Genomic DNA, 115,343 nt, shown 5'->3' with positions numbered 1-115,343 from the left:
TGTGATGTGCTATTGAAACATATGATCTTAGTAGTCAGATTTTGATTGAAGGAACATTCTTTTATTACATACAAGGAAAAATAATAATGAATCTTAGAAAAATGAAAAATTCCTCGCCATTAAAATTGTTTTCATCGATCAGTGTTTTTATTCGCCGCAGCGTCATTGGTACTGCCGCGATGCTGACTGTTGGCAGCGCTCAGGCATTGGATTTCCAGCTTGTTTCGCATATTGGCGACAACTACAGCTATACGCTAACCTATGGACCAAATGACAATATGTGGTACGTTGAAAATGGCAACGTGCACGCAACGATCCAGCTATCGGGCTTGTTTGGGGTCACCAGTGTTTTCGGGCCGCTCGATAACGACTTTCCGTCCGGTTCTCTTCACGATGGGCAGTTAAAATGGACAGGCAGTGTATTGTCTGGCGGCTCGGTCGTGCGCTTTACGATGCTCGAAGAAGACGTTGGTACTGGTAATTTCCCGTCAGATAAGCATGTCATCGGCTTCACACTCGTTGCGCCCCATACATCCGAAATCGATAAGATCGTTCTGGATACCAACGGTTTCTATAGTGGTCACACGTTGGCTGATCGGGACGTGCATATGCTCATTTCCGGGCCAGGTGTACCGGCAGTACCTGAGCCTTCTGGCTATGCAATGATGATCGCTGGAATATTGGGTATTGGTATGATGCTGCGGCGGCGGAATTTGTGTTAACCGGCGCGCCTTGTCTCTCTCAAACTGGTATGCAACCTTCGGTATAATCTCTGAACGCGATTTCCGTTCCTAAAGTATCGACCAGCCGGATAAGACTTTCAGTTGCCACATAAAATGCTTAAAAGTCAAATACCACCGGACTTTCCCGGTGGTATTTGTTAACTAACTCTGGCTTGGAAAAATACCCTGTATAGGCTTCCAGTGGTTTTTCTGTTCGATATCGCGCCAGATGGCATTTTCAGCGAATCGTTTGGCTGCATTGAGTAGTTCTTCATGATCAGCGCATAGATTCAGATCTTCAATGCGCAGCTGGTTATGAATATCGATTAATACATGGTTGGCTTGCTCGAAACTGGAACACTCAGCGGTTTTAACGTAGCGAGCGGCAAAGTCTCCGGCAATGGGAGCAAGCTCAGTGAAAATATGCTGCCGCATGCGGCGGCAATTTTCTGTGCCGTAAGCTGCGGTGAGGTTATCGGCAAAAATGACTTGTGGCAATCTTGTGTCACTTTTGTGCCACAACCGAGGCCTGCGGAGACCAACCGGGACTAATGGGGGATTTGTGGGACCTGAACTAAGACCCTGTATTTTATGGGTCTTAGTTGGTCTTGAGTGGTCTGGGTGAGACCGCTTACTGGTGGAGACGGCGGGAATCGAACCCGCGTCCGCAAGCCCTCTACAGACAGTTCTACATACTTAGCCATATTATTTAATTTAACCTGGCAACCGCCAACTGGCAGGCTGATGACAGGCGAGTCACCTTGCATTTAACGTTTTATAAAGTGACCCTATAAAACGCGATCCTCGTTAGTGACTCTGCTGTCTGTTGCCAGACCCGGCGTTGAGGCCCACCGGTGCAGAGGCTAGCCGATTAAGCGGCTAAAGCGTAGTTTTCGTCGTTTGCGACTATTGTTTTCAGATGGATTTACGAGGTAATCTGATCCTCGGTATGCCCTGCGCTGCTTTGCAACCCACGTCGAAACCAGATCGTCCCCGGTATTCGTTTTGGTAGTGCATAGGATGGTGCTAAAGCCTAAAAGTTCAAGTCCTATGTGCCGGGTATTCTAACAGAAATAGCGGGTGTTTCTTTACAGATAGCTCAGCAGCTCTGCGGGGTGGTCGATCAGGTGCCGTGCGCCCCAGGTTTCGGGCGGCTGATCGTTGCCCAGATAGCCATAGCGGGCGACGATGGGTTGCATGCCGGCGGCTAGGCTGGCTTGAACATCGCGGATGTCGTCGCCGAGATAAATGCAATGCGCGGGAGAAATGTTTATTTTATTGCTGGCGGTCAAGAGCGGTTCGGGATGTGGCTTGGTATTCGCCAATTCATCGCCGCAAACGACGCACGCGGCGCGTTGTGCCAGACCCAGTATTTCAATCAGTGGATGCGCGAAACGTGCCGGTTTGTTGGTGACGATGCCCCAAGGCAAGTTGCGTTGTTCCAGTTGATCGAGCAACGCATCTACACCGGGAAAAAGACAGGTATCGTGACATAGGCGTTGTGTGTAGAAATCCAGAAACTCGTCGCGCATCGACTCATAACCTGCATCGCCCGGTTTGATGTTGAAGCCGAGTCCCAGCAGCCCGCGCGAACCAGCGGAGGCCTGTATGCGGATTTTTTCGATGGGCAGCTCGGGCAGTCCACGCAGGGTGAGTTGCCGGTTCAAGGCGTGGCCGAGATCCGGTGCAGTATCGGCCAGTGTGCCATCGAAATCGAAGAGAACGGCTTTAATCATGGATTCAGTTCAAATGCTGGAGGTAATAGTGAAACAACGCGCTCGGTTTAGGTGCGATACGCCATGATGTAGTTCACATCGGTGTCATCTTCGAGTGCGTAGACTTTGGTGATCGGGTTGTATGTCATGCCGATCAGTTGCTCATCCGTCAAACCGGCATTGCGCGCCATACGCGCGAGTTCCGAGGGCTTGATGAATTTTGAGTATTCGTGCGTGCCGCGTGGCAGCATCTTTAAGATATATTCCGCGCCGATAATGGCAAACAGATAGGCTTTCGGGTTGCGGTTGATGGTCGAGAAGAAAACCCAGCCGCCAGGCTTGGCCAATTGCGTGCAGGAGCGGATAACGCTCATGGGATCGGGTACGTGTTCGAGCATTTCCATGCAGGTCACCACGTCAAAGTGCTGCGGCTGTTCTTTCGCCAGAGATTCCACAGTGATCTTGCGGTAGTCGACGTGATGCCCGCTTTCCAGCAGGTGCAGTTTGGCAACCTTAAGCGCTTTGTCGCTGAGATCGATACCGGTCACATGCGCGCCCATCGATGCCATGCCTTCGGACAGAATGCCGCCGCCGCAGCCGACATCCAACACGGTTTTTCCGGCTAAGCCTCCAACTAGATCATTGATGTAGTTAAGGCGTAGCGGATTGATTTCATGCAACGGCTTGAATTCGCTGTTGGGATCCCACCAGCGGTGCGCGAGTTGGCTGAATTTTTCCAGTTCCAGCGGGTCAGCATTGATGCCGTCATTTTCCATATGCGTTCCTTTGTGCCTAATTTTTTGATGTGGCCGCGATACGCTCTTGCCAGTATGCGGTGCGGTATTGCAGCTCAACCGGGTTGAGCGTCATCAGTTCTTTATCGTGGAGCAGCATTCTACCATTTACCCACACATGACTCACTTGTTCACGGCTTGCCGTGTAGACTAAATGGGAAGCCGGGTCGTAGCAAGGCGCGAGATTGAGGCCGGAGAAGTCAATCGCGGTAATATCAGCCGCCTTTCCACGGGTTAATGAGCCGGTAATTTCTCCTAGTCCCAAGGCGTTGGCGCCATTCAAGGTTGCCATTTTCAATGCTTGATGCGCGGGCAAGGCATCGGCCCGTCCGCTGGTCGCTTTTGCCAGCAGCGCCGCCAGACGCATTTCCTCGAACATATCGAGACGGTTATTGCTGGCTGCGCCATCGGTGCCGAGACCGGTATTGATACCTTGACTCAACAAAGGCGCGATCGGCGCCAATCCGCTGGCAAGCTTCATGTTGGATGAGGGGCAGTGCGCGATGCTGCAACCGTATTGATGCACGAGTTTTATTTCATGATCGGTCAAATGCGCCATGTGCACTGCAATTAAATTCGGACCGAGCAGCCCCAATTGCTGCAAGCGTTCAATCGGCCGCATGCCGGTAGATTCGAGACTGATGCGGATTTCATCCTGCGTTTCATGCAAATGGGTGTGTATTGGAGTATCGAGCTGTTCCGCGTAAGTTAGAATGTTGCGGAAGGTTTTGTCGCTGACGGTATAAGGGGCATGCGGCGCAAAACAGAAGGACAGCAACGGATGCTGATATTGGTCTCGCAAATCCAGCCCTTTAGCCAAGTAATCATCGGCGTCACTGGCATAGGCGGTGGGAAAATCGATCACGACCATGCCGATGGCAGCGCGCATGCCGGAGCCGATAGCGGCTTCCGCGCAGGATTTCGGAAAAAAGTACATGTCGTTGAAGCAGGTAACGCCGCCTTTGATCATCTCGGCGCACGCGAGCTGTGTGCCATCCAAAACAAATTGAGCATTAACGTGTTGATTTTCTGTGGGCCAGATGTGTTGATTGAGCCATGCCATCAAAGGTATGTCATCTGCAAGTCCACGCATCAGTGTCATGGCGGCGTGGGTGTGCAGATTAATCAATCCCGGGATCAACACATGATCGCTTAAGGTGATTGTTTGCTTGGCTTGATAACGCAGACTGGCTTCGGATGCCGGCAGAATATCCTGGATGATTCCTTTATCGATAGCGATGGCGTGTTGATTCAGTACAACTCCAGCAGGCTCGATGGGAATAATCCATTTCGCCTCAATCAGCGTATCGATTTGCTGCAAACCATTCATGCGTTTCGAGTATGTAGAAAGAAAAAAGCCCTGCTCTTAAGGGCAGGGCTTTATGCATAAAAATAGTGAACCGGTTTCGCTTATCGGGTACCGGCTACTTCGATTTCAACGCGGCGATCAGGTGCCAAGCATTCGATCAATGCTTTGGTTTTTTTGTCGCCTACGCAGCTATTGCCTGTCACAGGATTAGCTTCACCTTTGCCATCAACAAAGACGCGGCTTGGTTCAATGCCTCTTGAAACCAGATGAGCCTTGACCGATTCAGCACGGCGTACCGACAGGTTTTTGTTGTATTCATCGGAACCGATGCGGTCAGCATAACCTACAGCGATAATAAGATCATACTTGACGCCTTTTATGCCGGTTACAAATTCATTCAAAGACTGAATACCGTTCGGTTTCAGTTTGGCGCTATCAAAATCAAATAATGCATCAGCAGAGAATGTAATTTTTTCCGGTGCGGTTTTAGCAGCTGCGGCGGCTGCAGGCGCTGCGGCTACAGGCGTAGCAGCTTCGGATTTTTTAGCCAGATCCGGATCACATTCAGGAATCGCCATTGCCGGTGTCCAGTAACCGGTTTGCCAGCACAGACCGGTTGTGTTTCTTGCGACTACACCACGATCATCAACACCGTAAGCTTCCGGTTTTTTTACAGCTTTATCTTTATCAATAACTGTTTCTTGTGCCAAAACAGCACCAGAAAACATTACTGGTATAAGAATCATTCCCATGAGAGTATTTTTAGCTGATATTTTCTTCATGCTGTTGTCCTTTTTAATGAAAACTACGGGTTTTAATATTGGGTATGCAAAACTATTCTGCACTTGAAAACTTTCTAGCATTCTACTACTTCAGGCTATTGATTGCGCAATTATCAGTTTGTTTGTTTGTTTTATCAAATCAATATGTTGTAAAATTGCAACAAATTACCGCCACCAATCAAGTTGAAATAAAATTAATAACTTAGCTTGAGTGAACGATCAATAACCGGTCATTTTCTGATAAAAAATTAACGATATAACAAATCACAAATTACTCTTACGCATACGGCGCCGGTATTGGCATCACGTTAAAGCCGGTGAATTATTGATCTATCACACGTATACTGTCCGGCCGCCAAGATGGTGAAATTTCACATCGGCATGATATGCGGCGAAGATTTTCATGAACCCTTTCAATCAATTCTAAAAACATTGCCGTATGCCGGATGAGACAGCAGCTCTAACTTTGTCAGCGCAAAATCTGACGCGCCGCTATGGTGAAGTTGTTGCAGTTCATCAATTCAACCTGCAATTGCGGCGTGGCGAGGTGCTGGGATTGCTTGGACCCAATGGCGCGGGTAAATCGACGACACTACGCATGTTGACGGGTAATCTTGCACCCAGTAGCGGCGGTGTTGAAATTTGCGGCATCGATTTACTGGATAAACCGCAAGAAGCCAAAGCGCATGTGGGTTTCTTACCGGAGATTCCCCCGCTGTATTTCGATATGACGGTGGATGAATATTTGCTGCTGGCTGCCCGGCTGCATCGAGTCCGGAAGGAAGCACTCAAGGCGGCGTTAGAAAATGTAAAGCAACGCTGTGGTTTGGAACAGCGAAGCAACAATTTGATCGGTACATTATCGAAGGGTTATCAGCAACGCGTAGGTATCGCGCAAGCGATCATTCACAACCCCGATGTCATCATTCTGGATGAACCGACAGTGGGTCTTGATCCCAATCAGATGCGCGAAATCCGCCAATTGATCCGCGAATTGGGAGCAGCCAGCAGTATTATTTTATCGACCCATATTTTGCCGGAAGTTGAAAATGTCTGTGACCGGGTGCAAATCATGCACCAAGGCGGCATTGTATTCGATCAGCCGATGATCGATTTGCGCCAGCAAAATACCAGTCTGGAAACGGTATTCACACAACTTACGCAATAATTCACAAACCGGAATTTGAAGATGATTGCGACCATTATCCGTAAAGAATTGCATATGCTGTTCATTTCGCCGCTGGCCTGGATACTGCTGGCGTTGGTTCAACTCGTGCTGGCCTGGGTTTTTCTGGTACGGCTGGATGCGTTTCTGGAAATTCAGCCGCAGTTGATGCAAATCGCCAATCCTCCTGGCGTTACCGAGATTATCGTGACACCCGTCTTTGCGGTGGCCGCGATTGTTTTCCTGATGATTACGCCATTACTATCGATGCGTCTCATCGCCGAGGAACGCCGCAACCGCACGTTAACACTCTTGATTTCCGCGCCGGTTTCGATGACAGATATCGTGCTGGGTAAGTTTCTAGGTTTAATGGTGTTTTTTTCCGCGATCATCGGCCTGATTGCCGCCTTATGCGTTTCATTGCGCACCGGCGGCGTGATGGACTTCGGATTGTTGCTCAGTAACACGATAGGGTTGCTGCTGACTGTTGCCTGCTCTTCCGCGCTTGGGTTGTATATTTCCAGCCTGACCGCGCAACCGGCGATTGCCGCGGCAGGCACTCTGGGTGTGTTGCTCGGATTATGGCTGATCGATCTGGCGGCGAGCGCAACACAAAGCTGGCTGCACTATTTCTCGTTACTGAAACATTTCGGTCATTTTAATCAAGGTTTGATCGACACCTTGAGTACCGCCTATTTCATTTTGTTTACCGTTACCTTTCTGGTGTTGACGATCCGCCGTCTGGATGGAGAGCGGCTGCATGGCTGAGCTGGATAAAAAATTGCAGCGGCGAAACCGGATACACCATGGCCTGTTTGTCATTCTGTTGTTGCTATTGGTTTTCTTACTTGGATATTTAGCCCAGCAGACCCGGCAGCAATGGGATATCAGCCAGAACGGGCGTAATAGTCTGAGTGAAGCCAGTGTGGAGATCCTGCAAAAATTGCACGGACCAGTCGAGGTAACCGCGTATGCCACGGAGCAAGATGCCCAATTGGGCGACATCCGCCGCATCATTACAGATTTTATCGCGATGTATCAGCGCATTAAGCCGGATCTGTCGCTGCTGTTCATCGATCCGGTGGAGCAGCCATTGTTAGCGCAGGAAGCCGATGTGCAAGTCAATGGCGAAATGGTGATTCGATTCAATCAGCGGGTTGAGCACTTGCTTACCGTCAACGAACAAGCATTTTCCAATGCATTGATGCGGCTGGCGCGTGCTGAGAATAAGCTGATTGTGGCGCTGAGCGGTCATGGTGAGCGTAAGCTGGATGGTCATGCCAATTACGATCTCGGCGAATTCGGCAAGCATTTGCGCACCAACGGTTTTAACAGCCAGTCATTCAATCTCGCTGTGGAACGGGATATCCCCGCCAATGCGAGCATGCTGCTCATTGCGTCACCGCAAACCGACTTGTTGCCGGGAGAAGTGCAAAAGCTTCTGGATTATATCGACCGGGGCGGCAATTTGCTCTGGCTGGTCGATCAGGAATCGTTGCGCGGATTATTGCCGCTGACGGAAAAATTGCGTTTGTCGCTGACCCCGGGTGTCGTCGCCGATCCCCAGGCGATGGAACTCAAAGCGCCGATCACCTTCGCCTTGGGCGCGATTTACGGGCCGCATGTGATTACCAATGATTTTAATTACATCACCGTATTTCCCTTCGCGCGTCAGATCGAGATGGATGAAAATGAGTACTGGAGCGGTGTTGCGCTGGTTGAAGCGGCACCGCAAGGCTGGGTGGAAACCGGCGATCCGAGTGGAGAAATCCAGTTCGATCAGGATGTTGATATACCGGGTCCGGTCAGTATTGCCGTGGCATTGACGCGCACTATCCAGGACCGCGAGCAACGTATTGCTGTAGTCGGCAGCGGGCATTTTCTTGCCAATACGTATCTGGGCAACGGCAGTAATCTGGATTTCGGCATCAATCTGATCAACTGGCTGACCGGTGATGAAGAGCTGATTGTGATTCAACCGCGCGCAACGCTGGATAGCAGCCTGGTCTTGAGTGAATTTGAACTGACACTGATCGCGTTAGTTTTTTTAGTGGTATTGCCCCTGCTGTTCCTGACATGCGGGGGCGTCATTTGGTGGCGCCGCCGGAGAAAAATATGACCATGACACATCATGCACGGCTGAATCTCATTATGGTTGCCACGATTGGCAGCTTGCTGTTGTTTCTTTACTTTAAACCGCAATCCCAAGGTAATCCGGAATATTCAATCGCCAGCAATTCTGCCGGAACCGTGCAGAGTATGCGTATCGTCAGGCCGCAGCAGGAAATCACGCTCAAGCGGCTGAACGATCATTGGTATCTGACAACGCCCCTGCGCGCCCGGGCTAACGAAGAAAAGATCCGGAAGATTCTGGAAATTCTCCAAGCCAAGAGTCAGCAACGTTTTCCGTTGACTGATTTAGGGCGGTTTGGCTTGGAGCGGCCGAATGTGCTGTTAACCATTGACAGCTCACAGTTTGGCTTTGGCGGATTTGCACCTACCACCAATCAGCAATATGTGGCAGCCGGTGACCATGTATATCTGATTGCACCTCGTTATGCGCTGGCATTGCCGGGCAGCGTGAACGATTTGATCGATTCCAAGCTGCTGGCGCCCGGCGAGATTCCGGTTAAATTTGAATTGCCGCATTTCGCAGCGGAATTTCACCAGGATCATTGGCGTGTGACATTGCAACGATCGGACCATGCCGTCACCGAAGCGGCATTGAAAGACTGGATTCAATCGTGGCAGACGGCCAGCGCTGCGGAACTGATACTGGCAGCGCAGCTGGAATCTGATTTTGTTGAAACCGGTATGCTGAAAATCGGTTTGCAGGATGGCCGGCAAATCGATCTGAAAATACTGCACAATGCGGTTTCGATTGTTTTAGTGCGAGCCGATGAGGAAATCGGTTACCAGTTTCCGCTTCATACCGGCCGGCATTTACTCGATCCGGCCACGTTAGCGCAGGCTGAGACTGAAAACTGATGCCGGAATTACCCGAAGTCGAAACAACGCGGCGCGGCATTGCACCCCATATCGTGGGACAAACGATTGCGCAAGTCATTGTCCGTAATCCCCGGTTACGCTGGCCGGTACCGGATGAGTTACCGTCATTATTGGCAGGCCTGGCGATTCAAACCGTAACCCGGCGCGCCAAATATCTGTTGTTAGACTGCGGTACCGGGACGTTGATCATGCATTTGGGAATGTCAGGAAGCTTACGTATCCTGCCACCAACGCAAAATGCAGAGCTTCCGCCGGGAAAGCATGATCATTTTGATCTGATTCTGCGGGACCGCACGGTCTTAAGGTTGCGCGATCCGCGCCGTTTTGGTGCCGTGTTATGGCAAACAGGCGATGTTTTACGCCATCCGCTTTTACAGAATCTCGGCCCGGAACCCTTAACGGCGGATTTCGATGCAACGCTGTTATTCACGAAAACCAGAGACAGCCGTGTCAGCATCAAGCAAACGCTGATGAATCATCACGTGGTGGTTGGTGTGGGCAATATTTATGCGAACGAAGCCTTGTTTCTGGCCGGAATCAATCCCAAAATTGCCGCTGGCAGAATTGGCATGACCCGGTATGAGCGGTTGGTGCAGGCGGTGAAAAAAACTTTGCAGCAGGCAATCGAAGCAGGCGGCAGCAGTTTGCGCGATTTTGTGAACAGCGACGGAACTCCCGGCTACTTCCAGCAGCACTATTGGGTTTATGGACGTGAAGGCCAGCGCTGCAAACAATGTGAGGGTATTATTCAATACATCAGACAAGGTCAACGCGCCAGTTTTTATTGCCCGGCTTGCCAGCACTGATCTCAGTTCAATCAACGTAGCGAGAAAATGACTATGAATATTTCGTTCATCGGCGGCGGTAATATGGCTTCCGCCTTAATCAGCGGATTGTTGCAGCAAGGGTATGCGGCCCGGCAACTCAATGTGGTGGAAATTAATGCCGAAAGCCGCGAAAAATTGCAGCAAGCATTCGGCATCACGGCTGTGGCCGATCTCGCCGAAGGCATCGCCGCCAGCGATGTGATCTTGTTGTCGGTAAAACCGCAGCAATTGTTTGAATTGACGCAGAAACTCGCGCCGTTATTGAAAAACCAATTAACGATATCGATTGCCGCCGGAATTCGCGCCACAGATATCATGCGCTGGCTGGGCGGGTATCAGCGGGTTGTGCGTGCCATGCCCAATACGCCTTCGCTGGTGCGTTCCGGTGTCACCGGTCTATATGCCGCACCCAGCGTGAATGCGCAGGACAGAACGAGTGCTGAATCGATCCTCGCGGCGGTAGGTTCGACCCTTTGGGTGGATGACGAAGAGATGCTGCATGCCGTAACGGCGATCTCCGGCAGCGGTCCCGCTTATGTCTTCTACTTTATTGAAGCGATGCAGCAAGCGGCGATAGAACTAGGCCTGTCAGCCGCTCAAGCCAGACAACTCAGCTTGCAGACATTCACGGGCGCCAGCAAACTGGCCAGCTCGAGCGATGAAGATGCGGCCGTATTGCGCGCCCGGGTAACCTCCAAAGGCGGCACCACCGAGCAAGCGATACAAACTATGGAAAAAAATGATATTAAGTGTAAGATCATCACTGCCATTCATGCTGCGAATAAACGCTCACGGGAATTAAGTGACGAGTTCGGCAAAATATAATGTTCGCGATAACTTATCAGCGATTTCTTAATTATCGATTATAGTTTTTCTGGAAAATTGTTATGTCCAATCAAATCCTGATTTTTCTTGTTGATACTATTCTGGGGTTGTTTTCCTTGGCGTTGTTATTGCGTTTTTATTTTCAATTATTGCGCGTTCCTTACTACAACTCAGTCTCGCAGTTTCTGATCGCGGTGACCGATTTTATTGTACGCCCGGCACGCCGGTTTATTCCCGGCTGGGCGGGGATGGATCTATCGACACTGGTGCTGGCGTGGCTGCTGGAATGCACCATCATAGCCAGCATGTATATGGTGCAAGGGTATGATTTCGAGATCAATATCGTCACTTCGCTGGGTGTGATGGGATTGCTGGGCATCATTGAGATCATCAAGACGACGCTCTATATCGTGTTGATGATGATTATCATGCAAGCCGTTTTGTCGTGGGTTAATCCGCACAGTCCGCTGGCGCCGCTGTTGGATAGTTTTACCCGTCCGTTCCTGGCTGTTTTCCGCAAACGCATACCACCGGTCGCCAATGTCGACTTGTCTCCCTTGTTCGTGCTGATCCTGATTCAAGTGCTATTGATGGTCGTGGCTGGCGTGAATAAGGAAATCGTCGCGATGCTCTTTTAACCGATCGACATGGGATGGTACCGGTACGATGACGCGGACAATCTCGTGCTGACGCTGCACATTCAGCCGGGTGCAAAAAATACCGCAGCGGCCGGTTTGCATGGCGATGCGCTAAAAATAAAACTTGCCGCACCGCCGGTGGAAGGCAAAGCGAATACCGCCTTGCTGAAATTTCTGGCCGAACGTTTTGATGTGCCGCTTTCCCGTGTAACCTTGAAACAGGGCGATAAATCGCGCCATAAAGTGATCGTGATTCAGCAATCCGCGCATGATCCGGCGGTGTTATTGGATGGATCTTGCGGTTAATTAGCACGATCGAATCGGCTGCACTGAAAAGATCCCAGAAAATCAATTCACGCGCGCTTTTGCTGCTTTGGAGAAGATTTCATGAAACGACGCACTGTGTTACAAGCGCTGGCCGCAGCCGCCGTGATTCCGCTGGTTCCCGCCTGTTTGCGCACGGCGGCAGTGGGTGAAGCAGCCAGCCCGGTCACGCCGCTTAACAAACCGCATGAAGAATGGCGCAAGCTGCTTTCACCCAGAGCCTATCAAATCTTGTTTGAAGAAGCCACCGAGCGCCCGGAATCGAGCAATCTGGTGTACGAGGATCGCGCGGGTACATTCATTTGCGCCGCTTGTTATCTGCCGCTGTTTGACAGCGCGCATAAATATGAAAGCTGGACCGGCTGGCCCAGTTTCACTCAGCCGGTTGCCGGACACATCGCCACCCGGCTCGATTTCAAACTGATCAAACCGCGTACCGAATACCACTGCGCACGCTGCGGCGGACATCAAGGCCATGTGTTCAAAGACGGCCCGCCGCCGCGCGGTGAACGCTGGTGCAACAACGGCATTGCACTCAATTTTGTGCCCAAAGACGAACCGCTACCGGCGCTCAGAAGCTGACTCAACGGTTGCGCCTTAGCAATCAGTCCTCAAACCTGCCGGATTATTCCCTAGCCTGCGCGCTTCTCGATTGCGCGCCCATTGCAAGTTGTGAAAACTGACAATGGGGTAAAAATCCATCTTGCACCACTACAATCCCGGACAATTCTGTCAAAGCCCAAATCAATAGCCATTCACTATTTTCCTATTTATACTGGCGGCAATTTCATCGCACCGGATTACCTGATTCAGATCGTGCCTCATTCGCCAATTTCAAAACAACCGAGCTTTTTCAGATCGTTAATTTAATTAGCGGCGAAACATAATGCATAATAATATAATAACGATAACGGATTAATTGCGGATAAAACGCAGGAAGCATCCTAATTTCCCCTAAACAAATCCCTTATTTTTAAAATCAATCATTCAACTTTCAGAGATCCCCTTGACACAATTTTCCGTAGTAATACCGACACTCAACGAAGCCGATAACATCGATCCGTTATTAACTAGCTTGTTTGCACTGAATCTTCCGCCGGACAGCTTTGAAGTTATTTTTGTCGACGATGGTTCAAAGGACGGAACTCCGGAAAAAGTACGGGCATGGGAGAAAAAAGCGCGGGTACGCCTCATTGAGCGCACAGAGAAACCGGACTTGACGGCATCGATTCTGGCCGGTGCCGCGCAGGCACAGAGCGATGTGATTGTGGTCATGGATGCCGATCTGAGCCATCCGACCGAACAGCTTTCCGCTGTCGTGGCGCCCGTGCTGAATGGCAGTCACGATGTTTCCATCGGCAGCCGCTATATTCCGGGCGGCCGCACCGAAGGCTGGCCGTTGCACCGGCAATGGCTATCGCGCATCGGCGGCTCACTGGCACGCCCGCTGTGCGATGTGAACGATGCCACTTCGGGCTTTTTTGCATTCCGCCGCGAGCTGACATCGACTATTTCCGGGAAAGCGCATGGCTATAAAATCCTGCTCGAATTGTTGATGGCCGGACAAGGCACGCTGAAAGTGGTGGAAGTGCCCATCTGTTTCCGTGACCGGACACGCGGCACTTCAAAGCTGTCCTTTCACCACCAATGGGCCTATCTGCAACGCTTGCTTGCGCTTTCCGGCGGCACCACCATTCACAACGCCGGACGTGTTATTCTGATTGGACTGCTCTGCGCGCTGATCGATATCGGGTTGTTCCAGATCCTGAAAAGCAACGGCGCAGGGCTGGCAGCGGCTCATATGGCAAGTTTTCTTGCGGCAGCGGCGGTATTGCTCGTTTTTAATTCCAGCGGATTGTTCCGCTCGCGGCAGACCAACCAGCTGCAGTGGCCCCGCATCGGCCGTATTGCTGCGGTCGGCAGCATTGCGCTATTGTCACGCGGCAGCATACTAGCATTGCTTGTGGACGGCTGGCATGCACCGCCGCTATGGGGGATTCTCGCCGCCACCGCCGCTGCCGCAATCATCTGCTATCTGGGGTCGATCTTCTACATATTTCCCGTCAAAGACAACCGCCCTACTATAGATACGCGCTGGCGCGTGGCCGCGATCGGGATCGTACCGTTCATTATAGTGTTCCGGTTAATTTATCTTGGCGAAATCCAACTGATTCCCGACGAAGCCTATTACTGGAACTACGCTCAGCACATGGATTTAAGTTTTTACGATCATCCGCCCATGGTGGCGTGGCTGATCTGGCTGGGCACCGCAATTGCCGGTGATAATGAATTCGGTGTCAGGATTGGAGCATTCATCTGCGGCTTGATCACGATGGGTTTTCTCTATGCTTTGGCTAAAAATCTGTACGACAAATCGACCGCTATACGCACCACGCTGCTGCTGGCTGTTCTGCCGTGCACCTTTGCCACCGGCTTCCTCATGACTACGGATGCCCCGGTAATGGCCGCCTGGGCAGCCACACTGTATTACATGGAACGCGCCTTGATCGCAAACCGCAGTTCAGCTTGGTTAGGCATGGGAATCGCTTTCGGTCTCGGCATTTTATCCAAATATACGCTTGGACTGCTCGGCGCTGCCGCATTATTATTTGTGCTCGTCGACCCGGTTGCACGCCGCTGGCTGTTCCGCCCCCATCCGTACCTTGCCGCATTGCTGGCGCTACTGCTGTTTTCCCCGGTTATTATCTGGAATTTGGAGCATCACTGGTCTTCGATCATGTTTCAGTCATCGCGCATCCGCGGTGTCAGCGATGACTTATTTTCCCCTCATCTTATGTTCGTCGATCTGCTGGTGCTGTTATCACCCGTGGGCTTGGCCGCCGCATTCTGGGCGCTGTGGCCCAAGAACCAGCCGAATGGCAGCGAGACGGCACACAGACGCACTTTATTCGTATGCATCTTCACGGGCATACCGCTGGTTATATTTTTTGTTTTGAGTTTACTTGATTCTTTGCGCTTTCACTGGACAGCTCCACTATGGCTGGCGATAGTACCTACGATGGCATGGATGATGGGGCAAAAAGTTGCCCCCCGCAGCTTGGCTAGCCGCATTCAAGCATATTGGAAACCAAATATTGCCACTACCATCGCGGTCTATGCTTTATTGTTGCACTACGTGGTGCTCGGGATCCCAGGAATCCCCTACCCGTCATTCATGACTCGCTATTATTGGCGTGAAACTACCAGCGAGATTGAAAAGATTGCCGCCCAGGTGCAGCAGGAAACTGGACAGAAGCCGCTGGTCGTCGGCATGAGCAAGTGGTCGGTCGCCAGTGCGTTGTCATTCTACAACCAACACGGAGAACCGATGGATATCCGCTCGCGTAATATGTTTGGCGATAGCGGCGCCATGTATGAAATCTGGCATCCATCGGAGTCACCAACCACTCGACCGGTAATCCTGATTGGCATGGAGCGACAGCATCTGGAATATGATCGCACAGGCAACGACAACGCCAGATTACTCGATCAGCCCGGACCGGTGCAAAGCATCACGATTACGCGCGAAGGCAAACCGTTGCGGATAGTGTATTACCAAATCGCGAAAGGTTATTTGGGGTTGTGATTCTTGCGAGGTGATCTGTTTGCGGCGGCTTAGCCATGACTGCACCGAATTAAATTAAAATTTTGATATAACGCAGAATAATGCAAACCGAATGGAAAAATCCCGAAACGGTGCAATGGTGTCAGTATTTACTCGACAGCTACGTACACTGGGTCAAACAGGAATTGATCGAACGGACTGGCACGCCCCTGGAGCAAGCGGAACGGTTATTCGACAGTGCATTTGTGGTGGCATCGCACGGCACGGAAGATGATCCGGTATTAAATTACGGTAATCGCACGGCGCTCAATTTATGGATGATGGACTGGCAGCAATTTACGCGCACCCCTTCCCGCCTGACGGCGGAACCGGCCAAACGGGAAGAGCGCGCACGCATGCTGGAACAGGTAAAAACCCAGGGCTATCATGCTGATTACAGTGGCATCAGGATATCCAGTACCGGCAAACGTTTCTTGGCCGAGCGGATTATCATCTGGAATATCCATAAACCGGATGGCACGATAGCCGGACAAGGCGCCACCTTCTCGACATGGAAATTTTTGAGCTAAAATTAGCGACAATTCGCAAAACAAATTTGCCCGAAACGGGGAACTGGTTTATTCTTTGCCCCCTTGCCGAAATTACCTGGAGAAGTGACCGAGCGGCTGAAGGTGCACGCCTGGAAAGCGTGTGTACGGCTCAAACCGTACCGCGGGTTCGAATCCCGCCTTCTCCGCCACAATTACTAATATAATCAATTGTTTAACCACAAATAATTGACCATATTTAGTCATAAGTGATCATGGTTTTGCATAGTCTGACCGGCATTCTGGTCAACCTGGATCAGGAACAATCTCTACCAACGAAACCAAGATCTTGTGTATTACAACTTCCCTTGCATCTAATGAGTAGTCTCGAAGATCAAGTTCGATCTTCTATCAGAAATATTTTTTAATGGCGATGGACAGCAATTTGGTGCCACGAGCAACAACAATATTCCCGGCCAGCCTCTCGCTTTCCTAGGTTCAATCCATCTGAAATATTAAGCAAAACGGATAGCTACCCAACCCGATACCATCAACACAGCACTGGTTTACTCCAGTCACAACCAGCGTTCGCCTACCCATGGAATGCGGCATTATGCCGCATTCCAATCGAAATCAGTGTCAAGCATAATGCGGCGCACAAGCATTGCAGGTGACCCGTCTTTTCAAACCGCTTCATGAATTCCAGTATCTTTCTCACTCAGATTTACCTCCGGCATATGTCTGAATTACGCGCTTTTTTGTCAAAGCGCGTGGGTTGCCGCGAGATTGCCGCGGAATTGACCCAGGAGACATTTATCCGGATCATGCATTATCAGACCGGCGAGACCTTGCAGAATGCACGCGCAATGCTTTATCGCATCGCCGGAAACTTGGCAATCGACTACCATCGCCTACAAATCAGGCAACCGGCTCATCGTGCGATTGATGAACTGCCGCTCCATGATTTGCCGGTTAGCGATGCGCTGAATCCCGAGCGTATTGTTTATGCACGGCAAATCCTGAAGCAACTCTGTACCATTATCGAAGGACTACCGCCACAATGCCACCGCGCATTTATCCTTCACAAATTCGACGGCCTTTCGCATGATGAAATCGCCAGTCAATTGGGAATCACCCGCAATGCCGTTGAAAAACTGCTCATCCGGGCACTGGTGCGGTTGCGCCAGATATTGGCATGAACGACACCATGCCGAAACCATCTTCGACCGATCCAGAAAACCCGGCGTCATCAGAAACCTCTCTGGCCGAAGAAGCTGCATCATGGTTTCTCCGCATGCATCAAAGCAACAACAATGATGCCGAACAAAAAGCCTTTGAAGCCTGGTTGGCGCAAAGCAGTTTGCACCGCGCGGAATACCAACTTTATGCCCAGCTATGGGACAACCTGGATTATCTGGAACAGAAACCGCGAAAAAATTTCCGTGCTAGAGCTGCAAGCCTGTTGCTATTGGCGCTCATATTCAGTGCCATGCATTGGCTCAGCCGGACTGAAGATGTCATCATTACAGCGATCGGCGAACGCGAACGGATTGTGCTAGCCGATGGAACCACCATTGATATCAATACCGGCACAAAACTGCGTCTGGCGGCATACGGATTGACCCGGAAAGTAACCATCGAACACGGCGAAGCATTGTTCAAGATTGGCACCGAACGCTTCCGTGCGTTTGAAGTTTATGCAGGCGGCGGGATCATCCGGGATATCGGAACCGTGTTTAATGTCGACCGGGACAATGACAAAACAACCGTTGCTGTACTTGAAGGCGCAGTGGAAATTGCACTGGACGGTCAAAACGAACAGGTTAAAACTATCCACAATGGGCAGCAACTTTCCTACACGCAGCGCGAGCTATCGGATATTTCCCGGGCGGATGCGGAAACTGTAACGGCTTGGCGCAACAACAGATTAATTTTCCGGGATACACTACTGAGCGAGGTCATCCGCCAAATCAACCGTTACCATGTCCACCCTATCACATTGGGTGAAACGCGGTTAAATACGCTAAAAGTCAGCGGAGAATTCAACTCAGCTGATCGTGCCGGATTGATACAATCGCTTAAAACATTGTTCCCGCTGCAAAGTATTGAGCAAGGTGAAATGACGGTGCTTTTATCAGAAAAATAAATAACACAATAATTCAAGACGTCATACTGTAAAAATTTCCGCATGTCAGGTGTTTCCTTTCATTTTCGTCTTATTGAATAAGTAAACCAAATTTTTGGCCAACATTCATAAGAAAAAATCAGGAGCACAAATGCAGAAAATTTTATCGATATTGGGATTGATGGTAGCGCTCTCCGGGGTTGTTCAAGCACAAAACAGAACCATCGATATTCCCGCGCAGAATTTGTCGGAGGCGCTCCACAGCTTATCCAGTCAAACGGGGATTCAGTTATTATTTACCGTCGAGAATCTGCAGGACATCCGCAGTCAAGCCGTTAACGGATTAATGAGTCCCGAGCAGGCACTGGCACATCTGCTGCGTGGAACAGCGTGCATCTACCTGGCAAGCGGAAAAGATACTTATGTGATCAAGAAATCCGGAGGAGAGACAACGCCCTCCAAATCCATGGTACTGCCGGAGGTCACGGTCAGAGATTACACCAATCCGGGTTCTCCCTATAACACCCAATTCATCCGGCCAAACACCTCAACAGCTACCAAGACTAATACGCCGGTTATGGAAACACCCTTTTCCGTTCAGTCACTACCACGGCAAGTCTTACAAGACCAGCAAGCCATCAGACTCGATTCCGTTTTGCAGAATGTCAGTGGCGTAACCCAGATGCCAACCAATCAGGGCGGATCCGATGGATTTCTGATTCGTGGATTTAGCAGCGATACCACGTACCGCAACGGTGTTTTCATGCCGAATTCCCTGGGCGGAGGCACAGTCAAGCGCGAGATGGCTAATATTGAAGAGATTCAGGTACTCAAAGGCCCTGGTTCTATCTTGTTTGGCCGTGCCGATCCGGGTGGGATTATCAATACGGTTACCAAACAACCGCTGGCGACACCCTATTATTCACTACAGCAACAGGCGGGTTCGTTTGATTTTTACCGTACAACAGCCGATGCAACCGGCCCCCTGACAAAGGATGACCGTTTGCTCTACCGCCTCAATCTGTCTTACGAAAACTCTGGGTCATTTCGAGATTTCGTTAATACTAGATCGGTTTTTATTGCGCCTGTCGTGAGATTCAATATTAGTCCGCAAACCCAGATTACCGCTGAGCTCGAATATCAAAGTTTCAAAAACGTGGCGGATCCGGGGATTCCTAATATGGGTAATCGTCCCGCTGATGTTCCGCGTAATCTTTTCTCGGGAGAACCTGCAAATAACAGAAATCCCGGAGACCGTTATTTCATCGGTGTTAACTGGTCGCATATGTTGAATAGCGACTGGACTATTTCGCACCGCTTATCGGCAGAACTGCTTGATTACAGTGGCAACTCATTGTTCTGGTTTACCCCTGCTGCTGCAAATGGCTCATTAGAAAGATTCTTTAACAATGCCCCTACTAATCATTCCAATCGATTTCAAACCTCGGTCAATTTAACCGGTAATGTGACGACCGGCGTACTCAAACACACGCTCTTGTTTGGCTACGACTACATCTTTATGGACGACAAAATTAAAAGTAATTGTTGCGCCGCTGCGCCGGCATTTAATATTTTCAATCCAACTTATTTGACTGGACGCCCTACTCTGGATCCCATCAATAATTTTAATATCGGTATTACGCAATCATGGCACGGCGCCTATTTTCAAGATCAGATTAAGCTTCCGTACAATTTTCATGTTCTGGGGGGATTCCGTTACGACAATGCGGTTGGGCGTAACACGGTAGCCGGCATGACCACTTCTGCAGAAGACCGGTTTACACCTCGTGGCGGCTTGCTGTGGCAACCGGTACCTTGGCTTTCCATGTATGGTAGCTATACCGAGAACTTCGGTGCGTCGAATACGTTATTCAATATCGATGGACAAAGATTGCCGCCGCAGACTGCACAACAATGGGAAGCGGGCTTAAAAACCGAATTCTTTGATGGCCGTCTGAGGTCAACCTTTTCCTATTTTGAGCTGACCAAGCAGGGAATTGGCGCGCCTGATCCGGCCAATCCATTCCGTTCAAGAGCAATAGGAGAAGCGGAAACCCGCGGTATCGAAGTGGATGTAGCCGGAGAAGTTCTACCCGGTTGGAATCTGATTGCCACATACAGTCATTTGCCTTTCGCTAAAATCACTAAGGATCGCGGAACCGAATTTGATCCTGATGGTAATGTGATTGGAACTAACTTGGGCAATCAAGGCAAGCGATTGTTTCTGGCCGCCGAACACACCGGTACCCTATGGAGCACCTATGAGTTCCGCAATGAAGCGTTACGCGGACTTAAGCTGGGTGGAGGAATTCAGGGGATTGGGAAACGTCAGGGCGATCCGGGCAACAACTATCAATTACCAGCATTTGTGATCGGTAATTTAATGGCGAGCTATCAAGTTAAAGCAATGCAGAAGATGCGGCTTACCGCTCAACTCAACGTGCTGAATGTTTCCGATGAGAAATATTTTGTGGGAACCAATAGCGGAAATTTCATCACAGTCGGTGCACCACGCACTTTTCTAGGTTCGCTGCGGATTGATTACTAGCGATGTCTTCAGAAACCGGAACAAGCAATAATCCAAGGGCTTTTCGTGATCAGCGGGGCCGGTCATGGCGTCGGCTATGGCTTGACATCCATTTGTATCTTGGTTTGTTTGCAGGGGCACTGTTAGTGATTTTTGGTATTACCGGTAGCATCCTGGTGTTCTGGCAAGAGATTGACGAATGGCTGAATCCTGAGTTGCTGACGGTGACTGTACCTAAGCAAGCTGATCGCGCCGATGGTGAAGCCATCTTTCAATCATTGCATAAGATCGTCCATTCGGCAGAGCAAGCGGCGGCTCAAGGCAGTAAGATCACAGCGTTGTATGGCCCGCGCAATAGTGCAGGTGTATTTGCTATTTATGCCAGCCGGGAGTCCGGTGATTGGCAACGTATCTTTGTTGATCCCTATCAAGCGAAAGTAACCGGCGTGCGTAACTATGGCGCGGATGAATGGATTCCGGATTACCTGATGGACTTTATCTTCCAGCTTCATTTCAGTTTGCTGTTGGGCGCGAATGGGTTTGTGATCGTTGCGATCGCTGCCCTGCTTCTGATTATCTCATTGATCACAGGCTTGATAGTCTGGTGGCCTGTCACCGGTCATTGGCGCAAAGCTCTCACCATCAAAAGCCGCTCAGGAGTGGTGCGATTCAACTTCGATCTACACAAGACATCTTCTTTTTATTTCTTTCCCGTGCTCGGCGCAGTCTTGCTGTCGGGCGTGTACATGAATCTCAATGAGCCGTTTGTCTGGGTAACTCAGCAGTTTTCTCCTTCTACCCGGGATTATCCGCACAAATTCTTGTCAGGGCCGGTTACCACCATGCCATCCATCGGCGTGGAACATGCCTGGAATATCGCCATGGAACATTTTCCCGGCGGGAAACTCAATGCAATTTACCCGCCAGCTAGTGGCACAGGGGTCTTTACCGTGGTACAAAGAAATGTGCCCCAGTTGAATACTTTCTGGCCGGAGCGTCAAATCGCGATTGATCAGTACAGCGGGAAAATATTGGATGTGCGTGCACCTGATACACGCCGGAGTGCAGGAGAAACATTTCTCGATTGGCAATGGCCGTTACATTCGGGTAAGGCGTTTGGGTGGATCGGACGAATTCTGATTTTCCTCAGTGGACTTGCTTGCCCAGTTATTTATATGACAGGCGTTATCCGATGGCTACAAAAACGGCAAGTACAGCATACAAAAATCAGACGCATGAGCTAAAGCGGTCGAAGTTGTAAGAATTTTTGTGTAAACGATCATTAGGCGGGAAACTACGCTCGGAAAACCAGAGTGATTCAATGCTCCAGATTTGATCGACTTGATTTTTGATGACGCCGGTAATCATAGTTTGGACACTTGTGCTCTATCGTGGAAAACCGCAGCGTACAACAACCGGCACGGAAAATGAACGAAAATCTGGCACCAGGCATTCAGCACTCCATCGGTTAGCGTCAGGCATTCGCCTAGTGTAAAAAAATATTACCGTTTAACCATCTTCCTCTGTCAACGAATAGTAACCTGCTTCGTTAATTGCTCTCGCATGACAGGCTCCCGGCTTGATGGGAGCGCCAGAATTGCAGCTTTACAAAAAATCTAACTAATAAAATATGCTCGCTCCGCGTTCGTTATGAGAAAACTGAATATTGCCTATACCTGTAATGTAAGAAAACCATGGATGGAAGACGAGCGCTATGGCGAGTTTGAAGGTCCTGATACCATCAAAGCGGTGACGGCAGCGTTGGAACGCATCGGCGCAAATGTGGAATTGATCGATGTCGGCCCGGACATTTACGCGCAGCTCGAACAGCGCAAAGAACAGATCGATTTGGTATTCAATAACACCGAAGGATTGGATGAAAAAGAATTGCGCGAAGCTATCGTGCCATTCTTTTGCGAACACCTGCATATTCCTTACACCGGCAGCAGCCCCAAGACCTTCATTAACAAAATGGATAAGGCGACAGCCAAAAAGATCGTTGCGTATGACGATGTGCCGACCGCACGCTTCCAGCTCATGCTACCCGGAGAACAGCTTGGCGATTTAGCCTTCCCGTTGATGGTCAAGCCCTACAGCGAAGGTACCAGCATCGGCATCAGCCAAAAGAGCAAAGTGCACACGATTGCAGAACTCAATGAAGCGGTGAGCGCAGTCTATGCACAATTCAACCAACCAGCGCTCGTTGAAGAGTTCCTGCCCGGTAACGAATACACCATCGGCCTGATTGGCAATTATGTGCTGCCCATCCTTGAAATCGACTTCGCCAAGATTCCCGGACAACCGCATGTGCGCGACCCGCATGTAAAAGATATCGAGAACCCTTACATCTCGCATCTTGATTGGAGCGAGAAAGCGAAAAGCTACGCGAAAATCGCCATCGAGGCACACGAGGCGCTTGAGGTGCGCGACTACAACCGCATGGATTTCCGCGAACGCGACGGCCAGCTGTATTTCCTGGAAGCCAATGTGATTCCTGGCGTGCACCCAACCGAGGCGGATCTGACCAATATGTGCCGGCACGCAAACATCGCGCACAGCGACATGATCGCTTTGATCGTTTACACCGCCATACAGCGGCTCTCGCTCAGATACCCGGAACAATTTGCAGGAAAAACCGAAACGCTCGAAAACCTGGTGAATCAGGCCATCGGCAAAGCGGCCAAAGCAGGCACCGTCACCTATCGTGACCGGGTGTACACCCTTTTAGGAAAACCAACGGCAGAGCACACATCATGATTGTATCGATTTCCAAGGAACTGCACGCCAGCCTGATAAAAATCGCGCTGCAAGACATTGGTTCCATGTATGAAGCAGCCATTCGCGAGGAACTGGAAGACATCGCGCGCGGTAAGAATTTTGGCGTTTGCGCCATGGATGACGGCAAACCAGTCGGTTATGCCATCGCCAGAAAGACGGTTGATACCTATCACCTGCTGACATTGGCGGTTGATAAGGAACATCGCAGTAAAGGGTTCGGTTCTCTGATGCTGGATAGTATTTTCGCGGAGATCGAACGGCAAGGCGGAAAAATCCTCAATGTCGTAACCGACGCCGATGCCAATGAAAGTTTGCGGTTTTATCTGAAAAACGGCTTTGCCTTGACCGGTATTGTGCAGGAAGAATTTATCCCGGGCGTAGCCCAGGCGCATCTCACAAGACGGGCGGGCTACAGGCCCTTTAGCTAGGCAAGTAAGCAGTATTTCTTGCCATTTCATAACGATGCATTCAAGAGACGGACTGGATCATGAGAATTAAAGCGATAAAAATGGATGGGTGTGGCAATTCTTTCCTCGTGGTGGATGAGATGAAAACGCCTTTGGCTGGGTTTAATCGATCACTGATTTCAAGCGCATTGTCCACGCAGCACGAAACCGACGGCATTCTTTTCGTGGATATGGACCCCCTGCAACGCACGCCGACGATGAAAATCTTCGATCGAGATGGCACTGAGGAAACCATGTGCGGTAACGGTCTACGTTGCGCCACGCGTTATTTGCACGATACCTACATCCGTAATGACATTTTTTCGATTGTCACCGGCGACGGCAAAAAGGAAGTACGCGTCATCGACGATTTGACCGAGGTGAATTTGGGTGAAGCGCGAGAATACCAGCAAATTAACGATCAACTGCATTATGTTTTCACTGGTGTTCCGCACGTGGTGGTGATCGGTTCGGAAATGAGTTTGGAAAACGCCAGAATCTTTGGCCGGTCGATACGTGAAGAAAAATCATTATGTGAATTTGTCGGCCACCCGGAAGGCGTTAACGTTAATTTTATCTGGCGCGATGCGGACGGCATTTCCGTGCGCACATTTGAAGTCGGCGTGGAGGATGTCACGCTGAGCTGCGGTACAGGCAGCGCGGCAAGCGCCTATGTGGCCGCAAAAGTCTTCGGCACGCCGCTACCGATCATCACGAACTCCCTTGGTGGCAGCCTGAAAATCTCGGACACTGACGGGCGCTTGTCAATTCGCGGGCTGACACGTTATCAAGGCAAGGTCATCGGATTTGTGAATAACATTCACCCTAAATCCACCAGTCCGATTGACTATCATCACCAGCAACAACAAAGCTGGTGATTCACAACCCGCGCGAGTGCTTACTTGAGGTTATTCTTTATGGAATTTTCAATTGTTACGTTTCTGTTAATCATGGCTGCAATGGCACTCGCTGATGTCTGCTGGACGCTATATTTCATCGATGTGGAAGAAAGAAGAGCACACCCCGCCGCATTCTGGTCTGCGATGATTATTCTGGTCACGGCATTCACCGTCACCAATTATGTCGAAAACAAAATTTATATTGCAGCCGCTTTTTTGGGTGCGTATTGTGGCACCTACGTAACCATCCGGTGGAAACTGAAAAAAGAAAATGAGATGAAGCAAAAATCGCTGGTCGAATAACCCTCATCGAACACTCAAACCCCTCTCTCGCCGATTACCAATCGGCTAGCTCCAAGACTCAAAGCAATCGTTCTCTCTTTTACCGCTTCGTCCGCTTCGCACTCAAAGTGAAGCGGACACCCCTGCATATTAATTAATCAAATCATAGCAATGATATACATTTTGACAAACCATTTAATTTGCTGTAGATGGAATTTGTGTCAATTCGAAGAAGGGTGTTTCTAATTTTTTTAAAACTATTTCATATCGGCCGTTGCGCATTCCATTCAAGAAGCACAGTTGAGTTCAATCCCTAGCACCGGCTCATACATACAGGAGCTTAATCATGCATAAAATTCGACTCCATCGCACAGCACTTGTTACCGGTTTATTTTTAATTTCTTTTGCACTGCCTTCTCACGCCGTTTTATTCAATATTAACAATCTGGTCACTGACGATCAAAGCGCCAATGCCGCGCAAATCACGGACACCGGCCTGATTAACGCATGGGGATTGTCTTACGCACCCACCGGACCCTTCTGGATCTCCGCCAATGGCAGTGGAACATCGCCGCTATATAGCGTAAATCCAGTAGATCAAACAACCAGCAAGCTAGCCTTAACCGTCTCGATCCCAGGTGCCGGTAATGTCACCGGCCAGGTTTTCAACGGCACCAGCGCATTCAATGGCGATCGCTTTTTATTTGTAAGCGAAGACGGCACCGTTTCGGGCTGGCGCCCCGCTTTGGGTTCAACGGCCGAAACACTCGCTACAGCATCCGCGTCTTCCCTCTATAAAGGCGCAGCACTCGGTACAATTGCCGCAGACAGCTATCTCTACACCGCCAACTTCCATTCCGGCGCGATCGATGTGCTCAAAGGCTCCGTCGCATCTCCCTCCCTTCCGGGCTCATTCACCGACCCTGCTCTTCCAGCTGGCTATGCGCCGTTTAATGTGCAAAACTTGGGCGGTACGCTGTATGTGACTTATGCCCAGCAAGACCCATTATCGCCGGATGAAGTGGCAGGACCGGGACTCGGTCTGGTGGATGCCTATGACTTGCAGGGAAACTTCCTGTCTCGGATCGCAACTGGCGGCACCTTAAATGCACCTTGGGGTTTGGCGATCGCTCTCCCTCATCCTTCGGATCGATGGCCGGGGCACTGCTAGTGGGCAATTTTGGCGATGGCCATATCAGCGCCTTTGACCCTGCAACGCATGCATATCTGGGGCAAGTGCTTGGCTCCGATAGCAGCCCTGTCGCAATCGACGGACTCTGGGCAATATCACCCGGTAACGATGGTTTGGCGGGAAGCAGCCATCTGTTGTATTTCACTGCCGGGCCTGACGATGAAAGTCACGGATTATTCGGTGTTTTGACTCCTGTACCAGAGCCATCGGCTTATGCCATGTTGCTTATTGGCCTGGTCTTCTTCAGCGGCGCGATTGCACATCGTAATCGAAGTTAGCTGATCCGCGGGATAACGACTCCGCCATTGATTCTACTGCAGGAAGCAAAACAGGCTTTGCCCTTTTCTCTCATTGATGGAAGAATGCGCGGAGTTCCGGAAAAATCCGGCGTTGACGTTTACCATCACCTGCATTCAAAAAAATCAGACAGATGATTCAAACGGGCTTTGATTAATTACTAGAAAGGATATTGTGTTATGAAAAAAATTCTCATGATCGGCTCATTAGTATTTTCCTTGCTCCTCTACGGAAGCTTTATACTGACCGGCAATGGCGCTGTATTAGCTTTCGTATTATTGGGGCTCGTTATCTCTTTTACCTGCGCAATGCTGTTCTTGTCGAATAAATAGATCGCGCGGAGGTATTTAAATTTTCCCTATCGCCATTATATTAATGCAATACATAGCATCACCAATGTGCTATAAGGTCGGAAATAACAGAAATTCACCGGAAATAATACGCAAAAATTGCTGAGTGATTTTTGCGGCATAGTTTATGGTATAGAAAGACTTAATATAAAAATTATTGTTTTAATACTCAATAACTTATTATGTGCTGATGGTGCCCAGAAGAGGACTCGAACCTCCACACCCGAAGGCACATGGACCTGAACCATGCGCGTCTACCAATTCCGCCATCTGGGCAAGAGACAACCGTGTCAGGCTGTCAAAGAACGCGTAATTCTATAGGAAACCACTGTTTTGTCAATTAAGAAGAATCAAAAACTGCGTAATCTGGATCCGCATCTCAAACGTGAGAAAGAGCGCTACGAAAGTCCATTGCCCAGCCGGGAATATATTCTGCAGATTTTGCAGCAGCAGGGAATTCCACTGGCTGAGCAGGTATTACAGAAATTACTGGATATCACAAAAAAAGAAGAAGAGCTGTTTAATCGCCGGTTAACGGCGATGATGCGCGAAGGTCAGATTTTCCGTAACCGCAAAGGCGATCTCTGCGTGATGGAGAAACTCGATCTGATCAAAGGCCGGGTGCAAGGCCATCCCGACGGATTCGGTTTTCTGATTCCCGATGATGCCAGCCCGGATTTGTATCTCAGCGCGAAAGAAATGAACAAGGCGCTGCATGGCGACCGGGTACTGGTGCGGGAAATCGGCTTGGATCGGCGCGGACGCCGGGAAGCCGCCATTGTAGAAGTTCTGGAACATACCAACACCCAGTTGGTGGGACGACTGTATATTGATCACGGTATTTTATATGTCGTGGCTGAAAACAAACGTATCAGCCAGGATATTCTGATCGCCAACGAGCACTCACTCAAGGCCAAGGCGGGTCAGATCGTCATCGTGGAAATCATCCAGCAACCGAACAAACAAACCCAACCGATCGGCAAGATTATCGAAATTCTGGGCGATTACACCGCACCCGGCATGGAAATTGAGATCGCTTTGCGCAAACACGATCTGCCTTACATTTTTCCTCCCGAGATAGAAAAACTCTCCGCCAAATTTCCCAAGAATGTCTTGAAGAAAGAATTCAAGGGACGCAAGGATATCAGTCATTTACCGCTCGTCACCATCGATAGCGAAACCGCGCGCGACTTCGACGATGCTGTGTATTGCGAGGATAACGGCGATGGGTACCGGTTATATGTAGCGATCGCGGATGTCAGCCACTACGTCAAACCGAAAGATGCGATTGATCAGGAAGCGCTGAGCCGGGGCAATTCCGTGTATTTTCCACGCCGCGTCATTCCGATGCTGCCGGAGGCGCTCTCGAACGAGTTGTGTTCGCTCAATCCGGACAAGAACCGCCTCTGCATGGTGTGTGAAATCCAATTCCAGAATAACGGCGAAATACTCGATTATGTATTTTATCCTGCGGTGATGCGCTCGCACGCACGGCTGACTTACAACCTTGTTGCGGCGATCCTGGCCAATCCGAAAGGAGCCGAAGCCAAGGAACACGCCGCGCTGCTGCCGCACTTGCAACGCACTAACAAATTGTTCAAAGCGCTGCTGAAAGCGCGCAAGAAACGCGGCGCGATCGATTTTGAAACCACCGAAACCCAGATGTTCTTTAACGATCAAGGAAAAATCGAAAAGATTGTGCCGGTGCAACGCACCGAAGCGCATCGTTTGATCGAGGAATGCATGCTGGCGGCGAATGTCTGCGCGGCGGATTTCCTGCAAAAGAACGGCCAGACCACGCTATATCGCATCCATGAAAGCCCGGTTCCGGAAAAAATCGAAGCATTGCGCAATTTCCTGAAGGAATTCGGTATTCAACTGGGCGGCAAGACCAAACCGGGCGCCAAGGATTACGCGCAAACCCTGCTCAAAATTCAAGGCAGGCCGGATGCGCAATTGCTGCAAACCGTCATGCTCAGATCGTTGAAACAGGCTATCTACAGTCCCGATCTCACCGGACACTTCGGGCTGGCGTACGATGCGTATACGCATTTCACCTCGCCGATTCGGCGCTACCCCGATTTGCTGGTGCATCGCGCCATCAAATCGGTCCTCAATGGCGAAACCTACAATCCTGGCGATTGGCACGAACTGGGCCAACATTGCTCGATGACCGAGCGGCGCGCCGATGATGCCACGCGGGATGTCGAATCCTGGCTCAAATGTTTTTATATGCAGGATAGAATCGGCGAATGCTTCGATGGTGTGATCAGCAGCGTGACCGGCTTCGGCTTGTTTGTTGCCCTGGATGGCGTGTATGTTGAAGGACTGGTGCATATTTCCGAATTACCGAGCGATTATTTTCATTTCGATGCGGCCAAACATGTCTTGCTCGGCGAGCGCAGCGGCAAGCAATACCGCTTGGGCGACCGGCTGCGCGTGAAATTGGTCCGTGTCGACCTGGAAACCAGCAAAATCGATTTTGTGTTAGCCGAACCGGATAAAAAGCCGGCGTCAGTGAAAACCCCGGCAAAAGATCAGACAAAAAACCAAGCAAAAGCAAAAGCAAAAACCAAAGCACCGGCTAAAGCACCCATGAAAGGCAAGAAATCACATTCATAGATGAGGAATTGCTCTAAAATACGCGCAAAAATCAGCCAATCATTTCCCATTTGAGTTTCTAGGTTAAAACGTGTCCAACACTCGCTTTATCTTTGGTTTCCATGCCGTTACCAGCCGTTTGCGGCAAAACCCGGAGAGCGTCAAAGAGATTCTGATCGATGCGGCGCGGGATGATCAACGTGCGCGTACGCTCATCCAACTGGCCGAAAGCCGGAAAATCCGGCTGCTTCCATGCGATAGCGCCAAACTTAGCGCCATGACCGGCAGCGAACGTCACCAGGGTGTTGTGGCCAGTATCGACAGCGCACGCAGCCATATCGGTCTGGACGATGTTTTGGATACGCTGACCGGACCGGCGCGGCTGCTGGTGCTGGATGGCATTCAGGATCCGCACAACTTGGGGGCATGTCTGCGCGTCGCCGACGCGTTCGGCGTGCATGCCGTGATCGCACCAAAAGACCGCGCGGTTGGATTGACTGCTACGGTTTACAAGGTTTCCAGCGGCGCGGCGGATACCGTTCCATACATTGCTGTCACTAATTTGGCGCGTACGTTAAAACAGCTGAAAGAACACGGTGTCTGGATTTTTGGCACGGCTGAAGATGCCGAATACGATCTCACGCATTTTCCAATCCAGGGCGCTGTCGCTTGGGTGCTCGGTTCCGAAGAAAAAGGCCTGCGGCGCTTGACGCGCGAGAGTTGCGACCAATTGGTGCGGATTCCGATGCAAGGCAGCATCGAAAGTCTGAATGTCGCTGTCAGCGCCGGCATTTGCCTGTTTGAAACGCATCGCCAGCAATCTTTGGTCTGAACTGTGCACCTGCTAAAATACCGCTCATTTTCCGGCAACGGCAATTCCCGTTATGCACAATAATGCAACACAATAAAATTTTATATCTTTATTCTCAACCATGAATTCATCCGCTCACCCGCATTTCAAAACCCATTTTGCCGAGCTATTCCGTACCGCCGCCAATGCCATCGCCACACCGGATGCCAATGTCCGCATCGAGTTGACGCGCACCAAACAGGCCAGTCACGGCGATTATTCATGCAATCTGGCGATGCAACTGGCCAAGCCGCTGCATAAAAACCCGCGCGAAGTGGCGGATTTATTGATCAACGCCCTGCCCGCCTCGCCTTATCTGGAGAAAGTGGAAATAGCAGGCGCCGGATTCATCAATTTGTTCCTGAAGCATTCCGCCAAGCAGCAATGCGTACATCAGGTATTGCAAAGCAAGGAAATGTTCGGGCACAGTGACTTCGGTCAAGAAAAAAAAATCCAGGTGGAATTCGTTTCGGCCAATCCCACCGGTCCCTTGCATGTCGGTCATGGACGCGGCGCCGCGATTGGCGCCAGCTTATCGAGTGTACTGACCGCTGCCGGTTTCAACGTGTCACGCGAGTTTTATGTGAACGATGCGGGACGCCAGATGGACATTCTGACGCTTTCCACCTGGCTACGCTATCTGGAGCTTAACGATATCCACATTCCGTTCCCGCAAAACGCGTACCAGGGCGACTACGTTAAGTCGATGGCCGGTTTGATTCATCAAGCACATGCCGAACGTTATGTGCACCATCCGGAATTGGTGTTGGACGGTTTGCCCGTCAGTGTCATGGAAACTGTCGTGAGTACCGACGAACATTTGGATCAATTAATTGCCAACGCCAAAAAAGTACTCGGCCAGGATTATGCGTATATTCATAATTTTGTACTCACAGAACAATTGGGCGATTGCCGCAACGATCTGATGGAATTCGGCGTTGAGTTCGATACGTGGTTCTCCGAACAATCGTTATACGATAATGGCTCGGTTGCACGTACCATCCAGTTGCTCAAGGAAAAAAAATATTTATACGAACAAGATGGTGCGATCTGGTTCCGCTCCACCGACTTCGGCGATGAAAAAGACCGGGTGGTGCAGCGTGAAAACGGTCAATTCACTTATTTCGCATCCGACATCGCCTATCACCTGAACAAATTCGAGCGCGGTTACGAACAAGTGATCAATATCTGGGGTGCGGATCATCATGGTTATATTCCGCGCGTCAAAGGCGCATTGCAAGCGCTCGGGCTGGATCCGGCCAAGCTGGAAATCGCTTTGGTGCAATTTGCCGTGCTCTACCGCGACGGCAAAAAAGCGCCCATGTCCACGCGTTCCGGTGAGTTTGTCACGCTGCGGGAATTGCGCGAGGAAGTCGGCAAGGATGCCGCGCGGTTCTTTTACGTGATGCGTAAAAGCGACCAGCATTTGGACTTCGACTTAGACCTGGCCAAATCGCAGAGCAATGAGAATCCGGTTTATTACGTGCAGTACGCCCATGCGCGCGTATGCAGTGTGCTGGCACAATGGGATGGCGATGCCGCCGATCTGGTTGAAGCCGATATGGCCGCGTTATCAAGCCCTGCCGAGCTGGCCTTGTTGCAAAAATTGATCGATTTCCCCGATACCGTGGAAATGGCCGCAAAGGAATTTTCTCCCCATCTGATCGCGTTTTACCTGAGAGAACTGGCCAGCGAATTTCATAGTTACTATAATTCAACACGTTTTCTGGTACCCGAAATTGCCTTGCAAAACGCCCGTCTGGCGTTGATTGCAGCTACCCGCCAAGTACTGAAGAATGGAATGACGTTACTCGGCGTCAGCGCACCTGATAAAATGTAACCGGATTACTGTATAAGGATACCCATGAGTCGAGATTATAAGACCCGCAAACCAACAAAATCCACGCCGGAAAAAGGCGGTTCCGCGTTTTTTGGCGGATTTGTCGGTTACGCATTGGGTCTTGCGAGCGCAATTGGCATATGGCTTTATCTTAACTATGTACCCAGCCCGTTCTTACCGGCTGACAAGGTAGTCGGCTCATCGGAAAAAAATCAAACGCAACCTGCTGCTGAATCCCCCAAAGCCGCGGAGAAACCGGTGCCGCTAGAACCTTTGGCAGTAGTAGAAGAAAAACCCCGGTTTGATTTTTACAAAATACTGCCGGGTATCGAAGAACCGGAGATTGACCAGGATTTCAAGCGTGCGGCTAAACCGCCCGCACAACCGAAAATAGCCGCGAAAACACCGGAAAACAATAAACCGGCCGAAATCGTGCCACAGCCTGTTCCGCCCCGTCTAACGGTTACCCTCCCGGTCACTCCGCCGCCTCCGCAACAAATGGCTGCGGTACCGCCGCGCGCGCTTCCGGCGGAACAACCGAAGCAACCGCCGCAACCGCAACAACAGCCCCCGGTAACACCGCAAACCAAAGCACCCGCAGCGGCGAAAGAGAAAATTTTTCTCCAGGCCGGATCATTCAGAAAAAATGACGAAGCGGAAAATATGAAAGCGCGGCTCGCGATGTTGGGTGTATTCGCATCGGTACAGCCGATCGATCTGGCGGAAAAAGGAACCTGGTACCGTGTGCGGATCGGACCGTTCAACAGCAAAACGGATAGCGATCAAACCAGCGCATCACTCAGAGAAAATGGCATAGAAACGCAGTTTGTAAAATTACAATAACAGTGCATCGCCACGTTTTAGTTACACTTTTCCTCAGGTTATATCACCCGCCGCAACCCGTTAAATACTTTATTTAAGGAGTAATAGCATGAATCGATATCAAGCCGTTGCAGTTTTCTTCTTAGTATTAAGTTTTGGTTTAATCAATCTGCCCGCGGCTTACGCTGACATCATCGAAGGCAAGGACTATACCGTTCTGGCAAAGCCGCAGCCGACCGAAGACAACAGTAAAATCGAAGTTCTGGAATTCTTCTGGTATGGCTGCCCGCACTGTTACAGCCTGCATCCACAACTAAAAACCTGGCTCGCGAATATTCCCGCTGATGTCAATTTTCAATATGTGCCGGCAATTCTTCGCCCCACTTGGGTCCCGGCTGCAAAAATATTTTATGCCATCGAGGCGATGGGAATAGCCGGTACGTTGCACGATAAAGTGTACGATGCCATCCATCGCGACAAAATTGACCTGAATAACGAATCGGTCTTGTTCGATTGGATTGAAAAACAGGGCATTGACAGAAAGAAATTCGAAAATACCTACCAATCCTTCGCCGTGCAGAATCAAGTATCGAGATCGACACAAATGTCACGCCAGTATCAGCTCAATGGCGTTCCCACACTGATTATCAATGGCAAGTATCTTACCAGCGGAAGAATGGGCGGTTCACCGCAAGATACCATCAAAACTTTGGAAGCATTGCTCGAGAAAGTACGCAAGGAAAAATAGCGGCACGCCGGTTTCATCTTTCCGGCTTTAATTCCTCGCCCCCGCCCTAACCAGCTGTTTGTAAAACGCACTCAATACCTCGCCGCTTGCGGCGGGGTGTTTTATTTTCCCCCTCCCAAAACCGGTCGCAATCCAAAAAATACCAATAAGATACTGTATAAGAATACATATCACCCAGAAGCTCACTGCATATCACGGCAGAGTCTCAGCAAAATTATTTCAAGAAAAATGGCACTCTCTTTAACCCTGTTATCAACTAACCTTTAATTGTGCCGCTAATAAAAAACATTATATATATTGGTATTAGATTTTGATTTTCAGCAGGAAAAAACTAAAACCGATAGCAAAATCTTTTTACGCCAATCCAATGGCAATTTTTCTTGAAAGAAATTTAAAATGGGACTTATGCAATTACCCTATACTTCGGAAGACTCATCCGGCTTTCCGGAAGCTGCAACAGAAAAAAATACCCGCACCAAAACCATCAAAGAGCGCCTGCTCGAAGCAGCCACTCACGATCCCGATCTTCCAGCACTGGGCAATTCCATTGCACGCATCATCCAGTTATCCTCGTCCGACGATCAATCCATTCAGCAATTGGCCTACTTCGTGTTAGCGGATGTTTCATTAACACAAAAAATTCTGCGCTTATCCAACTCCGTCGCCTATAGAACCGGATCGAACAAAGTCAACACCAATATCACCAAGGCCATATTTCTGCTGGGTTTTAACTCAGTCAAGACATGCGCGCTGGCCATGCTTCTGGTGGATGGCATGTCCGGCAAAAGTGCGGAGCTGGTTCGCACCGAATTGGTACACGCGCTGGCAGCCAGCATGATCAGCCGAGAGCTCGTTAAAGCCGGCCATTTTATCGATGCGGAAGAGACAGCGATCACCGCTTTGTTCAAAAACCTTGCCCGTTTATTGCTTGCTGCCTATGATCATGACTTGTATCAGGAAATGATGGCGCTCATGGCGCAAGGCACCCACACGCCGGTACAGGCATCCATGCAGGTTTTGGGGTTCAATCTTGATACCCTGACAGAAACCATCCTGGAAAAATGGTGCATTCCCAGCACGATCATTCAAGGGCTAAGAAGCAGACCGTTCGGCAATCTCGGTGTTGCCCGAAGCAAACAGGAATGGATGCAACAAGTTGCTGAATTCAGTGAAAAGGTCGCGCCGCTGGTGGTAGAAACCGGCCACCCGGAAGATCCGGAACTGAGAAACAAACTGCTGACACGCTTCGGAAAAGCGCTTAACCTGGATAAATCCAAACTGGATCAGCTGATACTGGATGCGAAGATAGAAACACGCGCCTTGCTGATCAATGCAAACCTGCTCGATGCGGATCGAAGCAAAACAGTATGCACAGAAATAGCGCGTGTCGAATTCAATACGCCTGTCGACGAAGACTTATTGAGCGAATTGATCATCGGCCATGATGAAGCGGAGAATACGCAAATTATCCAACGTTATCCCAGCGGCAAGCCCTATAATGCATCGGCATTATTATTGACCGGTGTGCAGGATGTCAGTGAAATTATGGCGCCGGGCAATTATAAATTGGACAGTTTGATTATGCTGGTTCTGGAAACTTATTATAATAGCCTGGGCTTTCGTTTCATCACACTCTGCCTTAGGGATCTTAAAATGAATCAATATCGCGCCCGGAGTTCTCTCGGAGAAAACAACATGGACTACCAGAAAGCTTTTAGCTTTCCGATGACATTCTCCACCGATGTATTTCATTTGGCGCTGAAAAGAAATGCCGATCTATTGATTTCAGACGCCTGCACAGCCAAAATCCATACACTGATTCCACAATGGCATAGAGATCTATTTCCCGATGCACGCAGCTTCATGGTACTTCCACTGGTAGCAAACAATAAGCCCATCGGCTTATTCTATGCAAACCGTGAAGCGGAAGCACCGGAAGGAATCACCGCGGACGAAATCCGTCTGGTCAAGACATTAAAAGGTCAAGCATTGACAGCCCTTAATTCAAGATAAAATAATGACTGCACACATGACAGGCAAAAAATGACGCCATTGACAGGTTACTTGTTTATCATCAGCGCACCGTCCGGAGCCGGTAAAACCAGTTTGGTCAAATCGCTGCTGCGCTCGGACTTAAATCTCAGCCTATCGATTTCGCATACGACACGTCCGCCACGTACCGGAGAAGTCGATGGCTGTGATTACCATTTTGTAAATAAAGAGACATTCCAGCAAATGCTGCTAAATGGCGAATTTGTGGAAAGCGCCGAGGTTTATGGCAATCTTTACGGCACCTCGCAGCAATGGATCAATCAGGCGACTGCATCGGGACAGGACATTCTGCTAGAAATCGACTGCCAGGGTGCAAAACAAATACAACAAATTTTTCCTCAAGCTGTCAGTATTTTTATTCTTCCGCCTTCCGCAGATGCCCTGGCAGCGCGCTTAAAAACGCGTGCGCAGGATGATCCCGAGGTTATCCGGAAGAGATTGTCCGCGGCACGGGAAGAAGTCGGTCATATTGCAGAATTCGATTATATTATTATCAACAATCAGCTTGATGAAGCACTGAACGATCTGATTTGTATTATTAAAGCGGAACACTTAAAAAAAGAACGGCAAATAATAAAACATCGTGCGCTCATCACTGAATTGTCATAATTCATTTCCAGCCAGATAGTGGCATCATTTTTGTCTTTTTATTGTAAAATCCATCCATAATCCACAATAGGAACACATACGATGGCACGAATTACCGTTGACGATTGTTTAAAAAGAATACCTAACCGGTTTGACATGACTTTGGCCGCAACGACACGCGCCAGACAGCTGGCGATCGGGTCCGCTCCATTGGTGGAACCGGGGCGCGATAAACCGACTGTCATCGCGTTGCGCGAAATCTCGCAAGGCAAAATAGGGTTGGATATACTGAATCCCAGAAACATGTAATACAGTCTTAGCACTAAGACTGTTTTAAATTATCATCTCTTTACCGCGGGATGCAGTCAACAGCCAATGCCTCGATTGTGGGTACTCCTGTAACCGGTTGCCAATCCAAGTTAAAACTCGAATAATGAGTTGCACATGATTTGGCTGGCATATATGGGATTTATAAAACTCTATGCCAGAAACAGAACTACTATTCACAGAAACATCGCAATATCTCAAGCCGGAGGATATTACTCAACTTAGGAACGCTTATTCTTTTGGCCAAGGAGCGCATTCCGGTCAATTCCGAAAATCCGGCGAGCCCTACATCTCCCACCCGGTTGCGGTCGCGAGAATCCTGAGCAAGCTTCATCTTGATGCGCCCACGCTGACAGCCGCTTTATTGCACGATGTGGTCGAAGATACCAATATTTCCAAAGCTGAAATCAGCGAAAGATTTGGCGAACCCGTCGCAGAATTGGTCGACGGTGTTTCCAAACTGACCAAAATCGAATTCCAGACGCAAGAAGAAGCGCAAGCCGAGAATTTCCGCAAGATGCTGCTGGCCATGGCGCGCGATGTACGGGTCATACTCATCAAGCTGGCGGATCGATTGCATAATATGCAAACGCTCGACGTCATGCTGCCGGCAAAACAACGCCGCATTGCCCGCGAAACCCTGGAAATTTATGCTCCGATCGCGCATCGGCTGGGACTCAATAATATTTATCAGGAACTGCAAGAACTAGGTTTCCGCCACTCTTATCCATTGCGTTACCGTGTTCTGCAAAAAGCCACCAAGGCCGCGCGGGGCAACCGGCGTGAAGTCGTGAGTAAGATTCTCGATGCCATCAATCTGAAATTGAAAGAAGCAGGGCTGGATGCGGACGTGACCGGCCGGGAAAAGCATTTGTACAGTATTTACATGAAGATGGTGGAAAAACGCCTATCATTTTCCGAAGTGCTGGATATTTACGGCTTCCGTGTGATCGTGAAGGATGTTCCGTCCTGTTACGTGGCATTAGGGATGTTGCACAGCTTATACAAGCCCATCCCCGGTAAGTTCAAAGACTATATTGCCATCCCCAAAGCCAATGGCTATCAATCGCTGCACAGCACATTACTGGGCCCGTTCGGCATACCGATTGAAATTCAAATCCGCACCGCCAGTATGCACCGGATTGCTGAAAACGGCGTCGCATCCCATTGGCTCTATAAAAGCTCGGATGGCGATTTCAATGATCTGCGCTTAAAAACCAGTCAGTGGCTGCAAAGTCTGCTGGAAACGCTCAGCGATTCAACGGATTCCATGGAATTCCTGGAACATCTCAAAATTGATCTATTTCCGGGCGACGTTTTCGTTTTCACCCCGCAAGGAAAAATTCTTTCCCTGCCAAGAGGTTCGACTGCCGTCGATTTTGCTTATGCCGTGCATTCCGATGTGGGCAATTGTTGTGTCGCGGTAAAAATTAACAGTGAAAATGCGCCTTTGCGCACCAAACTGAAAAGCGGCGACCGGGTTGAAATCGTCACCGCCCCATACGCCAAACCCAATCCCGCCTGGCTCAGTTACGTCGCAACTGGCAGGGCGCGCTCGCACATTCGTCATTTTCTCAAAACCATTCAATACGATGAGTCGGTCAAATTAGGCGAACGCATGCTAAACCAAGCGCTGCTATCCTTTAACATGAATCCGGATACGATCACCGAAGCGCAGTGGGAAAAATTAGTACGCGACAGTGGCGTCAAATCCAAAGAAGAATTACTGGCCGACATGGCCTTGGGCAAACAACTCCCGGCCGTCGTGGCGAAACGTCTGGCTTCTCCCGCGGAATCTATCTCACCTGCACAGAAAGCAGGTCCAATTACGATATTGGGAACCGAGGGAATTACCGTTCAGTTCGCCAAATGTTGCCGTCCTATTCCTGGAGACGCCATTATCGGGGTGATCAAAAAGGATTCCGGATTGATCATCCATACGCATGATTGCGGTAATGTCACGAGCACTCAGAAGAATCCGGAGAATTATTTGGATGTCGCCTGGGGTAAAGACATCGCTCGAACCTTCGAGGCCGCCATCAAGGTCACGACGGCGAATAAACAAGGCGTGCTGGCGCGGGTTGCTGCTGAGATTGCCAAAGCTGAATCGAATATTGACGATATCGCCATGGAAAGCGAAGACGATTTCATGCACATGCGCTTTATTCTGCAAGTCAACAACAGGCATCACCTCGCCCGGGTTATGCGCAGTTTGAGACACCTGCGGGAAGTTGCAAAAATCAGCCGCACGAAAGGTTAATATTGTTTACACAGCAGCAATAAACTACCCGCTTGAATTCACGATGCCACGCTCGTGAATCCTGCTAATAACGGCTGAGGATAATCTCCAGCACAAACTTGCTGCCAATATAGGCCAGTAATAAGGTGACAAATCCCGCCAGCGTCCAGCGAATTGCAATTCGCCCCCGCCAACCGTAAAATTGCCGCCCGGCAAGCAGAGCGGCGAACACGCCCCAGGAAATAAAACCGAACAATGTCTTGTGTGAAAAAGTCAAAGGCTGGCCAAACACTTCTTTTGAAAACACTACACCGCTTAAAAGCGTCAGCGTCAATAAAATAAAACCAACCCAAATAATGTGAAACAACAATTTTTCCATCGCCAGCAATGGCGGTAGGTTTGTCAGCACCGAGCGAGCGGCCGGATGATGCAATTGGCGCTCCACCACGGTCATCAGCAAAGCATGCAATGCTGCGATGGTCAGTAAGCTGTAAGCCATCATGGCGACCAGCAAATGCGCTTTAAATGCTGGCAATTCGGTATTCTCGAGTGTCCGCAGTGATGGGAAAAACAGTGGTAATAAAACCGCAACAGCAGAAGCTGCCGCAACAGGCGCAACCAGTGTTTGCAACCCTTGCAGCCGTTGAAAAAACCCCGAGAACCAGTAAATGAAGGCAGTCAACCAAACAATCACTGAAATCGCATTGCTTAACCCGAAACTCAATCCCGCACCGGCAAACATCGACTGATAAAGTGTGATGGCGTGCAATGACAAAGGAATAAGCATGGCATAATGCATCCAAGTGGCCGATGCAGGTGCGCGATCATTTGCGGGCAATGAAGATTGTCCCCACGTAGTGCGCCAAAAATACCAACCGATCAGTATATAAAGCAAAAAAGCTGCGGGATAAGTTAAAATGCTGGTCATTGAGGGCATCAGTTTTAAAAGGCAGAAATAACTGTTAAGTCTACATGGCACGTTAACAAATTCAAAGCACTCGCGCGGAATTTGTTAACCCCGGACACGCCCATTGTTTTAAATTCATCTTATTTTATGAGGTCTACAGTATGTTTGACAACCTGACAAGCCGGCTCAGCGGCGTCATTAAAACAATACGCGGCGAAGCCAGGCTTACCGAAAGCAACATTCAGGATGCTTTGCGTGAAATTCGTCTGGCGCTGCTGGAAGCCGATGTCGCTTTACCGGTTGTCAAGGATTTCATTGCCCGCGTTAAAGAAAAGGCCGTCGGTCAAGAAGTATTGAATAGCCTTACTCCCGGGCAAGCCTTGGTTGGCGTGGTCTATCAGGAGTTGATGGCCATTATGGGTGGCGATAAAGCCGAGATTAACCTCTCAACCGTGCCGCCTGCCGTCATTCTCATGGCGGGATTGCAAGGTGCCGGTAAAACCACGAGCAGCGGAAAACTAGCCAAGTGGTTAATGGAACACAAGAAAAAGAAAGTGCTGTTAGTATCTTGTGACATCTATCGTCCAGCCGCGATTCACCAGCTGGAACTGCTGGCTCAACAAACTGGCGCCGACTTTTTCCCTGTCAAAGATGGGCAGAAACCCGGTGAAATCGGTGCAGCCGCATTGGATTTTGCACGCAGGCATCACCATGAAGTCATGATCGTCGATACGGCCGGCCGGTTAGGTATCGACGAAGCAATGATGCAGGAAATCAGTGAGCTGGAAGCATTGCTGAAACCGATCGAAACCCTATTCGTCGTGGATGCAATGCAGGGACAGGATGCGGTTAACACCGCCAAGGCATTTTCCGATGCGCTACCGTTAACCGGCGTCATTCTCACCAAGCTCGATGGCGATGCGCGTGGCGGTGCGGCCTTATCAGTCAAGCACATCACGGGCAAACCAATTAAATTCGCAGGTGTCGCGGAAAAATTAACCGGACTCGAAATCTTCCATCCGGACCGGATGGCATCGCGTATTCTGGGCATGGGTGACGTGCTGGGACTGATTGAAGAAGCACAGCGCAATGCCGATCAGGAAGAAGCTGAAAAACTGATGAAAAAAATGAAATCAGGCAAGTCATTTGACTTGAATGATTTCAAAGCGCAATTTCAGCAGATGCACAAGATGGGCGGCATGAGCGCGCTGATGGACAAACTGCCGGCGCAATTCAGCCAGGCCGCGCAAAACGTTAAAGTGGATGACAAAATCATTCACCGCACAGTGGGCATTATCAATTCCATGACTCAGCAGGAACGCAAAAAACCGGAAATTCTCAAAGCTTCTCGCAAACGCCGCATCGCAGCGGGGGCTGGAGTTACCGTGCAGGAAGTCAACCGCCTGCTGGCGCAATTCGAGCAAGCCCAGAAAATGATGAAGATGATGAATAAGGGCGGGATCTCTAAAATGATGCGCGGACTCAAAGGTATGATGCCGCGCATGCATTAACTCATCAATCGGCGGCAGGTGCCCGCTCCAACCCTGTGACTTGGGCGCCTGCCGTTATCTTTCTTGCCGCAAACCATCCCTTGTTCATTTCCAGCGCATATTTCGCCATTCCCGCTGCATCGTGCGACGTCAACGTCTCCGGCTGCATCTCGGCAATATTCAGAATGACGCCGCGCACATCGATAAAAGCAACGCTCAGCGGAATATAGGTGTTTTTCATCCACATGCTGTAATAACCGCTGCCCGGAAAAACAAACAGCATGCCGGTATTCTCTTCCAGCGATTCCCGGTACATCAGCCCCTGCGAGCGTGATAGCTGGGTATGCGCCACCTCCACGGCAATTTCATAGCCGGATATTGTCAATGGAATAACGTTGACTTCAGAGGAATGAGCACTGGCAGGCAGCAACCCCAAAACAACCAGTTGTAGTGCAAACCAGCGCATCAATGCTTGCCGGTGCTGCCAAACCCATCTTCGCCCCGGTGACTTTGATCGAAACTGTCCACTTGGTTGAATTCAACCTGAATCACGGGAACGATCACTAGTTGCGCGATGCGTTCCAGCGGATTCAGCTGGAATGACGCCTGTCCCCGGTTCCAACAGGAGACCAAAATCTGTCCTTGATAATCCGAATCAATCAGTCCAACCAGATTTCCCAAGACGATGCCATGTTTATGACCAAGCCCTGAGCGCGGCAGTACCAACGCCGCCAACCCGGTATCGGCCAGATGAATCGCAATACCGGTTGGAATCAAGCTGGTTTCCCCCGGATTAATCGTCATCGGTTGCTCAATACAGGCGCGCAAATCCAGTCCGGCTGAACCTGGCGTGGCATAAGCCGGAAGTTGTTCATGCAAACGCGCATCCAGAATTTTAATATCGATTTTTTTCATTCTTTTTTATTCAGTGGGTTGTACAGCAGGTGGATATGTTTGATCAAACGCCGTGCTTGCTCTATTTTAGATGCTTTGGGAAGAACGTGCTTGCCAGCATCATCCAATAAAATCAATTCGCTTTCATCGGAACCGATCGCTTCCTGAGCCAAATTGGCGACCACTAGCGGCACATTCTTTTTGCGCCGTTTTATTCCCGCATTTTTTTCAAGATTCTCTGTTTCCGCAGCAAAACCAACGCAGAAAGGCGGTTTAGGTAAGCTTGATACGATCTTCAGAATATCCGGATTAGGAACTAATTCGAGCGCTAATTTGCTGGCAGACTTCTTGATTTTTTGCTGACTGAATTGGGCTGGACGGTAATCCGCAACAGCGGCAACACTGATGAAAATATCGGCTTGCGCAATTTCAGCTTGCACGGCACGCAACATATCTTCTGCGCTGATCACCGGAATAAATTTACCGACGGCGGGCGGCGCCAAACAAACCGGTCCGGAAATCAGCGTAACGCTTGCACCGGCTTCGGCTGCCGCTTGTGCAATGGCATAGCCCATCTTTCCGGAACTTCGGTTGGATATGCCTCGCACCGTATCGATCGCTTCAAATGTAGGACCTGCGGTCAGTAAAACGTTTTTGCCCTGCAACAACGGAGCGGTTCGAAAAACCATTTGGACTGCTTCGGCCAGCTCATCGGCTTCCAGCATGCGGCCCATCCCTATCTCACCACAAGCTTGCGCACCACTGGCTGGACCAACTATTTTTATGCCATCTTGCCGCAGCAGGGATAAATTGCGCTGGGTCGCCGGATTCTCCCACATTTGCCGATTCATTGCGGGCGCTATCATCAACGGACAATCTCGCGCCAGACACAGTGTCGTTAGCAAGTCATCGGCAATACCATGAGCCAGTTTGGCGATAAAATCCGCACTGGCTGGTGCTGTCAAAATCATATCCGCATCGCGAGACAGGTTGATATGCGCCATGTTATGCAGGGCATTGGCATCCCATAGATCGGTATGGACAGGATTGCCGGTTAAAGACTGGAAAGTGACGGGGCCGACAAAACGGCAAGCGGCTTGCGTCATCACCGTTTGCACATCAATTCCCCCCTGCGTCAGCAGACGGGCCAGTTCCGCTGCTTTGTAAGCGGCCACACCGCCGGTTACACCCAGTATCAAACGTTTTTTCGATGCAGAAGACGCGGATGCGGCCATCATAAGCAAAATTCCAAAATAAACTCAATCCGATCAATATACTAAAATCAAGAAATAATAGGCAACCCGGTACATGACTTATCTATTCTACTCAATACGGCTGTATCCGGTGCCGCTATCAGTTACCACTGAAGCTGTTCCGGGTCAGGTCGCAAGCGATCTGTGAATACCGGCGGCGGTTCTTATTTTACATGACTCAGCAATTCACTATGGCGATTACAAATTGGCCGGTATCCGAACGACCACGCGAGAAATTATTACAAAAAGGCGCTACTGCTCTTTCAGATACCGAGCTACTGGCGATTTTCCTGCGCACCGGAATTACAGGTAAAAGCGCCGTGGATCTCGCACGGGAATTACTTTCACATTTTGGCAGCTTAACCAATGTATTCGCTGCCAGTCAAACCAGTTTCTGCCAAATACCGGGAATGGGTATTGCAAAATACGCACAGCTGCAAGCCGTATTAGAAATGGCCCGGCGCTCACTCGGCGAGGAGTTAAAAAGCGGCAATGCAATGAATTCCCCCGGATTGGTCCGGGATTTCCTGCGCTTAAGTCTGGCAAACAAACAGCACGAAGTATTTCTCGGCATTTTTCTCGACGCCAAGAACCATACGATCGCCAGTGAAGAATTGTTCAGTGGCACACTGACGCAAGCCAGCGTTTACCCGCGCGAAGTGGTCAAACGCGCTTTATATCATAACGCCGCCGCGATAATCTTCGCACACAATCATCCATCCGGAGTTGCTGAGCCCAGTCATGCAGACAAAGTATTAACTCAATCTTTGAAACAGGCGTTGGCCATGATCGATGTTAAAGTATTGGATCACTTTATCGTAGGCAATGGCACTGCTTTCTCATTTGCAGAGAATGATTTAATTTGAGTTAACCACGCGAATCAGGATATAATCTTCGTTTTTAAGAATTCTGGAGTGCGCTAACATGGCACGAGTATGTGAAATAACTGGCAAAAAGCCAATGTCAGGACATAATGTTTCTCACGCAAACAATAAAACTAAAAGGCGTTTTCTGCCCAATTTGCAACGCCGCAGATTCTGGGTCGAAAGTGAAAGTCGCTGGATTAGTTTACGATTAACTAATGCTGCATTGCGTACTATCGATAAGAACGGTATTGATGCAGTATTGGCAAAATTACGTGCTGAAGGTAAAGGCATTTAAGAAACTCACCCAAGGTTAGTTAAGGAGTTACATTATGCGTGAAAAAATAAAACTTGAATCCTCGGCAGGTACGGGACATTTTTATACAACGACCAAGAACAAACGTGCAAAACCTGAAAAATTGGAGTTGATGAAATTTGACCCTGTTGCAAGGAAACACGTTAAATATAAAGAAACAAAGCTCAAATAGTATCAGTAACAACGAACGCAATAAAAAACCCGCCGAAGCGGGTTTTTTATTGCGCAACTTTTACTTACTATGCATAACACCGTAACCGCTGGGAAAAAGTTCTTAGCACTTCGATACCGCTTTCTTCCGCACGCCGACACCAATCTTCCAACTCTTTAACCAATTCTTCGGTTGATGCGGTAGAGCGTTGCCAGATTTTGGCCAGTTCTTCACGCATGGTATACACTTTATCCAGTGTTTTGGCATTACTAAGCACTTGGCTCAATTTCTCGCGCTCGTGCTCTTGCAATGTTTTGGAATCGGCAAGAATCCAATGTTTCAAGGTATTGTTATCCACACCGTATTGCGCAGCCGCTTCTTTCAGATGAATCATTTCATTTGCAAAAGTTACTTTCAGCGATTTCGTATATTTGGCGAGAACTTCATAACGATGAGATATCACAGCTTGCAATGTATCCGAATCGCATTGGGTTTTTGCTTTATCAATACGCAGTTTCGGAGCAATTTTTTTAACTTTTGCAAGTCCGAGGATTTCCAAAGTCCGGATATACAACCAACCGATATCGAACTCATACCATTTGTTGGATAATCGTGCAGAGGTTGCATAAGCGTGATGATTGTTATGCAATTCTTCACCACCAATTAAAATACCCCAAGGAACGATATTGGTGCTGGCGTCTTCCGCGCGAAAGTTGCGATAACCCCAATAATGACCAACACCGTTAATAATACCAGCGGCAAAAATAGGCGCCCAAATCATCTGCACCGCCCATATCGTAATACCAATAGGACCGAACAGAATCACATTAATAATCAACATCAGTGCCACACCTTTCGCACTATGCTTGGTATAAACATTACGTTCCAGCCAATCATCCGGTGTACCGTAGCCATATCTTTTCAAGGTTTCTTCATTCTTTGCCTCTGCTCTGTACAGTTCCGAGCCTTCGGCTAAAACTTTCTTGATACCATAAATGACCGGACTGTGCGGATCATCCTTACTTTCGCATTTCGCATGATGCTTACGATGAACCGCCGTCCATTGCTTGGTAACCATCCCCGTCGTCAACCACAACCAGAAGCGAAAAAAATGACTCGGTATCGGATGCAGCTCCAGCGCTCTATGGGCTGAATGACGATGCAGATAGATCGTGATAGATGCAATTGTGATATGCGTCAAAACTAGAGTGACGACCACATATCCCCACCACGGCATATCAAATACACCTGAAATCAATGTCAGAAAATCAAAAATCATATAAATTACCATCCTTTTAGGGGCTTACTAAAGCGCAAGCCGATATATAAAAACAAACCACCTGCCTACTTCAATTGCCTGCTTGGCATTACCAACGGCAATTGCATCTTTCTTTACTCTCTATGAAATACTAAATTTTTATTACACTCTCATACAAAATTCTATACTACACCGGATAGAAATGAAATATTAATCTGAATTCATTATCTGCTTTAAATTTACGGTTTTAGCAAAACTAAGCCACACGCTGTTTCTTCACTTCTCATTAAAAATTTTTCCCCATTCACCGGAAAAAATTCAACAGTTGTCATTTATTCCATTGGATATTTTTCACTAAGCGCCATTCACCCGGCGCCAAACCTTGCAAAGTATATGTGCCGATGGCATAACGGATCAATCGCAATGTAGGAAATGCTACCGCCGCTGTCATCCGCCTTACTTGGCGATTCTTACCTTCACTCAGAATCAAAGATATCCAAGTGGTAGCAATATTTTTACGGTATCGGATAGGCGGCACCCGCTGCCAGAGGTGATTGGGCTCATCCATCAGAGAAGCTTGCGCAGGCCGGGTTTTGTAATCTTTCAGAGTGACGCCCTGGCGCAACTGATTTAATACCATTTCATCCGGTTTGCCGTCAACTTGAACCCAATAGGTTTTGGGCAATTTAAACTTCGGATCGCTGATTTGCTGCTGCAACTTACCATTATCCGTCAACAACACTAAGCCTTCGCTATCCGCGTCCAATCGGCCAGCCGGATAAAAATCCGGTAACGGAATGAAATCTTTCAACGATTGATGCCCGCTTTCCGGTGTAAATTGGCAAATCACGCCATAGGGTTTATTAAATAGAATTAATCGAGACATAACACCCGAATTGAACTGGATAGCTCATAACATTTCAGGATAGATCACCGCATGCAGTACTGGTTCATTTAAATTTTCCTTTTCTTCGCACCGGATCCACCACACCGAACCTTTTTTAACGCGCAATCCAGGAGGAACAGACGGAATCAGGTAATTGGCAATCTCACCCAAGGTAGGCTGATGTCCGACTATCACTACCGTACCTTCCGCATCAGGCCAGTTAGCCGCAGCAAGCACGGCACGCGCACTGGCACCAGGCCCTATCGCTGCATCCGTGACAAAATCGAGCTGCAATGCCATCGCCGTCTGCTGCGTCCGGCGGGCCGGGCTGACGATTATCCGCGCTTTTTCCGGCAATTTTGGCTTAAGCCAATCTGCCATGCGTCTTGCCTGATCCAATCCTTTTCCGGTCAATTGACGCGCCATATCGGGAAAACCCTCTTCCGCTTCGGCATGACGCCACAGAATCAATTCCATCGCTACTTCCTTAAGATCCTAAAATTAGGGCGGTTTAAAACGTAATGTGTAAGAATTGCACAGCAAAGATTAGCATGCTGGCGATAAAGCGGCATTCAATTTCTTATGACGTGACCAGCACCGTAATTCATCCAGTTAAAACCGGTATCTTTTACTAATTCGCTACTGTCAGATTCAGAACCGTCAAAACGGAAGATTTGACTATAATTTCATCGACTATCGCAAGTAGTTCAAGAACCAATCGGCGGCAAACTGTGCAGCCTGTTCCAAAGCGCCCGGTTCTTCAAATAAGTGTGTCACCCCAGGTACCAGCACGAGCTTTTTCACGCATGTCATCAACGCATAAGCCTGCTCGTTTAACTCGATCACACCATGATCCGCGCCGCCCACGATTAGCAGCGTCGGCGCAGTCACCTGATTTAACGCAACTGCTCCCGCCAAATCGGGACGTCCGCCACGCGATACCACGGCAGCAACGGCATCCTGCATTTTGGCAACTGCTTGCAAAGCTGCGGCTGCGCCGGTACTGGCGCCGAAATAGCCGATCTTCAATGATTTTGTTACGGGATTCTTCTGCAACCAATCAGTGGCAGCAAGCAAGCGTTGCGTCAGCAGATCGATATCGAAACGCTGGGCATAATCCTGATCTTCCGAGCGCGTTAGCAAGTCAAACAGCAATGTACCGATACCGTGCTGCTGCAACACGTTGGCAATATAAGTGTTGCGCGGACTAAAACGGCTGCTGCCGCTACCATGCGCAAATAGCACAACGCCCGATGCTTCGGGCGGCAATACCAGCTCGCCGCTCAGCTCAACTGACCCAGCCGGAATTTTTACCGCTGTCATGCCAGCGCTCCGATTCTGACCGGAATGCGCTGCCTGCCGAATTGACCGGTGAATTGTTCAAAACGGCCCGCAATGGCGGCATTGCAGTTTTTACAGCGGCCCTCCGCAGTCAAATAATACTGTTTGATCTCATACCAATCACGCACAATCACGGCACTACCGCAACCAGGACAATAGGTCGTATCGCCTTCGATATGGTGCACATTACCGGTATACACATAATGCAGCCCAGCATCCAGCGCGATCTGGCGTGCCCGGATCAATGTTTCCGGCGGGGTGGACGGTATATCGTTGAGTTTGTAATCCGGATGAAAGGCACTGAAGTGCAGCGGCACGTCAGGCCCCAGCTCTTTCATGATCCAATGGCTCATAGCGGTGATTTCCTCGCTGGAATCGTTCAGCCCTGGAATTAATAAGGTAGTCAACTCGAGCCATACATCGGTTTCGTGCTTCAAGTAGCACAATGTATCCAGCACGGGTTGCAAATGCGACCCGGTTTGCTTGACGTAAAACGCCTCGGCAAACGCTTTTAAGTCCACATTGGCGGCATCCATTTTGGCGAAAAAATCGCGCCTCGGCTGGGCATGAATATAACCCGCCGTCACGGCAACCGTTTTGATACCTATGGCATGACAAGCATCCGCCACGTCCATTGCATACTCGGCGAAAATCACCGGATCGTTGTATGTGAACGCCACACTCATACAGTGATATTGCTCCGCACAACGTGCAATCGCTTCCGGGCTGGCTTGATCGAGCAATTTGTCAAAGCTGCGTGATTTGGAAATATCCCAGTTCTGGCAAAATTTACAGGCGAGGTTGCAGCCCGCCGTACCAAACGACAACACGCTGCTGCCGGGATAAAACTGATTGAGTGGCTTTTTCTCAATCGGATCGACACAAAAACCAGACGAGCGCCCGTACGTTGTCAACACCATTGCATCGCCCGTGCGCCCGCGCACAAAGCAGGCGCCGCGCTGTCCTTCGTGCAATTTGCAATCGCGCGGACACAAGTCGCATTGAATCCGCCCATCCTCCAACAAATGCCAGTATTTTGCCGGAAACTGCTCGGCGCGACTAATAGGCTCATCCATGCGCAACCTCCCGGGCATAATCCGTTTCACGCCATTTGCTGACGGTATAGCGCGACAGCTTGATATCGTCTGTCCAGAAATCTTCCGGCAAGCGGGCTTTTGATTTCAGTTTGGCAAGAAACTGCTCCGGTTGCGGCAAACTTTCCCATACCTGCGGCAGGAATGTGCTGCGATAAGGCCCGCATTCAAACACAATACCGTCAATATCGGGACGCAATTGCGCGAGCGCATCGGCTTCACTGCGAAAGCTGAGCGCTTGCAGCTCGGAAAGCAACGATACTTCCACGCTCACTTTGTCCAATTCGTCCGCTGCCAAAGGCATAAAGCGTGGATCGTGCAATGCAGCCGATATGGCATTGTTACTCACATCGTCAATCAATGGATCGCATGCTTGCAAGGAACCGATACAACCGCGCAATTCGCCCCGCTGCGTCAGCGTAACGAACGTCGCACCCGGTTGCGAAAGCCAGGTCATATTGCCGTCCAGCCTCGCAGGTGTGCAAGGCACTCGTAAAGCATCCGCGATGGCTGCTCGTGCGATGTGCAGCAATATTCTGCCTTGCTCATTTCTTTCCATCGAATTCACCATCGCCCGCCTCACTCAATTAAATGCAATCGCTGCATAACCCACTACCCGGTCGCACGATCCCGCGGTATCCCCGGAATTCCGCACATCCAGCAAATGCGCTGTCAGATGATGCTGTTGCGCGGCGATGATCAATCCGCTGATCGATACACTGCCGCATGCATGATCGTGCGCAATCGGTTGCCGCAACTGTAATATGGCTTGAACGGTCTCATTGTCCATACGTTGTGCGGCCGCATACGGCAAATAATGCGACAGATCGGAACTGATCACAATCAGGGTTTCTTCGCCGCCCCACAGTTGCTCCAGTACCTCGGCCACGTCTTCCGCCGATGTCCAGCCAACCGCCAGTGGCAGCAAAGTAAAATCATCCAGCACATTTTGCAAAAAGGGCAGCTGCACTTCCAATGAATGCTCCAACGCGTGCGCTTCGCTGCTGACCGTCACCTGCGGCAAATGCGCAATCGCACCGGCCAAGCCCGCATCCAGCTTCACGCTGCCCAGCGGTGTGTCAAAAACATCCACCCCCGGTAACGCCAAACCATGCACCGCCACACGATGTGCCGGGCCCAGCAGCACCACACGCCGGATCGTAGCAGCAGCGGCCCGCAGACTGGCATACGCCGAAGCGGCAACCGCGCCCGAGTAAAGATACCCTGCATGCGGAACAATCAGCGCTTTGGGTTTGAAATCATTGAATTTTGCTTCCGCCAGCAGATCGTTTACATCCTGCGCAAGCTGCCGTGCATCGGCGGAATAAAACAATCCTGCGACCGCAGGTGAACGACTCGTTGTCATGGCGCCTCTTCTCCAGTTGTAGCGTGAACATAAGCTTAAGACACACAATCCTGAGGAAGATTGCAAACGAGCACCGTCAGCGTAGCGATACCTTCCTTAAACCGCGACACGAACTCTGGAGAATACTGGGGATTAAGCGATTGAGAAATTGCGGAGGAACAACCGGCTAAAGCAAACAGCCCTCATCCGTAGCGAATGACAAGGCTTTATTTGTGAGAATTCCGGCTTACCAGCCATCCCGGTAGATATTCAGAAGGTTGATTGCGTTATTGGTCAGGTCGGTAATGCTATGCCGGTCGAAACGCAAATCAAACAGATCCACCTTACGGCTGGATAACATTTCCTTCAGCTTGAAATTGAATTGAATCAGCGGCGTTACATGATGGGAAGCCAAATATATTTTCCCGGTTTTATCGGTATTGGAAACTGGATCGTGCACATCGGCAATCACGTAAATTAAATCTTCGAGTGCTTCGGCGGGCAGTGTAATCCGGTAAGTATCAAAAAAATGATCGGGAACCGGCGAAGAATTGAACGCAAATGTTTCCAATCCCAGTGTCGCGCCAACCGCTTGCGCCAATCCGCCGCCTAACGAATGTCCCGCGACGGTAATTTTAGCGCCGGGATAGCGGCTGATGACACTTTGAGCGAACCGGAACGCGTCCTTGAATTGATCGCTGACGGTACCGATCCCGATGGCCGCATCCGCGAGGGCATCGCTCGCCGTATCTTCCAGCTCCTTGAATGAGCAAGGAAAATCGCAAGTTTCGGTACCGCGGAACACCAGCGCCAATTCGTTGGTTTCGCGGTTTCTAAAGACGCCGCCATCCATCCCGGAGCTTTTCCCATTGGATTCAATCAGATCCCAGGAACCCACCGTCACATTATCATAATCGTAAATCGCATCGGCCAGCTGCGCATATGGAATCGACCGCGCCAGCAAATCAACCGCCCGCCGCTCATTGGGCAGCAACATGCCATAGGGCTTCCAAGTGGTATTCGGCACATAGTTGGGATTGACATACAGCGCAACCGTGGCCAGCTCAAACACTGACACGGCATCGTCCGTATCCGCATCGCTATCCGTCACCCAATTCAAGCTGACGTTATAGCGCTCCGTACCGTTCGGCTTGGGTACATCGACTTTAGGCAGAGTCAACTGACCATTTAGAAACGAGAAAGCCGGGCTGTCCGGCCCGGAAGCATCATCCAATTCCGTGCCCAACAATACAAACCGGTTCGGATTATCCGCACCCAGCCATTGCAACGCGGCTTTGTACAATTGCTCGCCGGAATCATCTTTTACAATCACTTTCTGCAGACAGACGAGTCCGTTCGACTCAAAAAAAGTGACCGGTGCGGTCAAAGGCGCACAATCATCCGGTAGCGCCCGCGCCATCGACGCAACCAACATCAGAGCGGAAAAACTGATGAATCTGAATGAAAATAAACGCCAATCTTTCATGAATTGCTCTCTTGTCTGGTTTAATCGGGCGTCTGCTATTGATTCAATAGCAGCATGTGAACACACCCGCATTGTAACCGAAAAGTGAAATCAACCCGCTGCTGGAAGCAACGATCCCCCGGATTCCCCCTGCACATTCACCCACACATGCGGCAGCCCAAGTGTACTCAGCCATTCGGGGCCATCTTCTTCTTTCAACATGCCGATGGTCGACGCACTACCAGCGACTACACAGAATTCGCCGATCACGCTGACGGCCGCCATAAAATGAACCGGCCAGCCGGTTTTGGGATTCAGCACATGGCCGTAGCGGATGCCATTCAGCGTGATACAGCGCTCATAATCCCCGCTGCTCGCCAGTGCGCCAGAATGCAGCAGCAACGTATGCAAAATACCGCCGGGGATGCGCGGATGGCGAATGGCGACGCGCCAGGGACTGCCATCGTCGTGCGGACCGATAATTTTGATGTCGCCCCCCAGATTGATGAGACCGTGCTCGATTCCGGCATCCCGGCATAGCGATGCCGCGCGGTCGACGGCGTACTCCTTGACTACGCCGCCAAAATCGATTTCCATGCCTGCAACCGTGAATGTCAGAACCGGACGCTGCCAGCTGATTTTATGCCAGCCAATTTTTTCCAGCAGCAACTGAACGGCCTCTTGTGCCGGTATTTTTCCCGACTTGAAATCCCAGGCACGACGTAAAATTCCGGAAGTGATATCAAACAAACCATCGCTTTGCTGGTGGCAAGTCGCCGCATAATCGAGCAATCCGGCAGTTTCATCGTCTACTTGGATGTAACCGCCTTGAGCCGCGATGCGATTCATTTGGGATAAAAAACTATCCGCCCGGTAGCGGGAGTATTTAGCTTCCAAGCGATAAACATCATCCATGACAATCTTGGCGGCACGTTGCGCTTTCTTTGCACTGTCCGCATACAATTGAATCGAGCAAGGGGAACCCATTGCTTTAAAATCGTAGTGGTAGTAATTCAGATGCGCCATGTGATTTCACCCGGGAAGCAGTGTGCACCGGGGATTTTGAAAAGGAATATATCCTAACTTAAAACTGATAGCTCCAGGTCGCGGACAGCATGCCCTGGCGATTCAGCTGATAACCGTTAAAATCGCTGCGAATCGGCTGCACCCATTCAATTCCGAGTCGATTTCCGGCAAAACGGCCACCCGGAATTTGCGCATTGACGCCAAACCCCATATCCCAGAATTGCCCGCCGTAATTACGCGGAAAATCCATCGGGCCGATACGCGCATTATATTGATTGAAGTCGCGATGTATCGCATCCTGCCAGGTATAAACGCCACGCACGGAGGCCGTCAGCCATCGGGTCAGATCCAGACCGCCCCAGCCGGTTGCCTGAAACATATCGCCCAGGCGATAACCGGATTGATTACGGTCTTCCATGCGCTTAATGCCGCTGATTTGCGTACCCCACGACCAACGGTTGTACTCGCCCAGATACGTCAGGCTCGGCATGAAGTCCCAGGTGCCGCTGCCCAACTGCATGCCGAAATGAATCAGTCCGCCATCCGCATTAAACGAACGGCGTATTTTGATATCCGTCTTTCCGGTTGGTGCGCTGAACCCCAGATTCACATGCACACGATGTCCTGGAATATCCAGCAGCTTGATCAGCGATGAAAAATAGGTATCGCCCACGGCGCCGCTTTCATGACCCGCTGCGCCATGATGACTGTGTGCGCCAGAAGCGTCTACCCTTGCCCCGGCCAACTGGCGTAAATTCATATCCATATCCATGAAGGTGGGCATCAACATCACGTTGAGCCACTTGGCCGGCGCATACATCAGATCGACCATATGCATCCGCATATCCATGAATTGCGGCACAAATTGACAGTCTTTAGTGCCGCAACCTTGATCGACGATCGTTTGATCGCTCACTTTATGCGCGCCATGCATCATATGGCCACCTGTCCATTGATACATGAATCGATAGCCTGCCATGAAATCGCCCGGTTTATCGAGCATATGGCCAAACATGACCGTAGCGGGCGGTATCTTATGATGGTGCAAGGAAGAATGCGTATGTGCGGCGGAAGATCCGCCCGAAGTTGCGATTGGCATGGATGAAACCGGCTCAATATCAAACTTAATCGCCGCATTCGCTACATAGTAATCAAAATCGGCAAAGCTGTTATTCCCGCCATTGCCAATCTGCATGGAACTGGCGCGCGTATAGTATTCAAACCCTGCTTCCAGCGCGACACCTTTACCGAGTATTTTACTCAGTACCACACCGCCGCTTAACGAGCCAAATCCTGCCAGACGATGATCGCTGGAAAAATGCGCGGGCAGCTTACCGGCGTCGAATAAGGTTATTTTCGGCTGTGGATTCACTGAAAACCCATCAACCGCATTCCCGTTCTGATCGACCAGATTAAACTGATCGCTCCCGTAGTACTGAACGGTAGGATTCGCTTTATCGGTCCATACTTTCCGGCCGAAACTATCGACTTCCTGATTTCTGTAATTTTGTTGAGAAAATAAGTAGGGCCGGTAAAAGCTGGCGGCATCCTGGGAATAGTAGCGAACCCGCGGCGTCAACGTCCATCCACCGCCAATCGGCTGCACCCAGCTCGCATCGAAGGTATGCGTATTGACGCCCCAGTCATCGACCGACAGCCGGTAGCCCAAATGCATCGCGGCATTAAACGGACTAATATAATGCACATACTTAGTGCTGAGTGCTACTTGATTGCGAATGTTCGGACGTTGTTCGATCAAAGCACGCACATCACCGACAATCAGGTTATCGTTTAATTTAGTTGGATCAATAAAGATAACCGACGTCGCCTTGTAAGGGTTCTCGAGAAATCCGTTGCTATGCGTGTAACCGATACTGGCATCGATTAATGCATTCTTGCTTAGAATCTGCGTCAAACCGGTATTCGCCACCCAATCCTGCCGGTCACCCTTCAGAATCTCAGAGCCGCGGCGGTTGACGATTTGCTGCGCATACGCTGTTTTGGTGATATACGGCGATGAGTCAGGATCCAGAATCGCACTGACCTGGCTGTCCGTATAACCACCACCGAATTTAACGCTGGTTAGCTTTTGGTTAAAGTCCAGCCGTCCGCCAATACTGCCAAAACTCGAGTGATAGTCGCGCTCCCGGGAAAAACCGCCGCCCACATTAATTGCTGCTTCATTCCATTCATAACTCAAACCGAAGTTGGCTTGACGGCGCGTTTCCGGAGAAGCCGATGACATCACCAGCACCGACCGGGTGTCGACCACACCGGTCGATTGCTTGGTGAGCGGATCTCTTCCGATCGGATTCAGATCGTGATCTAACTGCACTTTGCCATTCAGCAGCGGTGATGCGCCCACCACAACCCCGTTAATCGTATATGGGCGATTACCGCCACTGGTGGCCAATGGCGCTATAGATACTGGCGTTGCACCCGACCAAGTGTCTTGAGTATAACCAAACGTAAATTTGGCGCGGTCGGTTAACGAAAAAATACCGCTACCATGTAACACATCGGCTGAAATTGGCTTATAACTTTGGGGAACGCCATAGAGATTACGCTCACCTTCCTGATAGCGGCTATATTGGAAATTGATCCGATCCGTTCCAGCGGCGTGTGCAGGTGATATCAGTAAGCCGGGCAACATCAACGCTGCCGACGTCAACGCTTGTAGGGTATGGCTGCTTGACTTTACAGAATGTGTTTCTGGATGGGTGTATCGTTGCTTGCTGCCCCGGCACCGGGGTCTTTTATTCTGCTGCAAATTTACTTACCTTTAAAACAACCCCGTTCGGGAGTCAGTTTAATAACATCCACAGCCGCCGCCACCTGCAGACGATTTGTGGCTGGGTGCCGCTTCACGGCTGCTGTAATTATGAGATTGCATTTCGGTTTGCAAGGGATGGGGATCGATGTCCATTTGCGGTTTAGCAAGATTGCCACGCTCCCAAGGAGCGACACTCACACAACCCGTCATTCCGAACAATAGGGTGAATGCAAATGCAATGGCAGCATTCCGAGTCAGTTTCATACTGGCCGGCGTAAACATTCAAAATCCCTGATTAGGGATTCTCCATGACAAGCTGTGACAGCAAAGCACGCAATTCTTCTGTTTCACCGGGACGGAATCCTTGATGAACATGGCGAATATTGCCCTTCTTGTCAATGATATAAGAGGTTGGCATCGCCATTACTTCGAGAACCTTAGCGCATGTTTTAGCCGGATCCGCAACAATGGAAAAGTGAGCCGGGTGCTTGGTGAGAAATTCTTCCGCATCCTTAACTTTTTCATCAAGGTTGACACCGATCACATGTAATCCCTGCTCTTTCATATCGTGCTCAAGTTGATTCAAGAATGGAAAGGATTTGACACAAGGCGGACACCAGGATGCCCAGAAATCCATATACACCACTTTCCCTTTCAGTTCCTGCAAGGCCAAAGCTGGTTTGCCATCCAGTGTTTTTAAATCACACGCTGAGGATATCTGTTCCAGATGATCCGCTAATGCGCTTTTGCTGCACAACAGTAGTAACGCGATAATAAAAAACGACCGTTTAATTTTTTTCATTATTCATTTCACTTATCTAGTTTAAGACATTGTTGCAACAATCAATTCCTGAAAATCATTACTCAAAATCACTCAAATTGTCTCACGGTAATTTCCGTCGCTGTATGTACATTGTCCGCAGTCATGCAATGATACGAAACCAGAAAAGATCTTGCACCTGCAATCGTTTTATTTACGAGTATTTGATATACACCGCCTCCACCCTGTACCTTGGCTTCGGGGCTGAAGTTTCCATCTCCGGAAACGGGGTCGGTCGTGCTATCGGCGAGATACCCTTTGATAATTTGCAAACTAACCAGGAGCTTATCTTGTGGCGGCGAAGTATCTTTGATACTCGCAACCAGACGATCTGTCACACCTACATCATCAATACAGGTCACGAGCGCATATCCCGTAAAAGATGCGGTTGTGCCATCCGGATCCATGGTGGCGCCAGCTTCATGCGCTCCGCTTACACCGGCATAACCAAGCGTAATCACGGTAAGAACCGTCGCTACTGCTCTTTGAAATAATAAATGTGGCATGATCGTAACTCCTCGCTGGATGATCTATTCATAGAATAGTTATTATAAAAAAAACCGGCAGCACTTCCACAAAATACAAATGGACACACTGGTTTTAAACACGCCAATGTGTCCGTTGCTGCTTTCAGCAGCCCAATATAACCCAAGTTACTGAGGCCATATTTGCTTACCGTCAAAATTAATGCGCAAATCGCGATTTAACTGATTAGCCGATGGTTTAACCACGACATCGACTCCCGCGCCACATGATGCAGGCAAAGCTGCGATACTGCGATTAACTTTCAAAGTTGCGGGCGAATTGAAACCATGCAAACCCGGGCCATCGTATATTGAACCTACCGCAGGCGTCCACATTTGAACGGTTTCATCATTAAACTTGGAAGCATCGGTAATTTCACAGATATCAACAATTCCCAACACGAACGTTACACTCTTGGCACAGGAAGCCGGTTCAATCACAACACCTGCGGTTGTGAATGGAACAACAGCTCTAAAACCGCCTTTCAAACCTTTACCGCCGCCAGTCCAGAAACCAAGCTTATTGCCCAACGAATCTTTAATGTAATCCTCTTCCGGGAAAATACTTTTATCCTGAATCTTAGTTACCGGATTGCCCCAATTGGTCACAAAATCTGTCAATGCGCCACCATGCGGCTGCCCATCAACCGTTATGATCGAATCCTTGCCATCGGGAAATACTACAACAGTTCCGATCGTATTGGCATCAGAATTTCCAGTAACCGGATTATGGCAACCGTGCGCAACTACAACCGCATTATAATCGCTCCCGTGGTTTGCGGCATTTTCCTGAACTATCGGTGTTTTCAAACGAGTATGCGCCAGTGCGGACTGCCATGTTGCGCTTAAACCAAGTGCCGCCATCAACATCAATGTACGATATTTAAATTTTTCCGTCATTTTAAACATTTTAAGTATCCTATCCTTTCATTTGACTGTTAAAAAACCTCACTCTAAATAAAAGCGGAGGGAAGAGTGAGGTTGTCGTAAAGAACTATGCTACTTTGGCCAAATCTGGCTGCCGTCCAATTTGATCGGCATGTCACGGTTTATCTGTGCTGCCGAAGGCTTCACTTCAACCGCTACTCCGGTACCGCAAGACGCTGGTAAAGCACTGGTACGGATAACAGTCAGTGACGCGGGACCGTCATCCGTCGTGCTTGTACGGTCATACGCTGTTCCCAATGCATTATGGGTCCAGAGATTGACGGTATCAGCATTGAAACCGGCAGTATCCGTAATCTCGCAAATATCCGCGATGGAAATATAAAATTTGACGCTCTTGGCACAGGAAGCCGGTTCAATGACAACAGCGCCGGATCTGAATGGAATATAACCATTCAAATGGTGCGGCAAGGAATTTCCGCCACCGGCCCAGAAACCAACAACATTACTTCTTGAATCGGTTTTTTCATCCTGGAAACTGAAAATAGCCCGGCTATAATTTTGCTGCATCAGGTTGCCCCAGTTTTTCACGAAATCGGTCAATGCACCTGCGTGCGCGGCACCGTCAACTGTAATCGTAGAATCGACACCATCGGGGAACACCACGCTAGTGCCAATGACGTTCTTTTCTCCACAGCCGTGACCAATGATCACGTTGTTGGTTATCCGGGTATTTTCATTGACTGTCGCCGTTTCCAAGCGGGTATGAGCGGATGCGGCTTGAATTGTGCTTGCCAAAACGGCAACGGTCAGTGCGCATTGGGTAAATAAATTGAGTGGCTTCATCGTTAACATGCAAAAATTTCCATTAAATTTGATTATCTTTTTTCTGCAAATATTCGTTCTTTTGTATCGAAGAAATTATTTTGCAAACGTGATCGTTTAACTGAAAAAAAATTCTTTTCTAAGTTGATCAATGGCATTTAAATTCCAGAAACATCGGTTAGAGAAAAGAATCATTTTCTGAGTACGATCTTATTTCCCCATCCAACGAATTACAATGTGACAAATTGTCGCACTGCACAAAACCCTTGGTGCGGCTGCCTTGCCAGGATGCGGCATTTTGCCGCATTCCATCAGTCAGGACTTATCTCTAGAATGCCGTCGCCGCAAAGATTGTCGCGGCGCTTCTCTCCGTTTACCCATGCGAACCCTCGATTAACAGGTGACACAATGAATCACTCCACTCCCTCTCAGATACTCAATCAAGCCTGGCTCTACTGCACCGTTTTTCTGACCGGCGCCGCAGTGATGGTAATAGAGCTGCTAGGAACCCGACTGATCGCACCATTTTATGGCGCCAGTCTCTATGTTTGGACCTCGGTCATTTCGGTTACATTGATCGCACTGGCGCTGGGTTACTATGTTGGCGGCCGCTGGGCGGATCGGGCAAAAAAGACGGGGTTGGCATTGATCATTGCACTATCGGGAATACTCACACTCTTGATACCGTGGCTAACCGCGCCGGTATTGCTCGCCACCGACGCCATGGGGCTTCGCATGGGTGTTTTTATCAGCACATTGGTATTGTTCTCGCCCAGTTTGATTATGCTCGGCATGATCGGGCCATTTGCCGTTAAATTGGCTACCGCCAGTTTGGATGGCGTCGGCGCCGGTACCGGTTCTATCTATGCCGTCAGCACCGTCGGCAGCGTCATTGGCACTTTATTTCTCGGTTTTTATTTATTTCCCCAGGTCGGTTCGCGTGAAATCTTTATTGGTCTGGGTATCGCCTTATTGATACTGGCCGCTGGTGTTGCTTATTTCGAGCGGAGACGCATCAGGTTGATGATTGCACTGCCCCCTATCGCTGCATTGATGGTCATCGGAATTATATTATTGCCGCGCGTCGCTGATTCCGCACACCGCATCGCGAGCGATCATTCCAACCGCATTCAGTTTGAACGCGAAAGTCTGTATGGCTGGGTTCGCGTCATCGACAAACCCGAAGAGAATTTTCGCCTGCTGACCGTGGATGCGTCGACCATCGGCGCAGCGACGATCAGCCATGGTGAAAATGTGCTGACTTACCAAAGAATTGTCGATATTTTACCCGCGCTGACACCTCACATGAAGCGAGCGTTGCTGATCGGCCAGGGTGCCGGGCATATGGCGATGACATTGAAAAATCACGGCATCGTGACGGACACGCTGGAAATTGACCCGGCCGTCGCCGAAGCAGCCAGTCAATATTTCGGTTTCACGCCGACAGGTCAAACCATTATCGGCGATGCGCGCTATGAAATCCGTAAATTAACCAATACCTACGATCTGATCATCCTGGATGTCTTTACCGGCGGTTCGGAACCGGTCCACTTGCTGACTGTTGAAACCATGACGCAATTGCGTTCCCTGCTCTCCGGGCACGGATTGCTCGCACTGAATTTCGTGGCATTTTTTGAAGATGGTAAGAATAAAGCGCTGGCTTCCGTCGCAAAAACCTTGGCGCAGGTTTTCACGCATCAGCAGGTATTTATTTCCGAACCGGATACGGAATTTAACGATTTTATTTTTCTTGCCGCAAACCGCGAGCTCGAACTCAACAATGAAGCCATGTCAGCTGTACAAAGCGACTGGCTGGTAAAGCGCCGCATTACCATTGATCCAGGATTGGGTGTGATCTTGACGGATAATCTCAATCCGCTGGAGATGCTGCAAATACGCAAATCCGAGCAGTACCGCCGGCTCATTGTGGAATTACTGGGAATCGATCACTTTATCCGCTGATTTCACAGCGGCTGTGTGTGCTGTTGCAGCATCTCTGCTGCATGCTGGCGCGTTGTTTCAGTAATGTTCACACCGCCCAGCATACGGGCGATTTCTTCCACGCGCTGTTGCTGATCCAGAATCGTGATCGTACTGATAACCGGCTGATGATCTGATTGTCCGGCGGATTTCTCCACTTGCCATTGGTAATCCCCGGTCGCGGCCACCTGCGGCAAATGGGTGATACACAGCACTTGCCGCTCCCTTCCCAGTTTCTTCAGTAAATGACCGACAATCTCGGCCACTTTTCCGCCAATACCGACATCGACTTCGTCAAAAATCAGTGTTGGTACCGTCCCAACCTTACTGGTGATGACTTGTATCGCCAAACTGATACGCGACAACTCACCGCCCGAAGCCACTTTGGCCAGAGGCCGCAGCGGTAACCCCTTGTGCGCGGCCACCTGAAACTCGATCTGCTCCAAACCGTGCGCAGTGCCCTGTTCCACGGGAATTAACGCAACCGAAAACTCGCCGCCCGCCATCGCAATCGTTTGCATAGCGACACTCACCTGCCGGGATAATGCTTCACTGGCTTTTTGCCGCGCAACGCTCAAGGCCTGCGCTTGTTGCAAATAATCAGCATGCGCAGCGGCTTCCAGCGCTTGCAAATGACCGATATCCGCATCCGAACCCAACAGGCTCAGTTGCTGAGCGATTGTCTCAAGCAGTGAGGGCAATTGTTCCGGCAGCACGCGGAATTTTCTTGCCGCTGTGTGGATTGCCGACAACCGCTGCTCGATCTCCTGTAACGCTTGCGGATCCAGATCCAAACGTTGGCGATAGTGCTTCAATTCATAAACACTTTCCTGCAACTGGATTTGCGCCGCATCCAGCAAATCGGTGATGGCTTTAAGTTCGTTGTCGTACTCGAGCAAATTTTGCAGCTGATTGTTTACGCTATTGATCTGCGCCAACGCCGCTTGTTCGCTTTCGGATAACACGTCCATTGCTGTGTCCGCGGCCGCCAGTAAGACCGCTACATGCGACAACCGGCCATGATCGGCTTGCAGTGTTTGCCATTCCGGCAGGGTAAAATTTAACGCGGTTAATTCCTGTAACTGCCATTCCAGCTGCTCGCGTTTTTCCTGCGATTCCGCTGCGCGTTGCTCCAGGGCAATTCTTTGCCGGTTGCAGTCTTGCCAGCGCTGATAAGCCAACCCAACGGTACGCGCCAGATCAGCGCAACCGGCAAAGGCATCGAGCAATTCACGTTGCGCGTCTTTTTGCAGCAGCGATTGATGCGCATGCTGACTGTGGATGGCGACCAGAAACTCGCCTGCTGCGCGCAATTGCTGCAAAGTCACCGCATGCCCGTTGATATAACTGCGCGAACGGCCGCTGGTTTCAATAATGCGGCGCATCAGACAACTATCCGCGTCGCCTTGCAAGTCGTTTTCATCCAGCCACCGCCGTAACTCCGGCAAGCGATCGATATCGAATGTCACATTGATTTCCGCGCGTTCGCAGCCATGCCGGATCTGACTGGCATCGCCGCGTTCTCCCAAAGCAAGTGTCACGGCATCGATCAAAATGGATTTACCCGCACCCGTTTCTCCGGTCAGCACCGTGAATCCGGGCATGAAATCCAATTCGATCCGGCCCACAATGACAAAATCTTTGATGCTCAGGTGCTTTAACATGATGGCTTAATGGGCATGCATCAGGGAAATTCACTCCATCCCAATTTCTCTCTCAGCATGCGGTAATAACTGTGGTTGACTGAATGCAGCAAACGCACCGTTTTGGGAAAACGCCGCACGATGATGTTATCCGTCTGTTCCAGATCGAAACAGGAATGACTATCGCAATTGATGCGCACATTGGCGCTGCTGTGCATCTGGATCTCCACGCTGGAATCCGGGCCGATCACGACGGGACGGTTACTGAGTGTATGCGGGCAAACCGGCACCAGTGCAATCAGATCCAGACCGGGATGCAGGATCGGACCGCCGGATGATAACGCGTAGGCGGTAGAGCCGGTCGGTGTGGTGACGATCAATCCATCCGAGCGCAAGGTATTCACATATTCGTTATTGACCTTCACCTCAAATTCGATCATGCCGCTGCTCATACCGCGATACAGCACGACATCGTTGAATGCCAGACTGCCGAAAACACTGGCGCCATCCCGGATGATTTCGGCATACAACAACATGCGGCGTTCGGTGGTATATTTTCCCGCCAGCATTTCATCCAGCGTTTCAAACATGGTTTCCACCGATAAGTCGGTGAGAAAACCAAGCCGTCCCTGGTTAATGCCGATCAATGGAACATCGTACGACACCAGCATGCGTGCGATATTGAGCATCGTGCCATCGCCGCCCATGACCACAGCCAAATCAGCCTGCGCGCCGATTTCTTCCAGGGATAATGCCGGATACCGGTCACTGCCAATCTGCGAGGCTGTGAGATGATCGAGTAAGACTTTATAATGCTTGGCTGTCAGATACTCGGCCAGATTCAACAACGGCACCGCGATTTCAGGATTCTTATGTTTACCGATCAGTGCAATGGTAGTGAATTGGGAATTCATAACTTAAAACAATCGCTTGCTTTGATTGGTATTGGCCGTGAGGTTTCCATTGGCTGTAAGCACCTGAATTACCATAATAATAAAACCAGTTAGTGAATAAACAATGCGGTCAGACTTGCAAAATTTTATCTCGTACCTATATACCCACAACAGTTGAACTGCCCGGAATAAATCCTCAACCTATGCTGAAACTGCGGCCCATATTGGCAAACCGGGAAACGGGAAAGTTTAGCATAGATAAGATAAGGCAAAATCACCGCTTATAAGCAAATTATAAAACCAGCCGACTCGTGTAGAATGATGCCATGTTAAACGAACGTGCCCAAATCTTATTAAAAACATTGGTAGAACGGTATATCCATGAAGGTCAGCCTGTTGGTTCCCGGGCGCTATCGAAGTTTTCAGGATTAGACTTAAGCCCCGCAACCATCCGTAATGTCATGGCCGATCTTGAAGAAATGGGATTGGTTGCCAGCCCGCATACTTCAGCGGGAAGAGTCCCGACACCGAAAGGCTACCGCCTCTTTGTCGACACTTTGCTGGTCGTCAAAACGCTCGACAAAGTGGAATTGAATCATCTGGAAAACCATCTGCATCCGGATAATCCTTCGCGCTTGATCAATGTCGCATCGCAGTTATTATCGGATCTAACCCGCTTTGCCGGTGTCGTGGTCACCCCCAAACGAAAAGGCGCGGTATTCCGTTACATCGAGTTCATGGCGCTATCCGAGAAACGCATTCTGTTGATTATCGTCACGCCGGAAGGCGATGTGCAAAACCGCATTATCTTTACCAATACCCCATACAGCCAGTCGGATCTGATCGAAGCCGGTAATTTTATCAATCAGCATTATGCCGGTTGCACGCTGGATGAAATTCGCGGGCGCGTGAATACCGAATTAAAGCAATTGCGTGGCGAAATGATCAGCTTGATGAGTGCCGCCATCGAAGCCGGTGGTGACGCCATCAATGAAAGCAGCGAAGCCGTGGTTCTGGCGGGCGAACGCAACTTGTTGCAGATCGATGATCTTTCAGACAATTTGATCAGCTTAAAAAAACTGTTCGAATTATTTGAGCGCAAAACCAAGTTATTGCAATTACTGGAACTTAGTCGGCAAGCGCATGGGGTCAAAATCTTCATCGGCGGCGAGTCCGATGTGTCATCGCTGGAAGAATTCAGTGTCGTGACGGCGCCGTATGAAATAGAAGGCGAAATTGTCGGCACAGTCGGCGTCATCGGCCCGCGGCGCATGGCTTATGAGCGCGTTATACCGATTGTCGATATTACCGCAAAACTGCTTTCCAGCAGCTTGTCGCAGCACTAATTTATTTTTCCCCAAAAACAATAAACTGATAATCATGACTTCTCAATCCATTTACCAGCACGGCTCACCGAATCGCACCGGTGTTTTATTGATTAACCTGGGAACACCGGATGCGCCGACTGCGCAGGCGCTACGTCCCTATCTCAAAGAATTTCTCAGCAACCCGCGCGTCATTGAAGTGCCCCGCTTGATCTGGTGGCCCATTTTGCATGGCTTTATCCTGCCTTTCAGACCGAAAGCATCGGCGGAAAAATACGCAAAAGTCTGGCTACCCGAAGGCTCTCCGCTGAAAGTACATACCGAACGGCAAACGGAATGTTTACGCGAAGTGCTGGCAGCAAGGTTTAAAAACCCGCCCATCGTCGAATATGCGATGAATATCGGCAAACCTTCCGTTGCCGATGTGCTGACCCGTATGCAGCAACAAGGTTGCGAGCGCATTCTGGTCATTCCGTTGTTTCCGCAATATGCCGCCAGCAGTACCGCAGCGGCGATGGACAATGTATTTGCAGTGCTTAACAAAATGCGTAATCAGCCTGCGATTCGTACCGTCAAACAGTACCATGATGATCCCGGCTATATCGCAGCACTGGCGCAAAATGTCCGCGACTACTGGGATACACACGGCCGGCCTGACAAGCTGATGATCAGTTTTCACGGCACTCCACGCGCAAGCCTGGATAAAGGCGATCCCTATCATTGCGTATGCCAGAAAACCGGGCGATTGCTGGCTGAAGCATTGGAATTGAATGCCAACCAATATGCCGTGTGCTTTCAATCGCGCTTTGGCCGGGCCCAGTGGTTAACGCCCTACACTGCTGTCACTTTGGAACAATTAGGCAAGGAACATACGCGACGCGTCGATGTGATCTGCCCTGGATTTGTCTCCGATTGCCTGGAAACTTTGGAAGAAATCGCTATCGAAGCGAAACACACATTCATACAAGCGGGCGGCAAGGAATTTCACTATATTCCGTGCCTCAATGAACGTAGCGATTGGATTCAAGCTCTGGCCGATATCGCCAGCACGCATTTACAAGGGTGGTTGGACATCGAAGTTACTGAGGATGCTGCAAAATTATCCAGGAAACTGGCGTTGGAATTGGGTGCTAAAGATTAAGAATTGATCTCCCCCCGAGCAATCTCGAGGGGAAACCGGTTTTAAACCATCAATGGCCGGATTGGCGCATATGTTTCATCGCTTCTTCGCTGTGCTTAGCCGATTCCGCACCATGTCCCATATCAGCGTGTTTGATCGCTTCTTCTAAATGTTGGATCGCTTCATCCATATGTTTATGCGATGCCGCATGATCATCTCTCGCCGCTTTTGCGTGCGCCAAGCTTTCTTTTGCATGACTCAGGGACTCTTTCGCATGTCCCATTTCACCATGCGCTTGCGCTTTTCCGGCGTGTTCCATCGCCTCAGAGGTATGTCCTGCGTCAGATGCCAATACAGGGGTACTCATGAAACATGCTAATGCTCCAGTTACAATCATTGTAGATATAATACGCATGATAATTGCTCCTTTAAAAAATACATTGATAACATGAATACTTTTCAATAATCTCAGTGACTGGATAACAGCTTTATTGAAGAAGTATTAACTTTCTCCAGCTGACCAGAACACTAGATTCCAGTATATACCCATTTCTTTATTTATTGTATGCGAGCGGCAAGCGCTGATTGATTGCTTGTCCCCATGAATACATACAACCTCAATGCAGATTTTGCAAAAAACTGCCCATAATGCAATCTGCAAACAGTGAGGTATTGGGTAAGTTGTAAGAAATCTCAGGGTTGTTTACAGAGAGGTTGATTGAAATAAGCGTGAAGTATTTCATAAGGGGTAGCATTATTCAAACTCTTATGAGGTTTGACGGTATTGTAGAAGTTAATGAAACGGGAAAGCAGAATGCGCCGATCGGCGCAGTCTTTAAAGGAAATCTGGCTGTGCCACATATCCATCAGGGTGCGGATGACTCGTTCGGCTTTGCCATTGGTTTGCGGACGATTGATGCGGGTAAACTTCTGTCCGATACCGTGTTGTGTGCAAGCTTTGCCGAAAGCATGGCCGTCAGTTCCTTTAAATTCCTTGCCGTTATCGGAATAAGCGCAGTCGATCTGATACGGACATTGGGCAATGACAGTGTCTATGAGAAAGCGAGCTGCGCTGTGTTGAGTTTTATCGGGAAAAATATCGGCATACAGCTCCCTGGAAAAATCATCGATGGCCACAAACAGGTACTCGCGAGGTTCATTGGCGGATTGCCCTTTCAACAAGGAAAGCCGCTTGGTATCAAAGTGAACAAGCTCACCTGGGTAAGACTTGTTATAGCGTTTGGCTTCACGCTTGAGCCGTTCCTGGATGGCTTGTTCGACCTTAGCCAGGCGCTTAAGACCGTATTGCAACGTCTTGAACCGCTGATTGGTGCTGTCACGCGGCGTAAATTCCTGCAGTCTCGCGCGTTTCAGTACATCATAAATCGTTGGCCGGCTGACATGAAAGCGTTCCGCCAAATGCGCCACCTTCCACAGCCGGGTTTGATAAAGCCGCCAGATTTCCTGACGATCTAATAAAGTTAATCGGGTGCGTTTGTGTATGTTCATCTACAGTATTCTCCCAAATACTGTAAACAACGCTAGTAATTCTTACAGGTAAGTATTTCAAACTATGGATTACATCCCAAAGTGAGAAGAAACATTCCCGCAATCTGATCACAGAAAATCGCAAGCGAAACCAGAAGCGATTGAGTCCGCGAATAACGAGAATGCATGCTACTTGTGGTTTTCAATCGATGACAAGCCGAATCTACTAAAACAAGGGGGTGTAAATAATTTTGTGTAAATGGTCATATTGCAGGAAACTGTTTATATATTTTTGGAGCAAAAATGACCACACCCAAACCCCTGCCAGCCGGCTTAATTGATAGCCTGCTGGCCGATTACAAAAAGCCAGAAGATTTAATCGGTGAGCATGGTCTTCTCAAGCAACTCACCAAAGCGTTGGTTGAACGTGCCTTGCAAGCAGAAATGGCCGATCATCTTGGTCACGATAAGCACGAAACAGTAGTCAATGCCACTGGCAATACCAGAAATGGTAAAAGCCGTAAGACCCTGAAAGGTGAATTCGGTGAGTTACCCATCGAGATCCCCCGTGACCGTGAGGGCAGCTTCGAGCCTCTGATCATTTCCAAGCATCAGACCCGCTGGGCGGGCTTTGATGACAAGATCCTCTCGCTGTATGCCCGTGGCATGACAGTGCGTGAAATCCAACAGCACCTCACTGAAATGTATGGCACAGAAGTATCGCCTACGCTCATTTCTACGGTCACTGATGGCGTAATGGATGAAGTGAAGCAGTGGCAATCCCGGCCTCTCGATGCGGTGTATCCTGTGATCTATCTCGATTGTATCCATGCCAAAGTTCGTGACGCTGGTAGCGTTCGTACCAAAGCGATTTACCTGGCGATCGGCATTAACATGGAGGGCCATAAAGAAATACTGGGCTTATGGATTGCTCAGACCGAGGGTGCCAAGTTCTGGCTCAGCGTTGTCACTGAACTCAAAAATCGTGGCGTGCAAGATATCTTTATCGCCTGTGTCGATGGCTTAAAGGGCTTTCCCGAAGCGATTGAAACCATCTATCCACATGCCATTGTACAACTCTGTATCGTGCACATGGTTCGTAATAGTCTCAACTACGTCGGCTGGAATAAACGCAAGGAAGTAGCTGCTGATTTACGTTTGGTCTACAGCGCCGCCACGATTGATGAGGCTGAACACGCGTTAGCCGACTTTGAAGATAAATGGAACTATGCTTATCCACCGATCGCCCGATCTTGGCGCAATAACTGGCAACGCATCATTCCATTCTTCGACTACCCGCCTGAGATACGGCGCATTATTTACACCACCAATGCGATTGAGTCAGTCAATATGAGCCTACGCAAAGTCAGCAAAAACCGTGGATCGTTTCCCAACGATGAAGCTGTGATCAAATTGTTCTATTTGGCTCTCAGCAATATCGCCAAAAAATGGTCTATGCCACTAAGAGATTGGAAACCGGCACTAAACAGGTTTACTATTCAATTTAACGAAAGAATGCCTCGGCATTATTAACCGCCGTTTACACAAAATCTAGGACACCCCCGGAAATGCTGCTAGACGTGAGCTTAAGCCCGGTTGAGCTGCAACAACAGCTTTACGTTTTAATCACACTGACAGTGCCCCGGCAACGTCAGAAGACCGAAAACGCATTGCGGGAAAGTGAGGAGCGTTTACGCTTGGCCAAGCAGGCCGCGGGGTTTGGCATTTTCGACTATAACTTCAAACGAAGTATTGTTTATTGGGATGAGCAAATGCGCAGGTTTTGGAGCGGATATACCGGGAAGACAATCAGTTATGAAGGATTTGTCGCCATGATACATCCCGATGATCGCGCAGACCGGCAAGCAGCGATAGATTATGCGATGGATTCCGCCAGCCGCGGTGAATACAAAGCGGAGTATCGCGTCGTTGATCCTGTTGACGGAACTGAACGTTGGATTTCCGTCGTGGGGCGAGTCTATTTTGAAGCTAACTGCGCAAATCGGCTGGTAGGCATTGCCTAGGATGTGACGGAGCAGAAAATTCTCCGAAAAAAGTTGGGAATGCAACGCGACGAAGCGGAAAAAATCCTCAAACAACAAGTAGCGGCACATACAGCCTCAGCTATTGCGCATGAGCTGAATCAGCCGCTGACTGCGATATCGGCTTATAGCGAAGTAGTACTCCATGCATTACAAAGCAATGATCTTAATGTGAAGAATCTAAAAAAAGCGCTGGAAGGTTGTGTGGAGCAAGCGCAGCGCGCTGGTCACAGCTTGCACGAGTTAATTGCTTTTTTACAGCAAGGTGAGTTGTTAGCCGAATCGTTAGATTTGAACGATGTCATACGCGAAGCGCTCGATATTGCTTCTAACGATGGATATGAAAGATTTCGTTCAAAACTGAATTTGGAAAAAAATCTTCCCGCTGTTCAATGCAATCGCACACAAGTGCAGAAAGTTCTTGTAAATTTCTTCAGGAATGCTGTAGAAGCCATGCGGACCGTCGATTCACCAATTTTAACAATTACCACCAAAGCACAAACTTTGAATGAAAAAAGCATTGCGTTAGTTATAGTACAAGATAGCGGGCCCGGTCTTGATCAAACTATGGCAAAGCGCATATTCGAGCCTTTTTTTACCACCAAGCCATCCGGTATCGGCATGAGGCTTACGATTAGCCGCGCGTTGATCGAGGACAACGGCAGTCAACTCTGGGTTGATGCCGATACAAAAACAGGCGCAAAGTTTCATTTCACTCCCCCCTTTGGACCATGATCTTGCAAAAGACCAGCGCCAATAATTTGCTGGATCTCGCGCGCATTGCACGCGAAAGCGAGTTGAGCGAATAAGTGGCTCGACCGGACCATAAAAATCCGTGACTTTCCTGTCACGGGATTGCAAAAGACGCTGAACTCATGATGCGCGGCTAAATTGCTCGCGCAGATTCTCGATGGTGGCCGATTCGCTACGAACCCGGAACAAAGTGCCTTCATTATCCGAATGTTCCGCCAGCACCTGGCAATTCGTGTAGATCGCACCGCGTAGCTGCTGTGCCGACCAAGGCAGAAAAAGTTCGGCTTCAACCAGATTCTGCTGGAAAAACTCGACAATTTTCTGGCGCAATCTCGCAACATCGTCGGCACGGCGCGCGCTCATCACGATGCAGTCCGGATACCGGGCGCGTACGGCAGCTTCGCATCCGGCTTGCGCCGTTGCATCGCCAACATGGTCGATTTTGTTGAATACGCGGATACGCGGCACGTCATGCGCGCCGATCTCTTCAAGCACATGCTGGGTAACTTCGAGCTGGCGCTCAAATCCTGGGTCGCTGGCATCGATGACGTGGAGCAGCAAGGATGCATCGAGCGCTTCGTCCAGCGTGGATTTGAACGAAGCGACCAGCCCGTGCGGCAGGTTTTTGATGAAACCGACCGTGTCGCTGACGAGCACGCGCGGCACGCTTTCCGGATGGAGCGCCCGCACCGTGGTATCGAGCGTGGCAAAAAGTTTGTTGGCGACCAACACTTCGCTGCCGGTAAGCGCCCGCATCAAGGTGGATTTACCGGCATTGGTATAACCGACCAGCGCGACGCTGGCGAGTCCTTGGCGCTCTTGCCGCCGCGCGCGCTGGATCTTGCGCTCGGCTTCCAGCGCGACAATTTCCTGTTGCAATTCGGCGATACGGTCGCGGATCTTGCGCCGGTCCAATTCGGTATGCGATTCACCCGCGCCCCGCCCGCCAGTGCCGCTGCGTTGCCGCCCTTGCGGCCCGGCAAGTTTGGCGGCTTCGCGCAGGCGCGGCGCCATGTAACCGAGGCGCGCGATTTCCACCTGCGCGCGCGCCGCACGGGAACGGGCGTTACGGTGAAAAATTTCGAGAATGACCATGGTGCGGTCCATCACCTCGCAACCGACCTCATTCTCAAGATTGCGCGCCTGCGACGGTGAGATCTCGTGATCGACCAAGAGAGCGCTGATGTCATGATCATCGGGGCGAATGGCGATTTCCTCAGACTCATCCGATCCGGAATCGTTGTGCACGTAACAACGGATTTCCTCGCGCTTGCCAACGCCCAAGTACGCGGTCGTGTCGAAGCTGGCGCGTTTTTGCACGAACGTGTTGACGACTGTGTAACCCAGTGTTTTTGCGAGCTCACGCAGCTCGGCCAGTGACGATTCGAATTCGATATCGCTGACATTCGGCAACTGAACCGCCGCCGCGACAGCAAATTTGGGTTTTTCTTTGATTTCTATGGACATTGGAAAATCACGCTTCCTGGATAATGGGAGTCAATAGTAGTGTAAAAAGCTGCTGCATACACCGGAACCGGTGCGGCTTGGAAAGACAAAACCAACATTTTGTTTTGTGCGGTCTTAAGGAATTTGACCGGTCAGGATTGGTTCATTTGATGCGTCGGCAACAATTGCACTGATCGCATCATTACAGGGTTATAAAAATATCATCAGTTAATTGCAGATCATGTCACTGCGCAACAATAACCGGCATCCCAACGTGCAAGATTACTCAAGCGACCGTCGACCGTCCTTAATCATTTTACCATCAATGATTATCTCGATTGGCGCCTATTGAAATCCAGTGGCTGGTTTAGCTGTGTACCAGCCCAGTTGAGGTAATCCAAGAATCGTAGCATGGGGGAAAACCGTGCAGGCAACGCTGCGAAGATTCATCTAACCGTTGATCGCTGCGTTTTACCGGTTGATTTTGAGATGTGCGGTGAAGCTTAGTGCGCGATTACTACAAATTAAAGGGCGTTACCTTTATTTTGTTTGATTACGGATTCACATCCCTATCAAACCCGGTAACGCCCTTTGTTTTAATTTACTTTAAGACTACTACCCGGAAGGTTAGAACTCTTCCCAATCCTCAGCGCCACCTCCAGCTGCAACTTTGCGTGGTTGAGCCGTTACGGCTTCAGTGTTTGTTACGGCTTTCACCGCAGGCTTTTTCCGCGCAGGGCCGCGATTCGGCAGTTTGGCTATGCTGGCGGAGCGATTGTTTCTTTTGATCACCGCCGGTGTTCCTGAGTAACCTTCCGATAATTTGAAGGTGTTTATCGCTTGCGTTAATGCATGGGCTTGTTCTTGCATCGATTCCGCTGCGGCTGAAGCTTCTTCCACCAAGGCGGCATTCTGTTGCGTGGCTTCGTCCATTTGGGTTACCGCTTGATTAACCTGTTCAATACCGGAGCTTTGTTCTTGCGATGCCGCGGAGATCTCGCTCATGATGTCGGTAACGCGTTTTACCGCAGTGACGATTTCGTCCATGGTTGCACCCGCTTCATCCACCAGGCGCGTGCCGTCTTCTACTTTCGCTACAGAATCACTGATCAGTTCCTTGATTTCTTTCGCTGCTGCTGCGGAACGTTGCGCCAGTGTACGTACTTCTGTCGCTACCACGGCAAAGCCACGGCCTTGTTCACCGGCGCGCGCCGCTTCCACCGCCGCATTCAGCGCCAGAATATTGGTTTGGAACGCAATGCCGTCGATCACGCTAATGATGTCGACAATTTTCTTCGAGCTTTCGTTGATCGAGCTCATGGTTTGCACCACTTGACCTACTACCGAGCCGCCTTTCATCGCAACTTCCGAGGCACCGGCAGCCAGTTGATTGGCTTGGCGCGCGTTGTCGGCGTTTTGTTTGACGGTGGAGGTCAATTCTTCCATCGACGATGCGGTTTCTTCCAGGCTGGAGGCTTGCTCTTCCGTGCGCTGGCTCAAGTCCGAGTTGCCCGATGCGATTTCTCCCGATGCCGTTGCGATTTGGTCGGTTCCCGAACGCACTTTACCGACCAGGTCGACCAGATTCTCGTTCATCGCTTTCAGTGCTTGCAACAGCCGCCCGGTTTCATTCGTGGATGTCGCTTCTATCCGTTTGGTGAGGTCACCGGAGGCTACCGCATTTGCCACTTCAACTGCTTCATTTAATGGCACAATGATCGAACGTAGTAACAGCATGCCAAAAACAATGGCCAATACAGCACCGAGTGCCATCACAGCTATCATAGCCGTAGAGATTTTTTCAAAAGTACTTTGTGCATCCTGATATTCTTGAGCGCCATCCGTTTTCTGCAAGTCGAGTATTTTGAATAGACTGGTACGTAAAGCAGTAAACTTTGGACCGCCATTGTTCGCCGCATTGTTAGCCGCCGCTTCGAAATCGCCAGCTATTGCATACTGGAACGTCAGCTTTAGTGCGTCAGCATACTCTTTGGCCTGATCCGCCACGGTCTTGGACAAGATCATTTCATGTTCCGTCACAATGGTAGTTTGGTTTTTTGCCCATAATTCTTCGATCTCTTTAATCAACTCCATATTTTGTTCGTGTTTGGCTTTAGCATTATTGACATCTTTTTTCCCCACAGAATCTAACCCATTCAGGCGAATCGTGTACCAGCGGTCAATCACAGTGCCCAAATAGGCTAGGGACATGGTGCGGGTTTCGTGCAACCCCTTCAAGCGTTCATTGGAATCATGATAGCTGTTTAATCCAAAAGAACCGACACCCAGCATCAGAATTGTCAACATACTGATTATAAGAAACAAACGAAACTTAATAGTTGTATCTTTAAACATTACTAGCTCCTTTAAGCGTTCTCTAAATTAAATTTTCCACTACTGAATACTTTGTTTGATCAAGCCCAAGCCGCTGCTACTCATCGATTTCTCGATATCGATCCATATCAGCATGCGCTCGTCGACTGCTCCTAGCCCGGTAATATATTCAGTATCAATGACTGAACCCAACTCCGGCTCCGGTTGTATTTGTCCCTCCCTCAGAGTGATTACATCCGATACTCCACCCACCTTAATTCCCATTACCCGCCCGGCCACATTCAAAATAATCACTGCAATAAATTTCTAACCATTATTACTTATTGATAAATATATAGAATCCACTTTCCAATATATTCTAGAATCAAACAATTTGTAGGAATGAAGCAGCTGTTTACGGTTTTCTTTAAAGAAAGTTCTGTAAGTTTATTCCCATTGTTTATTTCAAATACATGAACCAATACTGTAGGATATTTCTTATAATAGAGAATTAAATTACTTCGAATGATCGCTGCAAACCCTTTAAAGGAGCTGTTGCGAGCTGCTAAAGCAGCACTGAAGTAGCTGATTCTTATGGAATCTGAAGCTTCATCAGATGAAGGGATGAAGTGAAGGATAGCGATGGAGTTACGCCACGTGGGACAAAATCAGTAACTTAGGGCTAAATCAAGTTAAGCTTTTTAAGGAAAGTGAATTTCTTTGATTGAATCAGAAAAACGGTCATCTTTATCTAAGGACACACGGTGAGATAGTGTCCGAACTAACCCACACATGACTATGATGGAAACGACAGCTACCCCATCCGGCATTCCGGAGCTTTCACTGCATGGCTGCCACCGGCCATGCAGCCATCGTGATATTTTATTTGAAGCGGCGAAACGATCCTATGACGACACCGAAAATCTCAAATTGCATATCCGGACGTATATAAATGGGCCGGTAAGCGCCCGATGAGTTGGCTGGCATAAGCCTTGGCATTTTGTTCGCCCCGTAATCCAGAATTTTGATGGTGAATTCACGATCCACCACTGCCAGCACAATGTCGCCCATCCCCGGTGTTCTTGATCTATCCACCACCACTTTATCATCCGGCAGCAAACCCACATCAATCATCGAGTCCCCTTTGATCGTTACAAAGAACGTCGATGCCGCATGGTCGATCAGAAACTCACTGACATCCAGGCGTTTTTCAACATGATCATCCGCCGGACTGGGAAATCCCGCCGCCACTTTGGTGGCAAAAAGCGGTAACAAGGTTGGTTGCGCGCTGATCTCGGGAATGAGCAGCTCATTCTCTTCAATATTGGCAACCGAGGTATCGCGATCGCCATTCGCTTTTTTGCGTTGAAAAGCTTCCAAGAAACTTTTTATGGTTGCTGTCTGGCTTTCCGGTATGCGCATCGTTGTCGTAGGCTCGCCAAATTTACCCTGGCCGCGCGGCCTGCCTGCATTTTCCCGTTTTCCGCCACGATTTGACATGTCTGAATCACTCCCATTGAAATTCGTAGCGATATTCAAACACGCCTTGTATATTGCTGTCAAATAGTCTCGTGCAAGAATGAGCAGCAAGCTTAGAATGTTCCGGCCCTGCTCGTTCCGGATCAATCAACACTGAAGCTTTTCTTATTTTTTACGGAAATTACCCAATACCCGGTGCGCGGCTTTCAATGCACTCTGGTAATTTTACAGTTTTGACTAGAATTGATAGCGCTGCTGATCAGCTTTCACACTGCATCGCAGCGATGGCGTGGATTTTCTACCCCGCCCAAGGGACGAGGTAGTTCACTGAAACACTTAAATTGAAGGGATTCAAGCGTTGCGTTGATTGCTTACGAGAAGTATATTGAGATAACAATCAGCGCTACTGCCACTGCGCCGATGAAAGTCATATTGTAGCCAAGTTTTTTAAATGTAATAGAATCTTCTCTGTCTAACATTTCCATGATTATCTCCGTCGTTTAACAATTAGTGGAGATTGCATTTTCAAGCAAACCTGCGTTCGATTTATTGATTCAGATCAAGAAATCCATCCGCAAAGGTCAATTTTCTTGATATAGATCAACAAAATGCAAAATATCGATTAATGAAAAGCCAAAACCCGGTTTTCATTCCTGTGCCGTCCCCCCGCTTTTCTGATTTTTTCTGATCTTATTGTTTGCCCTCCAATGAATCACGTAATCGCTCGCACAGGTATCTGGCGGATAGCTCGATGCAGCGGCAGCAGTAACTGAAATGAAAGCAGGTAATTTTTCACCAAAAACCGAAAACTTATTGTTACTGAATTGAAATCCGGCATTATTGATAACTGCAATAAAGATTTTTTCACATTTCTCTCAAAAATGAACTCAATATGACCTGATTAATATTGGCAAAACTACTGGAGAAATTGTTACAAAATTACATCGCACGCGCGCCGATGAAACAAAGGCATTAGTTCCAAAGCCAAGAATCCTCATCCTTTCAGACAGCAATCCTAAATCAGGAATCAGAATGAACGCAATTTGCAGTCATCACTGGCAAGCCAAGTACAAATTAATATTAGCGCTATTAAATCCAGTCATTTGATGCAAACCTTTAATTACGCAGCATTTGCAATTCAAAATAATTCATTCTGATATCTCGTATGTGACTCTGTGCTTAGTTGTACCTTCGATAGCCTTCCAGCTGTGCAAACAACCATGTTCTAATATGAGGTTGGAGTAGATTAGCTTAGTAGCTAAGCTAGGGTCTGTTAACGCTATTTGATATAATCTGGTGATGGAAATTACCGAAATGCAATACCAGAGAATCGAACACTGCCTGCCGCGTCAGCGTGGCAACGTCAGCCATTCCAATCTGCAAGTTCTCAATGCCATTCTTTACGTTGCCGAGCATGGCTGCAAGTGGCGAGGACTGCCCAAGCGATTCGGCAACTGGCATACCATCTATACCCGCATGAATCGCTGGGCAAAGAGTGGTGTCTTGAGCCATGTATTTGGGTAACTCGAGCATCAGCAGATCATCCGTATCCGTATTGAAGCTGTTTCTTTGGACAGTACCAGTATCAAAGTCCATCCCGGCGGTACGGGTGCATTAAAAAAACACCGCAATCCATCGAAAAATCCCGAGGTGGATGGACCACCAAAATTCATCTGGTTGCTGCAGATTCCAGAACAACCATAAGCTTCGCCTTCTCACTCGGTCACGCCCACGACGCCCCCGAGGGCAGGCAACTTTTGCTTTCCTTCGGTCCCGTCAGTACGCTCACCTACTTGTTGATGGATCGTGCTTATGAAGGCGACAAAACCCGCCAACTGGCACTAGATTGGGCTACATCCCCCAGTTGTTCCACCCAAGGCAAATCGTTTGTCGCCCTGAGAATACAACCGTGCTCTGTACAGAAAGCGCAACGAGATCGAACGATTGTTCAGAAGGCTCAAAGGATTTCGCCGCATCTTCTCCAGATTCGACAAGCTCGATGTCATCTTCATTTCCTTCATCCACTTTGCCTTCATCGTCGAAGCACTTAGATTGTGTTAACAGGCCCTAATCAAATGAAGATAAGTAATTGTAGATTATTAGGAAAGTACAGTTAAGTTTAGTGGAATTTTTTGTTCTGGAAGTTACAGCAAGATCAGCGGCCAATATACTCGGAATTCAGCCCAATAGCGCAGCGCTGTTTTATCGCAAAATACGTGAAGTTATTGCTTATCATTTGGAGCAGGAATCTCACGAAATCTTTGCTGGTACAGTAGAGTTGGATGAGAGCTACTTCGGTGGTAAGGTATACACAAAGGTTGTAGGTGACACTAAATCAGAAACACTTATGCCGCTGATAACAAGAAAAATAGCACCAGACAACGAGTTTATACAGATTGTTATCGCCGTTACAATGCACTTGATGTGAGCCACTTTTACCATGAAAGAATTAATCACTCCACGCTATTTGCACAAGGCAAGAATCACATTAACGGGATTGAGAATTTTTGGAATCAGGCCAAACGTATTTTAAGAAAAGAAAATACAATGGAATTCCCAAAGAATCATTTCCATTATTTCTTAAAGAATGTGAATTCAGGTTTAATTAATTGTAGAACACCTAAACATCAACTAAAAACTCTTAAAAATTGGACTCAAATTTAAAATAATCTACTACAGCCACTTTAATATAGTTTGATTTTGTTTCTAAAATTTCTAATAAGGAAAATATCATGCATACTTTATATCGTAGTTTGGTCATAGCTTCGTCGATAGCCGCGGCGCCGCTCGCCAATGCTTCACTTATCGATTTTCAGGGTGAACCGGTAGGTACTTATGCGGGAAATACGACAACTTTGCTTGTTGATGGGACCAGTGTGCGCTTTTCAGGACTAGGCTTGCAAATTCGAGATCTTACCCCTGCATTTCCATCGGAATCCAGTCGAGTACTTTCCTCGTTTCACGATGGACAAGAAATTACGATGGAATTATTAGGCGGAGCCACGACCGATAGCCTTACTTTCCACAACTGGATCAGCGGCGTTTATACATCAGAGGTGGATACTATTGTTGTGCAAGCATTTGATGCGGCCAACAACTTGCTCGGTTCCGTCACTTCATCCGATGAATTTATCAATCTTAACTTCACCGGTATGGCACGCATTACTTTCGACGATTTCATTGCTGGAGATGGGTACCTGTTGGATGATTTTCAGTATACGGTTGCAGTACCTGAACCGGCCACATGGGCGCTGATGCTGTTTGGGCTTGGCGGTCTGATTTCTATTCACCACCGTAAACGCACAGTACAAGCATAAAAAACGGTGCTTGCCATTGTATTTTGCCAGGTAAAAAACCACAAAACCATCGTTTAACGGAAGAAATTTCAGCTCAGGAGCAAACTCTCACATTTCTTCCGTTAAATGCCGGTACCATCGGCTTTACCAATGGTATTGAGTTACTAACTCCGGCTCGGAAAAATACCCTGTAAAGCAATGCAATAATTCACTACGAGGTAGGGTTGCATATTGGGATGCGACCCTCCGCCTGTATTGCCAATCGCCGTGGCCGCCATGGTGGCGCCACCTGTAGTGTTGAACACGACATTACCGTCGGAATCCTGCGCCCAGAATTTTCCCGCCGGACTGGTCTGAGTTCCGGCTACATTGCTGCAGTTTGCCGTATGACTGTGCAGGGGAATTTGGGCGGTTGTAAGCGTCACGCTTTCTTGTCCTCCGCGTTCTCCCTGGGTATGCGCCGGATTCACGTGCATCCCGGCACGGCCGCGAAGATCCGGCAGTGCAAACGTGGTGCGGCCGTCTCCGCCGTACATCGTGCCCAATAACGAAAACAGTGCAGTGTTTTGCACAATCGGCAACAACTGGCCATCGCAACTCGCCCAGCCTTTGGGCGGAAAACCGAATGCAAAGGGCCGAATCTCTCCTAGAAATGCATCGTCCATACTATCCTCTCATGATCTTGTCGAATTCTTGCTGCGAAATACCGGCTTCAACTTCTGGGCGGAAATACGCCTCGCAACGCAATGCAGAAGTTCAGCACCAGATACGGTTGCAGATTATCGTGCGCTTGCCCGCCCCCGGTAGCAGTGATTGTTCCAGCCGCCATCTGCGCCGGTCCGCTATCGCCATATTCCTTGCTGCCGCCCAGATCCTGCGCCCAGAAATTTCCTGCGGGAGCGGGTTTGTTGCCGTTTCCGGCTTGCGCGTTGGCCGGGTGGCTATGCGACGGAATCTGCTGGATTGTCAACGTTTCCGTCGCCGTACCGCCGGATTCACCCAATACTCGTTTAGAAAGACCGCTTCCCTGCCCCGCGCCCATGACGACATTGCCTTGGAAGTTAGGCAGCGCGAAGGTCGATTTACCATCGCCGCCATAGGTTGTACCAAGAATCGAAAATAATGCCGTATTGCTGGCAATGGGCAACAATTGCCCATTACATTGCGCCCAGCCCACCGGCGCGAAATTAAATCCAAACGAGCGGATTTCTCCAATATACGGATCACTCATGCAAAGATCTCCTTTTTTCAACAGTTATCCGGATTGCTGTCATCCTAATCTCTGGAAGGATAAATACCTTCAAGCGCGATGATGTAGTTGATGACCAAATAAGGCTGCACATTGTTATGCGGTTGCCCTCCGCCGGTATTGCCGATCGCCGTAGCGGCCATGGTGCTGCTGCTGGCCGTGCTATAGGCTCCGGTATTGCTGCCGGGATCGGTCGACCAATAGCTGTTGATGGGGCTCGCGCTATTGCCGGTGGTATTGGAACAGACCACTGTATGGTTGTGAGCGGCCAATTGCCCGGCAGTCAAAGTGACTGTTTCACTGCCGCCCAGCTCACCGGTCACCTTGGGACTGAGACCAGGCCCGGTACCTTGATGCAGCGGGATACGGCTGGCAAGACTCGGCAAAGCGAAAGTCGATACGCCGTCACCGCCGTAGGTCGTTCCGATGAGTGAAAACAGCGCATCGTTCTCCGCGATTGAAAGCAACTGTCCCTGGCATAGAGCCCAGCCGACGGGGGCAAAATTGCCAGCAAAAGTCTTGATTTCACCTAAATAGGGATCGGGCATTATTTTCTCCTCGCTCCTGAAAGCACTTCGGTAACAAAATCAACCGTATCAGACTATCTTACGCCGCGCCGCAGCCAATACCGCCGGAACCCCGAGCAGCAGCAGCGTGCTTGTCAGCGGTTCCGGAACGGCGGTGGCGATATCCAGCGTGGAGAAATCCAGCCCGGCGCCGTTAAAGTCTGTCTCACCGAATAAGCCCAATCCCCGACCTGTCAGGGATAACGCAACATTAACGGTACCCGAGGCCAGTCCGGCGAAGGTCGACGACGGCAACGTCAGCGTGTACACATTATCCTCACGGCTAGCGCCGCCGTGCGATTCGAACAGCGTATTGAGCGCGCTGGTCAGATCCACCCCATTGACGGTAAAGGACGCTACTTGATTTCCGGTAGCAGCGGATTCGTGATCATAAATTCCGAGTATCAAGCTGCCACTAAGGATAGTATCCGCGATTGCGCCGTAGGAAAATGTCCAACTGGCTGAGAAGTTTGAACTGGTATCCCCGCCAATAAATAAACCAAATGGCGCGGGTTCTCCGGCTCCGGCAGTCGTAAAAGGAACGATGTTCATTGTCGCGCCGTCGGCAAAATCCTGATCGCCAAGGGTTACGGTCGTGTTTGCAAGCGCAAACTGCGATCCGGCCATCAGTGCAAGTGCTGCAATTGTTTTTGCAGGTAAATATTTTTTCATTGGAAAGTTCTCCTTGGGATATGCGAATGTTTTTTCTTTGTATTGATAAGATTACAGTCATAGTCATCGGCTTTACGACCGAAACGAGACTGATTCCCGTCAGTCAGTTCAGTTACGTTATACTCTTATATCGTAATCCAGATCAAGGGATTTCTGCAGCGGCAATTCATTATATTATTCATGTAAATAACCGTATTCGACCGGCATTTATTGACTGGTAAAACAAAAACGCCATGCATCCGCTGTGTAAGAACTATCGGTCAAGGAATCCGATGAAAAATGACAACTGAACACACGATCAAACGCAAACTCAAAATCGCCACCACGTCGCTGGCCGGTTGCTTTGGTTGTCACATGTCTTTTTTGGATATGGACGAACGCCTCGCCAGTTTGCTCGAACAGGTTGAATTGGATCGTTCGCCGTTCACCGACATCAAGCACTGCGGCCCGTGCGATATCGGCTTGATCGAAGGCGGCGTGTGCAATGCGGAAAATGTGCACGTGCTGCGCGAATTCCGCGCCAGCTGCAAAATTCTGGTGGCGGTCGGCGCTTGTGCGATCAACGGCGGCGTGCCCGCGATGCGCAATTATTTCGATTTGCAGGATTGTTTGCAGGAAGCGTATCTCACGGGTACCGGCATCACCAACCCGCAGATCCCCAATGACATTGAACTGCCGCTGCTGCTCGACAAGGTGTATCCGGTCAGCGAAATCGTGCCCATCGACTACTTTCTGCCTGGCTGCCCGCCATCCGCAGATGCTTTCCTGCAACTGCTGCAACCGTTACTGGCCGGACAAAAACCGGTGATCGCAACATCCCAGCTACATTACGATTAAGCGCTATGGAACCGGACAAACCCGCCTCGTCACCCGCCACCCGCCGCATCGCTATCGACCCGGTCACACGCGTCGAAGGACACGGCAAAATCACTTTGCTGATCGACGATCACAACCACATCGTCGAAGCGCGTTTCCATATCGTCGAATTCCGCGGCTTCGAGAAATTCATCCAGGGCCGTCCGTACTGGGAAGTACCGTTCTTCGTGCAGCGGCTGTGCGGCATTTGCCCGGTCAGCCACCAACTGGCGGCAGGGAAAGCGGTGGATCAAATCGCCGGGGTGCGGCAACTCACACCGGCGGCGACCAAACTGCGCCGTTTGCTACATTTCGGCCAGATGCTGCAATCGCACGCATTGCATTTTTTCCACCTGTCGTCACCCGATTTTCTGTTCGGCTTCGGCAGCGATCCGCGCCAGCGTAATATTGCCGGAGTGCTGGCGCAATATCCGGAAATTGCAATGAAAGGCGTCAAATTGCGCAAATACGGCCAGCAAATCATCGAAGCGATCACCGGCAAACGCATTCACGGCACCGGCACCGTACCCGGCGGCATGAACAAAGCACTGACCCTGTCCGAACGCGATGCGCTGCTCGCCGATATCGATGATATTCTGCAATGGAGCCAGGAAGCGCTGACGCTGAACGAGCAAATCCATACCGCGCACCCGGAACACCGCGATTTCGGCACACTGCGCAGCCACTATCTCAGCATGACCGGCAGCAACGGCGAACTGGAGTTCTACCACGGTGGTTTGCGCGCAAATGCCGCCGACGGCAGCTCGATTTTCGATCAGCTCGATTACTGCAACTATCAACAAATCATCAAAGAGGAAGTGCGTTCGTGGAGTTACCTGAAGTTCCCGTATTTTTCCGCATTGGGAACCGGACAAGGCTGGTACCGCGTCGGCCCGCTCGCGCGCATCAACAATTGCGACCGCATCTCAACGCCGCTGGCCGAAGCGGCGCGCTTGCGCTTTAGAGCCTACGGCAACGGCGGCGCGGTACACGACACGCTGGCATACCACTGGGCACGCATGATCGAACTGCTGCACTGCGCCGAATCGATTCACGCATTGCTGCACGATACCGGCATCACCAGCACAGACCTGATGGCGGATAAAAGCGAACGCCAGCCGCAAGGCATCGGCGTCATCGAAGCCCCGCGCGGCACGTTATTCCATCATTATCAAGTCAACGAGGAAGGTCTGGTCACCCAAGCCAATTTGATCGTCTCGACCACCAGCAACAACCAGGCGATGAACGAATCGGTGCGCGTCGTCGCCAACCAGTATCTCGATGGCCAGGAAATCACCGAAGCGCTGCTGAACCACCTCGAAGTCGCCGTGCGCGCGTACGATCCATGTCTCTCCTGCGCCACGCATGCACTGGGAAAAATGCCGTTGCAGGTGACGTTGCAACATAGAGATGGAAAGATAATTCATCAATTGACGAAGGGGGTGGATGGTGCAGTCCGGTGATAAATAAAAGAAGTACGGATTTTAAAAAGGCTTTTTATATTAAAAACTAAAATCATGAATCAACACATCTCACTCGACCAGGGCCGCTACCTCTTGTTCTTAGATATTCTCGGCTTTAGCCAGCTTGTTGAAACCAAGAGGACTGAAGAAATCTACGCAATCATTGACAACGCTTTAAAAACCTTCAGCCGTTGGGAAAAGCTCAATGGACTTTTCAAGACGATTTACTTCTCCGACACATTTATCTTCTACCAAGAACCTAAGGGTTACGGAAATTGGGCATTTCTCGACGTATACGCTATCGGTGGAATGATCTTATCTGCGCTGTTGGCAGAAGGAATTCCTGCTAGAGGTGCGATTTCTTTCGGAGAATTCGAAGTCAAGTTTGATGCCACAGGTCGCCATCAAGTGTATTTTGGTAAAGCACTGATAGAGGCTTACAAAGCTGAGCAACGCGAAAAGTGGATAGGCATTACAATACTTCCATCAGCATGGCACCCGTACGAAGCTCAGAAACCGGGAATCATTGATGTGCTTGCGAGCGAAAGAGTATGGTCAAAGAGAGATGATGGGGTGCTACTGCTGAACCCCTTCATAAAACTCCTAGACTGGTATTCATCTGCACTCATTGGAGAGGTCAATAAACCGTATTCAAAATGGGATGCCCCAGAGTTTCCAAATGACATTCAAGGGTTCAAATTCATTAGGGATCAAGCTGCGGCCTATGCGGCGAGAAACGATTTCACAAGCGCCGTTGCGATTAAGTACCACACAACAGAGCGCTTTCTCGAAGTATTCTCGGGCAACAGCTTTACCAATGGGGCATAAACGCATCTCTCCCAGGAAACTTCTGAAGTGTGATTGAAAATGCAATCAGTAAAGATCTTTGCACCATTCACAACAAGAGTAGAGGAGTAGTAATGAGGTAGTTCAAATCAATTTCACTTCCGCAACCACCACATAATCAGTGTCAGCACAACAGAAATGACTAACCCTGTCATCAGCGGAAAATGAAAGCTGAAATTCTCGCGTTCGATGTGGATATCGCCGGGCAGGCGGCCGAGCGGCAGCTGCGATAGCCAGGGCCATAGTAGGCCGAGCACCAGCAATAGGATTCCAAGTGTAATCAGAAATTGTTGCATCGCATGAATTCAATCCACATCGCAAATTTGAGTTAGTCCTGTTTTGGAAAAATCAGTTTGTCCGTCGCAAAACCGAGCTCGCCAGCTTTTTGTATAAAACGGTTCAGCACTTCATCGCTCACTGTGGGTGTTCTTGCCAGCAGCCACAAGTACGATTTGTCGTAGCTGGTGACAAAGGTGTATTGATAGTCTTCTTTGTCCAGTTCAAACACGATGTAAGCGCCATAAAATGGGCCGAAGAAGGAAACTTTCAGATAGCCTTCCTGCGGATCACTGACGAAATACGCTTTGCCTTCGGCTTCTTTCCACTTGTTCTCTGCCGTTGAGAAACCCTTGTTGATGACTCTGACGCCGCCATCGTCGCGCAGGGAATATTCCGCCGTCACGTTGTCGAGTCCGCGCTCAAAAGAATGGTCGAGCCGGGCGATTTCGTACCATTTTCCCAGATATTTATTGAGCTCAAAGCCGTCAACCGGCGCAACATTCTGCGGAACCGACAAGCATCCGCTGAGGACAACGCAGAGAAAAATAAGGGATAGCAGTCGCATTTTATGTACTCACGAAGTGGTTAATGCCGGGTAATCGGTATAGCCTTGTGCGTCCCACGTATAAAACGTAGCCGGATTGGGCGGATTGAGCGCTGCGCCGGTTTTGATCCGCGCCGGTAAGTCGGGATTTGCCAGAAAGCTGGTGCCAAAAGCCACAGCATCGACTTTTCCGGCGGCGATATCTTTACTTGCTTCATCGCCGCTGTAACCCATATTACCGATCAGCACACCTTTATAGTACTGGCGGATCGGCGTCATCACATCACCGCTTTGCTGCTGATAGACATCGCCCCGTATCACATGTAAATACGCCAGGTGATAATCGTTGAGGCGGTTAGCGAGCCAGGCGGATAGCCCGGCCGGATCGCTGTCGATCATGCTGTTGTAACTGCTCAGCGGCGAAATACGCAGTCCGACCCGTTCGCTGCCCCATACCGCGCTAACCGCTTCGAGCACTCCCAAGGTCAACCGCGCGCGATTTTCAACCGATCCGCCGTAAGGACCGCCACGCTTGTTCGATCCATCGCGCAAAAACTCATCCAATAGATAACCATTCGCACCATGAATCTCAATGCCGTCAAAACCTGCACTTTTGGCATTCTGCGCAGCTTGTTTGAATCCAGCAACAATGCCGGGCAATTCGTCATCACGCAATTCGCGCGGCACAGCATACGGCTTTTTCCCTTCCGGCGTGCGCACTTCATCGGCGATGGCAATGGCACTCGGCGCAACCGGCTGCGCGCCGCGATTGAGCAATGGATGGCAGGCTCTGCCACCATGCCAGAGTTGCAGAAAAATTCTGCCGCCGGCGGCGTGCACCGCATCGGTCACCAGCCGCCAGCCGGTAATCTGCTGCACGGAATGAATGCCCGGCTCCTTCCAAAATGCCGAGTTGCCCTCGATCACCATCGTCGCTTCGGCAATGATCAAACCGGCGCTTGCCCGTTGCGCGTAATACTCCGCCATCAGCGCATTCGGAAGATGCTCATCCCCAGCACGACAGCGCGTTAGCGGCGCCATGAAAATGCGGTTCGGTACCGTCAGCGCGCCCAGTTTGAGCGGTGAAAACAGCGTATTCATTCACTAAATCTCCCGAAATATTTAATAGGGATCATTTTAGCTTAATTTGGTGAAGTGCATTTTTTACTGGATTTTTATATTTTTTAAAAATAATTTCCTTATCTTTCAGATAGAAAGCCAGCATATGTGAAGTAAATGTGAAATTAGTGTGAACTTTTTGTGAATATTTCTATCCAATTGCCGTAAACGCTTTTTTCAAACAACTTCAATACATTTCAAAAAAGGAAATTCTCATGAAAACAGGTCATATTTTTATTATTTCGGCATTGGTCATCAGCGGCACATTTTTTGGTGTTTTGTCGATGTTTGATTTACCGGAATCAGCAACCGAGTGGGTTATCTCCGACATCATCCTGGGTACGATTCTGTACGTAAACTATTTGGTCATCGCCATGGCAGCAAGTTCGACCAAAACCAAAACCCACTATTCGAGCAAAAAAGTTACCGCGTAAGACTCTCACTCTCCAAAAATGGGGTTAAGGCTCTCCGCCTTAACCCCATTTTTATTTGGCTGGCAAGACCGGTCTTTTCACAATCAGAGCTGCTTGAAACGCTCCGCCGGTTGATCGAGCCAATGAATCAATCCTTGTGCATTCAGACGGATGTCCGAGCGCAGAAGCTCATCAATCGCATCCAGCGGCAACCGGCAACCCTGCTGTGCTAGCCGTTGCAGCAATATTTCCCGTAAAGCTTTTGAAATCACCGCCTGGCGGTCTTCATCATTTTTTGCGCGTTGTGCAATGTCGACATGCGCATCGAGTAACTCATGCAGAGATTGCGCATGGCGCGAAAGATTGCCGATCTGGCTATAGTGGGTCAGATAAGCATGGCGTGGCTGATAGCGCATAATGCGATCAATCGAAGCGTGCGCTGCGGCAGGATCGAATTGCACTGGCGAAGTGGTCGGAAAAACAAATTCCAAACCATTGACGTCGAATTCCCGGTACGAAACACCGAATGTATCGCCGGTGAAAAAAGACTGGCTACGCTCATCGAAGATGCAATTATGGTGGCGCGCATGTCCCGGCGTATCGAGAAACAGTAATGAACGGCCGTTCAGATCGATGCGGCATTCATCCGGTGCTTCAATAATCCGGGCGGCGTCGATCGGATAGATCTCCCCGTACACGCGTTTGAATTCAGCCTCACCATAAACCCCCATGGCACCGGCGACCAGCCGAGCCGGATTCGCCATATGACTCGCGCCGCGCGGATGCACAACCAGTTTGGCATTGGGAAAAAGCCGCATACACTCGCTCGCGCCACCGGCATGATCGAGATGGATATGCGTCAATATCACATAAGCGACATCTTCAACGGCGATGTTCTTGTGTTCGAACGACGCGACGACACCGGGAATGGAAAACGAGGTGCCGGTATCCACCAGCGCGGCCGCGCCTTTTTCGACAATCAAGTGAATCGCCGCGCGTTTGGGGCGGTGAAACTGTGCATCAATGGCACTGATGCCATGTTCATAATCTATAACTAGCGGTAATGACATAGTGTTCCGTTTTTTCTCAAACTTTAAAGGATAATGTTGGATATTATTTGGACGGATATTTCAATTGTTCAAGAATCGCGGGGTTTTCCAGCGTGGAAATATCCTGCGTGATTTCCTCGCCTTTGGCGAGCGTGCGCAATAACCGGCGCATGATTTTTCCCGATCGGGTCTTGGGCAGATTTTCTCCGAAACGGATCTCGTCGGGCTTGGCAATCGGGCCGATCTCCTTCGCCACCCAGTCACGCAAAGTATCCGTAATCCGTGCCACTTCTTCGCCGTGCGGATATTTGCCTTTCAATACGACAAACGCAATCACCGCTTCGCCTTTGATTTCATGCGGCTTGCCAACCACCGCCGCTTCCGCCACCAAAGGATGGGCGACCAAAGCCGATTCAATTTCCATCGTGCCCAAGCGATGCCCGGAAACGTTCAACACATCATCGATACGCCCCATGATCCAGAAATAGCCATCCTTATCGCGGTAAGCGGAATCGCCCGCCAGATAATATTTCCCATGACCGGTATCTTCAGGAAAATAGGCCTTTTTGAAACGCTCCGGATCACCCCACAGTGTGCGGATTTGCGAAGGAAAAGGTTTTTTAATCACCAGAAAACCGCCCTTACCGTTTTCGACCTCGTGACCGGCTTCATCGACAATCGCCGCGAAAATTCCCGGCAACGGAAACGTGCAGGAACCGGGCTTAAGTGCGACCGCACCCGGTGTGGGTGCGATCATATGACAGCCGGTTTCCGTCTGCCACCAGGTATCGACAATGGGACAACGCGACCGCCCTACTTTTTCATAAAACCATATCCAGGCTTCTGGATTGATCGGCTCCCCGACTGAACCCAATAACCGCAACGACGAAAGATCGTATTGCGCAGGCAGATCACCGCCCAATTTGATCAGCGAGCGGATGGCCGTGGGCGCGGTATAAAAGGTTGTCACTTTATGCTTCTGGATGATTTCCCAAAAACGTCCGGCGTGCGGATAGGTGGGAATTCCTTCGAAAATCACTTGCGTCGCGCCCATGGCCAGCGGCCCGTACGTGACATAGCTATGACCGGTGATCCAGCCGACATCGGCGGTACACCAAAAAATATCCGTCGGTTTATAGTCAAAAATCCATTGCATGCTAACGATAGCGCCCAGCAAATAGCCCGCGCTGGAATGCTGCACACCCTTGGGCTTACCGGTCGATCCGGAGGTATACAGCGTAAACAAAGGATGCTCGGCATCAACCCATTCCGGTTCGCATTCGCTACCGGCATTCTGGGTAATCTCATGCCACCAGACATCGCGCGGCGGATTAAACGGAATATCTCCGCCGGTGCGTTGATACACTACAATCAATTGCACCGATGTTATGTCATTCATGCGCATGGCTTCGTCAACGGTCGCCTTAAGCGGGTGATGCTTACCGCCGCGCACTTGCTCGTCGGCGGTAATGACTGCTACTGCACCGGCATCGTGAATGCGCTCGTGCAAACTTTTGGCGGAAAAACCGCCGAATACTACGGAGTGAATCGCGCCGATACGGGCGCAGGCTTGCATGGCAACCACCGCTTCAATGCGCATCGGCATGTAAATGACAACCCGGTCACCTTTCTTGATATCGCGTGCTTTCAATGCATTGGCGAGCTGGCAAACCCGTTGATGGAGATCACGGTAGGTCGACCGTATCACCTCGCCGTCGTCGGACTCAAAAATAATGGCGACCTTATCCGCCTGGGTAGCCAGATGCCGGTCAAGGCAGTTATATGAAACGTTTAACTCACCATCGGCGAACCATTTGTAAAACGGCGCATTACGATCATCCAGTACTTGTGTGAAAGGCTTGTGCCAAAGAATCCGCTCTTCCGCCCGTTTGGCCCAGAAATGCTGGTAATCCTGCTCGGCTTCCGCACACAAAGCTTGATAGGCTTGAAAACTGGATACATTGGCCTGGCTAGAAAATTCATCAGAGGGCGGAAAAATACGGGTTTCATTTAAAACTGATTCAATCGTCGACATGCACTATCTCCGGTATTCATTCGTTCAATACACTGAGACGGAATTGTATCATTGGCTCCAAACACCTTATACCTCTTAATTTGGGACAGGTTAAAAACTCCGCCCCAAAAACAGCATTAAACAGGCTATCCGGAGAATACCGGTAAGGCACTGAAAATCGCTGCAAATATTACCCTTGGCGAAAGTTTATGTTTCCTATTTCACAAATATTTGTTAAAATAAAATCAATAAATTCGATGGGCTTTTTCAGCCCATTTTTTATTTGTGGTGAGGCTATGGTATTAGAGGAATTATTAGAATCGACTCTGCAAGGAATGGGCTACGAGTTGGTTGAAGTGGAACGGCTAGCACACAACAAATTATTAAGAATATTTGTCGATAAAGAGGGCGGTATTAACATTGATGATTGTGTAGCAATCAGCAATCATCTCAGCCGGTTGTTTGCAGTTGAAAACATCGATTATGGCCGCTTGGAAGTGTCATCGCCCGGATTAGACAGGCCGTTGCGGAAAGAAGCGGATTTTATCCGTTTCAAAGGAGAAACGGTCAAACTAAAGCTGCGTATCCCGATTCAGGGGCAACGGAATTTTGTGGGAGTTTTGCGGGAAATAAATAATGGCATAATAAAACTGGAAAGCGAAGGAAAATTGTTTGATCTTGAATTGAGTAACCTTGGAAAAGCGCGTTTGGTTCCAAAATTGTAGGTATATAGATTTGGCTGGAGGACTATGAGCCGCGAAATTTTACTGTTGGTTGATGCATTGGCACGCGAGAAAGCGGTGGAAAAAGAGATTGTTTTCACTGCGCTGGAGCTCGCATTGGCATCCGCTACGAAAAAACGATTTCAAGAGGATATCGAGACTCGGGTTTCTATTGACAGAACCACAGGAGATCACCAATCCTTCCGCCGCTGGCTGGTTGTTGAGGATGGCGCCGTGGAAGATCCTGCGCGCCAGATCTCCTTGAGTGATGCAGCAGAAACCGATGCGGACATTCAGATTGGCAGTTTTCTGGAAAAACCGCTAGAACCCATTGAGTTTGGGCGTATCGGCGCACAAGCCGCAAAACAAGTTATTTTCCAGAAAATACGCGACGCCGAACGTGAGCAAACATTGAATGATTTCCTGGAACGCGGAGATTACTTAATTACCGGCACGATTAAACGCATGGAGCGTGGCAATGCCATTATCGAGTCCGGAAAGATCGAAGCGGAGCTCCCTCGCGACCAGATGATACCGAAGGAAAACTTGCGTGTCGGTGACCGGGTCCGGGCTTATCTGCATAAAGTGGATCGCGCTGCCAGAGGGCCGCAATTAAAGCTCTCGCGTAACTCCCCTGAATTTCTGATGAAATTGTTTGAATTGGAAGTGCCGGAGATTGAAGAAGGTCTGCTGGAAATCAAAGCGGCCGCCCGTGATCCCGGATCACGCGCCAAGATTGCCGTCAAATCGAACGATCAGCGTGTCGACCCGATCGGTACTTGCGTCGGCATGCGCGGCTCCAGAGTTCAAGCGGTCATCAGTGAACTGGCTGGCGAACGCGTTGATATCGTGCTGTGGTCGGACGATCCCGCGACTTTTATCATCAATGCACTGGCGCCCGCGGAAATTAGCAGCATCATGGTCGATGAAGAAAAGCACAGCATGGACATCGTGGTCGATGATGATAATCTGGCGCAGGCCATCGGCCGCGGCGGACAGAATGTGCGCTTAGCTTCCGAGTTGACCGGCTGGGAACTTAACATCATGACGGTGGAAGAATCCCAAGCCAAACATGAGCAAGAATCATCGCAAATCTGCCAGCTCTTCATGCAGAAACTCGATGTCGACGAAGAAATCGCGGAAATTCTTGTGCAGGAAGGCTTTGTTACGCTGGAAGAAGTAGCTTACGTGCCATTGAATGAGATGCTGGAAATCGAATCGTTGGATGAAGAAACCGTCACCGAGATCCGCAATCGTGCGCGTAACGTGCTGCTCACGGATGCCATCGCAAATGAAGAAAAAGTTGAGCATGTCGCGGAAGATTTGCTTGCCATAGAAGGTATGGATATTGATATCGTGCGCGAGCTGGCGGCAAAAGGTATTAATACACAAGCCGATTTAGCCGATCTGGCTGCCGATGATCTGGTTGAGATGACCGGTATTGATATTGAACGTGCAAATCAATTAATTATCAAAGCACGTGAACCATGGTTTACTTGATTTAAACACCCGGTTAGTAATAAATTAACCGGGTTGTTGTTTATTTCGGAAGCCTGCTTGTCGTTTTGTTTGTTGAAGGGTTATAAATGGCTCAAATGAGTGTGGAACAATTTGCTAATGAACTGGGTTTGTTACCGGCAGTCCTGCTGGAACAACTTAAAGCTGCCGGCGTAAAAAAAACGCTGGCGGAAGACAGTTTAACCGAGCAAGATAAAGCGCAGTTACTTGATTATCTAAGAAAAACTCATGGCACCACTGAGACCCGCAGCAAAGTCACGTTAACACGCCGCCAAACTTCCGAAATACGTAAATCTGACAGCACAGGCAGGGCACGGACGATTCAAGTGGAAGTCAGAAAAAGACGCGTACTGACAAAACCGGGCATGCCGGACGAAGTTGAAACTCCCCCAGAGGCCGCTAAGCCCATTGAGGCCGTCAGTCCGCCGAGCAAAGAACCTGTCTCCATCATCGATGCGGAACAACTGGCTCTGCGCAACGAAGAAGCGCGCAAGCAAGCGGAATTGATGGCGCGTCAGGCTGAAGAGATTAAACAGAAAAGAGAGCGCAAGAAAGCCGAGTCTGGCAATAAAACCTTAACAGAACCGGAAAAAGCCACTGAGACTGAAGCAGCCCAAACAGCAATCAAACCGGGACCGGCAACACCCGCAGAAGCAGAAATCAGCAGTCCGTCAACCATCGCCAAGAAAACCGAGACCGAACAATCTGCAGATGGCACTCAGGCCGCTTCGACCGACGGAACGCTGCACAAACCGGCGGTAAAACCGGAAGAAAAAGTCGAGAAAAAGAAGAAACAAGCCAAGCAGCAAGTGGTCTGGAAAGATGAAACCACTAAAAAACGCGGTGTCAAAACCCGCGGCGATCTCACCAACGGTCAACAAGGCTGGCGCACACGCAGAGATAAACATAGCAAACCGGCGCATGCCGAAGAGCAGAATATGCACGCCTTTTCCGCACCGACAGAACCGATCGTGCGCGAAATCATGGTTCCCGAAACCATTTCTGTAGGCGCTCTTGCACAAAAAATGTCGGTAAAAGCCGCCGACGTCATCAAAGTATTGATGAAGATGGGCAGCATGGTGACCATCAATCAAATGCTGGATCAGGATACGGCCATGATTGTCGTCGAAGAAATGGGCCATATCGCCAAATATGCCGAGATTGATAATCCCGAGAATTTTCTTGCCGATCACGAATCCTCCACCGGTGAAGCTGAATTGTTTCCACGGGCGCCCGTGGTCACGGTCATGGGGCACGTCGATCACGGTAAAACTTCTTTATTGGACTATATCCGCCGCACCCGTGTCGCCGGTGGTGAAGCGGGCGGAATCACCCAGCACATCGGCGCTTATCATGTAGAAACCGATCACGGCATGATCACCTTTCTCGATACTCCGGGACATGAAGCCTTTACGGCCATGCGTGCACGCGGCACCAAGATCACGGATATCGTTATTCTCGTCGTCGCTGCGGACGATGGCGTTATGCCGCAAACCATCGAAGCCGTTCACCATGCCAAAGCAGCCAAGATCCCCATCATTGTAGCCGTCAATAAAATCGACAAACCCGAAGCCAATCCCGAACGGATCCGGCACGAACTGGTTACGCACGAAGTAGTCCCGGAAGATTGGGGCGGCGATACCATGTTCGTCGAGGTATCGGCCAAAACAGGTCAAGGCATTGATAGCCTGCTGGAAAGCATATTGCTGCAAGCCGAAGTGCTAGAACTGAAAGCTCCGGTCAAAACCGCTGCAAAAGGCGTTGTGATCGAATCACGGCTGGATAAAGGCCGCGGCCCGGTCGCAACCATTCTGGTGCAATCCGGAACGCTGAATCGCGGCGATGTGATATTGGCTGGCGCGGTTTTTGGCAAAGTGCGCGGCATGAACGACGAAAATGGTAAAGCGATTAAACAGGCGGGAACATCCATTCCGGTTGAAATTCAAGGATTATCCGAGGTGCCAGAAGCCGGTGAAACGGTGCTGGTACTCGATGACGAGCGGAAAGCACGGGAAATCGCACTGTTCCGGCAAGGTAAATACCGTGATGTGAAACTCGCCAAGCAGCAGGCCGCAAAACTTGAGAATGTTTTTGACCAGCAAGAAGATGTCAAAATCCTATCCTTGATCATCAAAGCCGATGTGCAAGGTTCTTGCGAAGCCTTGGCTTACGCGCTGCAAAAAATTTCAACGGACGAAGTCAAGGTCAATATCATCCACAGTGGCGTGGGCGCGATTATCGAGTCCGATGTCAACCTGTCATTGGCATCCAAAGCCGTCATTATTGGCTTTAATGTCCGCGCGGATGCAAGCGCGCGCAAATTGATCGGCTCCAGTGGCGTCGATGTGCGTTACTACAATATTATTTACGAAGCGGTTGATGAAATTAAAGCGGCACTTTCCGGCATGATGTCGCCTGATCGCAAGGAAAGCATCATCGGTCTCGTCGATATCCGTGAAATTTATCGCATTCCTAAAGTGGGTGTGGTTGCCGGATGTTATGTGCTCGATGGCATCGTTAAAAGAAGCTCACTCGTCAGAGTGTTACGCGATGGTCTGGTAATCCACAGCTGCGAACTCGATTCGCTGAAACGCTTCAAAGATGATGCCAAGGAAGTCCGGGAAGGGTTTGAATGCGGTTTATCGCTAAAAAATTTCAATGATATTCAGGTCGGCGACCAACTGGAAATTTATGAAATTGTCGAGACCGCACGGTCTCTGTAATCAGTATTCTGATTCGCGATAGCCGATATGCCCAGAGATTTTTCCCGTACCCTGCGCGTTGCCGACCAAATACAGCGGGAATTAGCGGATTTGGTACAAAATGAAATCAAAGATCCCCGTGTACGGCTAATCACGATCACGGCCGTCGAAGTGACTCGCGATTATAGTAATGCCAAAGTCTTTTACACCACGTTATGCAATACAGAAGAAAATGTGCTGGTGGAAAAAGGTTTGGAACATGCCAAGGGTTTTTTGCGTACCCATCTCGCCCATCGGATGAAATTAAGAATCACACCGCAACTCCACTTTGTTTTTGATGCATCGGTCGAACGCGGCGTGCGTCTATCCAAATTAATCGACGACGCCATCGCGCAAGATAAGGCAACACACCATCTCGATCCGGATCCGGAGCAAACCGGCTGACCACCACACTGACAAAACCTCCGCACTCATTTGACTAAGCCAGCAAAACGCAATATCAGCGGTGTCCTGTTATTGGATAAACCGCTCAATATTTCATCCAACAAAGCCATCCAGATCGCCAAGCATCTTTTCTCCGCAACCAAATGCGGACATACCGGCACACTGGATCCCATGGCGACCGGGTTGCTTCCAGTCTGTTTTGGCGAAGCCACCAAATTCTCATCGGTGCTGCTGGGCGCCAATAAAACCTACGAAACAACCTTGAAACTGGGTTTTATGAGCACCACGGGCGATGCGGAAGGCGAAATCAGTCAAGTGGCCGCAACCGCCCCTAACCCGGCTTTCTCCGAATGCGAACACGTCATACAGGGTTTTATAGGCCCCATCATGCAGACCCCACCCATGTACAGCGCACTGAAACATCAAGGAAAACCGCTGTATGCCTATGCCAGAAACGGCGAAAACATTGAACGGCAGGCGCGTGAAGTCATCATTCACGGAATACAAATCCAGTCATTACTGCACAATGAATTGCAATTGACTATTCAATGCGGCACCGGTACTTACATCCGGACACTGGCGGAAGATATCGGCAAGGCGCTGGGAAGCGGCGGCGCGTACCTGCTGAGTTTGCGCCGTACCGCTATCGATCGTTTCCCGGTATCTCAAGCGCACACGCTACCGGCGCTGGAGGAAATGAGCGCTATCGAGAGAGATGCATGTTTACTGCCGGCCGATTGTTTATTGCAGGCATACCCGGCAGTCACGCTGGACGATCAGCCGGCATTACTGCTGCAACAAGGCCGCACCGTGGAATATCAACCGGATAGCGACGCTATACCGGCCGGAAAAGTCATACGCTTATATAACCGGCAACACTTCATGGGACTCGGCGAAATCACCGCTAACCAGGAAATAATGGCCAAGCGTTTACTGTCGAATAGTTATTGGTCTGAAATGACGGTATAAATTTGCGATCGAAACGAATTCTCCCGGAAATTACCGCAACGCTGAATCGATTCACATCGCACTCATGCTCAAACCTCTCGAACGCGCTGCCTCAAGCATACTTCCAAACGCCATAACGGCAGAAGAATTCCATTTATCCTACAAAGATTACTCGTTATTTTTTCTGAAAAATAAGCATAATCCTTATATCAATAAGACTTTCCTAAGCACATAATCAAAAGTGCCTAAGTTTGGAATGACTAATGAATGTTTTCATTATGAAAGTTCTGAACTCAGGAGAGTTAATACCACAAATCTGCAATATAAAAAGGAGCAAGACATGATACTAAAAAAACTAGCAATAGCGATTATTGCAACGGGTACTCTCGTCTTCGGAAGCGGTGTTCAAGCAAATACCTATTCATTTGGCCAGTTACTATCCGGTGGCGGCCCTGCGAATGTTCACTTTGCCGATCTGAGTGCTACTGATGATGGCGGAGGAAACTGGACATTTACACTGACCACTTTAGATTTAAATGCAATCTTTGGTACCGATTCATTCATAGGCTCAATGGCAGTGGTAGGCACAGAACCCACATCCAGCTCAACCGATTTAGGTGGAGGCGTGACTGTGGTCAATCCAGCTAGTGGCGGCGGCCCAGGTGGAAGTTTTAATTTCCGTTACGATTTCGGTGATGGCGGGTCATCAGACAGACTGACAGCCAATGAATCAGTAACCTGGCATGTGAGTGGTTTGGGATCCGATCCTTTACCGATTGATGGCCAGTTAGCGCTGCACGTTCAAGCTACATCCTATACACCGGATTCCGCTTGGTACGTTTCACCAGTTCCAGAACCTGAAACCTATGCGATGTTGCTGATCGGATTGGGATTACTCGGTACGGCCATCCGCCGCAAAAAGTAAAACTGATGTAAGTAAGATATGCCCTTACTTAAAACAATCCCGCTCAAGTAGCGGGATTGTTCTTCATGACACCAAAACAGCGTGGTCTTCTGATTGTTCCGGTCACACTGGCTCAAGCCGAGCCGAGATTGAAATCAAGCATTCCGCTACCGTTATATTGCTGCAAGTTACGCTCGGCAATACGCAATTTATGCAATAGAATGGTCAGTTGTGAATAAAATTCGTCACTGGCAATCAGTTGTTGCCATTCATCGCCATCCGGGTCATCCTCGTCCAGATTACGCCAGAAGAGATTGCAGAAGGTATTGAATGGAACCGGTTGACCGGCGATCAAATCCGCTTTTGTTTTATGATTAATCCACCGTTGCCGCCTTTTGATCAAATCTTCAGCGCCAGCGCACACAACTACCGACAGATAAGCGTATAAGTCCGTGGTACTGCGAATGCTCTGAAGTTCGGGAAATTTTCTTGTGTTGATGGCTTTGGCAATCAATTCCTGCAACGCCATGGTAGAAACCTTAAGACTTACACCCGTTTGTAATACGTAAATTTTATCGAGGTACATAGGTCATCAAAAATAAAGTAGGAAGCCGTAACCAATGAACCATTCGATTAAGAATCGGGCTTAAGGTTCACTCTTATGTCAATTCTCAGGCAACAAAGCTTTCAATCCGCACCGGGTGAATATTTCCGCCATTCCGCTCGTCAATCAGAAGTAATGGCGATTCATACAATTTCAAGTGCTGGCGAATATGTTCCTGCCAACAGCATGCGCGATTACCCCACAATCTGCCGTGGCGCGGCGGCAAGACACGCAATCACTTCGTCATCGCTCACTTGCGGAAAGTCCGTATAAAACTGCCCGACGGCATAAAAATCATCGGGTGCTGACAAACAGACAATGCGATCCGCTTTGCCCTGCAATTTCTTCAGTGTTTCCGGTGGCGCCACCGGTACGGCACAGATCAATTCCGCCGTTTTCTGGTTACGCAAGGCATGCAGTGCCGCAATCATGGTCGAACCGGTAGCCAGTCCGTCATCAACCACAATCACGATGCGCCCTGCAGGATCTATCGGTGCGCGCCCGGGCGTATAGTGCGCGCGCCGCTGCCGGATGGTTTCCAATTGCGCCGATACTTCCTGATCGATGTACGCTTGATCCGCACCGGCCCGTGCGGCATATTCCGTCAAATAAACCCAACCGCTTTCGTCGACGGAACCGATGGCATACTCCGGATTACCGGGAGCGCGGAGCTTACGCACCAGCACCACATCCAGTTCACCGTTCAGCCGCTGCGCAATCGCCTTGGCCATCGGCACCGCGCCACGCGGGATAGCGAGTATCAGCGGATTTTTATCGCGATATCCGGACAATGCATCCGCCAGCTTTCCGGCTGCTGCCATGCGGTCGGCGAAAATCATGCTGTGCTCCTTATCGCTATTGTGCAGTGTGTTCCGATTTGATCAATCGCAACGATCGTTCAGATTGATACATTTCTTCCGGCAAAAATACTACAATAAAACTACATTTTTATAAAGTGATTAAAAAGTGAGCTCATCGTATTTTGAACACGATGCCGACATCGGGATTATCGGCTGCGGCCTGACAATCGAGCAATCGTTTGAAGCAGCGGCGCATGCCGTTTTTGCGATTATTACCAATATTGAAGCAGTGCAACCCGTGATCGTAGTCGCCCTGGAATTTGAAGAAGCCGACCTTGAACTGGCGCTGGTGGTCTGGCTTAATCTCATTTTAGGAAAGGCGCGGGAACTCGGTATGGTGTTCAGTCATTTTCACATCCAGCACCAGAATGATCATTGGCACGCCAAAGCCGCCGGGGAAAAATGGCGCGACGGCTTGGAACGCGGCGTGGAAGTCAAAGGTGCAACGCTGACCATGCTCGCGGTAAAACCAATTGGCCCGGTTTGGGAGTCCCGTTGCGTGGTGGATGTATGAATCTACAACAATTACAACAGCTGCACACTTATCTTTGGACGCTGCCTCAGGCATCCGGCGATAAACGCGCGGAAGTCCTGCTGTACGGCAGCGCGCCGTTGCTCGAAAGCATGGACGACAAAGTGTTAGAACAAATCGCCCATGTCGCCGCACTGCCCGGACTGGTTGGCGCAGCAATGACCATGCCGGATGCGCATTGGGGTTACGGCTTCCCCATCGGCGGCGTGGCGGCATTCGATGCCGAACAAAGTGGCATCATCTCAGCTGGCGGTGTCGGTTTCGATATTTCCTGCGGCATCCGCTGCCTGCGCAGCAATCTCGATGTGCGCGATGCGGCGCCCTACTTCAATCAACTGGCCAACCGGTTGTTCGCTACGATCCCGGCAGGCGTCGGCGAGGAAGGTCACATCAATCTCAACCCAAAACAACTCGATCAAGTGTTGCTGGGCGGCGCGCAATGGGCTGTAAAACAGGGCTACGGCGATGCCGCGGATCTGGACTATGTAGAAGAAAACGGCTGTGTCTCCGGCGCGGTGCCGGGTAACGTATCCGAGCTGGCCAAAAAACGCCAGCGCGGCGAAATGGGCACATTGGGTTCCGGCAATCATTATCTGGAAGTTCAGGTTGTGGAACGCATTTACGACAACGTGACGGCGCAGGCTTTCGGTCTGCGCGAAGGCCAACTGGTGATTTCCATCCACTGCGGTTCGCGCGGACTCGGCCATCAGATCGGCACCGATTACCTGGTGATGCTGGCTAAGGCGGCCAGCCGTCTCGGCATCCACCTGCCCGACCGGGAATTGGCCTGCGCTCCGGTCAAATCGCCGGAAGGCCAGCAATATCTCGGCGCGATGAATGCCGCGATCAATTGCGCTTTAGCCAACCGGCAAATCCTGACGCACTTGACGCGCGACACCTTTGCCGACGTGTATCCTCAGGCCTCACTGGAAACGCTGTTCGATATCTCGCATAACACCTGCAAGGAAGAACAGCACGAAGTGGACGGCAAAACCCGCTGGCTGCATGTGCACCGCAAAGGCGCCACGCGCGCTTTCGCACCCGGACATCCCAAACTGCCGACCCGATACCGCGACGTGGGGCAACCGGTCATCATCGGCGGCAGCATGGGTACCGGTTCTTACATTCTCGCAGGCGTCAGCACCAATCGGGCTTTTGCCTCATGCAGCCACGGCGCGGGCCGCGCCATGAGCCGCAACCAAGCATTGAAACAATGGGATGGCCGGACCTTGATCAATGATCTCGAGCGGCAAGGCATCCTGATCCGCACCCGTTCGATGCGCGGCGCGGCGGAAGAAGCGCCAGGCGCTTACAAGGATGTCGATCAGGTGGCCGAGGTCACGGAACAAGCGGGACTGGCGCGCAGAGTCGCTTTTCTGCGCCCCAAAGTATGTATCAAAGGATAGTTGTTACCGGAAACGTTTAACTCAATTCAGTAGGAGGAAAATTTCATGGAAGTCACACTGCAAATCACCACGCGCGATATCCCCCACTCCGAAGCGCTTGAAAGTCATATCCGCGAAAAAGCGGAAAAGCTGGAAAAGTTTTATCCGCACATCACGAGCTGCCGGATCGTCGTCGAGCTCCCGCACAAACACCACCATCAGGGCCGGATGTTTGACGTGCACATCGACATGACGGTACCCGGCAGCGAAATCGTGGTCAATCGTGTGGCCAATGAAGATGTCTACGTCGCAGTGCGCGATGCCTTCGACGCCGCCAAGCGTCAACTGGAGGATCACGCCCGCAAATAACGCGGCGAAAAAATGCCAGCGGATCCCATGACGGAAACGCTTGACAAAATTATCAAAGCGCGCAAGATGAAACGGATGTTCAATCTTTCACGGACGCACGGTTGACCGTGAAAGGATAAAAAATGACTTCTCATTCAAACTGAAACAGTTGCAGCAGAAGGAGGGATTTATCATGAGCACAAAAAACGCACACCCTGGCTTCCATCAAATCACACGGCACGACGGTGTTTTCCAGGAAAAAATTCACGACGCCTATCAAATCAAAAGCAAGCTCCCCGAACCCACCGTTTGTCCGCTTTGCAGCGCTGTATTTCACAAAGGCCGGTGGCAATGGCTTGCTGCACCGGTCAATGCGCATGAGCATAACTGTCCGGCCTGCCAACGCATTCAGGATCAATACCCGGCTGGATTCCTGACCTTGCACGGTGATTTCTTCCACGCACACCGGGATGAAATCATGCATTTGATGCAGCACGTTGAGAAACAGGAAAAAACCGAGCACCCGCTGAAACGGATCATGGCCATGGAGATAAAAGATCACGAAGTGCTGATCACCACCACCGACATTCATCTCGCGCGCGGTATCGGTGAAGCCATCCACGATGCGTACCAGGGTGAGCTGGAGTTTCACTATAACGCAGCGGAAAACCTGTTGCGCGTGCATTGGTCACGTTGAACCGTGAATTTGCCCGTCTTTCCATAACAACCAGAAAGGAGAAATCAAATGTCTGTCGGCGAAATTTGCAATCGTGAAGTCATTGTTATCCAACGGGATGCAACCATTGTGGAAGCTGCCAAACTGATGCGCCAGTTTCATGTCGGTGCGGTCATCGTGGTCGAGAAGCGTGACGGCCGCCAGATTCCGGCCGGCGTTGTGACAGATCGCGATCTGGTGGTGGAAGTTGTGGCAACGGAATTGGACGCAGCCGTCATCACCGTTGGCGACATTATGGCAGCGGAAGTATTTACCATTAAGGAAAATACCCCATCGTCTGAAGCCATCGAATTCATGCGCCGCAAAACCATCCGGCGTTTGCCAGTCGTCGATGAATCGGGGGAATTGACCGGTATCCTGACGCTGGACGATGCGCTGCAATTATTATCGGAAGAGTTGCTCGATCTCGCCAAATTAGTGCGCTACGAGCAAAAGAAAGAAACGCGGCATCGCCCGTGATGTTCTAGTTCTACCGGTAACCGGCACAACAAAGCCGGTTACCTTACACAAGGCCAGCGGATCTCACTTGAATTCCTGGTTAAGCGCTCAAATATTCCAAGAGAATATTAAAACCGCCTTACATTCTGAAGGATGAGCCGCTATGGAACCACTCGCCACAAACCCATTCGAGTTGCCTGCCGATGTCATTGCATTGGTACCGATGCGCAACGTGGTGTTATTTCCGCATGTACTGATGCCCATCACGGTCGGCCGGATGCGATCCATCGCCACCATTGAGCACGCGCTGCAATCCAAAACGCCGATCGGCATCGTGCTGCAAAAAGACGCCGCTGTCGACAATCCGGGATTGGAAGCACTGTGTGGCACCGGGACAATCGCCAATATCATGCGGCATATGACATCCGACGACAAAACACATCACGTCGTATGCCAGGGCGTGGCGCGTTTCCACATCGAAGAACTGGTCGAAGGATACCCGTTCATCGCCGCACGCATAAAGCGCATTGAGGAATCGGCGCCCATCACCACACAAACCGAAGCACTGGCACTGCAATTGCGCGAACGCGCCATTGAAATTTTATCGTTATTGCCCGGCGTACCAGCGGAACTTGCGCACGCTTTGCAAGCCACGCGCGCGCCTTCCGATCTGGCCGACATTACCGCAAGTCTGCTCGATGCCGAAGTGAGCGAAAAACAAATGCTGCTCGAAACCATCGATACCGAGGAGCGGCTGCAAAAAGTGCTGCACATTCTGTCGCGCCGCATCGAAGTTCTGCGCTTGTCGCAGGAAATCGGCGAGCGCACCAAAGAGCAAATGGAAGATCGCGAGCGCAAATATCTGCTGCGCGAACAGTTGAAAGCGATTCAAAAAGAACTCGGCGAAGACGGCGACAACGATCAAGAAATCACGCAACTGGACGAAGCCATCACCAAAGCCGGCATGCCGGGCGATATCGAAACACAAACACGCAAAGAATTGCACCGCTTGCAGCGCATGCCGGGCGCATCGAGTGAATTCTCGATGCTGCATACTTACCTGGAATGGATGACCGAATTGCCGTGGCGGCTGCCCGAGGAGGCGCCGATCGACCTGAATAGCGCGCGGCAGATTCTGGAAGCGGATCATTTCGGGCTGGAGCGAATCAAACAGCGCATCATCGAATTCCTCGCGGTACAGAAACTGAAACCGCACGGCCGGGCGCCGATTCTGTGTTTTGTCGGACCACCCGGTGTCGGCAAAACATCGTTGGGCCAAAGCATCGCACGCGCGTTGCAGCGTTCGTTTGTGCGCGTCTCATTGGGCGGTGTGCATGACGAAGCCGAAATGCGCGGCCACCGCCGCACTTACGTCGGCGCGATGCCGGGCAACATCGTGCAAGGGCTACGCAAGGCGGGCGCGCGTAATTGTGTCATGATGCTCGACGAGATCGACAAAATGTCCGCCAGCATGCAAGGCGACCCCTCCGCCGCCCTGCTGGAAATCCTCGATCCGGAGCAGAACTCGACGTTTCGCGATAATTATCTCGGTGTGCCGTTCGACTTAAGCCGGGTGATTTTCATCGCCACCGCGAATGTGATCGACAACGTGCCGCCGCCGGTGCGCGACCGCATCGAAATTATCGATCTCCCCGGTTACACGCAGGAAGAGAAACTGCAAATCGCCCTGCGTTATCTAGTGCAGCGGCAAAGTGAAGCGAATGGCCTGCGCGAGGATCAATGCACGCTGACGCCCGAAGCGCTGCAAAGCATTGTGGCCAACTACACCCGTGAAGCCGGTGTGCGCCAGTTCGAGCGGGAAATCGGCCGGGTCATGCGGAACGTGGCACTGCGCATTGCGGAAGGCAAGCAACAGCAAGTGCGAATCGGCGTGAGCGATTTGGATGCGATCCTGGGCGCGGAAAAATTTGAACACGAACTCGCGCTGCATACCGACTTACCCGGTGTCGCCACCGGTCTGGCCTGGACACCGGTGGGCGGCGATATTCTGTTCATCGAAGCCACGCGCATCAATGGCAGCGGAAGACTGATTCTGACCGGGCAGCTCGGCGATGTGATGAAAGAAAGCGCGCAAGCCGCGCTCACGCTGGTCAAAGCGCGCGCCAGCGATCTCAACATTCCGTTAGCGCTGTTTGACGGCATCGATGTGCACATGCACGTTCCGGCCGGCGCGATTCCCAAAGACGGACCGAGCGCGGGTGTGGCAATGTTCATCGCGCTCGCTTCGCTTTTCACCAACCGGCCGGTGCGACACGATGTCGCCATGACCGGTGAAATCAGTTTGCGCGGCTTGGTATTGCCGGTCGGCGGCATCAAGGAAAAAATACTCGCGGCACAGCGCGCCGGTATTCAAACCGTGTTGTTGCCTGCACGTAACCAGAAAGATCTGCGGGATGTTCCGGAAGCAACGCGCATGGCGATGCAGTTTGTTTTACTGGAAACCGCCGATGACGCCATGCAAGCAGCATTGCATCAAACCGCCAATCCGATGCCAGCATCCGGATTCAAGCTTGTTTGAACAGACAATACCAGAACATGGGAAGCGATTCCGGATAACAGTGCGCGTTAAATCACCATCCATGAATTTCTAGGCATTTTGCTTAGAGAAAGATAAGCGATGCGCTTATATATTTATGCCGCCAACCGTTCCAAAATACCAAAGCGGTAGTTAAATACAAAAAATAAGGCTAAATAAAGCGGCAATTTGCCGCATTGTAGTTTCCTCCCTGTCCAGTTACAGTGAATCACCGGAAGCCAATTCAATGTGTCTGTTATATGGTTGTCACATTGTCTTGCTATCCTGGAAATATCGCCTAATGTGAGGAGTAAATTCAAATGATGCACGCTGAAACTCTCGACAACTTTAACGCCATTAGTCATCTTTACAAACAAAAAAACAATTATTCCTTCTACGAATCGGGTCAATTGCGGCGCGCGAAAATGCATGCCGCGCAGCTCATCGGTGCAATCGACACCGAGCAAATGCTGCCCCCTGTTTTGTATCAACTGCTTGAAGCCAGTCTTGTTCTGGAAACGACCGATTGCAAGCTGCTTGCTGCCCACCTGAAAAGAACGCCCGCCACCATTCGCAGTGAATTTAAAAGTATCTGCGAAATTCTTGGTGCGGCTGAGAACACGCGGAATGATCGCGGTTTTAACAACCGGAAAAATAAAAGCGCTGTCAATATCTAAGTATTTACTTAGTTAAAAATAAGTATTTTCTTACTTATTTTTTAAAAAAATTTCACTAAGATAATCAATTGATAAAGGTTTTTATCAATCTCATCTTTCAGTACGAATAAATATCCTGCTCAAGGAGGATTATCAAATGCCAAGCAAAGTCAGCGAAGGAGAAACCAAGAAATCCGGAACAAGGTTATCAAAAAGCGAGGAGCGGATACTCGCGCATCAGGTCATGAATTCAGCAACACCGCTTGACCGCCAGGAAATGATCGCCACTGCGGCTTATTTCCGGGCCGAGAAGCGCGGCTTCGCGGGCAATGAGACGGGTGCCCTGCGCGATTGGCTTGAAGCTGAGCGGGAAGTCGATAATGAGTTGGATATGTTTGATAGCGGCAGCATTGATTTTCAATTTCTCACCATTAAAGAATAATCCTTACTCAGGGAGTAAAAATCATGTCAAGAATTGTCCGCCGTTCTCCACTACCCGGCGATTTAGCGCGCCTCGATCCCTTCATGAACATGGACGACTGGTTCAAAGGATTCGGTTTACGCCCATTTTCCGGTGAACCGGAAACCGCGCCGCTGATCCGGATCGATGTCAAAGAAAACGATAAAACCTATACCGTCCGCGCCGAAATCCCGGGAGTCAGTAAAGATGACATTAAGGTGCAAGTCGACGGTAACCGGGTTTCCATCAGTGCCGAAACAAAAAAAGAAAAAGAAGAGAAAGAAGGTGACCGGGTGATTTGCCGCGAATGCTATCAAGGCTCCAGCTACCGGAGCTTCACCTTGCACAGTGCGGTTGATGAATCAAAAACGGAAGCCAAGTATAAAGACGGCATACTCGAGTTGACACTACCCAAGATCAACGGATCGGGCGCCAGAAAAATAGCCATTAAATAACCGCAACCGCTTGCAGCAGCGGAGACTATTGTTCGCCGCATTGAATTACCAGTGCCACAAAACCCTGCGGCCAGCCGTAACCGGCTGCGGGTTTTTTTCCGGTGATATTCGTGCCCTAGTCAACAGAGTGCCGCAGCATTTGTCTTCTATGCAGCATGGTATTGCCGCATAATACGCTGAACCCGATGATTAACCGGATAGAAAGGGAAATTCATGATTAAAGCGTATGCGGCGTTTAAGCCTGGTGGAAAACTCGAACCTTTTGAATACGATCCTGGCGCATTGGGCGATCACGATGTTGAAATCGCGGTCGAGCATTGCGGCATTTGCCATAGCGATTTAAGCATGCTGCACAATGACTGGGGAATCACCCAATATCCCTTTGTGCCGGGGCATGAGGTTATCGGCACCATCGCGGCCAAAGGCGCGCATGTCAATAATCTATCAATAGGTCAGCGCGTCGGCCTGGGCTGGCATGCCGGTTATTGCATGACGTGCCACAGCTGCCTGTCCGGCGACCATAACCTTTGCGCACAGCCGGAATCCACCATCGTAGGCCACCACGGCGGTTTTGCCGACAAAGTACGCGCCAAAGCGGTCAGTGTTGTCGCATTGCCGGATGGCCTCAACGCACAAAATGCGGGTCCGCTGTTCTGTGGCGGAATCACCGTTTTCAATCCGCTGCTGCAATACAACGTTTCCCCCACAGCCGAAGTCGCCGTCATCGGTATTGGCGGTTTAGGACATATCGCACTGCAATTTCTGCGTGCATGGGGTTGCCGGGTAACGGCCTTCACTTCGAGCGAAGACAAAAAGAAGGAAGCGCTGGCGATGGGCGCGCACGATGTGCTGGACACGAAAAAACCAAGCGAACTGGCTGCCGCAGCCGGCCGCTTTGATCTGATTCTAACCACCGTGAATGTCAAGTTGGACTGGAATGCCTATATCGCCACCCTGCGCCCTAAAGGCCGTTTGCATTTTCTCGGCGTACCGCTTGAACCGTTGGATATCAATGTATTCCCGCTGATCGCCAATCAATGCTCGGTTTCCGGCTCCCCCGTCGGCAGCCCCGCCGGTATCGCGACCATGTTGCGTTTTGCCGCGCAACACAAGATAGAACCGGTCATTGAAGTTTTCCGTTTTGATCAGGTCAATGAAGCGCTGGCCAGATTGGCAAGCGGTCAAGCGAAATACCGCATTGTATTAAGTCACCCGTAACAGGAGATTTTGCCTGGCTACGGTCAGGCAAAATTTTCATGCTCTTCTCATTCCATCTTCGCCAGGTGAATGACAGAAAGCTGATCGCTGGATAGGAACTTTAGCATTTTGCCGGGAACTTTCCGGCGCCGATCCACTCCATCCAAACTGTTAATTTTTGCTTGCCGATAAACATTTAGCGGAGCGGTCGTTAGTCAATCATTTATAATAGCGCGCATTTTTTCAATCCGGTATTTCCCCGATTCGCCCGTTACGCATAAATCCAATACATCAGACCCAACACTTCAATTCAGCAGATTTGAAACCGCTTGCCGTTAAGAACGGCTGGTTTCATCAGTGAAAAATTCAATTTATGATGCATATCTCACATAAAAAAGAAATCCGTTCGCATACTTCATTGCGCGGTTGGGCAGCCATGATGGTTGTCTTCGTTCATTTTCGATACTATTTGCATTCATCGATAGATCCCGATGAAATCACTCTGTATTTTTACAAAGGCTACCTCTGGGTTGATTTCTTCTTCATTCTCAGTGGATTCGTCATGGCCTATGTATATGACATCGAACATCCCAGACGCTATAGCATGCGCGACACTTTGCATTATCTGATTGCCCGGATCGCCAGAATTTATCCCTTGCATTTCATTACATTGGTGGCAACTGTACTTTTCTTTACGCTGCTGGCACTGATCAACTGGGGATTGGGAAAAGAAGCCTGCTGCTTGTTCGACGACTCCTTACGCACGCCCGAATCACTGGCCGCCAATCTGTTTCTGATCCACTCGTGGGGCATGTTCGATTGGGTCACTTGGAATTTCCCCTCATGGTCGCTGAGCGCGGAATTTTTTTGCTATTTGCTCTTTGCCGCGCTTCTGACCATCAGTGGCGATAACCGTATGCTAGCTTTAGTGGTGTTGTCATGCATTGCGGTGCTTTTCTATTGCTTATGCATGGCGACGGATAGCGATGTCAACGACAACTTTCGTTTGTCCACCATCCGCGCCGCATCCGCTTTCACAATCGGCATGTTGCTGTTCTTAGCACGTCACACGGTTTCTGCTTTGCCGGACAGATACCTGACATCTATTCAGATTGTTGCCTCTATCGCACTCTTTCTTTCGCTCCACTTTGGTGTAACCGATGTTCTGGTGATTGGCTTGATGGCCTTGATCGTGCTGGTGACCTGGGAAGATCGCGGCTATTTATGCACCTGCCTCGATACGCGCGGCCTGCATACGATTGGGGTATTGTCATTCTCTATTTATATGTGGCATTACCTGGTCCAGTTTGTTGCAAAACAGGATTGGGAAAGCATCACCGGGCTGCCCGTGGAAAGTAGCGTAACAGGATCCATCCTATTTGTAGCGGGTATGTTCGGTTCGGCTATTTCGATCGCGATCTGGAGCTACCGGCACCTGGAAATGCCCACGCGCAAATGGATCAACTTCCGCCTGACCGGCTTGCTGGAAGCCAAATCCGCACCCGGTTGGCAACTGGCGTGGATACCGGGAGAGAGAAGAAGATAAATTGGCGTTGTTGTGGTGGAAATGGGGTTGAATTGCCGCAATTCAGGCTTTCTGTTGAAAACTACTCATGGGATTACCCTTTGCGCTTTCGCGCTTGGTTGACAAAGTTTCACACCTCTATCAAACCAGGTAATCCCACCTCTTGGTAAAACCCTGCTGCCAAATCAAATCCAAACTACTTCACTTCAATATTTTCCGGTATGCGGGCTGTAGTGCTTTCGCACGTTGGATCGGTTAACTTCCACGCGTAGGTTACTGTACATATTAGCTTTGCAGGTCTGAGACCGGCGCACTGTTGTACTGCTATCGCTGCAAAATTCAGTACCTTGTGGGGCATATTCTTATTGCGCCAATTACTGCGAATGGCAATTACGGTGCATGTATAACTTTTGCAGACCATCAATAAGGGTTTAACCCTACGTGTTCGCACGTACAGATAAATTAAAAATATTGCATTAAGATGGTCACTCACCATTTCAGAACAGTACCGCACCAGCCAGCGCATTATGTTGTGCGTAGCCGGATGGCTGGAAGAGTTTAAACCCAGCGCGCCTTTTCTTACTCCTAACCCAACTCCTTGGGCGCGCTGGGATCCTTATGAGCAGAACTGTGCAACGGATCCTATGCCCCTCAAGACTGCGTATAGTGCCGACCCAGTTCTGCTCACCACCCTTCCGCAAAAAATTTTATTCATCGAATTTTTATTGATACGATGGACTCTATTATCTATGCAATTCATTAAAAACATCGGGGGTAAACAATGATTGAGCTTTTGGGGTGGATCGGGTTAGTGATTTCTTTTGCATTGATGATTTACCATCAATACATGCACTCTAACTATGAAAAAACCTATGAATATATTAGTAAAAGATATGCCAGCAAGGTAGACAACATCAAGTTCCCCTCCAAGGATGATCACTTAAGGGATGCTAAGAAATTTTCATACTACACGGTATTCCTCGCCTGCATATTGATCATCATGAATTTTCTCTCTCAGCAATATGCGGCGGATTACTGACAGGCAAAGGAGCATATCTGGGCTCACGAGCGGTTAACCAGTAAGATAGGCACAACTGATGCAGAGCCGGTATCGCATCGTCTGCCCCGCACACCATCATTAGATGACTACGCAGCACCATTTTGCCGCGAAACGATGGGAGTAATATGCATTGCATGCATTTCGGCATTCGCTGCACGTTCCAGTAATTCAGCCCGGCTTAATGATCCTCCTGGACCTTGTCATCATTCAGCTATTCATCAGAAAATCTTTGCAACATCGCGATTCGATCCCCTGACAATATAACCGAAGAATTCATATTTTCATGTAAAAAACAGATATCGCTTTCTACTGAGACAATACTTCTACCGAAGTCAAAATGCGCACTGATTTCTTCCGCTGGTTATAATGCCCCGCCGCTCAAACTTACAATACCACCAGCAGCATCCGGACAACGTTAATCCATTGCAAAACGCATGAACTCAACAGGACATCCTAAAGGTCTATACCTTTTGTTTTTTACCGAAATGTGGGAGCGTTTCAGTTACTACGGCATGCGCGCCATCTTCACATTGTTCATGATCAAAGCCTTGCTGCTCGACAAAGCGCTGGTGTCCGAGATTTATGGCAACTACACCGGCTTGGTTTATCTGACGCCGCTCATTGGCGGTTATATGGCGGATCGTTATTGGGGCAACAGGCGAGCCATTCTTATTGGCGGCATCCTGATGGCGACCGGACATTTCTGCATGTTTTTGTCGGCAGCGAACTACAACGATATTGCTTTCGCGCAACCGATGCTCTTTCTCGGTCTGGGATTCCTCATTTTTGGCAACGGTTTTTTTAAGCCGAATATTTCCACGATGGTAGGCCAGCTTTACCCGGCAGGCGATCAACGTATCGACGCTGCATTCACTATTTTCTATATGGGCATCAACCTTGGCGCATTTCTCGCGCCGCTGGTGTGCGGCAGTTTGGGCGATACGGGGAATCCGGCGGATTTCCAATGGGGTTTTCTGGCTGCCTGCATTGGCATGATCGTCAGTATCTTCACCTTCGAGTTGCTCAAAAACAAACTCATCGTCACGCCCGAAGGCGCAGGAATCGGGCTGGTTCCGGAGAGAAAAATTCTAACGGAACATGACACCCAAACACCCGCGATGCCGCTTTCTCAAAAACTGGTTTGGACGGTTGCTGCGTTGGTTTTATTCGCTATTTTTTATTGTTTTATGGATCTGGGTCTCATCGGATCAAGCATCTTTTCCATCACGATCATCGGTCCGGCGGCGATCATTGCCGATAAAGCCCTGAGCTCAATTGAAAAAAAGCGAATAGGCGTGATTTATATTCTGGCTTTCTTCGTGATTTTCTTCTGGGCGGCATTTGAGCAAGCCGGTGCGTCGTTGACCTTCTTTGCCGAAGAACAGACCGATAGAAATTTGTTCGGAACAGAGATCCCAACGAGTTTCTTTCAATCCATCAATGCCGTGCTGATTATCATACTGGCCCCATTATTCGCAGTGATCTGGACATTCCTGGGGCGGCGCAATTGGGAGCCTTCATCACCCGCCAAGCAGGCACTAGGATTGTTATTTTTGTCGCTAGGCTACTGCGTCATCGCCTTCGGCGTCAAAGGCGTGGATCCGACCATCAAAGTCAGCATGATGTGGTTATTCAGTTTGTATTTGTTGCATACCATCGGCGAGCTGTGTTTATCGCCCATTGGGTTGGCCATGGTAGTCAAACTCGCGCCAGCGAAGTTTGCTTCGTTATTGATGGGCGTATGGTTCTCATCCATGGCGGCCGCCAGCAAATTCGCAGGAATACTGAGCGCTTTATACCCCGATCCGGCATTGCCCGCAGCACCGGTATTTGCGGGCTTTGAAATCGCAGGTTTGTTCGAGTTTTTCATGATTTTCGTGATCTTGTCCGGGATTGCGTCCCTAATTTTGTTTGCACTCACCCAAACATTGCAAAAAATGATGCACGGTGCGCCATAGCGTTTTGCGTCAATTCAATCTTTATCGGATAACGCAATCCCTGCGAATTTACGATTAAATCCATCATTATCTTTCTCATCTCCGGTGATGACCGCCCCGGTGGCCTCCACCCCAGTGCCCCCGGCCATGGTGTTGATGTCCGCCGCCGATATGCCTATGTTCTCCCGCGAAAGGACGATATCCGCCGCCTTGATGCATATGACCATGATTATGCCTATGTCCGCGATTGGAGTATCCGAACCCGCCGCCCATATAGCCTTGACCGGCATAATAGGATGGCTGATAGCTGTAACCGTATGCGGCGCCCCGGTAATAACCCGTTCCTCCGTAATACGGCGTAGCCACGCAGCCGCCCAGAAAAATAATTGCGGCGAAAGCAAGCGGAATAAGTATTCGTTGAGTGCTCATGACATTTCTCCTGAAAATTCACACAGACGGGCTATTTTTGTAACGTAATTTTTGATTTAGGCCCGTTCTCTTTTCTAAAGCCCGATACCCTAATCAATTGCGGTATCTCAGTTGTCATTGTGTGAGCATTGGGCTGAATATCAGCTGAATACAAATCGCGCTTATGTCAATACACATCTCCGCGCTTCGTTACCGGTTGGATTACAGAGCGGATAATAACGATGCAGCCATAACCTGCTATCATCAAAACAAATCAGATGAATTTACCGGAATCAACCTACACAAGATGCGCATTGCCATAATCGGCGCCGGCTGTTCCGGCCTCACCGCGATCAAGCACTTAGTGGAAGCGGGATTGCACGATATCGTGTGCTATGAAAAGAACGATCAGATCGGCGGGAACTGGGTATACAGCACCGCACCGGGGCGCAGCAGTATCAGTAAGGCGACGCACATCATTTCCAGCAAACCGATGTCGCAATTCAGTGACTTTCCGATGCCGGACGACTATCCCGATTACCCCAGCCATCAGCAGATACTTGCTTATTTCCAGGCCTACGCCCGGCATTTTCAATTGGAGCAATATATCCGCTTCAATGTTGCCGTACTGCGCGTGGAAAAAATTGCGCAAGAACGATGGCGGCTGTTGCTTAACGATGGCACGCAAGCGGAATTCGATTATCTGCTCGTCGCCAACGGGCATCACACCAAGCCGCGCCATCCCGGATGGAAAGACCGTTTTGCCGGAACGTATCTGCATGCGCACGAGTTTAAAACCAGTCAAGGATTGGAAAACAAGCGGGTACTCGTGGTCGGCGCCGGTAATTCGGGTTGCGATTGCGCGGTTGAAGCCAGCCGCGATGCCGCGCGGGTCGATATGAGCCTGCGCACACCGCAGTACATAATTCCCAAACTGGTCATGGGAAAACCGACCGATACTTTCGCGGCTTCCATTCAATGGCTACCGCAAAGCATAAAAAACCGCCTGCAAAAAATTTCCCTGCGGATCCAGATCGGGCGTTACCGCGATTATCAATTGCCCGAGCCGGATTTCGCGCCCACGCAAGCACATCCGACCATCAACTCGGTAATCTTCGATAGGATACGGCATGGCAAAATACACCCTCGCCCTGCAATCCATGATGTTGCCGACCACACGGTGCGGTTTACCGATGGCGCGTCGGCGCAGTACGATGTCATCATCGCCGCAACTGGTTATACCATCAGTTTTCCTTTCTTTGATACGGACTTCATTGACTGGGAGAACGCCAGTCATGTGCCGCTATATTTGCGCATTTTTCATCCCGGCCATCCCAGTTTGTTCTTCATCGGCTTGATACAACCGCAGGGCTGCATTTGGACTCTGGCCGAGTTGCAAGCGCGGCTGATCGGTCAGTTCCTCAGCGGCAAAATCCGGCTGCCATCCGATTGGCGTGAGCAAGCCGACGCTGAAGGCGCATTCTGGGCGCGACACTTCATTGCGCGCCCGCGGCATTCCATCGAAGTGCAGTACCATCCCTATCGCCAACAGCTCCTCCGCATGCTGCAAGGAAAATCCGTTCGATAAATTATCGTTGCTCCCGTCAGCGGATTGGTTGAATCACCACTTTGCACCAGGAACATACCAAGATAGGCGGTGTCCTTTACAATAGTGTCACTTGATAAGAATTCCAACCCAACATACGCGAAATAAACCTATGAAATTCAATGTACAACCGGCAAACGATAGCGTTGGCTGGCGCTTTGACAACAGCTATGCCCGTTTGCCCGATTATTTTTACGCACCGGTTCATCCAATGCCGGTACGCGCGCCGCGAGCGGTCCTGTTGAATCATGCTTTGGCCGAATCGCTCGGACTGAATCTGCATGCATTAACGGCAGACCAGGCGGCTTTGCTGTTTGCCGGAAATACGCTGCCGGATACGGCACAACCGGTCGCGCAAGCCTATGCCGGTCATCAGTTTGGTCATTTCACCATGCTGGGCGATGGGCGCGCAATACTGCTCGGCGAACATCTCACCCCGGCAGGCGAGCGATTCGATATCCAGCTCAAAGGCTCCGGCCAGACGCCGTTCTCACGGCGCGGCGATGGCCGTGCGGCGTTGGCGCCCATGCTGCGCGAATACATTATCAGCGAAGCAATGCATGCATTGAATATTCCTACTACGCGCAGTCTCGCCGTGGTTACCACCGGCGAACCCGTAATACGGGAATCCGTGTTACCCGGTGCAATTCTGACTCGTGTCGCATCAAGCCATATCCGCGTCGGCACATTTGAATATGCAGCGGGGCAAGGCGACGTGAAAGCCATTAAAATACTGGCTGATTACGTCATTCAACGCCATTATCGCGCTCTTGCCGATACCGGAAATCCTTATCTGGCCCTGTTGCATCAGGTCATTGAGCGCCAAGCGGCGCTGGTCGCAAAATGGTTGCTAGTAGGGTTCATTCACGGCGTGATGAACACCGATAACATGAGCATCAGCGGCGAAACGATCGATTACGGTCCTTGCGCATTCATGGACGCGTTCGATCCGCACACGGTGTTCAGTTCGATCGACCGGTCCGGCCGCTATCGTTATAGCAATCAGCCCGTGATGGCACAATGGAATCTCGCCCGCTTGGCTGAAACCCTGCTGCCGCTCATCGATCCGGTGCAGGAAAAAGCCGTGGCGCTGGCGGAAGAAGCGATTCACGCTTTTCCGCAAATATACCAAGACCAGTGGATGAGGGGGATGCGTAAAAAATTGGGATTGCTCACCGAAGAAACCGAGGATAGCGCACTGATCTCAGCTCTTTTGAGCTGGATGCACAGTAAT

110 protein-coding genes, 2 tRNA genes, 1 other RNA gene and 2 pseudogenes (1 of these 115 only partly in view) are annotated in these 115,343 nt (G+C 49.9%); 69 read left to right on the top strand and 46 right to left on the bottom strand.

What is annotated here, in order from left to right; genetic code table 11:
• Positions 1–86 precede the first annotated feature (86 nt).
• The gene (locus tag R2083_RS05260; protein WP_317537772.1) at positions 87–722 is read left to right on the top strand and encodes a PEP-CTERM sorting domain-containing protein; all 636 of its coding nucleotides are present in this window, start codon (positions 87–89) and stop codon (positions 720–722) included.
• Positions 723–884: 162 nt separating this feature from the next.
• Here R2083_RS05260 and R2083_RS05255 read toward each other — a convergent pair whose 3' ends face one another.
• From R2083_RS05255 to R2083_RS05230, 6 genes are all read right to left on the bottom strand, one after another.
• Positions 885–1,220, bottom strand: a complete 336-nt coding sequence (locus tag R2083_RS05255; protein ID WP_317531046.1) for a hypothetical protein — start codon at positions 1,218–1,220, stop codon at positions 885–887.
• A gap of 137 nt (positions 1,221–1,357) precedes the next feature.
• Positions 1,358–1,717: a transfer-messenger RNA gene (gene ssrA, locus R2083_RS05250) on the bottom strand.
• A gap of 93 nt (positions 1,718–1,810) precedes the next feature.
• Positions 1,811–2,458, bottom strand: a complete 648-nt coding sequence (locus R2083_RS05245) for an HAD-IA family hydrolase (RefSeq protein ID WP_317537771.1) — start codon at positions 2,456–2,458, stop codon at positions 1,811–1,813.
• A gap of 47 nt (positions 2,459–2,505) precedes the next feature.
• Positions 2,506–3,213 (bottom strand): bifunctional 2-polyprenyl-6-hydroxyphenol methylase/3-demethylubiquinol 3-O-methyltransferase UbiG, encoded by a 708-nt coding sequence (gene ubiG / locus R2083_RS05240; protein ID WP_317537770.1) that lies wholly within the window; start codon positions 3,211–3,213, stop codon positions 2,506–2,508.
• Between the two features lie 16 nt (positions 3,214–3,229).
• Positions 3,230–4,561, bottom strand: coding sequence for a TRZ/ATZ family hydrolase (locus R2083_RS05235; RefSeq protein WP_317537769.1), 1,332 nt, complete (start codon positions 4,559–4,561; stop codon positions 3,230–3,232).
• Between the two features lie 80 nt (positions 4,562–4,641).
• Positions 4,642–5,322: an OmpA family protein gene (locus R2083_RS05230; RefSeq protein ID WP_411172539.1), complete on the bottom strand. Its 681-nt coding sequence runs from the start codon at positions 5,320–5,322 to the stop codon at positions 4,642–4,644.
• 466 nt (positions 5,323–5,788) lie between these two features.
• Here R2083_RS05230 and R2083_RS05225 point away from each other — a divergent pair, with 466 nt between their 5' ends.
• From R2083_RS05225 to R2083_RS05120, 22 genes are all read left to right on the top strand, one after another.
• Entirely contained in the window at positions 5,789–6,490 is a 702-nt protein-coding gene (locus R2083_RS05225) for an ABC transporter ATP-binding protein (protein WP_317531059.1), read from the top strand.
• Between the two features lie 21 nt (positions 6,491–6,511).
• The gene (locus R2083_RS05220) at positions 6,512–7,255 is read left to right on the top strand and encodes an ABC transporter permease (protein WP_317531060.1); all 744 of its coding nucleotides are present in this window, start codon (positions 6,512–6,514) and stop codon (positions 7,253–7,255) included.
• Complete coding sequence (locus R2083_RS05215) at positions 7,248–8,606, top strand: GldG family protein (protein WP_317537767.1); 1,359 nt, start codon at positions 7,248–7,250, stop codon at positions 8,604–8,606. Before R2083_RS05220 ends, R2083_RS05215 begins: the two co-directional genes overlap by 8 nt.
• Positions 8,603–9,475 carry a DUF4340 domain-containing protein gene (locus tag R2083_RS05210; protein ID WP_317537766.1) on the top strand — a complete coding sequence of 291 codons (873 nt, stop codon included), beginning with the start codon at positions 8,603–8,605 and terminating at the stop codon, positions 9,473–9,475. The genes R2083_RS05215 and R2083_RS05210 overlap by 4 nt, the downstream gene beginning before the upstream one ends.
• Positions 9,475–10,302: a bifunctional DNA-formamidopyrimidine glycosylase/DNA-(apurinic or apyrimidinic site) lyase gene (gene mutM / locus R2083_RS05205; protein WP_317537765.1), complete on the top strand. Its 828-nt coding sequence runs from the start codon at positions 9,475–9,477 to the stop codon at positions 10,300–10,302. The genes R2083_RS05210 and mutM overlap by 1 nt, the downstream gene beginning before the upstream one ends.
• Before the next feature lie 33 nt (positions 10,303–10,335).
• Positions 10,336–11,148 (top strand): pyrroline-5-carboxylate reductase, encoded by an 813-nt coding sequence (gene proC, locus R2083_RS05200; protein ID WP_317537764.1) that lies wholly within the window; start codon positions 10,336–10,338, stop codon positions 11,146–11,148.
• A 62-nt stretch (positions 11,149–11,210) separates the two neighbouring features.
• Positions 11,211–11,786: a YggT family protein gene (locus tag R2083_RS05195; protein WP_317537763.1), complete on the top strand. Its 576-nt coding sequence runs from the start codon at positions 11,211–11,213 to the stop codon at positions 11,784–11,786.
• A 9-nt stretch (positions 11,787–11,795) separates the two neighbouring features.
• Entirely contained in the window at positions 11,796–12,092 is a 297-nt protein-coding gene (locus R2083_RS05190) for a DUF167 domain-containing protein (protein ID WP_317537762.1), read from the top strand.
• Positions 12,093–12,173: 81 nt separating this feature from the next.
• Positions 12,174–12,692: a peptide-methionine (R)-S-oxide reductase MsrB gene (gene msrB, locus R2083_RS05185; protein WP_317531066.1), complete on the top strand. Its 519-nt coding sequence runs from the start codon at positions 12,174–12,176 to the stop codon at positions 12,690–12,692.
• Positions 12,693–13,116: 424 nt separating this feature from the next.
• A complete protein-coding gene (locus R2083_RS05180) occupies positions 13,117–15,696 on the top strand; it encodes a glycosyltransferase family 39 protein (protein ID WP_317537761.1) in 2,580 nt (859 codons plus the stop codon).
• A gap of 80 nt (positions 15,697–15,776) precedes the next feature.
• Positions 15,777–16,244 (top strand): MEKHLA domain-containing protein, encoded by a 468-nt coding sequence (locus tag R2083_RS05175; protein ID WP_317537760.1) that lies wholly within the window; start codon positions 15,777–15,779, stop codon positions 16,242–16,244.
• A 78-nt stretch (positions 16,245–16,322) separates the two neighbouring features.
• Positions 16,323–16,414 (top strand) — tRNA-Ser (locus R2083_RS05170).
• Between the two features lie 483 nt (positions 16,415–16,897).
• Positions 16,898–17,401 carry an RNA polymerase sigma factor gene (locus tag R2083_RS05165; RefSeq protein ID WP_317537759.1) on the top strand — a complete coding sequence of 168 codons (504 nt, stop codon included), beginning with the start codon at positions 16,898–16,900 and terminating at the stop codon, positions 17,399–17,401.
• Positions 17,402–17,409: 8 nt separating this feature from the next.
• Positions 17,410–18,348, top strand: coding sequence for a FecR family protein (locus tag R2083_RS05160; RefSeq protein ID WP_317531070.1), 939 nt, complete (start codon positions 17,410–17,412; stop codon positions 18,346–18,348).
• 130 nt (positions 18,349–18,478) lie between these two features.
• Entirely contained in the window at positions 18,479–20,875 is a 2,397-nt protein-coding gene (locus R2083_RS05155; protein ID WP_317537758.1) for a TonB-dependent receptor, read from the top strand.
• Positions 20,876–20,877: 2 nt separating this feature from the next.
• Complete coding sequence (locus tag R2083_RS05150) at positions 20,878–22,098, top strand: PepSY-associated TM helix domain-containing protein (RefSeq protein WP_317531072.1); 1,221 nt, start codon at positions 20,878–20,880, stop codon at positions 22,096–22,098.
• A 406-nt stretch (positions 22,099–22,504) separates the two neighbouring features.
• The gene (locus tag R2083_RS05145; RefSeq protein ID WP_317531073.1) at positions 22,505–23,611 is read left to right on the top strand and encodes a hypothetical protein; all 1,107 of its coding nucleotides are present in this window, start codon (positions 22,505–22,507) and stop codon (positions 23,609–23,611) included.
• On the top strand, positions 23,608–24,060 hold the full coding sequence (locus tag R2083_RS05140; protein WP_317537757.1) for a GNAT family N-acetyltransferase: 453 nt from the start codon (positions 23,608–23,610) through the stop codon (positions 24,058–24,060). The genes R2083_RS05145 and R2083_RS05140 overlap by 4 nt, the downstream gene beginning before the upstream one ends.
• A gap of 59 nt (positions 24,061–24,119) precedes the next feature.
• Positions 24,120–24,956: a diaminopimelate epimerase gene (gene dapF / locus R2083_RS05135; RefSeq protein ID WP_317537756.1), complete on the top strand. Its 837-nt coding sequence runs from the start codon at positions 24,120–24,122 to the stop codon at positions 24,954–24,956.
• A gap of 39 nt (positions 24,957–24,995) precedes the next feature.
• Entirely contained in the window at positions 24,996–25,280 is a 285-nt protein-coding gene (locus R2083_RS05130) for a hypothetical protein (RefSeq protein ID WP_317531076.1), read from the top strand.
• 325 nt (positions 25,281–25,605) lie between these two features.
• Positions 25,606–26,430, top strand: a complete 825-nt coding sequence (locus R2083_RS05125; protein ID WP_317537755.1) for a TIGR03118 family protein — start codon at positions 25,606–25,608, stop codon at positions 26,428–26,430.
• On the top strand, positions 26,412–26,729 hold the full coding sequence (locus tag R2083_RS05120) for a TIGR03118 family protein (RefSeq protein WP_317537754.1): 318 nt from the start codon (positions 26,412–26,414) through the stop codon (positions 26,727–26,729). Before R2083_RS05125 ends, R2083_RS05120 begins: the two co-directional genes overlap by 19 nt.
• A 560-nt stretch (positions 26,730–27,289) precedes the next feature.
• Here R2083_RS05120 and R2083_RS05115 read toward each other — a convergent pair.
• Positions 27,290–27,374: transfer RNA gene (locus R2083_RS05115), tRNA-Leu, on the bottom strand.
• Positions 27,375–27,431: 57 nt separating this feature from the next.
• On the opposite strand from R2083_RS05115, the gene rnr reads away from it, so the two are divergent.
• The 9 genes from rnr (at position 27,432) to R2083_RS05070 (ending at position 39,186) form a co-directional block, all read left to right on the top strand.
• Positions 27,432–29,720 (top strand): ribonuclease R, encoded by a 2,289-nt coding sequence (gene rnr / locus R2083_RS05110; protein ID WP_317537753.1) that lies wholly within the window; start codon positions 27,432–27,434, stop codon positions 29,718–29,720.
• Positions 29,721–29,790: 70 nt separating this feature from the next.
• Positions 29,791–30,531: a 23S rRNA (guanosine(2251)-2'-O)-methyltransferase RlmB gene (gene rlmB, locus R2083_RS05105; protein ID WP_317537752.1), complete on the top strand. Its 741-nt coding sequence runs from the start codon at positions 29,791–29,793 to the stop codon at positions 30,529–30,531.
• 100 nt (positions 30,532–30,631) lie between these two features.
• Complete coding sequence (gene argS / locus R2083_RS05100) at positions 30,632–32,389, top strand: arginine--tRNA ligase (RefSeq protein ID WP_317537751.1); 1,758 nt, start codon at positions 30,632–30,634, stop codon at positions 32,387–32,389.
• Between the two features lie 24 nt (positions 32,390–32,413).
• The gene (locus R2083_RS05095; RefSeq protein ID WP_317537750.1) at positions 32,414–33,232 is read left to right on the top strand and encodes an SPOR domain-containing protein; all 819 of its coding nucleotides are present in this window, start codon (positions 32,414–32,416) and stop codon (positions 33,230–33,232) included.
• An 88-nt stretch (positions 33,233–33,320) separates the two neighbouring features.
• Positions 33,321–33,959 carry a thiol:disulfide interchange protein DsbA/DsbL gene (locus R2083_RS05090; RefSeq protein WP_317537749.1) on the top strand — a complete coding sequence of 213 codons (639 nt, stop codon included), beginning with the start codon at positions 33,321–33,323 and terminating at the stop codon, positions 33,957–33,959.
• Positions 33,960–34,364: 405 nt separating this feature from the next.
• Complete coding sequence (locus R2083_RS05085) at positions 34,365–35,972, top strand: HDOD domain-containing protein (protein WP_317537748.1); 1,608 nt, start codon at positions 34,365–34,367, stop codon at positions 35,970–35,972.
• Positions 35,973–36,002: 30 nt separating this feature from the next.
• Positions 36,003–36,620 carry a guanylate kinase gene (gmk, locus tag R2083_RS05080; protein ID WP_317531084.1) on the top strand — a complete coding sequence of 206 codons (618 nt, stop codon included), beginning with the start codon at positions 36,003–36,005 and terminating at the stop codon, positions 36,618–36,620.
• Positions 36,621–36,701: 81 nt separating this feature from the next.
• The gene (gene rpoZ, locus R2083_RS05075; protein WP_132426255.1) at positions 36,702–36,908 is read left to right on the top strand and encodes a DNA-directed RNA polymerase subunit omega; all 207 of its coding nucleotides are present in this window, start codon (positions 36,702–36,704) and stop codon (positions 36,906–36,908) included.
• 172 nt (positions 36,909–37,080) lie between these two features.
• A complete protein-coding gene (locus R2083_RS05070) occupies positions 37,081–39,186 on the top strand; it encodes a bifunctional (p)ppGpp synthetase/guanosine-3',5'-bis(diphosphate) 3'-pyrophosphohydrolase (RefSeq protein ID WP_317531085.1) in 2,106 nt (701 codons plus the stop codon).
• Positions 39,187–39,250: 64 nt separating this feature from the next.
• Here R2083_RS05070 and R2083_RS05065 read toward each other — a convergent pair whose 3' ends face one another.
• Complete coding sequence (locus R2083_RS05065) at positions 39,251–40,093, bottom strand: inner membrane protein YpjD (protein WP_317531086.1); 843 nt, start codon at positions 40,091–40,093, stop codon at positions 39,251–39,253.
• A 140-nt stretch (positions 40,094–40,233) separates the two neighbouring features.
• On the opposite strand from R2083_RS05065, the gene ffh reads away from it, so the two are divergent.
• The gene (gene ffh / locus R2083_RS05060) at positions 40,234–41,583 is read left to right on the top strand and encodes a signal recognition particle protein (RefSeq protein ID WP_317537747.1); all 1,350 of its coding nucleotides are present in this window, start codon (positions 40,234–40,236) and stop codon (positions 41,581–41,583) included.
• A 4-nt stretch (positions 41,584–41,587) separates the two neighbouring features.
• On the opposite strand, the gene R2083_RS05055 is transcribed toward ffh, so the two are convergent.
• The 3 genes from R2083_RS05055 to coaBC are packed head-to-tail and all read right to left on the bottom strand — an operon-like array spanning position 41,588 to position 43,691.
• Positions 41,588–42,028, bottom strand: coding sequence for a DUF192 domain-containing protein (locus R2083_RS05055; RefSeq protein WP_317537746.1), 441 nt, complete (start codon positions 42,026–42,028; stop codon positions 41,588–41,590).
• A complete protein-coding gene (gene dut / locus R2083_RS05050; protein WP_317537745.1) occupies positions 42,028–42,477 on the bottom strand; it encodes a dUTP diphosphatase in 450 nt (149 codons plus the stop codon). The genes R2083_RS05055 and dut overlap by 1 nt, the downstream gene beginning before the upstream one ends.
• Complete coding sequence (coaBC, locus tag R2083_RS05045; RefSeq protein WP_317538976.1) at positions 42,474–43,691, bottom strand: bifunctional phosphopantothenoylcysteine decarboxylase/phosphopantothenate--cysteine ligase CoaBC; 1,218 nt, start codon at positions 43,689–43,691, stop codon at positions 42,474–42,476. The genes dut and coaBC overlap by 4 nt, the downstream gene beginning before the upstream one ends.
• A gap of 209 nt (positions 43,692–43,900) precedes the next feature.
• Here coaBC and radC point away from each other — a divergent pair, with 209 nt between their 5' ends.
• From radC to rpmG, 3 genes are read left to right on the top strand one after another with little or no spacing between them, the layout of a single operon-like run.
• Positions 43,901–44,575 carry a RadC family protein gene (gene radC / locus R2083_RS05040; protein ID WP_317537744.1) on the top strand — a complete coding sequence of 225 codons (675 nt, stop codon included), beginning with the start codon at positions 43,901–43,903 and terminating at the stop codon, positions 44,573–44,575.
• Positions 44,576–44,633: 58 nt separating this feature from the next.
• A complete protein-coding gene (rpmB, locus tag R2083_RS05035; RefSeq protein ID WP_108698254.1) occupies positions 44,634–44,870 on the top strand; it encodes a 50S ribosomal protein L28 in 237 nt (78 codons plus the stop codon).
• Positions 44,871–44,904: 34 nt separating this feature from the next.
• On the top strand, positions 44,905–45,060 hold the full coding sequence (gene rpmG / locus R2083_RS05030; protein WP_013966630.1) for a 50S ribosomal protein L33: 156 nt from the start codon (positions 44,905–44,907) through the stop codon (positions 45,058–45,060).
• 67 nt (positions 45,061–45,127) lie between these two features.
• Here the strand turns inward: rpmG and R2083_RS05025 are convergent, their stop codons facing one another.
• The 15 genes from R2083_RS05025 to R2083_RS04955 form a co-directional block, all read right to left on the bottom strand.
• A complete protein-coding gene (locus tag R2083_RS05025; protein ID WP_317531091.1) occupies positions 45,128–46,318 on the bottom strand; it encodes a fatty acid desaturase in 1,191 nt (396 codons plus the stop codon).
• Positions 46,319–46,625: 307 nt separating this feature from the next.
• Entirely contained in the window at positions 46,626–47,183 is a 558-nt protein-coding gene (locus R2083_RS05020; RefSeq protein WP_317531092.1) for an rRNA large subunit pseudouridine synthase E, read from the bottom strand.
• Positions 47,184–47,207: 24 nt separating this feature from the next.
• Positions 47,208–47,660: a phosphohistidine phosphatase SixA gene (gene sixA / locus R2083_RS05015; RefSeq protein ID WP_317531093.1), complete on the bottom strand. Its 453-nt coding sequence runs from the start codon at positions 47,658–47,660 to the stop codon at positions 47,208–47,210.
• Positions 47,661–47,876: 216 nt separating this feature from the next.
• Positions 47,877–48,506, bottom strand: a complete 630-nt coding sequence (locus R2083_RS05010) for a dienelactone hydrolase family protein (RefSeq protein WP_317537743.1) — start codon at positions 48,504–48,506, stop codon at positions 47,877–47,879.
• Positions 48,503–49,600, bottom strand: coding sequence for an AmmeMemoRadiSam system radical SAM enzyme (gene amrS / locus R2083_RS05005; RefSeq protein ID WP_317537742.1), 1,098 nt, complete (start codon positions 49,598–49,600; stop codon positions 48,503–48,505). Before amrS ends, R2083_RS05010 begins: the two co-directional genes overlap by 4 nt.
• The gene (gene amrA / locus R2083_RS05000; RefSeq protein WP_317537741.1) at positions 49,593–50,177 is read right to left on the bottom strand and encodes an AmmeMemoRadiSam system protein A; all 585 of its coding nucleotides are present in this window, start codon (positions 50,175–50,177) and stop codon (positions 49,593–49,595) included. The genes amrS and amrA overlap by 8 nt, the downstream gene beginning before the upstream one ends.
• 24 nt (positions 50,178–50,201) lie before the next feature.
• Positions 50,202–50,984: an AmmeMemoRadiSam system protein B gene (gene amrB / locus R2083_RS04995; protein ID WP_317537740.1), complete on the bottom strand. Its 783-nt coding sequence runs from the start codon at positions 50,982–50,984 to the stop codon at positions 50,202–50,204.
• Between the two features lie 226 nt (positions 50,985–51,210).
• Complete coding sequence (locus R2083_RS04990) at positions 51,211–52,449, bottom strand: lipase family protein (protein ID WP_317537739.1); 1,239 nt, start codon at positions 52,447–52,449, stop codon at positions 51,211–51,213.
• Positions 52,450–52,539: 90 nt separating this feature from the next.
• Entirely contained in the window at positions 52,540–53,454 is a 915-nt protein-coding gene (locus tag R2083_RS04985; RefSeq protein ID WP_317531099.1) for an FAD:protein FMN transferase, read from the bottom strand.
• Positions 53,455–53,512: 58 nt separating this feature from the next.
• The gene (locus tag R2083_RS04980; protein ID WP_411172451.1) at positions 53,513–56,224 is read right to left on the bottom strand and encodes a DUF3570 domain-containing protein; all 2,712 of its coding nucleotides are present in this window, start codon (positions 56,222–56,224) and stop codon (positions 53,513–53,515) included.
• 39 nt (positions 56,225–56,263) lie between these two features.
• Complete coding sequence (locus R2083_RS04975; protein ID WP_090320949.1) at positions 56,264–56,491, bottom strand: DUF4266 domain-containing protein; 228 nt, start codon at positions 56,489–56,491, stop codon at positions 56,264–56,266.
• A 31-nt stretch (positions 56,492–56,522) separates the two neighbouring features.
• Complete coding sequence (locus tag R2083_RS04970; RefSeq protein WP_317531101.1) at positions 56,523–57,029, bottom strand: TlpA disulfide reductase family protein; 507 nt, start codon at positions 57,027–57,029, stop codon at positions 56,523–56,525.
• Between the two features lie 68 nt (positions 57,030–57,097).
• Entirely contained in the window at positions 57,098–57,553 is a 456-nt protein-coding gene (locus R2083_RS04965; protein WP_317531102.1) for a hypothetical protein, read from the bottom strand.
• 147 nt (positions 57,554–57,700) lie between these two features.
• A complete protein-coding gene (locus tag R2083_RS04960) occupies positions 57,701–58,480 on the bottom strand; it encodes a hypothetical protein (protein ID WP_317531103.1) in 780 nt (259 codons plus the stop codon).
• Between the two features lie 90 nt (positions 58,481–58,570).
• A complete protein-coding gene (locus R2083_RS04955; RefSeq protein ID WP_317531104.1) occupies positions 58,571–59,302 on the bottom strand; it encodes a hypothetical protein in 732 nt (243 codons plus the stop codon).
• 387 nt (positions 59,303–59,689) lie between these two features.
• Between R2083_RS04955 and R2083_RS04950 the strand changes: the two genes are divergently transcribed.
• Positions 59,690–61,243 carry a fused MFS/spermidine synthase gene (locus R2083_RS04950; RefSeq protein WP_317537738.1) on the top strand — a complete coding sequence of 518 codons (1,554 nt, stop codon included), beginning with the start codon at positions 59,690–59,692 and terminating at the stop codon, positions 61,241–61,243.
• Positions 61,244–61,245: 2 nt separating this feature from the next.
• Here the strand turns inward: R2083_RS04950 and recN are convergent, their stop codons facing one another.
• Together recN and R2083_RS04940 are read right to left on the bottom strand one after the other, a co-directional pair.
• Entirely contained in the window at positions 61,246–62,925 is a 1,680-nt protein-coding gene (gene recN, locus R2083_RS04945) for a DNA repair protein RecN (protein ID WP_317537737.1), read from the bottom strand.
• A 20-nt stretch (positions 62,926–62,945) separates the two neighbouring features.
• Entirely contained in the window at positions 62,946–63,818 is an 873-nt protein-coding gene (locus tag R2083_RS04940; RefSeq protein ID WP_317531107.1) for an NAD kinase, read from the bottom strand.
• Between the two features lie 305 nt (positions 63,819–64,123).
• Here R2083_RS04940 and hrcA point away from each other — a divergent pair, with 305 nt between their 5' ends.
• Together hrcA and hemH are read left to right on the top strand one after the other, a co-directional pair.
• Positions 64,124–65,143, top strand: a complete 1,020-nt coding sequence (hrcA, locus tag R2083_RS04935; RefSeq protein WP_090320847.1) for a heat-inducible transcriptional repressor HrcA — start codon at positions 64,124–64,126, stop codon at positions 65,141–65,143.
• A 34-nt stretch (positions 65,144–65,177) separates the two neighbouring features.
• Positions 65,178–66,263, top strand: a complete 1,086-nt coding sequence (gene hemH, locus R2083_RS04930) for a ferrochelatase (protein WP_317531108.1) — start codon at positions 65,178–65,180, stop codon at positions 66,261–66,263.
• 49 nt (positions 66,264–66,312) lie between these two features.
• Here hemH and smbP read toward each other — a convergent pair whose 3' ends face one another.
• Positions 66,313–66,657 (bottom strand): small metal-binding protein SmbP, encoded by a 345-nt coding sequence (smbP, locus tag R2083_RS04925; RefSeq protein ID WP_090320841.1) that lies wholly within the window; start codon positions 66,655–66,657, stop codon positions 66,313–66,315.
• Positions 66,658–66,935: 278 nt separating this feature from the next.
• Positions 66,936–67,751: an integrase core domain-containing protein gene (locus R2083_RS04920; protein WP_317537428.1), complete on the bottom strand. Its 816-nt coding sequence runs from the start codon at positions 67,749–67,751 to the stop codon at positions 66,936–66,938.
• Positions 67,752–68,033: 282 nt separating this feature from the next.
• Here R2083_RS04920 and R2083_RS04915 point away from each other — a divergent pair, with 282 nt between their 5' ends.
• The 3 genes from R2083_RS04915 to R2083_RS04905 are packed head-to-tail and all read left to right on the top strand — an operon-like array spanning position 68,034 to position 70,507.
• The gene (locus R2083_RS04915) at positions 68,034–69,263 is read left to right on the top strand and encodes an IS256 family transposase (protein WP_317537414.1); all 1,230 of its coding nucleotides are present in this window, start codon (positions 68,034–68,036) and stop codon (positions 69,261–69,263) included.
• A gap of 35 nt (positions 69,264–69,298) precedes the next feature.
• On the top strand, positions 69,299–69,754 hold the full coding sequence (locus R2083_RS04910) for a PAS domain-containing protein (protein WP_317537736.1): 456 nt from the start codon (positions 69,299–69,301) through the stop codon (positions 69,752–69,754).
• 39 nt (positions 69,755–69,793) lie between these two features.
• Positions 69,794–70,507 (top strand): sensor histidine kinase, encoded by a 714-nt coding sequence (locus R2083_RS04905; protein ID WP_317537735.1) that lies wholly within the window; start codon positions 69,794–69,796, stop codon positions 70,505–70,507.
• A 138-nt stretch (positions 70,508–70,645) separates the two neighbouring features.
• Here the strand turns inward: R2083_RS04905 and hflX are convergent, their stop codons facing one another.
• The 4 genes from hflX to R2083_RS04885 form a co-directional block, all read right to left on the bottom strand.
• Positions 70,646–71,992, bottom strand: coding sequence for a GTPase HflX (hflX, locus tag R2083_RS04900; RefSeq protein ID WP_317537734.1), 1,347 nt, complete (start codon positions 71,990–71,992; stop codon positions 70,646–70,648).
• Positions 71,993–72,598: 606 nt separating this feature from the next.
• Positions 72,599–74,326, bottom strand: a complete 1,728-nt coding sequence (locus R2083_RS04895; RefSeq protein ID WP_317530342.1) for a methyl-accepting chemotaxis protein — start codon at positions 74,324–74,326, stop codon at positions 72,599–72,601.
• A 39-nt stretch (positions 74,327–74,365) separates the two neighbouring features.
• Positions 74,366–74,599, bottom strand: coding sequence for a chemotaxis protein CheW (locus tag R2083_RS04890; RefSeq protein WP_317537733.1), 234 nt, complete (start codon positions 74,597–74,599; stop codon positions 74,366–74,368).
• 567 nt (positions 74,600–75,166) lie between these two features.
• Entirely contained in the window at positions 75,167–75,784 is a 618-nt protein-coding gene (locus R2083_RS04885) for a translesion error-prone DNA polymerase V autoproteolytic subunit (protein ID WP_317530339.1), read from the bottom strand.
• A gap of 1,278 nt (positions 75,785–77,062) precedes the next feature.
• On the opposite strand from R2083_RS04885, the pseudogene R2083_RS04880 reads away from it, so the two are divergent.
• From R2083_RS04880 to R2083_RS04870, 3 genes and pseudogenes are all read left to right on the top strand, one after another.
• Positions 77,063–77,824, top strand: a pseudogene (locus R2083_RS04880) (IS5 family transposase).
• A 14-nt stretch (positions 77,825–77,838) separates the two neighbouring features.
• Positions 77,839–78,427: pseudogene (locus R2083_RS04875) on the top strand (IS1595 family transposase).
• Between the two features lie 68 nt (positions 78,428–78,495).
• Positions 78,496–79,080 carry a PEP-CTERM sorting domain-containing protein gene (locus R2083_RS04870; RefSeq protein ID WP_317537732.1) on the top strand — a complete coding sequence of 195 codons (585 nt, stop codon included), beginning with the start codon at positions 78,496–78,498 and terminating at the stop codon, positions 79,078–79,080.
• Between the two features lie 143 nt (positions 79,081–79,223).
• Here the strand turns inward: R2083_RS04870 and R2083_RS04865 are convergent, their stop codons facing one another.
• Genes R2083_RS04865 through R2083_RS04850 form a run of 4 tightly spaced genes read right to left on the bottom strand, consistent with a single transcriptional unit; the run spans position 79,224 to position 81,546 of the window.
• Complete coding sequence (locus tag R2083_RS04865; RefSeq protein WP_317537731.1) at positions 79,224–79,724, bottom strand: phage tail protein; 501 nt, start codon at positions 79,722–79,724, stop codon at positions 79,224–79,226.
• Between the two features lie 47 nt (positions 79,725–79,771).
• Positions 79,772–80,290, bottom strand: a complete 519-nt coding sequence (locus R2083_RS04860; protein ID WP_317537730.1) for a phage tail protein — start codon at positions 80,288–80,290, stop codon at positions 79,772–79,774.
• Positions 80,291–80,334: 44 nt separating this feature from the next.
• A complete protein-coding gene (locus R2083_RS04855; protein WP_317537729.1) occupies positions 80,335–80,856 on the bottom strand; it encodes a phage tail protein in 522 nt (173 codons plus the stop codon).
• Positions 80,857–80,904: 48 nt separating this feature from the next.
• The gene (locus tag R2083_RS04850; protein ID WP_317537728.1) at positions 80,905–81,546 is read right to left on the bottom strand and encodes a hypothetical protein; all 642 of its coding nucleotides are present in this window, start codon (positions 81,544–81,546) and stop codon (positions 80,905–80,907) included.
• A 279-nt stretch (positions 81,547–81,825) separates the two neighbouring features.
• On the opposite strand from R2083_RS04850, the gene R2083_RS04845 reads away from it, so the two are divergent.
• Genes R2083_RS04845 through R2083_RS04835 form a run of 3 tightly spaced genes read left to right on the top strand, consistent with a single transcriptional unit; the run spans position 81,826 to position 84,692 of the window.
• On the top strand, positions 81,826–82,383 hold the full coding sequence (locus R2083_RS04845) for an NADP oxidoreductase (protein ID WP_317530334.1): 558 nt from the start codon (positions 81,826–81,828) through the stop codon (positions 82,381–82,383).
• A gap of 5 nt (positions 82,384–82,388) precedes the next feature.
• Positions 82,389–83,864, top strand: a complete 1,476-nt coding sequence (locus R2083_RS04840) for a Ni/Fe hydrogenase subunit alpha (RefSeq protein WP_317537727.1) — start codon at positions 82,389–82,391, stop codon at positions 83,862–83,864.
• Between the two features lie 54 nt (positions 83,865–83,918).
• Positions 83,919–84,692 (top strand): hypothetical protein, encoded by a 774-nt coding sequence (locus R2083_RS04835; RefSeq protein ID WP_317537726.1) that lies wholly within the window; start codon positions 83,919–83,921, stop codon positions 84,690–84,692.
• Positions 84,693–84,805: 113 nt separating this feature from the next.
• On the opposite strand, the gene R2083_RS04830 is transcribed toward R2083_RS04835, so the two are convergent.
• The 3 genes from R2083_RS04830 to R2083_RS04820 are packed head-to-tail and all read right to left on the bottom strand — an operon-like array spanning position 84,806 to position 86,634.
• Positions 84,806–85,006, bottom strand: coding sequence for a DUF2905 domain-containing protein (locus tag R2083_RS04830; protein WP_317537725.1), 201 nt, complete (start codon positions 85,004–85,006; stop codon positions 84,806–84,808).
• 32 nt (positions 85,007–85,038) lie between these two features.
• Positions 85,039–85,554 (bottom strand): lipocalin family protein, encoded by a 516-nt coding sequence (locus R2083_RS04825; protein ID WP_317537724.1) that lies wholly within the window; start codon positions 85,552–85,554, stop codon positions 85,039–85,041.
• Positions 85,555–85,563: 9 nt separating this feature from the next.
• Positions 85,564–86,634, bottom strand: coding sequence for an alkene reductase (locus tag R2083_RS04820; protein WP_317537723.1), 1,071 nt, complete (start codon positions 86,632–86,634; stop codon positions 85,564–85,566).
• A 233-nt stretch (positions 86,635–86,867) separates the two neighbouring features.
• Here R2083_RS04820 and R2083_RS04815 point away from each other — a divergent pair, with 233 nt between their 5' ends.
• A complete protein-coding gene (locus R2083_RS04815) occupies positions 86,868–87,086 on the top strand; it encodes a C4-dicarboxylate ABC transporter (RefSeq protein WP_317537722.1) in 219 nt (72 codons plus the stop codon).
• 83 nt (positions 87,087–87,169) lie between these two features.
• On the opposite strand, the gene R2083_RS04810 is transcribed toward R2083_RS04815, so the two are convergent.
• Both R2083_RS04810 and acs read right to left on the bottom strand, forming a co-directional pair.
• Positions 87,170–88,135, bottom strand: coding sequence for an MBL fold metallo-hydrolase (locus R2083_RS04810; RefSeq protein WP_317537721.1), 966 nt, complete (start codon positions 88,133–88,135; stop codon positions 87,170–87,172).
• A gap of 43 nt (positions 88,136–88,178) precedes the next feature.
• Positions 88,179–90,149, bottom strand: a complete 1,971-nt coding sequence (gene acs, locus R2083_RS04805; RefSeq protein WP_317537720.1) for an acetate--CoA ligase — start codon at positions 90,147–90,149, stop codon at positions 88,179–88,181.
• 275 nt (positions 90,150–90,424) lie between these two features.
• On the opposite strand from acs, the gene rimP reads away from it, so the two are divergent.
• From rimP to R2083_RS04775, 6 genes are all read left to right on the top strand, one after another.
• Positions 90,425–90,853, top strand: a complete 429-nt coding sequence (gene rimP / locus R2083_RS04800) for a ribosome maturation factor RimP (RefSeq protein WP_132426344.1) — start codon at positions 90,425–90,427, stop codon at positions 90,851–90,853.
• Between the two features lie 24 nt (positions 90,854–90,877).
• Positions 90,878–92,350, top strand: coding sequence for a transcription termination factor NusA (nusA, locus tag R2083_RS04795; RefSeq protein WP_317537719.1), 1,473 nt, complete (start codon positions 90,878–90,880; stop codon positions 92,348–92,350).
• 86 nt (positions 92,351–92,436) lie between these two features.
• Entirely contained in the window at positions 92,437–95,091 is a 2,655-nt protein-coding gene (gene infB, locus R2083_RS04790) for a translation initiation factor IF-2 (protein ID WP_317537718.1), read from the top strand.
• Between the two features lie 27 nt (positions 95,092–95,118).
• Positions 95,119–95,514 (top strand): 30S ribosome-binding factor RbfA, encoded by a 396-nt coding sequence (gene rbfA / locus R2083_RS04785; RefSeq protein ID WP_317537717.1) that lies wholly within the window; start codon positions 95,119–95,121, stop codon positions 95,512–95,514.
• Between the two features lie 30 nt (positions 95,515–95,544).
• Positions 95,545–96,483, top strand: a complete 939-nt coding sequence (truB, locus tag R2083_RS04780; RefSeq protein WP_317537716.1) for a tRNA pseudouridine(55) synthase TruB — start codon at positions 95,545–95,547, stop codon at positions 96,481–96,483.
• 319 nt (positions 96,484–96,802) lie between these two features.
• Entirely contained in the window at positions 96,803–97,387 is a 585-nt protein-coding gene (locus R2083_RS04775; protein WP_317537715.1) for a PEP-CTERM sorting domain-containing protein, read from the top strand.
• A gap of 112 nt (positions 97,388–97,499) precedes the next feature.
• Here the strand turns inward: R2083_RS04775 and R2083_RS04770 are convergent, their stop codons facing one another.
• Entirely contained in the window at positions 97,500–97,952 is a 453-nt protein-coding gene (locus R2083_RS04770) for a hypothetical protein (protein ID WP_317537714.1), read from the bottom strand.
• Positions 97,953–98,164: 212 nt separating this feature from the next.
• Positions 98,165–98,809, bottom strand: a complete 645-nt coding sequence (locus R2083_RS04765; RefSeq protein WP_317537713.1) for a phosphoribosyltransferase — start codon at positions 98,807–98,809, stop codon at positions 98,165–98,167.
• 127 nt (positions 98,810–98,936) lie between these two features.
• Here R2083_RS04765 and R2083_RS04760 point away from each other — a divergent pair, with 127 nt between their 5' ends.
• From R2083_RS04760 to R2083_RS04705, 12 genes are all read left to right on the top strand, one after another.
• Positions 98,937–99,344 (top strand): archease, encoded by a 408-nt coding sequence (locus R2083_RS04760; RefSeq protein WP_317537712.1) that lies wholly within the window; start codon positions 98,937–98,939, stop codon positions 99,342–99,344.
• Positions 99,341–100,768 (top strand): RtcB family protein, encoded by a 1,428-nt coding sequence (locus tag R2083_RS04755; protein WP_317537711.1) that lies wholly within the window; start codon positions 99,341–99,343, stop codon positions 100,766–100,768. Before R2083_RS04760 ends, R2083_RS04755 begins: the two co-directional genes overlap by 4 nt.
• A 45-nt stretch (positions 100,769–100,813) precedes the next feature.
• Complete coding sequence (gene hpf, locus R2083_RS04750) at positions 100,814–101,116, top strand: ribosome hibernation-promoting factor, HPF/YfiA family (protein ID WP_108698224.1); 303 nt, start codon at positions 100,814–100,816, stop codon at positions 101,114–101,116.
• Between the two features lie 172 nt (positions 101,117–101,288).
• A complete protein-coding gene (locus R2083_RS04745) occupies positions 101,289–101,792 on the top strand; it encodes a BCAM0308 family protein (protein WP_317530316.1) in 504 nt (167 codons plus the stop codon).
• A gap of 48 nt (positions 101,793–101,840) precedes the next feature.
• The gene (locus R2083_RS04740) at positions 101,841–102,290 is read left to right on the top strand and encodes a CBS domain-containing protein (RefSeq protein ID WP_317530315.1); all 450 of its coding nucleotides are present in this window, start codon (positions 101,841–101,843) and stop codon (positions 102,288–102,290) included.
• A gap of 142 nt (positions 102,291–102,432) precedes the next feature.
• Positions 102,433–104,808 carry an endopeptidase La gene (lon, locus tag R2083_RS04735; protein WP_317537710.1) on the top strand — a complete coding sequence of 792 codons (2,376 nt, stop codon included), beginning with the start codon at positions 102,433–102,435 and terminating at the stop codon, positions 104,806–104,808.
• A 317-nt stretch (positions 104,809–105,125) separates the two neighbouring features.
• A complete protein-coding gene (locus R2083_RS04730; protein WP_317537709.1) occupies positions 105,126–105,482 on the top strand; it encodes a hypothetical protein in 357 nt (118 codons plus the stop codon).
• 136 nt (positions 105,483–105,618) lie between these two features.
• Entirely contained in the window at positions 105,619–105,903 is a 285-nt protein-coding gene (locus tag R2083_RS04725) for a DUF2934 domain-containing protein (RefSeq protein WP_317537708.1), read from the top strand.
• Between the two features lie 23 nt (positions 105,904–105,926).
• On the top strand, positions 105,927–106,376 hold the full coding sequence (locus R2083_RS04720) for an Hsp20/alpha crystallin family protein (RefSeq protein ID WP_317537707.1): 450 nt from the start codon (positions 105,927–105,929) through the stop codon (positions 106,374–106,376).
• A 213-nt stretch (positions 106,377–106,589) separates the two neighbouring features.
• A complete protein-coding gene (locus tag R2083_RS04715) occupies positions 106,590–107,594 on the top strand; it encodes an NAD(P)-dependent alcohol dehydrogenase (RefSeq protein WP_317537706.1) in 1,005 nt (334 codons plus the stop codon).
• Positions 107,595–107,946: 352 nt separating this feature from the next.
• Positions 107,947–109,119: an acyltransferase gene (locus tag R2083_RS04710; RefSeq protein WP_317537705.1), complete on the top strand. Its 1,173-nt coding sequence runs from the start codon at positions 107,947–107,949 to the stop codon at positions 109,117–109,119.
• A 1,473-nt stretch (positions 109,120–110,592) separates the two neighbouring features.
• A complete protein-coding gene (locus R2083_RS04705; RefSeq protein WP_317537704.1) occupies positions 110,593–112,116 on the top strand; it encodes a peptide MFS transporter in 1,524 nt (507 codons plus the stop codon).
• Between the two features lie 75 nt (positions 112,117–112,191).
• Here the strand turns inward: R2083_RS04705 and R2083_RS04700 are convergent, their stop codons facing one another.
• Entirely contained in the window at positions 112,192–112,524 is a 333-nt protein-coding gene (locus R2083_RS04700; protein WP_317537703.1) for a hypothetical protein, read from the bottom strand.
• Positions 112,525–112,810: 286 nt separating this feature from the next.
• Between R2083_RS04700 and R2083_RS04695 the strand changes: the two genes are divergently transcribed.
• Both R2083_RS04695 and R2083_RS04690 read left to right on the top strand, forming a co-directional pair.
• Positions 112,811–114,091, top strand: a complete 1,281-nt coding sequence (locus R2083_RS04695; protein ID WP_317537702.1) for a flavin-containing monooxygenase — start codon at positions 112,811–112,813, stop codon at positions 114,089–114,091.
• Between the two features lie 130 nt (positions 114,092–114,221).
• Positions 114,222–115,343 carry the 5' portion of a protein adenylyltransferase SelO gene (locus tag R2083_RS04690; protein WP_317537701.1) on the top strand. It continues 360 nt past the right edge of the window, so 1,122 of the gene's 1,482 nt are visible here — the first part of the coding sequence; its start codon is at positions 114,222–114,224; its stop codon lies off the right edge, out of view.

The organism is Nitrosomonas sp. Is35 (assembly GCF_033063295.1).
GTDB lineage: Bacteria > Pseudomonadota > Gammaproteobacteria > Burkholderiales > Nitrosomonadaceae > Nitrosomonas.
This window is presented reverse-complemented; position numbering and strand designations above follow the sequence as displayed.

Bases quoted from the DNA above. Each gene is read 5' to 3' on its own strand.
- R2083_RS04905 (WP_317537735.1), top strand. From the start codon at position 69,794: ATGCAACGCGACGAAGCGGAAAAAATCCTCAAACAACAAGTAGCGGCA.
- acs (WP_317537720.1), bottom strand. From the start codon at position 90,149: ATGTCGACGATTGAATCAGTTTTAAATGAAACCCGTATTTTTCCGCCC.
- R2083_RS04960 (WP_317531103.1), bottom strand. From the start codon at position 58,480: ATGTTTAAAATGACGGAAAAATTTAAATATCGTACATTGATGTTGATG.
- rbfA (WP_317537717.1), top strand. From the start codon at position 95,119: ATGCCCAGAGATTTTTCCCGTACCCTGCGCGTTGCCGACCAAATACAG.
- R2083_RS05215 (WP_317537767.1), top strand. From the start codon at position 7,248: ATGGCTGAGCTGGATAAAAAATTGCAGCGGCGAAACCGGATACACCAT.
- amrB (WP_317537740.1), bottom strand. From the start codon at position 50,984: ATGACAACGAGTCGTTCACCTGCGGTCGCAGGATTGTTTTATTCCGCC.
- radC (WP_317537744.1), top strand. From the start codon at position 43,901: ATGGCGATTACAAATTGGCCGGTATCCGAACGACCACGCGAGAAATTA.
- R2083_RS04920 (WP_317537428.1), bottom strand. From the start codon at position 67,751: ATGAACATACACAAACGCACCCGATTAACTTTATTAGATCGTCAGGAA.
- rimP (WP_132426344.1), top strand. From the start codon at position 90,425: ATGGTATTAGAGGAATTATTAGAATCGACTCTGCAAGGAATGGGCTAC.
- hrcA (WP_090320847.1), top strand. From the start codon at position 64,124: ATGTTAAACGAACGTGCCCAAATCTTATTAAAAACATTGGTAGAACGG.
- R2083_RS04955 (WP_317531104.1), bottom strand. From the start codon at position 59,302: ATGAAGCCACTCAATTTATTTACCCAATGCGCACTGACCGTTGCCGTT.
- hpf (WP_108698224.1), top strand. From the start codon at position 100,814: ATGGAAGTCACACTGCAAATCACCACGCGCGATATCCCCCACTCCGAA.
- R2083_RS04695 (WP_317537702.1), top strand. From the start codon at position 112,811: ATGCGCATTGCCATAATCGGCGCCGGCTGTTCCGGCCTCACCGCGATC.
- R2083_RS04850 (WP_317537728.1), bottom strand. From the start codon at position 81,546: ATGAAAAAATATTTACCTGCAAAAACAATTGCAGCACTTGCACTGATG.
- R2083_RS05055 (WP_317537746.1), bottom strand. From the start codon at position 42,028: ATGCGCTGGTTTGCACTACAACTGGTTGTTTTGGGGTTGCTGCCTGCC.
- R2083_RS05145 (WP_317531073.1), top strand. From the start codon at position 22,505: ATGAGAAAACTGAATATTGCCTATACCTGTAATGTAAGAAAACCATGG.
- R2083_RS05195 (WP_317537763.1), top strand. From the start codon at position 11,211: ATGTCCAATCAAATCCTGATTTTTCTTGTTGATACTATTCTGGGGTTG.
- amrA (WP_317537741.1), bottom strand. From the start codon at position 50,177: ATGGAAAGAAATGAGCAAGGCAGAATATTGCTGCACATCGCACGAGCA.
- R2083_RS05210 (WP_317537766.1), top strand. From the start codon at position 8,603: ATGACCATGACACATCATGCACGGCTGAATCTCATTATGGTTGCCACG.
- R2083_RS04835 (WP_317537726.1), top strand. From the start codon at position 83,919: ATGAATCAACACATCTCACTCGACCAGGGCCGCTACCTCTTGTTCTTA.
- ffh (WP_317537747.1), top strand. From the start codon at position 40,234: ATGTTTGACAACCTGACAAGCCGGCTCAGCGGCGTCATTAAAACAATA.
- recN (WP_317537737.1), bottom strand. From the start codon at position 62,925: ATGTTAAAGCACCTGAGCATCAAAGATTTTGTCATTGTGGGCCGGATC.
- argS (WP_317537751.1), top strand. From the start codon at position 30,632: ATGAATTCATCCGCTCACCCGCATTTCAAAACCCATTTTGCCGAGCTA.
- msrB (WP_317531066.1), top strand. From the start codon at position 12,174: ATGAAACGACGCACTGTGTTACAAGCGCTGGCCGCAGCCGCCGTGATT.
- R2083_RS05190 (WP_317537762.1), top strand. From the start codon at position 11,796: ATGGGATGGTACCGGTACGATGACGCGGACAATCTCGTGCTGACGCTG.
- proC (WP_317537764.1), top strand. From the start codon at position 10,336: ATGAATATTTCGTTCATCGGCGGCGGTAATATGGCTTCCGCCTTAATC.
- R2083_RS05065 (WP_317531086.1), bottom strand. From the start codon at position 40,093: ATGACCAGCATTTTAACTTATCCCGCAGCTTTTTTGCTTTATATACTG.
- R2083_RS04985 (WP_317531099.1), bottom strand. From the start codon at position 53,454: ATGGCGCATCTGAATTACTACCACTACGATTTTAAAGCAATGGGTTCC.
- R2083_RS04755 (WP_317537711.1), top strand. From the start codon at position 99,341: ATGAATCTACAACAATTACAACAGCTGCACACTTATCTTTGGACGCTG.
- infB (WP_317537718.1), top strand. From the start codon at position 92,437: ATGGCTCAAATGAGTGTGGAACAATTTGCTAATGAACTGGGTTTGTTA.
- R2083_RS04820 (WP_317537723.1), bottom strand. From the start codon at position 86,634: ATGAATACGCTGTTTTCACCGCTCAAACTGGGCGCGCTGACGGTACCG.
- R2083_RS04965 (WP_317531102.1), bottom strand. From the start codon at position 57,553: ATGCCACATTTATTATTTCAAAGAGCAGTAGCGACGGTTCTTACCGTG.
- R2083_RS05160 (WP_317531070.1), top strand. From the start codon at position 17,410: ATGCCGAAACCATCTTCGACCGATCCAGAAAACCCGGCGTCATCAGAA.
- R2083_RS05150 (WP_317531072.1), top strand. From the start codon at position 20,878: ATGTCTTCAGAAACCGGAACAAGCAATAATCCAAGGGCTTTTCGTGAT.
- R2083_RS05085 (WP_317537748.1), top strand. From the start codon at position 34,365: ATGCAATTACCCTATACTTCGGAAGACTCATCCGGCTTTCCGGAAGCT.
- R2083_RS05090 (WP_317537749.1), top strand. From the start codon at position 33,321: ATGAATCGATATCAAGCCGTTGCAGTTTTCTTCTTAGTATTAAGTTTT.
- R2083_RS05235 (WP_317537769.1), bottom strand. From the start codon at position 4,561: ATGAATGGTTTGCAGCAAATCGATACGCTGATTGAGGCGAAATGGATT.
- R2083_RS04915 (WP_317537414.1), top strand. From the start codon at position 68,034: ATGACCACACCCAAACCCCTGCCAGCCGGCTTAATTGATAGCCTGCTG.
- amrS (WP_317537742.1), bottom strand. From the start codon at position 49,600: ATGGATGAGCCTATTAGTCGCGCCGAGCAGTTTCCGGCAAAATACTGG.
- R2083_RS04940 (WP_317531107.1), bottom strand. From the start codon at position 63,818: ATGAATTCCCAATTCACTACCATTGCACTGATCGGTAAACATAAGAAT.
- R2083_RS05010 (WP_317537743.1), bottom strand. From the start codon at position 48,506: ATGACAGCGGTAAAAATTCCGGCTGGGTCAGTTGAGCTGAGCGGCGAG.
- hflX (WP_317537734.1), bottom strand. From the start codon at position 71,992: ATGTCCATAGAAATCAAAGAAAAACCCAAATTTGCTGTCGCGGCGGCG.
- R2083_RS05070 (WP_317531085.1), top strand. From the start codon at position 37,081: ATGCCAGAAACAGAACTACTATTCACAGAAACATCGCAATATCTCAAG.
- R2083_RS04815 (WP_317537722.1), top strand. From the start codon at position 86,868: ATGAAAACAGGTCATATTTTTATTATTTCGGCATTGGTCATCAGCGGC.
- R2083_RS04910 (WP_317537736.1), top strand. From the start codon at position 69,299: ATGCTGCTAGACGTGAGCTTAAGCCCGGTTGAGCTGCAACAACAGCTT.
- R2083_RS04705 (WP_317537704.1), top strand. From the start codon at position 110,593: ATGAACTCAACAGGACATCCTAAAGGTCTATACCTTTTGTTTTTTACC.
- R2083_RS04725 (WP_317537708.1), top strand. From the start codon at position 105,619: ATGCCAAGCAAAGTCAGCGAAGGAGAAACCAAGAAATCCGGAACAAGG.
- R2083_RS04950 (WP_317537738.1), top strand. From the start codon at position 59,690: ATGAATCACTCCACTCCCTCTCAGATACTCAATCAAGCCTGGCTCTAC.
- R2083_RS04770 (WP_317537714.1), bottom strand. From the start codon at position 97,952: ATGTACCTCGATAAAATTTACGTATTACAAACGGGTGTAAGTCTTAAG.
- R2083_RS05025 (WP_317531091.1), bottom strand. From the start codon at position 46,318: ATGATTTTTGATTTTCTGACATTGATTTCAGGTGTATTTGATATGCCG.
- R2083_RS04810 (WP_317537721.1), bottom strand. From the start codon at position 88,135: ATGTCATTACCGCTAGTTATAGATTATGAACATGGCATCAGTGCCATT.
- smbP (WP_090320841.1), bottom strand. From the start codon at position 66,657: ATGCGTATTATATCTACAATGATTGTAACTGGAGCATTAGCATGTTTC.
- R2083_RS04840 (WP_317537727.1), top strand. From the start codon at position 82,389: ATGGAACCGGACAAACCCGCCTCGTCACCCGCCACCCGCCGCATCGCT.
- mutM (WP_317537765.1), top strand. From the start codon at position 9,475: ATGCCGGAATTACCCGAAGTCGAAACAACGCGGCGCGGCATTGCACCC.
- dut (WP_317537745.1), bottom strand. From the start codon at position 42,477: ATGAAAAAAATCGATATTAAAATTCTGGATGCGCGTTTGCATGAACAA.
- R2083_RS05175 (WP_317537760.1), top strand. From the start codon at position 15,777: ATGCAAACCGAATGGAAAAATCCCGAAACGGTGCAATGGTGTCAGTAT.
- R2083_RS04825 (WP_317537724.1), bottom strand. From the start codon at position 85,554: ATGCGACTGCTATCCCTTATTTTTCTCTGCGTTGTCCTCAGCGGATGC.
- rpoZ (WP_132426255.1), top strand. From the start codon at position 36,702: ATGGCACGAATTACCGTTGACGATTGTTTAAAAAGAATACCTAACCGG.
- R2083_RS04700 (WP_317537703.1), bottom strand. From the start codon at position 112,524: ATGAGCACTCAACGAATACTTATTCCGCTTGCTTTCGCCGCAATTATT.
- R2083_RS05130 (WP_317531076.1), top strand. From the start codon at position 24,996: ATGGAATTTTCAATTGTTACGTTTCTGTTAATCATGGCTGCAATGGCA.
- R2083_RS04865 (WP_317537731.1), bottom strand. From the start codon at position 79,724: ATGGACGATGCATTTCTAGGAGAGATTCGGCCCTTTGCATTCGGTTTT.
- rpmB (WP_108698254.1), top strand. From the start codon at position 44,634: ATGGCACGAGTATGTGAAATAACTGGCAAAAAGCCAATGTCAGGACAT.
- R2083_RS05120 (WP_317537754.1), top strand. From the start codon at position 26,412: ATGGCCGGGGCACTGCTAGTGGGCAATTTTGGCGATGGCCATATCAGC.
- R2083_RS04740 (WP_317530315.1), top strand. From the start codon at position 101,841: ATGTCTGTCGGCGAAATTTGCAATCGTGAAGTCATTGTTATCCAACGG.
- rpmG (WP_013966630.1), top strand. From the start codon at position 44,905: ATGCGTGAAAAAATAAAACTTGAATCCTCGGCAGGTACGGGACATTTT.
- nusA (WP_317537719.1), top strand. From the start codon at position 90,878: ATGAGCCGCGAAATTTTACTGTTGGTTGATGCATTGGCACGCGAGAAA.
- R2083_RS04845 (WP_317530334.1), top strand. From the start codon at position 81,826: ATGACAACTGAACACACGATCAAACGCAAACTCAAAATCGCCACCACG.
- R2083_RS04975 (WP_090320949.1), bottom strand. From the start codon at position 56,491: ATGAAACTGACTCGGAATGCTGCCATTGCATTTGCATTCACCCTATTG.
- R2083_RS05230 (WP_411172539.1), bottom strand. From the start codon at position 5,322: ATGAAGAAAATATCAGCTAAAAATACTCTCATGGGAATGATTCTTATA.
- R2083_RS04710 (WP_317537705.1), top strand. From the start codon at position 107,947: ATGATGCATATCTCACATAAAAAAGAAATCCGTTCGCATACTTCATTG.
- R2083_RS04745 (WP_317530316.1), top strand. From the start codon at position 101,289: ATGAGCACAAAAAACGCACACCCTGGCTTCCATCAAATCACACGGCAC.
- coaBC (WP_317538976.1), bottom strand. From the start codon at position 43,691: ATGGCCGCATCCGCGTCTTCTGCATCGAAAAAACGTTTGATACTGGGT.
- R2083_RS05165 (WP_317537759.1), top strand. From the start codon at position 16,898: ATGAATTCCAGTATCTTTCTCACTCAGATTTACCTCCGGCATATGTCT.
- R2083_RS04775 (WP_317537715.1), top strand. From the start codon at position 96,803: ATGATACTAAAAAAACTAGCAATAGCGATTATTGCAACGGGTACTCTC.
- R2083_RS04715 (WP_317537706.1), top strand. From the start codon at position 106,590: ATGATTAAAGCGTATGCGGCGTTTAAGCCTGGTGGAAAACTCGAACCT.
- R2083_RS04830 (WP_317537725.1), bottom strand. From the start codon at position 85,006: ATGCAACAATTTCTGATTACACTTGGAATCCTATTGCTGGTGCTCGGC.
- R2083_RS04895 (WP_317530342.1), bottom strand. From the start codon at position 74,326: ATGTTTAAAGATACAACTATTAAGTTTCGTTTGTTTCTTATAATCAGT.
- R2083_RS04730 (WP_317537709.1), top strand. From the start codon at position 105,126: ATGATGCACGCTGAAACTCTCGACAACTTTAACGCCATTAGTCATCTT.
- R2083_RS04970 (WP_317531101.1), bottom strand. From the start codon at position 57,029: ATGAAAAAAATTAAACGGTCGTTTTTTATTATCGCGTTACTACTGTTG.
- R2083_RS05260 (WP_317537772.1), top strand. From the start codon at position 87: ATGAATCTTAGAAAAATGAAAAATTCCTCGCCATTAAAATTGTTTTCA.
- R2083_RS05095 (WP_317537750.1), top strand. From the start codon at position 32,414: ATGAGTCGAGATTATAAGACCCGCAAACCAACAAAATCCACGCCGGAA.
- R2083_RS04765 (WP_317537713.1), bottom strand. From the start codon at position 98,809: ATGATTTTCGCCGACCGCATGGCAGCAGCCGGAAAGCTGGCGGATGCA.
- R2083_RS05220 (WP_317531060.1), top strand. From the start codon at position 6,512: ATGATTGCGACCATTATCCGTAAAGAATTGCATATGCTGTTCATTTCG.
- R2083_RS04885 (WP_317530339.1), bottom strand. From the start codon at position 75,784: ATGTCAAATCGTGGCGGAAAACGGGAAAATGCAGGCAGGCCGCGCGGC.
- R2083_RS04870 (WP_317537732.1), top strand. From the start codon at position 78,496: ATGCATACTTTATATCGTAGTTTGGTCATAGCTTCGTCGATAGCCGCG.
- R2083_RS05125 (WP_317537755.1), top strand. From the start codon at position 25,606: ATGCATAAAATTCGACTCCATCGCACAGCACTTGTTACCGGTTTATTT.
- sixA (WP_317531093.1), bottom strand. From the start codon at position 47,660: ATGGAATTGATTCTGTGGCGTCATGCCGAAGCGGAAGAGGGTTTTCCC.
- R2083_RS04855 (WP_317537729.1), bottom strand. From the start codon at position 80,856: ATGCCCGATCCCTATTTAGGTGAAATCAAGACTTTTGCTGGCAATTTT.
- ubiG (WP_317537770.1), bottom strand. From the start codon at position 3,213: ATGGAAAATGACGGCATCAATGCTGACCCGCTGGAACTGGAAAAATTC.
- R2083_RS04990 (WP_317537739.1), bottom strand. From the start codon at position 52,449: ATGAAAGATTGGCGTTTATTTTCATTCAGATTCATCAGTTTTTCCGCT.
- R2083_RS05140 (WP_317537757.1), top strand. From the start codon at position 23,608: ATGATTGTATCGATTTCCAAGGAACTGCACGCCAGCCTGATAAAAATC.
- gmk (WP_317531084.1), top strand. From the start codon at position 36,003: ATGACGCCATTGACAGGTTACTTGTTTATCATCAGCGCACCGTCCGGA.
- R2083_RS04720 (WP_317537707.1), top strand. From the start codon at position 105,927: ATGTCAAGAATTGTCCGCCGTTCTCCACTACCCGGCGATTTAGCGCGC.
- R2083_RS05155 (WP_317537758.1), top strand. From the start codon at position 18,479: ATGCAGAAAATTTTATCGATATTGGGATTGATGGTAGCGCTCTCCGGG.
- R2083_RS05020 (WP_317531092.1), bottom strand. From the start codon at position 47,183: ATGTCTCGATTAATTCTATTTAATAAACCCTATGGCGTGATTTGCCAA.
- R2083_RS05245 (WP_317537771.1), bottom strand. From the start codon at position 2,458: ATGATTAAAGCCGTTCTCTTCGATTTCGATGGCACACTGGCCGATACT.
- hemH (WP_317531108.1), top strand. From the start codon at position 65,178: ATGACTTCTCAATCCATTTACCAGCACGGCTCACCGAATCGCACCGGT.
- lon (WP_317537710.1), top strand. From the start codon at position 102,433: ATGGAACCACTCGCCACAAACCCATTCGAGTTGCCTGCCGATGTCATT.
- dapF (WP_317537756.1), top strand. From the start codon at position 24,120: ATGAGAATTAAAGCGATAAAAATGGATGGGTGTGGCAATTCTTTCCTC.
- R2083_RS04860 (WP_317537730.1), bottom strand. From the start codon at position 80,290: ATGAGTGATCCGTATATTGGAGAAATCCGCTCGTTTGGATTTAATTTC.